Source organism: Oleisolibacter albus (assembly GCF_003336875.1).
GTDB lineage: Bacteria > Pseudomonadota > Alphaproteobacteria > Azospirillales > Azospirillaceae > Niveispirillum > Niveispirillum album.
In genome coordinates this window covers 57,672-173,014 of record NZ_QGNJ01000006.1, presented here as the reverse complement: position 1 = coordinate 173,014, position 115,343 = coordinate 57,672, and the positions used below count along the sequence as shown (strand labels likewise).

Sequence of the window (115,343 nt, the reverse complement as noted above, 5' to 3'; positions counted from 1 at the left end):
CTGCCGAAGCCCTATCAGGTCCAGGCTCTGGCCGCCGCCCTCGACAGCGAACTGCGCCGCAGCCGGGGGTGAGCCGCCAGGGCTGCCCCCCGCCGGCGATCAGTCCGCCCCGGCCGGGCGGCGCAGGAACTGCGGCAGCCATTCGCCGCTGCCGCTCTCGGCGGTACGGGCCGGGCGTCCACCGGCCTTGGCCACCGCTGTCTTGGCCACCGCTGTCTTGGCCGCCGTCGGTTGGCCTGCCATCGTTTTGCCCGCCATCGTCTTGCCCAGGGCCGCTTTGGCCCCGGGCTTGCCGCCGGCCGGGCGCGTGCCCGGACCGCTCGGCCGGGCCGCCGCCGGAGCGGCGGAAACGGATTTGGAAACGCCGCCGGAAACGGACGCCCCCTCCTGTCCGCCGCCGCGCCGCCGACGGCGGCGCTTGCGCTCCCCGGTCTCGCCGTCGCGGCCAAGGACCTCACGGCCCACGGAATCGCGGCCAGGTGCGTCGCGGCGCTGCTCATCGCCGGCCCGCTCGGCCGGCTTTCTCGGGGCGGCGGCTTTGCGGGCGGCGCCCGGCCTGGCGGCCGGCCGGGGTGCTGGCCGTTCCGCCGGGGCGCGGACCAGCACCGGGGCCACGGCGGCGACCGGCGCGCTGGCGCGCGGCACCGGCTGGCGGATCAGCTTCTCGATGGCGGTCAGCAGCGGCCGGTCGGCCGGACTGCACAGGGAAATGGCGATGCCGTCGCGTCCGGCGCGGCCGGTGCGACCGATGCGGTGGACATAGGCTTCCGGCACTTCCGGCAGGTCGAAGTTGAACACATGGGTCACCCCGTCGACATCGATGCCGCGGGCGGCGATGTCGGTGGCGACCAGGGCGCGGGTGGCGCCGGATTTGAAGCCGGCCAGCGCCCGTTCACGCGCGGGCTGGGATTTGTTGGCGTGATAGGGCGCGGCCTCGATGCCGCAGGCCAGCAGCTGTTCCGACAGCTTGTTGGCCCCGCGCTTGGTGCGGGTGAAGATGATGGCGCGCGCCACCTCGGCTGCCGACAGCAGGCCGACCAGCGTGCCCACCTTCTGCGCCGGTTCCACCAGCACCACCGACTGGCCGATGCGCTCCACCGTGGTGGCGGGGGCGGCGACCTCGACCCGCACATGGTCGTGCAGCAGCCCGGCGGCCAGCTTGGCCACGTCATTGGGCATGGTGGCGGAGAAGAACAGGGTCTGCCGTGGCTTGGGCAGCTGCGCCACAACTTTCCGCACGTCGGGCAGGAAGCCCATGTCCAGCATGCGGTCGGCCTCGTCCAGCACGAACAGCTCCACCGCCTTCAGGCTGCACACCTTCTGCTGCATCAGGTCCAGCAGGCGGCCGGGCGTGGCCACCAGGATATCGACACCGGCCTTCAGACTGCGGATCTGCGGATTCAGCGAGACGCCGCCATGCACCACGGCCACGGTCAGGGGCAGCTTGCTGCCCAGCGTGCCCAGCACCTCGGCCACCTGCAGCGCCAGCTCGCGCGTGGGCAGCACGATCAGGGCGCGGGGCAGGCCGGGCCGGGCCCGCTCCTCTCGGGCGGACAGCTGCTTCAGCACCGGCAGGGCGAAGGCCGCGGTCTTGCCGGTGCCGGTCTGGGCCAGCCCCAGCACGTCACGGCCATCCAGGGCGGCGGGCAGGGCCGCGGCCTGGATCGGCGTCGGACGGACATAGCCGGCGGCGTCCAGGCCGGCGGCCAGGGCGGCCGGAAGGCCGAGTTCGGAAAAGGACTGCATGGAAACCACTCTGGACCAGGCCGGGCCGTCCGTCCCGGCCACCCTGGGGCGGCGGGTCACGGACCGGTCAACCCGGCGGACATTCCCCGGCGCAGGATGCGGACCCGGGAGCGAAATGCGCCGGAACGTCGGCGGCCGCATACGGCGCAGGGTCCAGGTGCGACTTTCTGGCCTTTGATATGCCGTGTCCGCCGCCGGGGGACAAGCCCCGTCTCCCGGTCGCGCAGCAGCCATGCGGCGATGCCCACCGCGCGCACCGAAAGATCGGTCTGATCGGGGGGGGCGGCGCCCTCTCCAAAGAAGGGGCGCACCTCCCATCGGCGTTGACCCCCTGCCGGCAAAATCCGGTCACTATGGCGACTGCCGGGCCGGCCGGTCGCCGCGGGGAAACGGGCCGGACAGCCAGACCGGATAGGGGGGTGTTGAAGATGGATGCGGTCAAGGTCTTCCTGATTGATCCCAACAAGCTGTTTCGCGAGGGATTGAAGCGGCTGCTGGAAGAATCACCCTTTCTGGTGGTGGCCGAGCCCTCCGGGCTCAGGGACGCCATCACCCTGGTGCAGCAGGGGACCCAGCCCCAGATGGTGATCCTCGACCCGGCCGGCGGCGGTCCGGACGAGGCCGACAGCATGCGCCGGCTGCGGCAGTTGCTGGGTGGCGCCCCCATGGTGGTGCTGACCGGCGATCTCTGCCCCGAGCGTCTGTCCTTGGTGCTGGAGGCCGGGGCCGACGCCTATCTGGTCAAGGACCTGTCGTCCGATGCGCTGATCCAGTCGCTGCGGCTGGTCATGCTGGGGGAAAAGGTGTTCCCCAGCCATCTGGCGGCGCTTCTGATCAGCGGGCGGGCCGGCCGCAACGATAGCCCCGTGCCCTCGGGCGCCCGCAAGGGACTGTCCCAGCGCGAGGTGCAGATCCTGCGCCATCTTCTGTCCGGCGACAGCAACAAGATGATCGCCAACCAGCTGAACATCACCGAGGCCACGGTCAAGGTCCACCTGAAGAGCCTGCTGCGCAAGATCAACGCCTCCAACCGCACGCAGGCGGCCATCTGGGCGCTGAACAATGGCTTTGCCGGGGACCAGGGCGTGGCGGAACCCTCGACGGCGGTTCGCGCCGGCTGATCCGGACCCGCTGATCCGGGCGGGCTGATCCGGAGCGCCGTGGCCGGCCCTATTTCTCGGCCATGATGACCCGGTCGCCCAGCTCGCCGCGGTACAGCCGGTCCAGATGCAGGCGGGTCGGGCCGTCCTCCGGCCGGTCCTGGGCCAGCCGCTCGAACAGCGCCAGCGCCTGCGTCTCGCCGGCGGCCATGGCGTCATAGGCAAGGCGGTAGCGCTGGACGAAGCCGCTGTCCGCCTGCCCGGCGGTCAGCGGCTCATGCACGGGGATCGGCTCGGTCTTGCCTTTCAGCACGATCTGGCCGATGGGCCGGTGCGCCAGTTCCCCGGCCCGGGCCAGGGTGGCGCCGCTCAGGGCGATGCGCGTGCCGAAATACTTGTTCAGCCCTTCCAGCCGCGCCGCCGTGTTCACCGAATCGCCCAGGGCCGTGTACTCGAACCGGGCCTCGGCGCCGAAATTGCCGACACTGGCCGGCCCTGTATGCACGCCGATGCGGGTGATGCCGAAGGCGCGGCCGGCGGCCTGCTCGGCCTGCAGGAAGGATTGGGCGAAGGCATCCAGCTCCAGCGCGCACAGGGCGGCGCGCCGGGCATGGTCCTCCTGGTCGCGCGGAGCGTTGAACAGGGCGAAGACGGCGTCGCCGATGAACTTGTCCACCGTTCCGCCATGGCGGAAGACGATGGTCACCATGCCGTCGAGATAGCGGTTCATCACGTCGGCCAGGCTCAGCGCGTCCATGCTCTCGGAGATGGTGGTGAACCCGGCCACGTCGGTGAAGATGTAGCTCAGCTCGCGCCGCTTCGGGTCGAGTTGCAGCTTGCTCGGGTCCTTCAGGATGTCGTCCAGCAGCACCGGCGACAGATATTTGCTGAAGGCGGCCTGGATGAACTTCTTCTGCTCGCGCTCCTGCCGGCGGCTGTAGAGGTCGGCCATCCACGAGGCCATGGCCAGTGCCAGGGACGGGGCGATGACCGGCGCCATCACGTCCTGGTAACGGAACAGGGCGAAGGCGGCCACCCAGATGCCGGCGATGACGGTCAGGCCGATCAGCAGGCGCAGCCACACCCCCACCTCCAGCCGGCCCAGCAGCAGACCGGCCAGGGCGGCCAGCAGCGTCGCCGCCAGCAGCACGCCCGGCCCCTGCGCCGGCGGGTCCTGGCCGTCCAGCAGCTGGGCCAGGGCGTGGGCATGGACCAGGGCACCGGGAATGCTGCCCTCCAGCCCGGGGAAGGCGGCGCGGAAGGGGGTGGCGTGCCGGTCGGTGTCGGTCAGGTCGGCCCCGACGATGACGATCTTGTCCTTGAACCAGGCGGCCGGCAGCAGCGGCACGGCATGCGCCGGGAACTGGCGGAAGGGCGGGGTCCTGGCGTCGGGCTGGCCGCGCCAGGCGATGGGCAGGTCCTCGGGCGGGACGACGGGGCGGCCCAGCTTGGCCAGCAGCGCGGGGGCCACCGCCGGCAACAGGGTCCCGTCGGCCAGCCGCTTGGCCGGGAACAGCAGGCGCACCGTGCCGTCATAGGGATCCTTGTTGAGATTGGCCGCGGCCCGCAACGGCGCCGGCACATAATCCCGCAGAAAGGCGGCCTGCTTCGGGGTCAGCCCCTCGGCCTCGTCGCCATAGCTGACCACGGTCGGAACCGTCAGCCCGGCCAGCACCCGCTTCAGCGCCGCGTCCTTGTCCGGTTCGGTCGGGCTGTCCAGCAGTACGTCCAGGAACAGGGCGCGGATGTCCCGCTGTTCCAGCGTGCCGAGCAACCCGGCCAGGAAGGCCCGGTCCACCGGCGACCGGTAGGGAAAGCGGGCCAACGTCTCCTCGGTCAGGGCCACGAACACGATATCGGGGTGCTGCGGCGCGGGTGGCCGCAGCGTGGCGATGCGGTAATCGGCGACCCAGGTCTCGAAGGCGTTGAGGAACGGCAGGAACCGTCCCATGGCGATCGGCCCCAGGGTTGCCGCCAGGACCAGGGCCGCGCCGAGGACCCACGCTTTCAGTCTCACCGCACGCACGGTACTGCCCATCCCCCCTCGGTGGCGGCTCCGGCGGCCGGACCAGGGCCGGAGTCTCCCCGGTCCGGGCCGAAAGCGGGCGGACCTTAGCCCAGCTCGGCGCCACGGGATAAGCATGCCTATTCATTCGGCGGTCGAACTTCAACGCGGGTTGAATATTTCGGTCCGATGCCTTCTCCGCCTGGGAAGGGCTGTGTATATCGCACTTTATATTTAGTACGGGATATTGGGGGTCTTGGGTGTTTAAGGATAGGGCGGTTTGCTGCCGCTCCGGCGGTCTGCCCCGGATGTCTGCGCACCGCCGGCCGCTCATGCGGGTTTTGCTGGCCGGCAGCGCCATGGCTTTGCTGTCGCTGCCCGCAGTCGCACCGGCAGGCGCAGCGGCCCAATCCCTGCCGGCGCAGCCCGTGCCCGAGCGGTTGCCCGGTGCCGTGGAGCCGGGGCGGTCCACGCTGCCGGCACCCCTGCAGCAGACCCGCCCGCCCGAGGCCAAGCTGCAATTCTCCATCCCGACCCAGCGCAAGGCGCCCGGGCGCACGGGGCCGGAGCTGAAATTCACGCTGGCCCGCATCGTCGTCGACGGGGCCACCGTCGTCGGGCCGGACTTCTATGATCCGCTGATCCAGCCGCTGCTGGGCCGGCCCGTGACCCTGTCGGAGGTGACGGCCCTGGCCGACGCCATCCAGGCCCGCTATCTGGCCCTGGGCTATGTGCTCAGCCGGGCCTTCGTCCCGGCGCAGGAACTGGCCGACGGCACGCTGCGCATCCAGGTCATCGAGGGGTTCATCTCCCGCGTGGCCGTGGATGGTGTCTCTCCCGACATGCGCGGCCGTATCGAGGCGCGGCTGGCCCCGGCCTTGTCCGGCCGGCCGGCGCGGGTGGAGCCGGTGGAGCGCGGCCTGCTGCTGGCCGACGATCTGCCGGGCATCGCCCTGTCCGGCCTGTTGCGGCCGGGGGAGCAGTTCGGCGCGGCCGAGCTGCTGGTGGAGACGCGCCAGACCGATTTCGCCGGCGTGGCCGGCCTCGGCAACCGCAACAGCCGCTATGCCGGCCCCTGGACCGCCTATGTGGATCTGGCCGGCAACGATCTGGCCGGTCTGGGCGAACAGCTGGGCCTGACCCTGTCCGGCACCCCGACCAATGACGAGCAGCGGGCGCTGAATGCCCGCTACCTCCAGCCCTTGACGCCGGACGGCGATGCGCTGACCACCACGGCGTCCTATGCCAAGGGGGCGCCCGGCGCCTCGCTGAAGCCCTTCGCCGTCAGCACCCGCAGCAGCAGCGTCGGCCAGCGCTATGCCTATCCGCTGCTGCGCGCGCGCCAGCGCAACCTGTCGCTGGAGGCGGGCTGGTCCGTCAGCCGGGCCAAGGTCGATATCCTCAACAGCCCCTACACGCTGGACCGCTGGCGCAGCGTCGATGCCAGGCTGACCTACGCCGATGCCACGCTGCCCCTCGGCGGCGTCTACCTGTCGGCCGGCATCGTCCAGGGGCTGGACATCCTCGATGCCAGCGACGGCCGCATCCGCAAGGACCGGACGGCCGACCCGACCTCGCGCCCGGGCGCCGGGCCGGGCTTCACCAAGCTGACGGCGGAGATCGAACAGACGACGCGGCTGGCCGACGGTCTGCTGCTGGTGCTGGAGGCCGCCGGCCAGTACAGCCGCGACACGCTGGTGGCGGGGGAGGAATTCTCGGCCGGCGGCAGCCGTTTCGGCCGCGGCTACAATGCCGGCGATCTGGCCGGCCCCAAGGGGCTGGGCCTGTCGGCGGAGCTGCGCTACGCCCCGGTGATCGACTGGCCGGTGCTGCGCAGCACCACCGTTTACGCCTTCACCGACTGGGCGCGGGTCTGGGGCTCGGTGGCGCTGGATGCCAAGCTGGCCTCGGCCGGCGGCGGCGTGCGTCTGGGCCTGCCCGCCGGCATCAGCCTGACCGCCGAGGTGGCGGAACCGCTGGACAGCCTGCCGCTGCCCGGCCTGGCCGATCCCGGCACCCGCTATTTCCTCGAACTCTCCATCCAGTTCTGAACGGGGGCTGACGTGAGCGGTACTCGACGCCTGATCCAGACCGGTCCGCGGCCCGCCTCCGCCCGTGCGGCCCGGCGCCTGCTGGCCCTGCTGTCCGGCACCAGTCTGGTGGCCCTGGCCGGCCCCGCCCTGGCCCAGGGACCGACGGGCGAATCCGTCGCCTCGGGCACGGTCAGCGTCAGCCGTGATGCCACCCTGACCCGGATCGACCAGACCAGCCAGCGCGCCCTGGTGAACTGGACCTCCTTCGACACCGATGCCGCCCACACCGTGCAGGTCAGCCAGCCCAGCGCCGACGCGCTGCTGGTCAACCGTGTCCATGGCAGCGGGACCGCGACCACCTTCAACGGCACGCTGACGGCCAACGGCCAGGTGGTGCTGCTGAACGATGCCGGCGTGCTGATCGGCGCCGATGCCCGGATCAACACCGCCGGCTTCCTGGCCACGACCACCGATGTGGACATGTCCAGCTTCGCCAGCGGCCCGGTCTCCTTCAACACGCCCAGCACCGTTGTCGGGGCCGGCGTGGTCAATGCCGGCATCATCCGCGTGAACGATGGCGGCTTCGCCGCCCTGGCCGCCGCCACGGTGGAGAATTCCGGCCTGATCGAGGCGCAGCTGAGCGCCGTGACCCTGGCCGGCGGTCAGCACCTCTTCACCCTGGACGTCAATGGTGACGGTCTGCTGCGGTTCCAGGTCCAGGATGCGCAGCTGGCCGGCACGGTCCTGAACACGGGCACGCTGCGTGCCGATGGCGGCACCGTGTTGATGACGGCCCGCGGCGCCCGCGACGCCATGGCCGGCTCCATCAACACCTCCGGCATCATCGAGGCCAGATCCGCCAGCGACATCGGCGGCCGCATCATCATCGAGGGCGGGGACGAGGTCGACGTCCAGATCGCCAACAGCGTCAGCGCCGGTGCCGCCGGCAGCGCCAGCGGCGGCGTCTCGGTCAAGACCGGTGGCGCCGTCACCCTGGGCGGCACCATCGAGACCGCGTCCGGCGATATCCAGCTCGAAGCCGGCGGCACGATCAGCGCCGGCAGCGCCAGCCTGACCACCCAGGGCGGGGCCATCGTGCTGGCCAGCAATCAGGTGGCCAGCGGCGGCGGCATCCGGCTGACGGACTCTCAGCTCACCTCCAACGGGGGGGAGGTCATCCTGGCAGGCACCGTCTCCGCCGACAACCGGGATGATCTGCGCAGCAATGGCGCCGCCCGCGGGCGCTCCGCCGACACCCCGGACGACCGCGAAGCCGGGGCCGGGATCATCCTGTCCGGCACCACCATCTCCTCCGGTGCGGGCGCCATCACCCTGAACGGCGAGGGCGTGGAGACAAGCCCGGTCGCCGATGGCGGCCATGGCGTCTGGCTGCGCGGCGGCAGCCAGCTGGTGACCTCCAGCGGCAGCATCACGCTGACTGGCGCCGGTCTGAACGCCGACGGCATCAGCCACGGCATCTTGATCGAGGGCAGCGGCACCGCCGTTCAGACCACCAGCAGTGGCGGGATCACGCTGACGGGCCGCGGCAACGGCGATGGCACCGGTGTGGCGCTGAGCGATGGCGCCCAGCTCGGCATGACGGATGTCTATGCCAACATCACCATCACGGCATCGGACGTGGATTTCGCCGGTGGTCATATCCGCGGCATCGGCGGCCTGTTCCTGTCCGCCGAGGATCTCGACGCCGATATGGGCATCGGCGACGTGGCATTCGGCGATTTCCACCTGGGGCAATCCGATCTCGATGCGCTGGATGCCACCCTGGCCAGCGTGTGGATCGGCGCGGCCAATGGCAACAACAGGGTGCGGGTCGGCGATGCCGCCTTCACCGGCAACACCCAGATCGTCGTCAACGGCACATCCGGCCGGATCGAGGTGGACGGGGCGGTGACCTCCGCCGGTCTGGTGGAACTGGCGGCGGGCGCCACCGTGGTGCTGCGGACCGGCAGTTCCATCACCACCTCCGGCGGGTCCATCGACCTGTCGGCCAATACCGGCGGCGGTGCCGTGGGCGGCGAGCAGAATGGCGGCATCCGCCTCGATGGCACTGTCACCCTCGATGCCGGCGGCGGCGATATCCGTCTGACCGGTCGTGCCAGCGTCGGCAACGCCCTCGCGGGCGGCGAAAGCGGCATCTCCATGGGGGCCGGCAGCCGGCTGCTGACCAGCGGCTACGGCACTGTCACCCTCGATGGCACCGGCGGCGACATGGGCGGCAGCTCGGTCGCCGGTGTCCGCCTGAACGGTGCCGGGATCTCCACGGAGTTCGGCAGCATCAGCATCACCGGGAATGGCGGTGATTTCGGTTATGACGGCATCCGTCTGGCCGATGGGGCGACGGTGCAGTCGACCGGCGGCGGTGCCATCACCCTGACCGGCCGGGCAGGGCTGGCCGGGGGCAAGGGCATCGTCCTGACCGCCGACAGCGCCCTGGGGAGCGACGCCAGCGGCGACATCACCCTGCGGGCCGGCAGCATCGATCTCAGCGGCAACGGGAACATCGCCGGCCAAGGCAGCTTCCGCCTGCGTGCCATCGACGGCGAGACGCCGATCGGCATCGGGGATGATGCCGACGGTGTGCTGATCCTCACCCGCGCCGCCCAGGACACATTGAAGCAGGGTTTCGACCAGATCGTCATCGGCAGCACCGACGGGCCGGGACGCGTCACCATCACGGACGGCGCCTTCAAGGATGATCTGCGGGTGGAGGCGGGGGCCGGCATCGAGGTCACGGGCAGCCTCACTGGCGCCGGGGACGTGCATCTCAAGGCCGGCACCGACATCGCGGTCGATGGCGGGGTCATCACCAGCCAGGGCGGCGATATCACCCTGCAGGCCCGCGCCTTTGGTTCTGATGATCCGGATGATGGCACGTCCGGCGCCATCCTGGTGGCCAATGGCGCCTCGATCCTCAGCAACGGGGGCGACATCGCCCTTGTCGGCGGCAGCGGCGGGAGCGATTACGCCCGTGCCGGCGGCATGGGGCCGACCAACGGCCGCGGGGTGCTGGTTTCCGGTTCCACCCTGGACGCGGCCGGGGGGGACATCACCCTCCGTGGTCGCGGGGGTGTGCTCGGCAACACCAGCATCGGCGTGGAGCTGGCCGGCGCCACCCTGATGACCGGGGATGCGGGAGAGATCTCGGTGCGCGGCGTCGCCGGCTTCTCCGAAGGGACCACCATCTCCGGCCTGCATATCGCCGACGGGTCGCTGCTGCGCACGGCAGCCGGCCGTATCACGCTCGCCGGCTGGGCGGACAGCGGCGGTTTCGGCCAGACCGGCATCAGTTTCGGTCCCGACGGCGCCAGCCCCACCCGCATCTACAGCACCGGCGGCGGCCGCATCCTGCTGCGGGTGCCCAAACGCAATGGCCGCATCACCAACCTGACGGCGGCCGGGGGCGGCACACCGATCATCGGCGGCGATGGGGCTGTCACCTATGCCAGCCCCATTGAGATCGCGGCGGATCAGATGGTGCTGGGCAGCGGCTTCTCCGTCCGCAGCAGCGACAGCGTCACGGTCCGTCCCTACAGCGGCGGATACGACATCGATCTGGGGTCGGAGACTGACGATCAGGCGAATACGCTGGAACTGTCGGCGGATGAGCTGGCACTGCTCGGCCTCTCCACGCCGGTGCTGCGCATCGGCGCGCCGTCCGGCGATTCCCCCGACGGCACCGGGGCCGTCCTCATCAGCCGCTCGCTGGAGTTCCGTGACGGGCTGGACCTGGCGCTGGCCGGCGACAGCATCGAACAGGACGCCGGAACCGTTCTGTCCGTCGACCGGCTGTCCGTCGATGGCTGGGACCATATCAGCCTGACCGGTGCCAACCGCCTGTCGATCCTCGAGTCCATCCGCAGCCGGGGCGATATCGATCTGCGCTCCAGCGGCGGCGATCTCAGCGTCGCTGGCACCGTGGCCTCCGCCGACGGTGCGGTGACCCTGGCCGTCAGCGGCGGCGATCTGCGTCTGAGCGGTGATGCCGACATCATCAGCGGTGGCGGCGACGTCGTGCTTGCCACCGACCGTGCCTTCGTGGCCGACGCCAGCTCTGCCGTATCGGCCAGCGGCCGCACCATCCTCTATGCCGACTCCCGGCGGGGAACGACCCTTGGACCGGTATCGGGTCAGGTCATTCTGGGCCGCACCTTCGCCGGCAACCCGCCCGGCACGGTGACGGAAACCGGCAACCTGATCTTCTACGCCAACGGCGTGGTGCTGACCCTCACCGCCGATGATCTCATCCGGCTCTATGGCCAGAACAATCCGGCCTTCACCTACAGCATCAGCGGCTTCGTCGATGGTGACGATGTCGCCAATACCCTCAGCGGCACGCCGCTGTTCACCACGCTGGCCACAGCCGGGTCCGGCGTCGGCTCCTACGCCATCACGCTTGCCGCCGGCACGCTGGCCAACAGCAAGGGCTATATCTTCAATTTCCAGCCGGGCACGCTGACCATCGACCCGGCGGCGCTGACCATCCGCGCCAACGATGCGCGGCGCACCTACGGTGCCGCCAACCCGACCTTCACGGCCAGCTATGAGGGTCTGGTCAATGGCGACACCGCATCGGTGGTCAGCGGCCTGCAGCTGGGCAGCACGGCCACGGCCGGGTCCGGTGTCGGCCGCTATGTCATCAGTGCCGGTGGCGCCAGCGCCGCCAACTACGCCATCTCCTACGTCGACGGCGCCCTGACCATCGACCCGGCGGCGCTGACCATCCGTGCCAATGATGCGCGGCGCACCTACGGTGCCGCCAACCCGACCTTCACGGCCAGCTATGAGGGTCTGGTCAATGGCGACACCGCATCGGTGGTCAGCGGCCTGCAGCTGGGCAGCACGGCCACGGCCGGGTCCGGTGTCGGCCGCTATGTCATCAGTGCCGGTGGCGCCAGCGCCGCCAACTACGCCATCTCCTACGTCGACGGCGCCCTGACCATCGACCCGGCGGCGCTGACCATCCGTGCCAATGATGCGCGGCGCACCTACGGTGCCGCCAACCCGACCTTCACGGCCAGCTATGAGGGTCTGGTCAATGGCGACACCGCATCGGTGGTCAGCGGCCTGTCCTTCGCGACCGGGGCGACGACGCAGTCGCCGGCGGGCGCCTATGCCATCACCCCGTTCGGCGGCGTGGCGCAGAATTACACCATCACCTATGTGCCGGGCCTGCTGACGGTGGAGGCGAACGGGGCCGCCCTGCCCGGCGGGGTGGCGCCGGTGACCGTTCTGAACGCCGTCATCGCGCCGCCGCCGCCGATTCCCGGGACGCCGGGGTCCGCTCCGGGTCAGGCCACCCCTGATCCTGGGGCCACCCCACCTGCGGGCGTGACGCCCGCCGCCACGCCGGGAGGTACGGGCGACAGCGTCGTCGCCGCCCTGTCGAACACCGGAAGCCCGTCCGCGTCCGTCCCGGTCAGCGGTACGCTGGCGGCGGTGGAAAGCGCGCCGCGCGTCATCATCCCCGGCCTGCTGTTCCAGCAGCCGGTGGCGCCGCCCCCGGCCAGGGATGGCACCCCCGGCCTTGATGAGGGCTATCCCGGCCTGGGACGGGGATGGTGATGGGTGCCTGGATGCGACGTTCTCTGCCGGCCCTGGCCCTGCTGGCCGCTCTCGGTGCCTGTGCCGCCGACGGGACCCGCGTGCCGTCCAGCGCCCGGCCGGCCGGTCAGCCGGTGGAGATCGGCAGCGACGCCGCTGGGGAGCAGTGCCGCGCCGTGCCGGTGCCGGTCAAAGGCGATCTGACCCTGCACGACGTTTACTGCGGCGCGTCGGAAGAACCCAGCGGCCAGATCTGGTCGGTGCCGCTGGTGCAGCCGCTGCCGGCCGATGCCGCCGCGGCGCGGCCGCAGCTGCTTCAGGCGGCCCAGCGGACCGACTGGGCCAACCAGCTGGCGCGCAAGGCCGCCTGCCAGGACCCTGCCTGGGTCGGGGAGGGGCTGGTGCTGCTGGCATCGTGCCAGCTGCGCGAGGGGGCATGGCCGCATCTGGGTGTCAGCACGGTGCAGGCCGGCCGCCTCTACCAGGGCGACGGCGTGCCGGCCCTGGGCGACCTGTTCCCGCAGGCCATGGCCCGGCTGGCCGGTGTGGCCCCGCCACCGTCCGGCGAGGGTATCACCGCCGCCGTCGGCAAGCAGGCCGTCAGCTTCGGCCGCGGTGACGTCAAGCGCTACCAGTCGCTGACCGAGCAGGGCCGTCTGGGCAACAGCCTGGAGAACTTCGCCGCCGCCGAGACCGCCTACCGCCGCGCGCTTGAGGTGCAGAGCCGGGTGCTGGGGGCCGATTCCCCGGCCGTGGGCGACACGCTGATGAATCTGGCGCTGGAGGTCAGCAACCAGGGCCGCCTGGAAGAGGCGGACGGGCTGTTCCGCCGTGCCGACGCCCTGTTGCAGCGCAGCTTCGACCGGGCGCTGCGGGCCAGGCTGACCAGCTACCGTGCCTTCCATGCGCTCAATGCCGGCGATCTCAAGCGCGCCCTGGCCACGGCGCAGGAGGCCAGCGCCGTCCGCCGCGCCCTGATGCAGGAGTTGGAGGGCGACGACGGTCTCAACCGCATGGTGCTGGGCAATCTCACCGCGGCCCGTGCCGACCTCATCCACAGCATGATCCTGGAAGGCAGCATCGGCGTGAAGCTGCGGCAGGCCGATCTGGCCGAGGCCGCGGCGGCGGAGGCCCAGCGCCTGTTCGACCGCACGCCGGGCCTGCCGGCCTGGTGGCAGGGGCGTATCCTGGCCCTGCGCGGTCTGGCCCGTGCCACCCGGGGCGACACCGACGGCGCCGTGCGGCTGCTGACCGCCGCGGTGGAGGCCAACCGCCACCTGTTCGGCGGGGGCTGGCCCACCGCCTCGCTGCTGCTGGAGCGTGGCCGGGTCGAGGCCGAGGGCAACCGCCCCGTCGATGCCGTCGCCAGCTTCCGCCAGGCCTTCGCCATGCTGGGCGCGGCCGACCAGCCGCCGGCCCAGCTGCCGCTGGACCGCATCGCCCCCTTCCTGCGCGCCGGTCTGGCCGTGGCCGAGCGTATGCCGGACCAGGCCCCGGCCCTGTATGCCGATCTGTTCGCCGCCACCCAGTTCGTGCGCGAAGGCGCTGTGGGCCAGACCATTTCCCGCGCCTCGGCCCGGTTCGCCGCCGATGATCCGGCCGTGGCCGATCTGGTCCGCCGCCAGCAGGACGCCGTGCGCGCCCGCGACCGCGTGCGCCTGGATCTGGCGGTGGAAACGGCCAAGCCCGACGCCAGCCGCAATCCCGCCCGCGAACAGGAACTGCGTACCCGGCTGGAGGGGGCCAGCCGTCAGGCCGCCACGCTGGAGCGCGATCTGCAGGCGGCCTTTCCCGGCTATGCCCGGCTGACCCGCTTCACCGTGGCCGGGGCCGCCGACCTTCAGGCCGTGCTGGAGCCGGGGGAGGGGGTGCTGCTGTTCGCCCTGGCCGCCGACCAGTCCTATGGCTTCCTGGTCACGCGCGACCACATCCGGGCCTATGCCGTGCGCCTGGGCCGGGACGAGGCCGCCCGCCGGGTGCAGATGCTGCGCGCCGCCTTCATCCCCGTGGCCGGGCGCCTGCCGCCCTTCGACCTGGGGCAGGCGCACGATCTCTATACCCGGCTGGCCGGTCCGGTGGCCGACGATCTGCGCGGGCTGAAGCGGCTGGTCTTCATCCCCGGCGGCGCCCTGCTCAGCCTGCCCCCGGCGCTGCTGGTGACGGCCCCCGCCGCGGCCGGCGATTATGCCGGGGCGGCCTGGCTGGCCCGTGACCATGCCCTGGCCATGGCGCCGTCGGTGCCGGCCTTCCTGTCGATGCGCAGGCTGGCCGGGCGTGCGCCGGCCCCGCGCGCCTTCATCGGTTTCGCCGCGCCGCCGTTCCAGGGCAAGGCCGACGGCCTGTCGCTGCTGGGGCGGGAGTGCCGCACCGGCGCCCCGGTCGACCCGGCCATGCTGCGGGCGCTGGCCCCGCTGCCGGAGACAGCGGACGAGCTGCGCCAGGTCGGCCAGCAGTTCGGGGCCGGTCCCGACGCGCTGATCACCGGCGCCGCCGTGACCAAGGCCGCCGTGCGCGACCGGCCGCTGGCCGATTACCGTGTGCTCTACTTCGCCACCCATGGCCTGCTGCCCGGTGAGCTGCGCTGCCAGTCCGAACCCGGTCTGGCCCTGGCTCCGCCGGCCTCCATGCCGGCCAGCACCGCCGATGACGGGCTGCTGACGGCATCGGACGTGGCTCTGCTGCGCCTCAATGCCGATCTGGTGGTGCTGTCGGCCTGCAACACCGCGGGCGGCGACGGTCGTTTCGGTGGCGAATCCTTGTCGGGCCTGGCCGAATCCTTCTTCTTCGCCGGCGCCCGCAACCTTCTGGTCACCCATTGGCAGGTGCCGTCCCAGCCCACCGTGGCCCTGATGACGCGGCTGTTCGCCGGCAGCGGCGGCGGTGACGTGGCCGCTTCCCTTTCGGCCGCGCAGATGGTGCTGGCCGCGCGCCCGGCCACCGGCCATCCCTTCTATTGGGGTGCCTTCACCGTTGTCGGTGACGGTATCCTGTCCCGCGGTCAGTCCGCCGGCCCGGTGGCCGCTGCCGCGTCCCTGTCACAGGTGAGCCCATGACCCGGTCCCCTCTGCGTTCCCGTGTTCCCGCCGCCCTGCTGGGGGCGGTCCTGGCCCTGCCGGCGCTGCCGGCCCTGGCCGCCGACTATGTGGTGGTGGAGGCCGCCGGCATCGCGCTGGAACCCGGCGCCAGCCTGGATGGCGGGGCCAGCCTGACCCTGGCCGACGGGGCGCGGCTGGTGCTGGTGTCGGCCGAGGGCACGACCTTGACCCTGGTCGGCCCGTACCAGGGCAAGCCCGACCAGGGCGCCGCCGGCGGTGGCGCCAGCGTCACCCAGTCCTTCGCCAATCTGGTGGCCGCCCGCGGCGCCGATACCAGCGCGCTCGGTGCCGTGCGTGCCGCCGCGACGGCCAAGCCGCTGCCGCGGCCCTGGCTGGTCGATGCCGCCACGCCCGGCCATGCCTGTTTGCAGCCGGGCCAGCCGGCCGTGCTCTGGCGCGCCGATGCGGTGCCGGAGGTGACGCTGACCCTGGCCCCCGCCGACCATGCCTGGCAGGCCAGCACGCCCTGGCCGGCCGGTCAGCCGGAACTGGCGCTGCCGGCCGATATGCCGGTGGGCGACGGCCAGTCCATGCTGTTCGAGATCGGGGGGGAGGCCACGGCCGTCACCCTGCATCTGCTGCCGGCCAGCGTGACCGGCGCCAGGATGACCGCGGCCTGGATGGCGGCCAAGGGCTGCACCCGCCAGGCCGAGGCCCTGGCCAAGACGGTGAAATGAGCGGGCGCGACACCGCGCCCCTGCCGCCCGCGCCGCCCGGCCCGCCGCCGCTGCCGTCTGCCGGCTTCCACCGCACGGCGGACGGCATTCCCGCCGTGCCCGGGGCCTATGTGCTGCTGATCCGGATGGGGCAGCCGCTGTCCGTGGCGCTGCCCGGCCGGCCGCCGGTGACGCTGGCGGCCGGGCGCTATCTCTATTGCGGCAGCGCCCGCGGGCCGGGCGGGCTGCGGGCGCGGCTGGCACGGCATCTCAGCCCGGACAAGACCCTGCGCTGGCATGTGGACCGGCTGACCTGCGGCGGCAACGCCGTGGGCGCCTGGATCTTCCCCGCCGGTTCCGTCTCCGGCGGCCCGGACTGGACGGAATGTGCCCTGGCCGCGGCGCTGGAGGGGTTGCCGGTGCCGGCCCCCGGCTTCGGCAGCAGCGACTGCCCCACCTGCCGCAGCCATCTGCTGGCCTGGCCCGGCGGGGCAGGGCTGCCGTTCGTTCCGGTTCCGGACTGAGGCCCGTTTCCCGCGCTGATCAGCCCTCGCCGCAGGGGTTGGGCTGCGGCTTCATGCCGACATAGCCCTGCCTGGCGTCATAGAGATACTGGAACTGCCGCAGGAAGTGCCGCCCGGTGTTGAGGAAGGGCGGGTATTTGTCGGTCTGGTCGGGGATGATCTGGGCCGGCTGCACCGGGCTGCCGCCGCCCATGGTGAAGGCGGCTTCGGCGATGGGGTCGCCGCTGACGGGCAGGCGGATCGTCACCACCGTTCCCGGTGCCAGCACCGGCAGCTTGCGCTTGGGATCGCTCTTGTCCTGCTCTTCCACCGTGTCGAAGCGGATGCCGTCCGGCACCGTCATGTAGCTCTGGGGAATACCGGTATCGACCAGGATCGGGGTCGGGGTGCAGATCGGCCCCGCCGCCGCACGGTTCTGCTCTGGATTGAGGCTGTAACAGCCCTGCGGCATCATCCAGTCGCCGGGATAGGCGGCATAGGGGGTCAGCTTGGTGAAGCGGAAGCCCTGGCTGTTCTCCGCTGTCAGCCCGACCTGGATGCCCTGGCGCCCGATGATATAGCCGGGGTTCAGGCTGCCCGGGGCGATGGGCTTGCCGTTCAGGCTGGTCAGGTTCAGCAGCGCGTTCTTGTCCGGTGTGCCCTGGGGCTGGAAATCGGCCTCCTGGCCGAAGCCGACGCCCATATAGACCACATCCTTGGCCGGGCTCATGCCGTCGGTGCAGATCTGGCCGGTCTTCTGGAAGGCCGGGCAATAGCCGGTGCGCTCCACCCCCAGCACCGGCACCGCCGCCGTGGCCACGGCCTGCTTGTCCCGGTCATACAGGGTGACGGTGGCGGGGACCCAGGTGCCGACCCACAGGATCTTGCTGCTGGACAGGAACTGCGTGCCGGGGCTGCCCTTGGCCTTCAGCCCCTCGAAGCCGGGGATCAGCGGTGCGGCCAGGGCGATGCCCACCGATCCGGTGTCCATGGTCACGGTATGGATGGTGGTGCTGTCGCCGATGCTGAAATTCAGCTTCGGCGGGTCGGTGAAGGCCACGCTCTGCGGGTTGGCGAAGGGAATGCATTGGCTGGTGCTGGCCCCGCCATAATCCGGTGCCGAGTCCGGCGCCGCCGCCGCGGGCATGCCCCCCAGCGCCAGCAGCAGACCGGCGCCCAGGCGAAGGCCGGGACGATGCCGGGAAGGATGGCCGGGGCCGGCGTGGATGGGATGGCGGAAAAGACGCATGGCGATCCTCATCTCCCTTTTGGGTTGTAACGGCAAGCATGCCATCACACGGCGATGCGTATCAATGCGCGCATTTGTCCTGACTTTACTGGTATGAATACGGTCATGACGAATAGGCCTCCCCCATGGCTCCGGGCGGTGGCCGCAGCGGGGGATCAGCGTGGCTCCGGCATCTCCGCCGCGCGGACCAGGGCGGGGCGGGACGGCGGGGTGAAGGCCGGCATCGCGGCCAGACGCGCCGGCAACCCGGTCTCCCGCACGGCGCCGCTCCGCAGCTCCAGGATCATCAGCGTCCGGTCCCCCCGCATGCCGCGGCCCTGCATCAGGAAGGCGGCCACCGACCCGTCATCGGCCAGGCACAGATCGAGGACATGGCCGTGGAGATGGGCCAGCGCTTCCAGCCGCCGGCCCTGGTCCACGCGGACGATCCGGGACTTCGACCAGTCGGCGCGCCCGCGGCTGTTGTGGGTGAGGTCCGCCGCCACGCCGATCAGCATGTCGGCTCCGGCGGCCCCCGTCAGGCCCCGCACCGGATCATCGCCGGCCAGGGCTGCCCGCTGCGCCTCCAGCTCCGGGAAGGCGATGGCCGGCGCCTGCCCGGGGCGGAGACGGTAGCTGACAAGGTCTGTGCGCCCGGCGCAGGCCGGGTCCGGCGGCCCGCCGTCCTGACCCCCGCCGTCCTGCCCTCCATTGGCCTGCCCCCCGATGCCCTGGACATAGAGTGTGTCGCGGTCGGTGAAGAACGGTCTGAACAGAACACTGTAGCCCGCATCCGATCCGATCAGGACATCATCGGTCCCCGTCTGCACGTCGATGCGGCGAAGGCGATGCCCGCCATCATCCGCCGCGTCCACATACAGGATGTTTCCGGTTTCCGGCTGGACGACGGGGAAGAACCTGAGCGATCCGGCGTCCGGGGGGCGGGTGCCCACGGTTTCGATCGCCCGGGTGCGCAGATCGATGCTGACGATGGCCGATGTCCGTCTGACATCGTTGCTGCGGACGGCCACAAGGCGGGTGCCGTCCCGGGAAAAGGACGGGAAGGCCAGCCAGCCCTGCGGCGGATTGGGGATGCGGATCAGGTGCCCGCTCCGCAAGCGGTAAAGCCCGATGCCGCTGCGCCGCGCGTCGCCGCCATGGAACTGGAAGGCGAGCACCTGGCCATCCGGTGACAGGGCGGGGTGGCAGAGAACCGGGGCGACGGGTTTGCTCATCCCGGCTGGCCCCGGCCAACCCGCGGTGTGCCGCGGCCCGTCGCACGGGGCGCACTGCGGCGGCGTTGCCGCCCTGTGTCCGTCGGTGTCATTCCGGATATGCAACCTCCGCCGGGCGGGCCGCTCCCGGAAACCGGTTACAGCCTCCGGCCTTCCGCCAGAAACCGCAGAATCATATCAATCAAATCCGCACCAAACCAGCTTATAGGGCTGCATCATAAGTGAACTTCTGAGAAATAAAAGATATAGTAACAGACAAACTTCCTGCTGTCACGGGCCAATCCACCAGCATTTTACGCAAAAACTGTCTAAAAACAGTTTTGCGCTTTTGCTATTTTCTGCTGATCTGCTCAATCGAACTTTCTTTAGTAGCATTACGCCTTCGGAAATGGGCTTGTAGTTTTTTCCTTTAGTTAATAATATACTCGATAGGATTGACTTTCCATTTTGGCCCTCATATTTATATTGATAATTGTCATCATCAATATATTCTCGCATCATGCATTCATCTGCCAGTATTATATTTTCTGTCATTCTGTCGGGTATGCATACAGATATTATATTCGGATTCGCTCCTTTGCTGACAAGTGCATCTTTTATTTTTATTGACACTTCATTTGAAGTGCACCTCTGTCGTTCTTTGTCAACCCAAATAATGATCCTATCAGCATTGATATTTTTGACTGCAAATTTTGATGAAACCTGTTTACATAGCGCTTCAATTGTCCAGCTCTCTCCATTTAGTATTGGAATAACGTCTATATAGGGGAAATTATTATTTATAAATAACCTCTCCATGCTTCCTTCAACAAAAGCGATTATCTTACGGCAATGCATTGCTTGCATAGTAATAACCCAGTCCAAAGCCAGTATTGTTGATTTCTTGGCGCACTAAATCAGGATTATTTATTCTCCCGCACACTGTCCTCCCTTCTTCGAACTTGAAGATAATTAATTCTTCTGCTCGGCAATGATTCAGCAATGTTTCGCTGTGAGTGGAAATAATAAAATATTCTGTATTGTGCTCGGAATAAAATGACTCCCTGATCAAATCAATTAGGAATTGTTGCATTTTAGGATGTAGGAAATTTTCAGGCTCTTCAATTGAATATGCGTTTCCTTCGGTGGAAATAAGTGTGACTAAAGAGAGCCACTTTAACGTTCCATCGCTTGCAGACTGCAGGGGAATTCGCAGAGTCTGCATGCATCCCACGTGTAAATATCCTATATACTTTCCTGTATGTGGGTCTTGAGTGACGGATATATCCTGAAGATCCGGAAAAACAAGTTTTGTCCATTCTAAAATTGTAGACAGGAGTTCTGGACTTACTCTTCGGAGGCGATTTACTCTTTTGTAAGTTCTGTTGTTTTTTGCTCGTTGGAGGTGGTGGAGGGTCGCTGATAAACCAGCCCCATCTCGGGCAATAAGAGGGGGGCGAGTCAGATCATCAGGTTGCCTGGCTTTTTCTGGTACAATGTTGAATGATTTTCCGCGAGTTATTGCTTGTCGGACTGCATCGATTGCTGGAAAGCCGTGACGGCCAGAAAGTAAGCTTTCATCTGGATTTAGTAAGAAATAAGAGAATCGGCTCAAATAATCTTTTTTTTGATTTGGACTCATATACCTAGGTAAAATTCTAAATGGATTTCTTATATTTTGTGTTCGAAATCTGGGGCTGACCTGAATTCTTGGTTCAAGATCTTCTAAAGGTGACGCTCTGGAAACAGATATGGTTCCAACCGGGGACGAGGTCGGATTTTCTTCTCCCGCGGTCCTTAGCTTCCATAATTTTAAAGCTTCTTTAGCTATATATATAGAGGAATGGTTCTTACTAAATCGAATTTCAATTGAATAATCATAGTTAAATATAAATATTTTCTGTTGGTCGGCGTCGAAAATTTTGGCCAATCCACGAACTTGTGCATTTAAAGTTGGGCTACTGTTCTTGTAGATCTCCATACTAAATACGCGCGCTACGCCGCCTACCTTCGAGATGCCTGTAGCGGCGCCATTTGATATTGTTTCATCAAGAAAATCTAGAAAATCAATGAAATTAGTCTTTCCGGCGCCGTTCGGGCCAACAAGGACATTTATCCCTGGGGTGAGAGTTATTGAAAAAGATCTGAGTGATCGGAAGCCGTCTATTATGTATGTTGTGTCTGGGCTTGCGAGTTGTTCTTTATGCATATTTTTTCCTTAATCTATTCCTTGCCTTTACGATGGGGGTGGCTATATTTAAATTTATAGAGGAATTATATCACTGGTCAATCTTGAAATTCGCCTGGAAGAAGGCTTGAACTCTGCGGAGTTGTAGGCTGCCATAATATGCTGGAACCAGTTTCAGCCGTTTGAAATCCGTCTGCGCGCACCGCGGCAGGCCAACACACACAATGGACAAAAATCCTATTTTGTGCCACCGTTTTCCGGCAGCCCGCGTGGCGCCGGATCTTGGGCAGGGTGAAAACAGAAGCGGAAATAGGGAGATGCCGCGCTTAAGGTGACGGGCGCACCACCATCAACATCCTGTCGCCTTTGTCGCGTTAAGGAAAATAATCCCTTGTCTCTCAGGGGTTTGGCGGGTGACGGGCTGGGGGCGGATGTCGCCTTAACGTCACGTTTCGTCACCTTAACGTCGCCTTTGGTCGCCTTTGCGGTGCATGTGTGTCGCCTTTGTCCCCGGCCCGTTACCCCCTGGTTCGCCTCGGCCCGTGCCGGTCGGCTTGCTGGGGGGCGGCGGGGTCGGTTAGGGTCGGGCGGTCCGGTGCGGTCTGCCGGCGGCGGCTGCGGAGAGGTTGATGACGCCCGATCCTTCGATCCTGAAGTCCATGCGCATGTTTGCCCATCTGGAGGCCGACGCCCTGCGTCAGGTCATGGAGCGGGGACAGGCGCGGCGGGTGCCGAAGGGGACGGTGGTGTTCAAGCAGGGGGTGACGGCCACCACCTGCCATGCCCTGGTCGACGGGCGCATCAAGATCCTCCAGGTCGGTCCCGACGGGCAGCAGGTGGTGGTGCAGTTCGTCGGGCCGGGGGAGATGTATGGCACGCTGGCCATGTTCCTCAGCGGCTATCCCGGCGACGCCGTGGCCGTGACCGACAGCGTCGAGGTAGTGTGGAGCGTGGAGACCATGCGGGCGCTGATGCTGGCGCAGCCGCAGATCGCCATGAACACGCTGGCCATGCTGGGCAACCGGCTGGAGGATCTGCAGACCCGCATCCGCCAGCTCTCGACCCAGCGGGTGGAGCGGCGTGTGGCCTATGCCCTGCTGCGTCTGGCCGGGCAGGCCGGGCGGGAGGTGGCGGCGGGGGTGGAGATCGACTTTCCCCTGACCCGCCAGGATCTGGCCGAGATGACGGGCACCACCCTGCACACGGTCAGCCGCATCCTCAGCGGCTGGGAGGGGGAGGGCATCGTCGCCGGCGGCCGCCAGCACATCGTGGTGACACGGCCGGACGCGCTGGTGGCCCTGGCCGAGGATCTGCCCGTCCGCGCCTGAACGGACGGCGCAGATGGGAGGCGCAGGCGGGAGACCGAGGCGCAGGCCGGGGCGAACATTCCGGGCGGGGGCCTATTCCGTCGGGATGGCCAGTTCGCCCTCGACGCCGTCGATCAGCGGGTCGGGGCGGCAGAAGGCGGACAGGCGGGCCACATCCTCCAGGATGATGCGCGCGCCCTGGACCTGCAGCCCGTGGCCGCGCAGGGTGGAGAAGGCGCGCGACAGGTTCTCCGCCGTCATGCCCAGGCGCGAGGCCAGGATGCGCTTGTCGAAAGGCAGGGTGACGCTGCGCCTGTCAATGCCCCCGTCCGGCCCCCCCTCCGTGGGCAGGGCCAGCAGGAAGCAGCCCAGCCGCTGCGCCCCCGTGCGCAGCTTCAGGTCCTTGATCTGGCGGACCAGCCGGCGGAACTGCTGGGCCAGCTCGGCCATGACCGGCACCGACAGATCGGCATGGGCGGAGACGATGCGGCGGAAGGCCCCGGCCTCCAGCAGCAGGATGCGCGAGGGCTGCAGCGTGCGCGCCGACATCAGATAGGGCGTGTCGGTCAGGGCCGCGGCCAGGATGAAACTGTCCACCGGGAACAGGATCTGCACCACGGCCTCGTTGCCGTCCTGGTCGCGGGCGAACATCTCCACCGCCCCCTCCATCAGGATCATCAGGAAGTCGGCATGGGCGCCTTCCTGGAACAGCAGGGTGCCACGGGGGTAGCGCTGCAGATAGCCGCCGCGCACCAGCTCGTCCAGATGCTCCGGCTGTGCCCGGCGGAACATGGGCAGCGATTGCACCAGGGCGAGATCATCCGGCTTCATGGGCGCTATGTCTTATTGTGATCGGGTGGGCGGTTCAGGTGGAATGCGTCTTGATAAAGATCAAGAAATGAAATGGGGGAAGTTCAGTAATGGTCGTGCGTTCCCCGTCATTGTCCGCATCCCCCCTTCAATTGGATGATGAATAATCTGAACTGTTGGCGTCGATCAACATCAACATGTCTCCAGCGGGCGCGCCGGCCCCGCCCCGCTGTGGGGGGATGGACGGGGGGGAGGCCGGCGAACGGACCCGCAGTGCGGCGGTCAGCCGCCGCAGGCCCCGCCGCAGCAGGCCCCGTTGCGCGGGGCCGGCAGGTCGGCGAACTCCACCCGGGTCACGCCCTCGGCGGGGAACAGCCCGGTCAGCCGCTCCAGCAGCTTGGCCACGACCATGCGCTCCGGGCAGTTGTCGATGGCGCAGACCACCGTGCCGTCGGGCTGCGGTCCCGGCATCGATCCGGCGGCGGCCAGGCTGGGGGCGGCGCCCTGCTGGAACAGGATCAGTTCGGTGCGCAACGCTGGGGTTCCTTTCACGTGCAGGCCCAGGCCCGGTTCGGGGCCGCTGGGCGACAGGGCTGTTCGGGCGGCAGAAGGCCACAGACGTCCGCTCCGGTCTTTGTGCCGGCGCAAAGACCGATGGGTTGCCCGCCCGCATGGTTGGCTCCCCGCAAGGAGTTTGCCGCCATGAGCTTCGTTCCCGCACAGTCCCTGTCCGATCCGCCGGTCGCCGCCGGCCGCCGTTTCGCCCTGTTCGCCTACGGCTTCCGGCCCTTCTTCCTGCTCTGCGGCCTCTATGCCGTGCTGGCCCTGGCTGTCTGGCTGGCGGTGCTGACCGGCGTCTTGCCCTATGCCGGTCCCTGGGACCCGCTGCGCTGGCACATGCACGAGATGCTGTTCGGCTTCGCCGGTGCCGCCATCGGCGGCTTCATGCTGACGGCTGTGCCGAACTGGACGGGGGAACGCGGCTATTCCGGCCGGCCGCTGCTGCTGGTCTTCGCCGTGTTCCTGGCCGGGCGCCTGGCCCTGAACCCACTGGCGCCGCTGCCGCCGCTGGCCGCGGCCCTGGTCGATCTGGCCTTCGTCCCGGCGCTGATGCTGACGGTGCTGCCCTCGCTGCTGCGCTCCGGCAACCGCCGCAATTATCCGTTCCTGGCCATGCTGGGCCTGCTCTTCACCGGCAATCTGCTCTGCCATCTGGACGGGCTGTGGCCGGCGCTGGACAGCTGGCAGGCCGGCATCCGCCTGACCATCGACATCATCCTGATCATGGTGGTCATGGTCGGCGGCCGCATCGTTCCGTCCTTCACCTCCAGCAGCCTGCGCCGCCTGGGCCGCCCGGTGGAGATCGCACCCAGGCCCCGGCTGGAGCGGGCGGCCATGCTGGCGCTGGTGCTGATGCTGGCGGCGGACCAGGCCCTGCCCGACAGCCCCGTGGCCGGCGCTATGGCCGCCGTGGCCGCGGGTCTGACCCTGGCCCGCCTGGCCGGCTGGTACGGCTGGCGCACGCTGGGCCAGCCGATCCTGGCCATCCTGCATCTGGGCTATCTCTGGGTTCCCGTCGGGCTGGCGTTGAAGGCGCTGTCGCTGCTGGCGGCCGTCCCCTTGGCCGCGGCCTGGGTGCATGCGCTGACGCTGGGCGCCTTCGGCACCATGATCCTGGCGGTGATGTCGCGTGCCGCCCTCGGCCATACCGGGCGGGACATCGTCGCCGCCCCGGTCACGGTGCTGGCCTATGGGCTGGTGACGCTGGCCGCCCTGGCCCGTGTCTTCCTGACCGGCCTCGGCGACTGGGCCTACCAGCCGGCGCTGATGCTGGCGGGCTTCGGCTGGCTGGCGGCCTTCATCCTGTTCACCCTGGTCTATGCGCCCATCCTGGTCGGACCGCGGGCCGACGGCCGGCCCGGCTGACGGGGCCCGGGACGAGCGGGATCGGTGGTCAGGGGGGCATGACGGACGGGCCGTGGGGCACGTCGTCGGGGTCGGGCGCCCTCCGCCAGCGCCCGCCCATGGCGCGGTAGCCGGCATCGATCTCCTCGATGATGGCGCCACCCTTCTCCATCAGGAAGGTCTTCAGCTGCGCATGCACCGGCAGCAGCGGCATGGTCCGGCGATGGACGACGAACCAGGCCCGCATCAGCGGCAGGGACTGCACCGGCAGGATGCGCAGCAGCCCCAGCCCCAGCTCCAGCCCGATGGTGTGGCGCGAAATCAGGGCGATGCCGATCCCGGCCATGACGGCCTGCTTGATGGTTTCGTTGCTGCTGCTGGTCATGACCACGGTCGGCGTGAAGCCGTGATCCTGGAAGAAGCGCTCCATCAGGGCGCGCGTGCCCGACCCTTCCTCACGGGCGACGAAGGGCTGGCCGGCCAGGGCTGACAGCGGCATGGGCGCCGCCCCGGCCAGCGGATGGGCGGGTGCGCAGATGATGACCGAGGGGTGGGGGGCGAAGCTGCGGGCCTCCAGCTCCGCCTCCTGGGGCGGTCGGCCCATCACCGCCAGATCGATGTCGCCACGGATGATGGCGGCATTGACCTCCCGCCGGTTGCCGTCCTGCAGATGCACCTGCACGCCCGGCCGCTCGGCCTGGAACCGCGACAGGATATGCGGGACGAAGTATTTGGCCGTGCTGACCAGGCCGATGGTGACATGGCCGCCGGTCAGCCCCTTCAGCGCCTGCATGCGCTGATCGGCGGCCTCCAGGGCCTGCAGCACCAGGCTGGCATGCTCCAGCAGGCCGCTGCCCGCCTCCGTCAGCACCACATGACGGCCGACCCGTTCGAACAGGGCGAACCCGCACAGACCCTCGATCTGCTTGATCTGGAAAGAGATCGCCCCCGGCGTCAGCCGGAACTGCTCGGCCGTCCGGGCGAAGGACTGGCTGCGGGCCGCGGCCACGAAGATCTGCAACTGGCGGACCGTGGCGTGCCGGATGCTCATGCGGGCCATCCCCCTTCCGTCATCGGCGTCCACCGGAAAGATGGCCTGCCGCCGGCCGCGATTGTCGAGGAAATCCTCATCTGTACGGCCAGTGTATTTGAATTTTACTGACCATGTCAGCTTGCTAGCGTGGGTTAACCAAGCGGTCACGCACTCAATAAGCGGGGGAAACGTCATGGACGATCGGATCACCGCCGACATGCTGGACCTGAAGTCCCGCTACAAGCCCGGCGTCTTGAAATACCGGCAGATGGGCTATTGGCAGCCCGATTACACGCCCACCGATACCGATATCCTGGCGGTCTTCCGCATCACCCCGCAGGACGGCGTCGAGCCGGAGGAGGCGGCGGCGGCCGTGGCCGGGGAATCCTCCACCGCCACCTGGACCGTGGTGTGGACGGACCGCCTGACCGCCTGCGAGCATTACCGGGCCAAGGCCTATCAGGTGGACCCGGTCCCCGGAGCGCCGGGCCAGTACTTCGCCTACATCGCCTATGATCTGGACCTGTTCGAGGAAGGCTCGATCGCCAACCTGACGGCGTCCATCATCGGCAATGTCTTCGGCTTCAAGCCGCTGAAGGCATTGCGGCTGGAGGATATGCGTATCCCCGTCGCCTATCTGAAGACCTTCCAGGGGCCGGCCACCGGCATCGTCGTGGAGCGGGAGCGGCTGAACAATTATGGCCGCCCGCTGCTGGGGGCCACCATGAAGCCCAAGCTGGGCCTGTCGGGGCGCAATTACGGCCGTGTGGTCTATGAGGCGCTGAAAGGCGGGCTCGACTTCACCAAGGATGACGAGAACATCAATTCCCAGCCCTTCATGCATTGGCGCGACCGCTATCTCTACTGCATGGAGGGTGTGAACCGTGCCATGGCCGAGACGGGGGAGGTGAAGGGCACCTATCTCAACGTCACCGCCGGCACCATGGAGGAGATGTACGAGCGCGCCGAATTCGCCAAATCGCTGGGCAGCGTCATCATCATGATCGACCTGGTGATCGGCTACACCGCCATCCAGTCCATGGCCAGATGGGCGCGGCGCAACGACATGATCCTGCACCTGCACCGGGCCGGCCATTCCACCTATACGCGGCAGAAAAGCCACGGCGTGTCCTTCCGCGTCATCGCCAAATGGATGCGCATGGCGGGGGTCGACCATATCCATGCCGGCACCGTGGTCGGCAAGCTGGAAGGCGATCCCAACGTGATCGCCGGCATCTACGACACCTGCCGGGAAAGCCATGTGCCGAAGAACCTGGAGCACGGCCTGTTCTTCGACCAGCCCTGGGCCGGATTGAAGAAGATGATGCCTGTGGCCTCCGGCGGTATCCACGCCGGACAGATGCACCAGCTGCTCTGCTATCTCGGTGAGGATGTGGTGCTGCAGTTCGGCGGCGGCACCATTGGTCATCCCATGGGCATCCAGGCGGGGGCCACGGCCAACCGTGTGGCGCTGGAGGTGATGGTCAAGGCCCGCAACGAGGGGCGCGACATCTGGAACGAGGGGCCGGAGATCCTGGCCGATGCCGCCCGCTGGTGCGCGCCGCTGAAGGCGGCGTTGGAGACCTGGAAGGACGTGACCTTCAACTACGCCTCGACCGACAGCGTCGATTATGTGCCGACACCCGCCGTGGCGATGTGACCCCCATCCGGCAAGAGGAGGCGACGATGCGCCTGACCCAAGGACAATTCTCGTTTCTGCCCGACCTGACGGATGCGGAGATCCGGGCCCAGGTCCAGTACGCCCTGGACCAGGGCTGGGCCGTGGCGGTGGAGTTCACCGATGATCCGCATCCCCGCAATGCCTATTGGGAGATGTGGGGCACGCCCCTGTTCGATCTGCGGGACGCTGTGGGCGTGATGCAGGAGGTCACCGCCTGCCGCCAGGTTCATGCCGGCCGCTATGTCAAGGTCCTGGCCTTCGACTCCACCCGGGGGTTCGAGACCGTGCGCATGTCCTTCCTGGTCGGCCGGCCGGCGGAGGAACCGGGCTTCGAGCTGGTGCGCAGCCAGGGACCCGGTCAGCAGATCCAGTACACCCTGCGCAGCTATGCCACCGGCAGCCCGGCCGGCGTGCGCTATGCCGCGCCACCACCCCCGGCCGGAGGTGCGACATGACCGGCTTGCGTATCGCGCCCAGCATCCTGTCAGCCGATTTCGCCCGCCTGGGGGAAGAGGTGGAGGCGGTGGTCGCCGCCGGCGCCGACCTGATCCACTTCGACGTCATGGACAACCATTACGTTCCCAACCTCACCATCGGGCCGGCGGTCTGTGCCGCCATCCGGCCGCGCACCCGCGCACGGATCGATGTGCATCTGATGGTCAAGCCGGTGGATGCGCTGGTGCCCCTGTTCGCCAAGGCGGGTGCGGATATCATCAGCTTTCATCCCGAAGCCTCGGAGCATGTGGACCGTACCCTGACCCTGATCCGCGAGAATGGCTGCAGGGCGGGACTGGTGTTGAATCCGGCGACGCCGCTGCACTGCCTCGACCATGTGATGGGTCGTCTGGACCTGATCCTGGTGATGTCGGTCAATCCCGGTTTCGGCGGTCAGGCCTTCATCCCGGAGGCACTCGATAAGATCGCCGCCATCCGCCAGCGCATTGACCGGCACACGGCCCGCCATGGCGGCGAGATCTGGCTGGAGGTGGATGGCGGCATCAAGACGGGCAACATCCGTGCCGTGGCCGAGGCCGGAGCCGACACCTTCGTTGCCGGCTCCGCGATCTTCGGGGCGCCGGACCGGGACGGCGGCTACCGCGGCGTCATCGCGGACATGCGTGACCAGCTGCAACGGGCGCTGCCCGTGGGGCGGCCGGCATGAGTCTGGTTCTGTCGGACCCGTCCGCCCCCGTCCCTGCAACCGATGCCCCCCCGACCGCTGTCGATCTGGAGGCCCTGCACCGGGATTCCGGCATCGACGGGCTGCTGGACGATATGGATCGCGACCTGATCGGCCTGGTCCCGGTCAAGACCCGCATCCGCGAGATCGCGGCCCTGCTGCTGGTGGAACGCGCCCGCCGCATGCTGGGGCTGCAGGCCGAGCCGCCGGCCCTGCATATGTGCTTCACCGGAAATCCCGGCACCGGCAAGACCACGGTTGCCCGGCGGATGACCGGCATCCTGCACGCGCTGGGCTATGTGCGCCGGGGGCATGTGGTCAGCGTCACCCGTGACGATCTGGTCGGCCAGTATATCGGCCACACCGCCCCCAAGACCAAGGAGGTGCTGAAGCGCGCCATGGGCGGAGTGCTGTTCATCGACGAGGCCTATTACCTCTTCCGGCCCGAGAATGAACGCGATTACGGCCAGGAGGCCATCGAGATCCTGCTCCAGGTGATGGAGGACAGCCGCGACGATCTGGTGGTGATCCTGGCCGGCTACAAGGACCGGATGGACACCTTCTTCCAGAGCAATCCGGGCATGGCCTCGCGCGTGGCCCATCATATCGATTTCCCGGACTATGGCCCGGACGAGCTGCTGCGGATCGCGCAGGTGATGATGCGCGACATGCAGTACCGCTTCAGCCCCGACGGGACGGCGGCCATGGCCGATTACATCGGCCGGCGCATGCGCCAGCCCCGTTTCGCCAATGCCCGTTCCATCCGGAACGCCCTGGACCGGGCGCGTCTGCGCCAGGCCGGGCGGCTGTTCGCCACGCGGGATCGGCTGCTGGATGCCGACGACCTGCAACTGATCACCGCAGAGGATCTGAGGAAAAGCAGGGTCTTCGCGGAATAGGCCCGGCAATCCGGGCCGCAGGCAGCCAAGAACCATAAACGGGGGGAAAACGCATGCCGGACCGTCGCACGACCTTCAGCCGCTTCATCATCGAGGATCAGCGCCGCCGCGGCGGCCCGGATACCGAACTGACGGCCCTGTTGAACGACATCCAGACCGCCTGCAAGCACATCGCCTGTGCCGTGGCCCGTGGGGGGCTGAATGCTCCGCTGGCCCAGGCGGGGATCAATGTGCATGGGGAGGAGCAGAAGCCGCTGGATCTGCTGGCCAACGACATCGTCCTGCGCGCCTGTGAATGGGGCGGGCAGCTCTGCGGCATGGCCTCGGAGGAGATGGAGCAGCCCTACACCATTCCGGACCACTATCCCCGGGGGCGTTATCTGCTGGTCTTCGATCCGTTGGACGGGTCGTCCAATCTGGACGTCAATGTCACGGTCGGCACCATCTTCTCCGTGCTGCGGGCGCCGGACGGCGTGACGGAGCCGACGGAGGCGGATTTCCTGCAGCCAGGCACGCAGCAGGTGGCGGCCGGCTTCGCCCTCTACGGCCCCACCTCCATGATCATCGCCAGCCTGGGCAACGGGACCCATGGCTTCACCCTGGACCCGGAGATCGGGGCCTATACCCTGACCCACCCGGACATGCGCATCCCCGAGCGGACCTGCGAGTTCGCCATCAACGCGTCCAACGAGCGCTTCTGGGAACCGCCGGTGCGCCGCTATGTCATGGAATGCGTGCAGGGCAAGGCCGGCCCCCGCGGCAGCGACTTCAATATGCGCTGGATCGCGTCGCTGGTGGCTGAGGTCTATCGCATCCTGATCCGTGGTGGCCTGTTCATGTACCCCCGCGATACGCGGGAAAGCTGCAAGCCCGGCCGGCTGCGCCTGCTCTACGAGGCCAATCCCATCGCCATGCTGGTGGAGCAGGCCGGCGGCGCGGCCAGCACCGGACGGGCCCGCATCCTGGAGGTGGAGCCGGCATCCCTGCACCAGCGGGCGCCGCTGATCCTGGGGTCGGCCCAGGAGGTCGAGCGGCTGGTGCGCTATCACGCCGAGCATGACCGGGGTGAGGATGAGGTGTTCGAGGCGCCGCTCTTCGGCATCCGGTCGCTGTTCCGGGCGCCCAGCCTGAGCCTGGAGGCCTGAGCCATGTCGAGCAAGCAGCCGATCATCGTCGTCACCGGCTCGTCCGGTGCCGGTACCACCACCGTCACCCAGACCTTCCAGCAGATCTTCCGGCGCGAGGGGCTGACAGCCGCCCTGGTCGAGGGCGACAGCTTCCACCGCTACGACCGGCTGGAGATGCGGGCCAAGCAGCAGGAGGCGGCGGCCCGGCAGGCCACCAGCTTCAGCCATTTCGGCCCGGACGCCAATCTGTTCGAGGAGTTGGAGGAGCTGTTCCGCAGCTATGGCGAAACCGGGACGGGGCGCGTGCGCAAATATCTGCACGACGACAAGGAGGCCGCGCCCTACGGCCAGCCGCCGGGCACCTTCACGCCCTGGGAGGATGTGCCGGCAGGCACCGACCTGTTGTTCTATGAAGGGCTGCACGGCTGCGTGCGCACCGAGACGGTGGATGTGGCCCGCCATGCCGATCTGAAGATCGGCGTCGTTCCCATCGTCAATCTGGAGTGGATACAGAAGATCCACCGCGACAAGACCATCCGTGGCTATTCGCCAGAAGCCATCATCGACACCATCCTGCGGCGGATGCCGGACTATGTGACCTATATCTGTCCGCAATTCTCCCTGACCGATGTCAATTTCCAGCGGGTGCCCACCGTCGATACATCCAACCCCTTCATCGCCCGCGACATTCCCACGGCTGACGAGAGCATGCTGGTGATCCGCTTCGCCCGGCCGAAGGGCATCGACTTCCCCTATCTGCTGTCGATGCTGAAGGACAGCTTCATGACCCGCCCCAACACCATCGTCTGCCCGGGCGGGAAGATGGCCCTGGCCATGCAGCTGATCTTCACGCCGATGATCTGGCAGTTGATGGACCGCAAGAAGAAGGCGTTCTGAACCGGTCTATCCGACCGGTCATAGCAACGTCACTCGGAGGAACAGTCCCATGAGCATGACCCTGACGCGCCCGGTCGCCGACCGGGCTGACGCCCCCCTCTTGCCCGATCGTCGGCGCCTGGCCAATGCCCTGCGAGTTCTGGCCATCGATGCGGTGGAGCAGGCCCGCTCCGGTCATCCCGGTGCGCCGCTGGGGCTGGCCGACGTGGCCGAAGTGCTGTGGAACGACTTCCTCCGCCACAATCCCGCCGATCCCGGCTGGCCGAACCGCGACCGCTTCGTGCTGTCCAACGGCCATGCCTCCATGCTGCTGTACGGGCTGCTGCATCTCAGCGGCTACGACCTGTCCCTGACGGATCTGAAGTCCTTCCGCCAGTTGCATTCCCGCACCCCCGGCCACCCCGAGGCGGGTCTGACGCCGGGGGTGGAGACCACCACCGGGCCGCTGGGGCAGGGGCTGGCCAATGCCGTCGGCATGGCGTTGGCGGAGCGGCTTCTGGCCGCGGAGTTCAACCGGCCGGACCATGCCGTGGTCGACCATCGCACCTGGGTCGTCGCCGGTGACGGCTGCCTGATGGAGGGTGTCAGCCACGAGGCCTGTTCCCTGGCCGGGACGCTGGGGCTGTCGAAGCTCACCGTCCTTTATGACGATAACGGCATCTCCATCGACGGGAATGTGGCGGGATGGTTCGCCGACGACACGCCGGCGCGCTTCGCGGCCTATGGCTGGACGGTGATCCGGGATGTGGACGGCCATGATCCCCAGGCCGTCGGCGAGGCGATCGCGCAGGCGCTGGCGTCCAGCAAACCGACGCTGATCTGCTGCCGCACCGTCATCGGCTGGGGCGCCCTGGACAAGGCCGGCAGCCATGAGGTCCATGGTGCGCCGCTCGGCCCAGAAGCGGCCGCGGCCACCCGCGCGGCCCTGGGCTGGGACTCCCCGCCCTTCACCGTTCCCGAGGATGTGCGTACCGGCTGGGACGCCCGTACCCGCGGGGCTGCCCGTCAGCGCGACTGGCAGACCCGTTTCGACGCCTATGCCCGGGCCCATCCGGATCTGGCGGTGGAGCTGGTCCGGCGCCTTGCCGGGGAATTGCCGACGGAGTTCCCGGGCAAGGCCGATGCCTGGATCATGGCCACTGCCGCGCGTACCGATGCCGTGGCCACGCGCAAGGCCTCGCAGCAGGCCATCACGGCCCTGGCCCCGCATCTGCCCGAATTGCTGGGCGGGTCCGCCGACCTGACCGGATCGAACCTGACGGACTGGCCCGGCTGCCGCCCGGTCACGGCGAACGGGGCAGGGAACTACATCCATTACGGCGTGCGGGAATTCGGCATGGCCGCCATCATGAACGGCCTAGCGCTGCATGGCGGGTTCATCCCGTTCGGCGGCACCTTCCTGGTCTTTTCCGACTATGCCCGCAACGGGATCCGGATGGCGGCGCTGATGGGGGTGCGCAGCATCTTCGTGCTGACCCATGACAGCATCGGCCTGGGCGAGGACGGCCCCACCCACCAGCCGGTGGAGCATGCGGCGTCCCTGCGCCTGATTCCCAACCTGGATGTCTGGCGTCCCTGCGACGCGCTGGAAACCTCTGTGGCCTGGCGCGCTGCCGTGGAACGGTCGTCCGGTCCCACCTGTCTGCTGCTGTCACGCCAGGGCCTTCCAGCGCAGGCCGGTCCGGCCCGGGCCGACGGGGCGGCCCGCGGCGGTTATGTGCTGGCGGATACGGACGGGGTGCCGGACGTGGTCATCGTCGCCACCGGGTCGGAGGTGGCGCTGGCCATGGCGGCGCGGGACCTGCTGGCCCGGCAGCTGGTGGCAGCCCGCATCGTCTCCATGCCCTGCACCAGCCGCTTCGACCGCCAGTCGCAGGAGTACCGCCGGGCCGTGCTGCCCCGCGGCGTGCCCTGTCTGGCCGTGGAGGCCGGCAGCCCGGACATCTGGCGCAAATATGTGGGGCTGGACGGTGGCGTCGTCGGCATCGACCGCTTCGGTGAATCCGCGCCGGCGGCGGACCTGTTCCCGCGTTACGGCCTGACGCCGGAGCGTGTGGTCTCCGCCGCCGTGGCGCTGCTCTGACCCTGGACGCATTCGAGGGATGGCGCCGCGCGCCGTCGAAGGAGGAATCCCATGGCCCTGATTTCCCTGCGCCAGCTTCTGGACCACGCGGCCGAGCACGGCTATGCCGTGCCGGCGTTCAACATCAACAACATGGAACAGATCCTGGCCATCATGCAGGCAGCCGACGCCTGCGCCAGCCCTGTCATTCTCCAGGCGTCGGCCGGGGCGCGGAAATATGCCGGTGAAGCCTTTCTCCGCCACATGGTGGCCGCCGCAGTGGAGAGCTGGCCGCACATTCCCCTTTGCCTGCACCAGGACCATGGCGCCAGCCCCGCCGTCTGCCAGCGTTCGATCCGCTCCGGCTTTACCAGCGTCATGATGGACGGATCGCTGCTGGAGGATATGAAGACCCCGGCCAGTTACGACTACAATGTGCGGGTGACGGCCCAGGTGGTGGACATGGCCCACGCCGTGGGCGTCTCGGTCGAGGGCGAATTGGGCTGCCTGGGCTCCCTGGAAACCGGGCAGGCGGGGGAGGAGGACGGCTCCGGTGCCGAGGGGACCCTGTCCCACGCGCAACTGCTGACTGATCCGGATCAGGCCGCGGATTTCGTGGCGCGCACCGGCGTCGATGCGCTGGCCATCGCCATCGGCACCAGCCATGGCGCCTATAAGTTCACCCGGCGACCGCAGGGGGATATTCTGGCCATCGGGCGGGTGCGGGAGATCCATGCCCGCATTCCCTCCACCCATCTGGTCATGCACGGGTCGTCTTCCGTGCCCCAGGAATGGCTGGAGGTGATCCGCGCCCATGGCGGCAGCATCAAGGAAACCTATGGCGTTCCCGTGGAGGAAATCCGCGAGGGCATCCGCCACGGGGTGCGCAAGGTCAATATCGACACCGACATCCGGCTGGTGATGAGCGGCGCCGTGCGACGCCTGCTGATGCGCAAGCCGGAGGAATTCGATCCCCGCAAGTTTCTGGCCGAGGCGACAAAGGCGGCGCGCGACCTCTGCCGTGACCGTTTCGAGGCCTTCGGCTGCGCCGGCTTCGCTCCCACCATCCGGCCCCTGCCGCTGGACGACATGGCCGAGCGCTATGCCGCCCAGGTTCGCCCGCAGGATGAGGTGCGGGCGGCGTGATGGCACGGGTCAATGCGCGGCGCTGGTGTCCACCGGCCCTTTCGGCCGGGGCGCCAACCAGATCACCATGGCTGCCGCGACGAAGACGACGGCTGCCACCATGAAGATGTGGTTGGTGGAAAGCGAGATGCTCTGCAATTCCACCAGCCGCTCGATCTGGCCGCGGGCCTGCTCCGCCGTGAAGCCCTGCTGCTGCAGGGTCTGCATGACCTGGTCGGGCTGGTTCAGCAGACCCACCAGTTCGGAGCGGTCCACACGGGCATAATCATCCCAGGCCGTGGTGGCGATGGAGGTGCCGATGGCACCGGACATGGTGCGCATGAAGTTCATCAGCCCGGCGGCGGACGCCGTCTCCTCCGGGCGCACGGCGCCAAGGGCTAGGGTGGTCAACGGGACAAAGAAGAACGGCATGCCGAATCCCTGGGCCAATTGTGGCAGGGCCAGGGTCCAGAAGTCCGCACCGGTGTTCCACTGGGTGCGCAACAACGAGGTCACCCCCAGCCACAGGATGCCGAAGCACACCAGGCCGCGCGGATCGACCTTGGTCGACAGCCGCGCCACGATGGGCGACATGATGACGGCGAAGACACCGGTGAAGGCCGTCACATGACCGGCTTCCGTGGCGGTATAGCCCAGCGAGCTTTGCAGCCATTGCGGAATGATGACGACACTGGCGAAGAAGGCGGCGAAGGCGAAGGAAAGCGCACTGACCGCCACGGCGAAGCCGCGATGCCGCATGACCCGCAGATCGACCACCGGGTGGTCCTCCGTCAGCTCCCACGCCAGGAAGACGGCGAAGGAAATGGCGGCGACGATGGCCAGCCCGACCACGAGGCCGGACGAGAACCAATCGTGCTCGCGGCCGATATCGAGCATGATCTGCAGGGCGCCGACCGACAGGATCAGCAGCAGCAGACCGATGACGTCGATGCTGCGCTTCACCGTGGGTGTTTCCACCCGCGCCAGCAACCGCACGACGCCGAAGACGCAGACTGCCGCGATCGGCAGGTTGATGAAGAAGATCCAGGGCCAGGACCAGTTGTCGCTGATATAGCCGCCCAGGATGGGGCCGGCGATTGGGGCCACAACGGTGGTCATGGCCCACATACCCATGGCCGCCGCGTGCTTTTCCTTGGGGAAGATCTGCAGCAGCAGGGTCTGCGACAGCGGCATCAGCGGGCCGCCGCACAGCCCCTGGCCGATGCGGAACAACACCAGCGTGGCCAGGCTGCCGGACAGGCCGCAGAGCATGGAGAAGAGGGCAAAGCCTGCCATGGCCACGGCAAAGGTGCGCACGGTGCCGAACCGCTGGGCCAGCCAGCCGGTCAGCGGCACCGTGATCGCCTCCGCCACCGCATAGGAGGTGATGACCCAGGTGCCCTGGGTCGAGGAGATGCCCAACCCGCCGGCGATATGCGGCACCGACACGTTGGCGATGGTGGTGTCGAGCACCACCATGAAATTGCTCACGCCCAGGACCAGACCAGCCAGGAACAGCTGGAACCCGGCCAGGGTCGTGCGGTTGGCTGCCATGGTCGGCCTCACTTGCCCGCCCGGACGTCGATGTCGGCTTCCATCGACAGGCCGACGCGCAGCGGATGGGCTTTCAGCTCCTGCGGGTCGAGGGCGATGCGCACCGGCAGGCGCTGCACCACCTTGATCCAGTTGCCGGTGGCGTTCTGGGCCGGGATCAGGGCGAAGGCTGCCCCGGTGCCGCCGGCCAGCCCGACCACCTTGCCGTGGAAGACCACGTCGCCGCCATAGAGGTCGGACACCAGTTCGACCGGCTGCCCGATCTTCACCTCGGTCAGCTGGCCTTCCTTGTAGTTGGCATCCACATAGAGCTGGTCCACGGGCACCACGGTCATGACCGGTGTTCCGGCCGCCACGCGCTGGCCGACCTGGACCCGCCGGCTGGTGACGATGCCGTCGATGGGAGCACGGATGCGGGTCCGCTCCAGGTCGAGCCGGGCCTGGTCCAGACGGGCCTGGGCCGCGGCGACGGCGGGATCGGTCTCGATGGTCGAGCCGTGGATCAGCGCCGCGTTGGCGGCCAGTTCGCCCCTGGCCGCATCCAGGGCAGCGTCGGCCTGGGTGACGCCGGCGCGGGCCAGGGCCAGATTGGCCTGGGCGGCGGCGAAGGCATTGGTGGCTGTGGTCAGTTCGTCACCGGACACGGCCCCCCCCTTGGCCAGGGCCTGCCGACGTTCCAGATCGATCCGGGCCTTGTCGAAATTGGACTGGGCCACGGCAAGCTGGGCCTTGGCGCGATCCACATCGGCCGCGCGGGCAGCCATCTGACCGGACAGGGCGGTGTTGGTGGCCGTCGTCTGTTCGAAGCGGCGGCGGGCCTGATCCAGGTCGGCTTCGGCCTGGGCCAGAGTGATGCGGGCATCGGCATCATCCAGTTCGACCAGGATATCGCCCCGCGTGACCGCCTGTGTATCGGAGACGTTGACCGCCTTGACCGGGCCGCCGACCAGCGGCGTCACCTGGGCGGAGTCGGCACCGACATAGGCATTGTCAGTGGTCACATGGGCGGAACCAATCACGGCGTACCAGGCGCCGTAGCCGGCGGCGGCCAGCAGCACGGCACCGGCGATGCCGGCCATCAGGCGGGCGCGCAGGCTGCGCTTGTCGGATTCGGCGGAGCGGGTGGTCACGACGGGCGCCCCGTTGGTGTCTGCGGTGGTGGTCATGTCGGATATCCTTGCGGGGACGCGTGTCAGCTTTGGGTAAAGCCGCCGCCGAGGGCGCGGACCAGATCCACGTCCAGGATGAAGGCGCGGGCTTCCAGATCGGCGACGGTCCGCCGCTGGGCCAGCAGCCCCTCTTCGGTGGAAAGGACGGTCAGATAGGTGGACAGGCCGCCCTCGTACCGCTGCTTGGCGATGGCGTAGGCCTGTTCGGAGTCCGCCAGGGCCGTCTTGGCCTCGGTCAGCCGGGTGGAGAGCGCCCGCTGGCTGGCCACCACGTCGGCTACGTCGTGCAGGGCCTCGGTCAGGGTGCGGTCATAGCTGGCCACGGCCTCGTCATAGGTGGCCCGGGCCTGCCGGTAGCGGCCGCTGCGCTGGCCGCCATCGAAGATCGGCAGATTCACGGCTGGGGCGACCGTGCCATAGCTGGACCCGCTGTCGGTCAGCTTCGACAGGCCCAGGGACTGCAAGCCGATGACGGCGGACAGGTTGATGTTCGGATAGAAGTCGGCCCTGGCCGCCTTGATCCGATCGGCTTCCGCCTCGGCCCGCAGGCGGGCGGCGATGATGTCGGGGCGGCGACCGATGAGGTCGAGGCCGAGATTGGCCGGCACCCCCACGGCATGCAGCCGGCCCACCGCCGGGCGCTGGATGGTCAGGCCACGGTCCGGTCCCGTACCGATCAGGGCGGCGATGCGGTTGCGGGTCAGGGCGATGGATTCGTCGATGGCGGCCAGTTCGGCCCGGGCGGCAGGCACGGCGGCGGCTGCCTGCTTGGCCGAGGCCAGCGTCTCCAGCCCGTTCTTCAGCCGCCGCTCGACCAACTGCAGACTGTCGCCGCGAATGCGCACGGCCGACTCCGCCACGTCCCGGTCGGCATAGAGCTGGGCCAGGGTGGCATAGGCGGCCGCCACGTTGGTTGCGAGCGTCAGACGCGCGGCTTCCGCCTCAACCCGCGCCGCCTCGGCTTCCGAGGTGGCGGCTGCCAGAGTGGCGCGATTGCGGCCCCAGAGGTCGAGATCGAACCCGACCGTCAGCGCTGTCCGCCCCGTATCGTTCCAGCCATGGGGCACGAAGGCCGGCGGCACGCCGTTGTTGTAGCTCTGCTTGGCATAGCCGGCGGTGCCGTCCACCGCGGCCGAGGGCAGGCGGCTGGCGCCGGCCTGCTCCGCCAGCGCTTCGGCCATGCGCAGGCGCGCCGTTGCTGCTGCCAGATCGGGGGAGCCGGCCACGGCTTCGTCGATCAGCGTGACCAACTGCGGGTCGCCATAGTGCGACCACCAGGCCTTGTCCGGCCAGTCGGTCGGGGGGGCGGTCAGGCTGCGGGCGCTGTCCAGACTGCTGGCCGTGCGGGGGGCTGGGGCTTCCCCCAGGTCCGGTGGAATCACCGCACAGCCGCTGAGGAGAACGGACGTGAGGGCCAGGACCCGCAGGGACCCGGCAATCGATACATTGTGTTGCATGGGGAACCGTACCGTGTAGTACGGTGTGACATCTGCGCTTCCGTCTCCCTCTTGTCAATCGAAAAATGTACTGTATAGTACGGTTATGTCAGTCAGCCGTCGCGAAACCCGCCGTCAGATTCGCCGAGAGGCGATCATCAATGTCGCCCGCATATCGTTCTTTGAGAATGGCTATGCTGGCACCAGCATGTCCTCCATCGCCGCCAGTGTCGGTGGATCGAAAACCACGCTGTGGAGCTACTTTCCGTCGAAGGAAGAGCTGTTCGCTGCCGTGCTGGAGGAGGAAACCCGGCTGTTCCGGGAAGAAATGCTGTCGCTGCTGACTCCGGATGGCCGGCTTGAGGACACGTTGCGCAGCTTCTGCCGCGCCTTCCTGCGCAAGGTGTTGTCAGACAAGGCCATGAACCTGAATCATCTGGTCATTGCCGAGGCCCGCCGTTTCCCTGAACTGGGGGCCATCTTTTATGAACGGGCTCCGAAACAGTCCTGGCTGAAAATTGCGGAATACATGGCCCAGGCCATGGACCGCGGCCAATTGCGCCGGGCGGACCCGATGGTGGTCGCCCGCCATCTCCTGGCATTGTGCCAGTCTCAGACGCAGCTGCTGCGGCTGTGGAACGTCCTGCCGTTACCAACTCCGGAACAGATGGACGCCGACGTGGAACTGGCACTCGATGCCTTCTTCCGCGCCTACGGTATGCCGGCGAAGCAGGACAGGCCCGAGCTTTGCGTCGGGGCGGAGTGACGCCAGCCTGCCCTGTTCGACATGAGCCCGCCAAATTCCTTCAGGAATCGGTCGGGTCTGCCATCACGGGGAGGCCGACCGATTGGACCCGGCTGGGTGGCCGAGAAGATCCCCATCACCTCGCCCCGGTGTTGCTGTCGACAGCCCAGAACCTTGCGCGACCGTCAACGATGGCGGCGGTTGGACCTGGTCCAGCCGTTCCGCTCCTCAGACGGCGGCTGTCAGCGGTCCTTGACGTAGGGCGTGCCGACGGCCTTGGGCGGGACGGCGCGACCGACGAAGCCGGCCAGCAGCAGCACCGTCAGCACATAGGGCAGGGCCTCGATCAGTTGCACCGGCACTTCGCCGATGCCGGGCACGGCCACACCCTGCAGCCGCGTCTGCAAGGCGTCGGCAAAGGCGAACAGCAGGCAGGCCGCCAGGGTCGGCAACGGCCGCCACTTGCCCAGGATCAGGGCGGCCAGGGCCAGATAGCCCTTGCCGGCGGTCATGTTCTGCTGGAAGCCGGCGCCCTGCGCCGTCGACAGATAGGCACCGGCGATGCCGCAGAGAAAGCCGCTGATCAGCACAGCCTGATAGCGCAGGGCCGGCACGGAAATGCCGGCCGTGTCCACCGCCGCCGGATTCTCGCCCACGGCCCGCAGGCGCAGGCCGAAGCGGCTGCGATAGGCGATCCAGGCGCTCAGCGGCGCCAGAACGGCGGCGATATAGACCAGGATGTTGTGGCCGCTGATGACTTCGGCATAGAGCGGCCCCAGCAGCGGCAGCGGCCGCAGTGTCTCGGCCAGGGGCAGGGTGATCTCGCCGAAGCGGGCGCCGGCCTCCAGATTGGGTGTGCGCCCGCCCAGCCCGAACCAGGCATTGGCCAGCACGGCCGTCAGCCCCAGGGCGATGGTGTTGATGGCCACGGCCGACACCACCTGGTCGCCGCGGTGGGTGATACTGGCGAAACCGTGCAGCAGCGACATGGCCATGGCGGCGATGACGGCAGCCCCCAGGCCTAGCCAGGCCGACCCGGTGACGGCGGCCGTGGCCGCCGCGGCGAAGGCGCCAGCCAGCATCTTGCCTTCCAGGTCCAGGGCGATGACACCGGCCCGCTCCGAATAAAAGCCGGCCAGGGCGGCCAGGAACAGCGGCGCCGCCAGACGCACCATGCTGTCCAGCAGGGACAGGATCCAGATCAGGCCATCCATGGTCAGGCTCCCACCGGCTTGGCGCTGCGGGTGAACAGGCGGGCCAGCGCCGGGCGGAACATATGCTCCAGCGCGCCGGCGAACAGGATGACCACACCCTGGATTACCACCACCAGCTCCGGGCTGATGCTCTGATAGTCGAAAGCCAGTTCGGCCCCGCCTTGCAGCAGCCCGCCGAACAGGATGGCGGCGGGGATGATGCCGGCCGGATGCGCCCGGCCCATCAGCGCCACGGCGATGCCGGTGAAGCCCAGTCCGGCCGGGAAGTTCAGCAGCAGCCGGTGCTGCACGCCCTGCAACTCGTTGATGGCCATCAACCCCGCCAGGGCGCCGGACAGGGCCATGGCCACCACGGTGATGCGGCGGGCATTCATGCCGGCATAGCGGGCGGCGTGCTCGTTGGCGCCCACGGTGCGCAGGGCGAAGCCCCAGCGCGTGTGCCAGATGAACAGCCAGACCAGGGCACAGGCGGCCAGCGCCAGCGGCAGCGACAGGTTCAGCGGCGCATTGGCCGTCTCGATGCCGATGGCTCCCAGCATGTCGTGGATCATCGGCAGGGTGACACTGTCGTCGAAGCCGCGGCTTTCCGGCGACATCTGCCCCGGCGCCTTCAGGACATTGACCATGAGATAGGCCATCAGCGCCGCGGCGATGAAATTGAACATGATGGTGGTGATGACGATGTGGCTGCCGCGATAGGCCTGGAGATAGCCGGGGACGGCGGCCCAGGCGGCGCCGAAGGCACCACCGGCCAGAATGGTCAGCGGCAGGACCAGCCACCAGGGCCAGCCGCCCAGCGCCAGACAGACCAGACCGACACCCAGGCCACCCACATAGGCCTGTCCCTCGCTGCCGATGTTGAACAGGCCGGCATGATAGGCCACGGCCACCGACAGGCCGGTGAAGATCAGGCTGGTGGCGTAATAGAGTGTGTAGCCCAGCCCGGTGCCGCTACCGAAGGCGCCGGCCAGCATGCTGGTCAGGGCGCCCACCGGATCCTCGCCGATGGCCAGGATCACCAGGGCTGAAATCAGCAGCGCCAGCGCGATGTTGAACACCGGCAGCACCAGGGCCGTCGCCCACCAGGGCAGGCCGTCCGTCCGTGTCGCCGTGCTCATGCGTCCGCTCCCGCCGGGGCCTGGGCTGCGCCGTCGCCGCTGATGCCGGCCATCATGCGACCGATGCGGCCTTCCGTGGCCTCTGCGGCCAACAACTCGCCGACGATGCGGCCGCCGCACATGACCAGGATGCGATCGCTCAAGGCCAGGATCTCTTCCAGTTCGGCGCTGACCAGCAGGATGGCCTTGCCGCGGTCGCGCAGGGCGACCAGTTCACGATGGATGAAGGCGATGGCACCGATGTCCACGCCGCGGGTCGGCTGGCCCACCAGCAGCAGGTCGGGCTCGCGCTCGATCTCACGCGCCATCACCAGCTTCTGCTGGTTGCCGCCGGAGAACAGTGAGGATTTCAGCAGCGGGTTGCGCGGGCGCACATCGAAGCGCTCCATCAGCGCCGCCGTCCGCGCCACCACCCGTTTCCAGTCCAGCCGCCAGCCCGGGGAAAAGGCGCGGTCGTCCTGATAGCCCAGAATGGCGCTCTGATAGGCCGGGAAGGCCTTGACCACGGCCAGCTTCAGCCGGTCTTCCGGCACATGGGCCACGCCGCGGCGGCGGGCCCCGGCGGCGTCATAGCCATCGCCGGGGCCGATGGGCTGGTCCTTCAGCGTCAGGGTGCCGTGGCTGAAGGGTAGCATACCGGCCAGCACCTCCAGCAATTCCGACTGGCCGTTGCCGGCCACGCCGGCGATGCCGACGATCTCGCCCGCCCGCACCTGGAACCGCGCGTCCTGCAGCCGGTCGATCCCCTGGGCGTCGGTGACGGTGACGCCGTCCACGGTCAGTACTGCAGCACCCGGACGGGCCGGGGCCTTGTCCAGGGTCAGTACGGCCTTGCGCCCGACCATGGCGTCGGCCAGTTCCTGCTCGTTGGTGTCGGCCGTGGCGAATCCGGCCACCACCTGACCCTGGCGCAGCACCGACACATGGTCGGTGATGGCCATGATCTCCTTCAGCTTGTGCGTGATCAGCAGCACGGTCCGGCCCTGGCTCCGCAGGCGGTCCAGGATTCGGAACAGCTGCTGTGCCTCCGGTGGCGACAGCACGGCCGTCGGCTCGTCCAGGATCAGCACCTCGGCGCCGCGATAGAGGGCCTTCAGGATCTCGACCCGCTGCTGCACACCCACCGGCAGGTCGGCGACCACGGCATCCAGTGGCACTTCCAGGCCGAAGTCGCGCTCCAGCTCCTCCACATTGCGGCGGGCGCGGGCCCGGGCCGGTCCCAGGACAGCCCCCCCCTCATGCCCCAGCAGCAGGTTTTCCAGAACGGTGAAGGTCTCCACCAGCATGAAATGCTGGTGGACCATACCGATGCCCAGCGCGATGGCGTCCTGCGGTCCCTTGATGCGCACCGGCTCCCCCCGCACGCGGATCTCGCCCGCGTCGGCCTGATAAAAGCCGTAGAGGATGCTCATCAGCGTGGACTTGCCGGCCCCGTTCTCCCCCACCAGCCCGTGGATGGAGCCGGCGGCGATCTGAAGATGCACATCCCTGTTGGCGTGCACGGGGCCGAAACGCTTGTCGATGCCGACCAGTTCCACCGCCCAGGGCTGGGCGGTGGCTGCGGCAGGAGGAACCGGTGTCACGGGGCGGACGTCCTCGGGATCAGTATTTGCAGGCGCCGGAATCGTCGAGGTTGGCCACCTTGCGGGTGCCGGCCTTGATCTCTGCTGCGGCAGCCTCGACCTTGGCGCGCATCTCCGGCGTGATCAGGCTCTTGTTGTACGAGTCATCGGCCCAGGCGACGCCGTCGTCCTTCAGGCCCAGGCGCTGCACGCCGCCCTTCCATGTCCCGTCCTTGGCAGTGCGGAAGGCCTCGTAGGCGGCCACGTCCACGCGCTTGACCATGCTGGTCAGCATGGTCCCGGGGAACAGATGGTTCTGGTTGCTGTCCACGCCGATGGCCAGCTTCTTGGCGTCGGCGGCGGCCTGCAGGGCGCCCATGCCGGTCTGGCCGGCGGCGGCGAAGATGACGTCGGCCCCGCGGTCGAACTGGCTCTTGGCCAGCTCGCTGCCGCGGGTCGGGTCGGCCCAGGCGGTGGGGGTGTTGCCGGCCATGTTGACCAGGATCTGGGCATCGGCCTTGATGGCCTTGATGCCCTGCTCATAGCCGCACTCGAAACGGCGGATCAGCGGGATGTCCATGCCGCCGATGAATCCGACAGTGCCCGACTTGCTGGCCATGGCCGCCAGCATGCCGACGAGATAGCTGCCCTCCTGCTCGGAGAACACCACCGACTGCACGTTGGGCAGGTCGACGACATTGTCGATCAGAGTGAAGCGGACCTTGGGGAATTCTTTGGCCACCTTCTCCACCGACGGGGCCATGGAGAAGCCGACGGCGACGATGACATCGGTGCCGCGCTGGGCCAGACGGCGCAGGAACTGCTCGCGCTGGGCCTCGTTGGTCACCTCGAACCATTTGAAGTCGGTGCCCGTGTCCTTCTTGAATTTCTCGGCGCCCATGTTGGCGCCCTCGTTGAAGGACTTGTCAAAGCGTCCGCCCATATCGAAGACGATGGCGGGTTCGAAGGCGGCGGCGGGACCGGCAGCGGCGGCGAACAAAGCAAAAGCGGCGGCGGCCGTGCGCAGGAACGATTTCATTGTCGTCGGGTCCAGAAGGCTCGGGTCCAAGGCATAACATCGGGTTCATGGGACCGGACGAGCACGGACCCGGAGCCTGAACCTAATCAGTTCGGACTATCCCGGCAAGCGCGGGAATGCAGTGATCTCGTGGTGGTGGTGTCCGCGTCACAGGGGCGGCAGCAGGGCAGGCCGGCCTCGCCCGGCCTGATTGATCCGGCGAACTGTAACGAAACTGTCGTTTTCCCGCGCTATAACCAGGCGAAACCTGCTGCGAAGGCTGTGGCGGGATCAACATTGTTCGGCCGCGGCCCAGTGCCGCGGTCTCTGCTGGCGGAGTCCTGTCGATGACCAAGTCCCTGTCCTATGATGAATTCCACGATCTCCAGGACCAGGCGGTCAGCCCGGACGCGGCTCCCACCTTCGGCGAGGTGCTGCAGCGCCGCCACGGCCGCCGCGACATCCTGCGGGGGGTGCTGACCGGCACCGCCCTGGCGGCGCTGATGCCGGCCCTGCCGGAGCTGCTGCCGGCGGAAGCCCAGGCCGCATCCGCTGGCGCCGCCGGGGCCGGCAAGGACGGCTTCAGCTTCGCCTTCCCGGAGCTGGAGCGTGGCGTGGACGCCACGCACCATGTGGCCAAGGGTTATGACGCCAAGGTCCTGATCCGCTGGGGCGACCCGCTGTTCAAGGACAGCCCGGCCTTCGACCCCTACAAGCAGACGGCCGAGTCGCAGAAGGCGCAGTTCGGCTACAACAACGATTTCCTGGGTTTCCTGCCCCTGCCGCAGGGCGCCACCACGGCCGACCATGGCCTGCTCTGGGCCAACCACGAATACACCAACACCGAGGTGATGTTTCCCGGTCTGGTCGATCCGGCCAGCGACCGCATCGACCCCGCCCGCATCACCAAGGAGATCGTGGCGGTGGAGATGGCCGCCCATGGCGGCAGCGTGGTGGAGATCCGCCGCGGCAAGGACGGCGCCTGGACCTATGTCAAGGACAGCCCCTACAACCGCCGCATCACGGCGCTGGAGACGGCCTTCACCATCGCCGGCCCGGCTGCCGGCCATCGCCGCATGAAGACCAAGGCCGATCCCGACGGCCGCACCGTCATCGGCATGATCAATAATTGCGCCGGCGGCGTGACGCCCTGGGGCACCATCCTCACCTGTGAGGAGAATATCGACGGCTATTTCATGGGGGCCGTCGACCAGTCCCACCCGGAGCAGCGCAATTACGACCGCATGACCGTGCCCAGCAACAGCTACCAGTGGGGCCGGTTCGACGAGCGCTTCAATGTCAACAAGGAGCCGTTCGAGGCCAACCGCTTCGGCTGGCTGATCGAGATCGACCCCTATGATCCCAAGTCCACGCCGCGCAAGCATACGGCCCTGGGCCGCTTCAAGCATGAGGGCGCCGGAGTCGGCATCGGCAAGGATGGCCGCGTCGCCGTCTATATGGGTGACGATCAGCGCTTCGAGCACATCTACCGCTTCGTCTCCAAGGGCAAGTTCAACCCCAAGGACCGCGCCGCCAATATGAAGCTGCTGGAAGAGGGCACGCTGTCCGTGGCGCGCTTCGACGCCGATGGCGGCCTGACCTGGCTGCCGCTGGTGCATGGGCAGGGGCCGCTGACCAAGGAGAACGGCTTCAATGACCAGGGTGACGTGGTCATCATGGCCCGCATCGCCGCCACGCTGGTGGGCGCCACCCGCATGGACCGGCCGGAGGATATCGAGGTCAACCAGAAGACCAACGCCGTCTATGCCATGCTGACCAACAACGAGGACCGCAAGGCCGCGGACTATCCCTCGCCGGTCAACCATGCCAAGGCCGATGCCGCCAATCCGCGCGGCGCCAACATCTGGGGTCACATCGTCGAGATGATGCCGCCCGATGGCGACCATACCGCCGACCGCTTCACCTGGAACATCCTGGTCAAGGCCGGCAACCCGGCCGATCCCAAGACCGGCGCCAGCTTCAACGAGGCCACCACGGCCAATGGCTGGTTCAGCTGCCCGGACAACTGCGCCGTCGATCACCAGGGCCGTCTGTGGATCGCCACCGACCAGGGCAATGACTGGAAGCGCGCCAGCGGGTCCGCCGATGGCATCTGGGCGCTGGAGACGCAGGGACCGATGCGTGGCACCGGCCGCCTGTTCTTCCGCGTGCCGGTGGGCGCGGAGATGTGCGGGCCGATCTTCACGCCCGACGATGGCACCCTGTTCGTGGCGGTGCAGCACCCCGGCGTGGACGGCGTGCAGGACTTCACCAAGTCCGGCGGGCGCGCCAAGTTCGAGGATCCGGGCACCCGCTGGCCCGACTTCGACGAGCGCATCCCGCCGCGCCCCTCGGTGGTGGCCATCACCAAGCAGGGCGGCGGCGCCGTGGGCGTCTGACCGCAGTAGGCCCGGCACCGATAGTCCAGCGCGGGCCGTCCGTCCGCGCTGGCGGCGCCCGGTCGCTTGACCGGGCGCTTCGCTTTTCAGCGATCGGCGCATTTACCGGTCGGTGATTGATCCAGATCAGAGATTGTTAACTGGCCGAATCATATCGTGACCCTCACCTGACGGGAGAGGAACCACGCCATGCAGACCATCGCTGTTGCCGAGCGCCACGAACTGACCGGCTTCGCGCTGATGGCGCATGTCATGGGCATGGCCGCCCATGCCCGCGGGGAAACCGCCCTGGACAACCCCTTCACCGAGGAACCGGACTGCTCCGCCGCCTGGCTGGACGGCTGGATGAAGGCGGGTGCCAGCGGACGGCGGCTGCACGCCTGATCGATCGCCGATCAAGAACCATCTGGTTTGGCTTCGCCATGAAGCCAAAGCGGATGGCGCGCTGACCCATTGTCTGGTGCCACTGAACTGGCGCCCGCTGCTGTGCCGGTGGGCCGTGCGGGATGGTCAGGTGCCGACGGGCATCAGTTCGGCGGTCGGGTCCAGGCCGGGCTGATCGCAGGCCTGCATCACCATCTCGTCCACCTCGGGGTCATCGGCGGTGGCGACGGTGCGCAGAAGTTCGTCTAGCACGGTGGCCTGATAGGCCTCGCGGCTGCACGACCCGGTCAGCAGTCCGGTTTCCAGCGCCACCTTCTGCGCCGTCCGGAAGGCCCGCCCCAGGCGGGCGGGAATACCGGCGGCATCCAGCAGGCAACGCAGCCCCAGCACCCCGTCATCCCAGGCCAGGATCCGGGCGCTGTCCATGGTGATGTCGGCCTTGGCGGCCATGCCGGCCACGAACAGGTCCAGATCGCCGCCGCACAACGCACGGAACAACATATGGGATGTCAGCCGCCCCTGCCGGTGCAGATGGCGGGCCATCATCTCGGCGTCGTTCGGCCGGATCAGCAGGGGCTGGAGCAGGCGCATGGTGGCCGCTTCGCGCCCACGCTCGGCCAGCCGCCGGGCCAGTCCGGCCTCCAGCCCGTGACGCGCCACCAGCCGTTGCCGCACCTCTTCCGAGACGAAGGCGATCAGCTTCTCCACCACCGCCAGTGTGATCTCTGGCCGGGCGGCGGCGGCATCGGCCACGGCGGGGACTTGGCCGAAGCGGTCGGCGGCCCGGGCCAGGGTCTTCTCCGTCACCCGGGCGCCGCGGTTGCGCAGCAGATGCACCACGGTGATGACGTTGCCGTTCTCGACCAGGGCGGCGGACACCGCTTCCGACACGCTGCGGCGACTGGCGATGGCCAGCTGCTTCTGCGGATCGCGTTCGGCCACGATTTCCAGCAGCAGCGAGTCCGGCAGCCGGTCGGCATGGCGCAGGATCGGCACGGCGACGCGGGCCACGTCGCGCACCAGCTGTTCGGCCAAGTCGGCGGTCATGGCCGGGCTGTTGTGGATCTGCCAGGCCACGGCGGCCCGCACCTCGGTTTCGGCGTCGGCGGCGAAGGTGCGGAGCACATCCAGGGCAAGCCTGCGCTCATCCTCCGTCAGCGCGTCCTGATCCAATTCCCCGACCAGATTGACGATGGTCTCGATCCGGCTCGACGCGCCGGGCCGGGTCAGCAGCCGATCCACGTCGGCGCTGGTCAGGCGGGGTTTCGTCGGCCGGGAAGCGCTGGTCCCCATGGCGGCGGCTTAGTCCCGACCGCGCCCGTCATAGCGGATGATGTCGCCCCACAGACGCTCCAGCCGGCGCAGGGTGCGGAACGTGGTCTCGAGATCGCGGGCATCCTCCGGTTCGCGACAGAGGGAGCCGGCCTGCCGCTCCTCCAGCTTGGTGATCTCGGCGCAGAGCCACTGGCCCTTCTCCGAAAGCTTCAGCCGCGCGGCGCGGCGGTCGCGCTGGCTGGCGGCGCGGTCGACATAGCCGCGCTCCACCAGATGCTTCAGATTGTAGCTGGCATTGGAGCCGAGATAATAGCCCCGCTCCATCAGGTCGCGGACCGACAGCTCGTCGCCGTCGATGTTCAGCAACATCAGCACCTGCATCGGGCTGATGTCGTCCACACCGATACGGCCCAATTCCACCCGCACCACATCATGCAGTCGGCGCTGCATATGGTCGATGACACGGGCGACGTCATGATAGACGGCTACGGTGCTGACCGGCGTATCGCTCTGGGCTTCCGCCGTCGCTCGTGCCTCACCCGGTCGTGTCAGTCGGATCATCATCCCGGCCTTTCTCCGTACTGCCCCGCTCAGTTCGCTTCTTGGCCGGTCGAGGCGGTGGTCTCGCCATAACCGGTCGGATTCCTGGCCCGCCATGCCCAGGCCGTCGCAATGATGGTCTCCAGGTCCTGGAACCGCGGACGCCACCCCAACTCCGTCTCGATCCGGGCGCTGGAGGCAACCAGAACGGCAGGATCACCCCCCCGGCGCGCTCCCATCCGCACCGGGACGGTGCGGCCGGTAACACGTTCGGCAGCGGCGATCACCTCCCGCACGCTGTACCCCTTGCCCGTACCAAGATTGTACCGGACGGAGCGCGTGTCCAGCACATCCAGCACGCGGATGTGCGCGTCGGCCAGATCTGTGACATGCACATAATCGCGGATGCATGTCCCATCCGGCGTCGGATAGTCGGCGCCGAAAATCTCGATATGGCTGCGGCGGCCGGCCGCGGCATCCAGCACCAGCGGGATCAGATGGGTTTCCGGATCATGGTCCTCGCCCAGATGACCGTCCACATGGGCGCCGGCGGCGTTGAAATAGCGCAGACAGGCGGAACGCAGGCCATGGCAGCGCTCGGCCCAAACCAGCATGCGCTCCATGATGTATTTGCTCTCCCCATAGGGACTGCCCGGATCAATCGGCGTCTCCTCGTCGATGGGCGTACGGTCCGGCGTTCCGAACAGGTTGGCGGTGGAGGACGCCACCAGCTTGCGCACGCCGGCGGCCACGGTGGCGTTGATCAGCGTGCGGGCGGCCTCCACATTTTCGCCCAGGTACAGATCCGGTTGACGCATGGACTCGCCGACCAGCGACCGGGCGGCGAAATGCATCACGGCGTCGACTCGATGGCGGGCGAAGATGCTGTCCAGGGCCGCACGGTCGCGCAGGTCGGCCACCACCAGTTCCACCTCGGCCGGTACGGCGGCCCGATGCCCCTGGGACAGGTTGTCGATCACCACCACGTCGTGGCCCCTGGAGCGCAGTTCGGCAACAGCGTGGCTGCCGACATAGCCGGCTCCGCCGGTCACGAGGATGGTCTTGCGTTCGCTCATTGCAGATCCTTCGGTCAGAACGTCGCCCGGGACACCGGCTGCGCCGGTGATGATTACAACACGACGCAGCTATGTCGCAAACTGCCACATTCTATGCTGAAAAGACCCGCCCCGACCGAGTGCTGTGAAAGTAATTTGAATGAAACCAAATATTTGTTTTGATATATCTTATGGATATCCGGAATGCGGGGTTGGGTGCGTCTGAATGGTCCCGTGTTGAGTTCTCCATAGCTTTTGTCCCTTCGGGGTAATGCGCGTTGTCGGTCGTGGCGGGTTGACCCCTTTCTGTGTGTCCGGGTGGCAGCGGGCATGTCCGGTCCGAAGCGACGCGCAGTGGGGACGCTTTTCGACCTGTCGCTTCGCTTTCCTCCGATCTTGCGGCAGAAGGTGCCGGCCTGTTCCCCAGTCCGGACGCCGGGTGCGGTGCGGAACAAGGCGGCCCGTCCCGTTGGGGGCGTGGCTGCCTTTCCGTTTCTGCAGAGACGATCAGCCAGCGACGGTGTGCCGCGCCCTGAAACCCGCGTGCTTGCGGTAGTCTCCCGCTCCGCTGCCGGTGCGGGCCTATCATAGCGGTATAGCTTGGCCTTGTTGCGCCTGCGTTCAGGATGGTTGATCCGCATCAACGGGATGCTACAGTGCGCGCCGCGAGGGGGGCCTTCCCCGGCGTGCGGACGCGGAGCGGCGGTTGTGATCGCAGGATCATGGCGCGAGCCGCGGCCGGACCGTCTCCCATCCAGAGCTAGACGGCGGACCAATGAATATCCATGAGTACCAGGCCAAGGGCCTGCTGAAGAAATACGGTGTCGCGGTTCCCCGCGGCGGCGTTGCCTACACGCCCGACGAGGCCCGCAAGGTCGCTGACGAGCTGGGCGGCCCGGTCTGGGTGGTGAAGTCGCAGATCCATGCGGGTGGCCGCGGCGCCGGCCGCTTCAAGGACGACCCCAACGGCAAGGGCGGCGTCCGCGTCGTCAAGTCCGTGGATGATGTGGTCGCCAATGCCGGCGCCATGCTGGGCAAGGTCCTGGTGACCAAGCAGACGGGTCCCGAGGGCAAGGAAGTCAAGCGCATCTATGTGGAAGAGGGCGCGGACATCCGCCGTGAACTCTACCTGTCCATGCTGCTGGACCGCGCCTCCTCCCGCGTCACCATCGTCGCCTCCACCGAGGGCGGCATGGAGATCGAAGAGGTTGCCCACAACAGCCCGGAAAAGATCGTCAAGGTCGCCATCGACCCGGTCGAGGGCTTGCAGGGCTATCACGCCCGCAAGGTCGCCTTCGCTCTGGGCCTGGAGGGCAAGCAGGTCGGCGCCGCCACCAAGTTCCTGACGGCCATGTACAAGGCCTTCGTGGAGCTGGACGCCAGCCTGGTGGAGATCAACCCGCTGGTCGTGACCGGCACGGGTGAGGTCATCGCCCTCGACGCCAAGATGAACTTCGACGACAACGCCCTCTACCGCCATGCGGATATCGAGGAGTTGCGCGACGAGTCCGAAGAGGAGGCGTCGGAGACCGAGGCGACCAAGCACGGCCTCAACTACGTCAAGCTCGATGGCAATATCGGCTGCATGGTCAATGGCGCCGGCCTGGCCATGGCGACCATGGACATCATCAAGCTGTATGGCGGCGAGCCGGCCAACTTCCTCGATGTGGGCGGCGGCGCCACGAAGGAGCGTGTGACCACGGCCTTCAAGCTGATCCTGTCCGACCCCAACGTGGAAGGCATCCTGGTCAACATCTTCGGCGGCATCATGCGCTGCGACGTGATCGCGGAAGGCGTGGTGGCGGCGGCCCGCGAGGTCAGCCTGCATGTCCCGCTGGTGGTGCGCCTGGAAGGCACCAACGTCGACCTGGGCAAGAAGATCCTGGCCGAATCCGGCCTGCCGATCCTGTCGGCCGACAATCTGGCCGACGCTGCCGAGAAGATCGTGAAGGCCGTGAAGGAGGCCGCGTAACATGGCCGTTCTCGTCAACAAGAACACCAAGGTCATCTGCCAGGGCTTCACCGGCGCCCAGGGCACCTTCCACTCCGAACAGGCCATTGCCTACGGCACCAAGATGGTCGGTGGCGTGACGCCCGGTAAGGGCGGCAGCACGCATCTGGACCTGCCGGTGTTCGACACCGTGGCCGATGCCGTCGCCAGGACCGGCGCCAACGCCTCCGTGATCTATGTCCCGCCGCCCTTCGCGGCCGATGCCATCCTGGAAGCCATCGATGCCGAGATCCCGCTGGTGGTCTGCATCACCGAGGGTATTCCGGTGCTGGACATGGTGAAGGTGAAGCGGGCCCTGCAGGGCAGCGCCACCCGTCTGGTCGGTCCGAACTGCCCGGGTGTCATCACCCCGGACGAGTGCAAGATCGGCATCATGCCGGGCCACATCCACAAGCGTGGCAAGATCGGCATCGTGTCGCGCTCCGGCACCCTGACCTATGAGGCGGTGGCGCAGACCACGGCCGCCGGTCTGGGCCAGACCACCTGCATCGGTATCGGCGGTGACCCGGTCAACGGCACCAACTTCGTCGATGCCCTGCAGATGTTCGCCGAGGATCCGGAGACCGAAGGCATCATCATGATCGGTGAGATCGGTGGTGATGCCGAGGTCAAGGGTGCGGAGTTCATCAAGGCGTCCGGTCTGAAGAAGCCCGTCGTCGGCTTCATCGCCGGCCGCACCGCCCCGCCGGGCCGCCGCATGGGCCATGCCGGTGCCGTGATCTCCGGTGGCAACGATACCGCCGAGTTCAAGGTGGAGGCCATGCGCGCCGCCGGCATCCATGTCTCGGAAAGCCCGGCCAGCCTGGGCTCGACCATGGTCAAGGCGCTGGGCTGATCCGCCCGGTTCTTGCCGGCACGGTTTTGCTGGAATGTGAAGGGCCGCCCGCTCCGCCGGGCGGCCTTTTTCATGCCTGTGTTCAACGTGGCTGTGAGGAGCGCCGTTCAAGTCGCTGTGTGTAAACTGCGCATGGATTTCTCACCGTTGTCGAGCGTGCCGGGAAGCCGCTACTGTCGCCCCCTGCCAGGCGGCGGTGGAGGAGTTTTCATGGACAAGGCGGAACGCGCCCGGATCAGCAAGCGCGAGCGGCAGCGGCGTTGGCGCCAGCGCAATCTGCAGGATCGCGGCGGGCGTATCGGCACCGCTGTGGTGGTCCATCTCAATGATATCGAGATCGCGGTGCTGGATGCGCTGGCCATCGACGATTACCGCCGCCGCCCCTGCGGTCGCAGCGAACCGGCCGATCTGACGCCCCCGTCCCGCTCCCGCGCCGTGCGCCTGCTGATCCGGCGCATGCTGGAATTCGGTATTGTCAAACCGGAGGATCTGGGACCGCTGATCCCGTTGAAGGAAGAGATGGGTCGCTTCTGGTCGCTGGAAACGGCGTGGCGCCGGGCCAGCCGTGACCGCCGCTCCGGCTATGACGAGAAGGCCGACCATTGGCTGGAGCAGCCGGAGCCGCCCTGGCGTGCCGGGACGCCCCGACCGGCCGCCATGCAAACGCCGGATCCGGGTGAGGCCGCCGATGATCCAGGCGATGAGCCCCTGGGGGAGGAGTGAGGTTGGGGAACGCTGACCGTACTTCCCTGTTGGCCAGACAGTCTGCACCATCACGCAGGGAGCGCATTCATGAACGGGGAAACACCGGACGATACGGCGCGGGCCACGGAGACCGGGGCTGATCGGGGCGGCGGGAAGACCGCGGCCGGAACGCCATCCGGGCGGGCATCCAGTGCCCGGGACAAGGTCGAAGCGGCCCTGTCCCAGGACCGGCGCGGATCACCGGACGTTACCAACAGCAGCGGGGCGGTGACCCAGGGTGGAAGCAGCGATCAGGACATGGCTCCCGACGGGAAACCGGATCGCCCGATCACACCATCGCAATCAGACAAACGGTGAAGAACAGGGCGACCGCCGGGGTGCCGACCGTGTCGAACATGCCGGTGCCGTTGAACAGGGCGTGGGTAAAGCGGTCACGCAGCGGTTGGGTACGGGGCAGCGGCAGCGTGTGAGATGATTCACGCACATGGGGCAGCATGATTTCCTCCAATCCGGGCCGATGGTCTCGGCCACTGAAGCGGTCTCTGCTCCCGGAGCTTTGTGCTGAGGGACGGGCCGTTCCTGTCTATACATATGGGCTGTTTCCGCCCGCGCGTCTGTAGGGAAGGAAGGGGCAGATTGACGCAGAAGCCCACACCGCTCCCTCCTCTTCGCGGCGGATGCAAGCGCCGCGGGAATGAGCTTAATCTCTTGCAAATACAGGATATCCGGCCTTGTCTACGTCAGTATCCGGCGGGAGCGGCGGGCCAGCCGACCCGCGTCACCGCCGCAGGGGGCGCGACATTGCTGACCTTGACTTGTGTCCTTCGCGGTTGCAGCATCAGCCTTGTCCTCATGGACAGACGCCTTCGGGCGTTTCCTCCCTAGACTCCAAAGGCCGCCTCGTGCGGCCTTTTTTGTTTCCATATGGCGGACACAGGCTTTCCTTTCGTTTCCATCTTGGGGGCGGGATAAGGGCAGCGGCGCTGCGGGCGGTTTGCTCTGCCTATCGTGCCAAGGTCGTAGCCCCTACCTCAAATGAGGATCACCGCCAGACGTAGAAACCACGTCACCTTGGGTTGCCGGTCGTTATGGCGCCGGTGCCAGATTGCGAGGTGAGGCGGATGGGGCCGGATGGTGCGGCAGCAGTCGAAATCGGAGCGGGACCGGCCGCCGGCAGCAGGGGGATGCTGTTACGGCTGCGCCGCCGTGCCGGCGCCCATCTCCGCCGGGCCGTCCGGGAGCCGGGTTGGATTCCCCTGTTCCTGGTCGGGCGGCTGGTCGCTGTCCGGCATCTGCATCGCCGCTGGCTGGGACTGGCCCGACCGTTGCGGCCCACCGCCGGCCGGGGGCCGGCCAGAACGGCCTTTCCCGCGCTCGTGCCCGGCGAAGCCGCGGCGACTCTGGTCCGGGATGGGATCATCACCGGCCTGCGGCTGCCGGAGGACAGGGTCGCCGCGATCCGGACCTTTGCGCTCCAGACCCCCTGTTTCGGCGATGGCAAGCCGGACCAGCCGATCCACGACGTGACCGCGCCGGAGTTCTGCCGACCGGCTCAACCCTATGTCATCGGGGACTATCTGCATCAGGTCGGGTCTTCCCCGGAAATCCGCAGCCTCGCTGCCGATCCGGCGTTGCGGAACCTGGCCGCGTCCTACCTGTCGGTCAACACGCCGAATCTGCGGCGGGTCAGGCTGTGGTGGAGCTTTGTCAGCACCCACCAGCCGGAAATCCGTCGCAACGGCTTCGCCCAGATGTTCCATTTCGATCTCGACGACTGGCGGGCGCTGAAAGTGTTCTTTTATATCAACGAGACCGGCCTGGGGGCCGGCCCGCATCAGTTCATCCGCGGCAGCCATCGCAATCGCCCGCTGCGCTGGCAGGTTTCCCTGTTCAAGGGGCAGGCGGAGGCTGCGGTTCATGCCGCCTATTCCCCCGCCGACATTCTGACCCTCACGGGACCCGCCGGCTTCGGCTTTGCCGAGGACCCGTTCGGACTGCACCGCGGCACCCTTGTGACCACCCAGCCCCGGTTGATGCTTGAGATCGAATATGGTGTCACCCGGCCACGGCACAGCCCCTACGGCGCTCCCGATGTGGGCGTGCGCTGATGCACGCCCGTCTCCGGGCGGCGTGCCCCACCGCCGGGATCTGCAACCATGACCGGCCCCAATGACCGCCGACAGGCCGCTTCGGATCAGGCGGCCAGCCGCTGCTTCTCCAGCAGGGCCAGGATTTCGGCCGCTGCCTTGGGGATGTTGGTGCCCGGACCGTAGATCGCCGAGGCCCCGGCCTTCAGCAGGAAGTCGTAATCCTGGGGCGGGATGACGCCGCCGCAGACCACCAGGATATCGCCGGCGCCCTGCTCGCGCAGGGCCTGGACCAGTTGCGGCACCAGGGTCTTGTGGCCGGCGGCCAGACTGGAGACGCCGATGACATGCACGTCGTTTTCAATGGCCTGTCGCGCCGCCTCATCCGGGGTCTGGAACAGGGCGCCGACATCCACGTCGAAGCCGATATCGGCGAAGGCGGTGGCGATGACCTTGGCGCCGCGGTCATGGCCGTCCTGGCCCATCTTCACCACCAGCATGCGGGGGCGGCGGCCTTCGGTCTCGGCAAAGGCGGCCACGTCCTTCTGGATCTGCTGGAAGCCGGCATCGCCCTCATAGGCCGCGCCATAGACGCCGGAGACGGAGCGGATGACGGCGCGGTGACGGGTGAAAACCTCTTCCATGGCGTCGGAAATCTCCCCCACGGTGGCGCGGGCGCGGGCGGCGTCCACGGCCAGGGCCAGCAGGTTGCCGGATTTGTCGGCGGCGGCCTGGGTCAGGGCTGCCAGGGTTTCGCGGACCTTGGCCTCGTCGCGGGTGGCGCGGATGCGGTGCAGCAGGGCGACCTGGGCTTCGCGCACGGCGGTGTTGTCGATGTCCAGCACATCGACCTTTTCCGGGTTCTGCGGGCGGTACTTATTGACGCCGACAATGACTTCCTCGCCCCGGTCGATGCGGGCCTGACGGCGGGCGGCGGCTTCCTCGATCATCAGCTTGGGCAGGCCGCTTTCCACGGCCTTGGTCATGCCGCCCATTTCCTCCACTTGGGTAATCAGCTTTTCTGCCGCTTCGGCCAGCGACGCCGTCAGATGCTCGACATAGTAGGAGCCACCCAGCGGGTCCACCACATGGGGGATGCGGGTTTCTTCCGCGATGATCAACTGGGTGTTGCGGGCGATGCGGGCGGAAAACGGCGTAGGCAGGCCCAAAGCCTCGTCAAAGCTGTTGGTGTGCAGGGACTGGGTGCCGCCCATGATGGCGGCCATCGCCTCGATCGTCGTGCGGATGACGTTGTTGTAGGGGTCTTGCTCGGTGAGCGACACGCCCGAGGTCTGGCAATGGGTGCGCAGCGCCAGCGAGCGGGCGTCCTTGGGCTGGAAATGCTTGTCCATCAGCTTGGCCCAGAGCAGGCGGGCCGCACGCAGCTTCGCCACCTCCATGAAGAAATCCATGCCGATGGCGAAGAAGAAGGACAGGCGCGGGGCGAACTTGTCCACGTTCAGGCCCTTGGCCAGGGCGGCGCGGACATATTCCAGCCCATCGGCCAGGGTGAAGGCCAGTTCCTGCACCGCCGTGGCCCCGGCTTCCTGCATGTGATAGCCGGAAATGGAGATGGAGTTGAACTTGGGCATGTGGTTCGCCGTGTATTCGATAATATCGGCGATGATCCGCATACTGGGTTCGGGCGGATAGATATAGGTGTTGCGGACCATGAACTCCTTCAGAATGTCATTCTGAATGGTGCCGGAGAGCTTTTCCGTCGGCACACCCTGTTCCTCACCGGCCACGATATACATGGCCAGGATGGGCAGCACGGCCCCGTTCATGGTCATGGAGACGGACATCTTATCCAGCGGGATGCCGTCGAACAGGATTTTCATATCCTCCACCGAGTCAATCGCCACGCCGGCCTTGCCGACATCGCCCACCACGCGGGGATGGTCGCTGTCATAGCCGCGATGGGTGGCCAGATCGAAGGCCACCGACAGGCCCATCTGGCCGGCGGCGAGGTTGGCGCGATAGAAGCGGTTGCTCTCCTCCGCCGTGGAGAAACCGGCATACTGGCGGATGGTCCAGGGCTTCACCGCGTACATGGTAGCGCGGGGGCCACGGGTGAAGGGTGCAAAACCCGGCAGGGTGCCGGTGGTTTCCAGGCCTTCCAGGTCTTCGGCGGTGTAGAGCGGCTTGACCGACAGGCCTTCCGCCGTGGTGCGGGTCAGATCCTCCAGCCGGGCGTCGGCGCCGACATCCTTGCGGGCGAGCGCTTCCCAGTCGGCCAGCGTCTTCTTGGCAAAGTCGGTCATGGTTCGGCGTCCGTCTTGAAGCTGCGGGCGGGGACAACGCCGGCGTTGCTCCCCGTGGACATCAACAGGAAAGCCCGGGCCTGGGCCAAGGACAGCAGGGCATCATCATCCAGCCTGCGGCGTCCGTCCACCAGCCAGACACCGTCGCGGACCGCGGTCACGCTGTAGTCGCGCCGCATCAGGAAGGCGCGGGCCTCGGTAGCGGTCAGGGGCAAGCTGTTGGCCCAGACCAGATCGGGCGTGCCGGGATTGCGCCGCACCAGCCCTTCGCCCAGCCGGATGCCAAAGCGCCAGGCCAGACTCTTGACGCTGTGCCGCGTGCGGCCCAGCCGCAGCCCAACGGCTTCCCACGAGCCGGCGTCGCGGCACAGGCTGGCCAGCAGGCGCACTTCCGCCGGCGTCCAGCCCTGGCGTCGCCGGCTGCGCGGGAGCGACGTCGCCTCTTTCCGCCGCGTGCCGGTGGACAGGCCCAGCATGCCCAGACGGGTACGCACGGCATCGGCACTGCGGTGGGGCAGGGCGGCGCGCGCCGCCTCGAACCCGCCCTCGGCTGCGGCGTCGCGCAGCAGCCGGTCCTCCTCCGGCTGCCAGCGTCCCTGGATGGACGCTGGACGGGCCGGGCGGAACTGGCCGGCCTGCACCGCCAGCCGGCGCAGCCGGATATCCACGGCGGCGCGGGTGCGGCCCAGACGGTCGGCGATCTCGGCCTGGGACAGGCCGGCCCGGACCAGATCCAGCAGCCGCCGGCAATCCTCTTCGCTCCAGACCGGACTCTTGATGCGCAGATTGACTTCGGGCAGGCGGCCGGCCTCGGCCAGGCCGCGGCGCACGGCATAGACGAAGCCCAGCGAAACGCCGGCGCGGGCCGCGGCCGTGGCGGCACTGTCCCCGGCCAGCAGGCAGTCGGCCACCACCTCCCGCGCCGTGCCGCGCAGGGGGCGGCGGGGGGGCCGGACCTCGGTACCCTGATGATCGAGCGTCCCCAGCATCAGGCGAACTCGATGATGATCTGATCGACGGCCAGCGAGGCGCCCTTCTCGGCCCGCACGGCCTTGACGGTGCCGCCGGAATCGGCGCGCAGGATGTTCTCCATCTTCATCGCCTCCACCACGGCCAGTTCCTGGCCCGCCTCCACCGTGTCGCCGGGGGCGACCGACACCGACACCAGCAGGCCCGGCATCGGGCTCAGCAGGAATTTTGACAGATCGGGCGGCTGTTTCACCGGCATCAGGTCGGCCAGTTCCGCCGCCCGCGGCGTCAGCACCTGCACGACCAGGGTTGCACCGGCATGGATCAGCACCCAGCCGGTGCCGCGCCGTTCGATCTGCACCGCCAGCGGCACGCCGCCGACGCTGCCCGTCCACAGTGTCCGGCCCAATTCCCAGTCACTGCGCACATCCAGATGCCGGCCGTCCAGTTCAACGGCCCAGCCGTTGCCGTCCCAATGGACCACTGCCGGGTGGTTGACCCGGTCAAGCCGCGCCACCAGGGCCTCGCTGGAGGGCTGGCGGAAGGCCATCTGGCCGGACACCATGCCGTCGCGCTCCGCCGCGCGCCGCTGCGCCACCAGCGCCACGGCCAGCAGCCGCTGGCGCACGGATTCCGTCGGTGTCAGTCCGTGGAAGCCGTCGGGGAATTCCTCGGCGATGAAATTGGTGGTCAGCCGGCCGTCGCGGAAACGCTCCTTCTCCATCAGCGCCGCCAGGAAGGCGATGTTGTGGCCGACGCCGCGGATCTCGAAGGCATCGAGGGCGGCACCCATGGCACGGGTGGCGCTGGCGCGCTCAGGGCCCCAGGTGATCAGCTTGGCGATCATGGGGTCGTAGAACATGCTGATCTCGCCGCCCTCGACCACGCCGGTATCGACGCGGACGATGGTGCCGTCCGGACGGCGGCCCTCGGCCGGCGGGCGGTAGCGGGTCACACGACCAATGCTGGGCAGGAAGCCGCGGGTCGGCTCTTCGGCATAGATGCGGGCTTCCAGCGCCCAGCCGTTCAGCTTCACATCAGCCTGACGGATCGGCAGCGCCTCGCCGGCGGCCCCCCGGATCATCAGTTCCACCAGATCCAGTCCGGTGATCATTTCCGTCACCGGATGTTCCACCTGCAGACGGGTGTTCATCTCCAGGAAGTAGAAGTTCCGATCCTTGTCGACGATGAATTCCACCGTGCCGGCGCTGCGGTACTGCACCGCCTTGGCCAGGGCCACGGCCTGTTCGCCCATGGCGCGGCGGGTGTGTTCGTCGAGGAAGGGGCTGGGCGCCTCCTCAATGACCTTCTGGTGTCGGCGCTGGATCGAGCATTCACGCTCGCCCAGATACAGGGCATTGCCGTGGCCGTCGGCCAGAACCTGGATCTCGATATGCCGCGGCTCGGTGATGTACTTCTCGATGAACACGCGGTCGTCGGCGAAGCTGGAGCGCGCCTCGTTGCTGGCGCTGCGGAAGCCATCGCGCACCTGGGCATCGTCCCAGGCCACGCGCATGCCCTTGCCGCCGCCGCCGGCCGAAGCCTTGATCATCACGGGATAGCCGATGTCGCGGGCGATGCGTACCGCCTCCTCATCATCCCGGATGACGCCGAGATAGCCCGGAACTGTGGACACGCCGGCCGCCTTGGCCAGCTTCTTCGACTCGATCTTGTCGCCCATGGCGCCGATGGCGTGGACGTCGGGGCCGATGAAGCTGATGCCCGCTGCCTTCAACTTCTCGCAGAAGGACGCCTTCTCCGACAGGAAGCCGTAGCCGGGATGCACCGCCTGGGCGCCGGTCTTCAGGCAGGCTTCGATGATGCGGTCGGCTTGCAGATAGCTCTGGGCGCTAGGGGCCGGGCCGATGCAGACGGCCTCGTCCGCCATCTCCACATGCAGCGCCCCGGCATCCGCCTCGGAATAGACCGCCACCGTGCGGATGCCCAGGCGCCGGGCGGTCTTGATCACCCGGCACGCGATCTCGCCACGGTTCGCAATCAGGATCTTGGAAAACATCGACTTGGGTCCTCTCATCCCGGTGCCGCGGTCCGGCGGCCTTCTTCTTCTTCAGGCGGAACAGATGGCCGCAAAGGCCGGCGCGCCCGCCGGTCAGAGCGGAAGATTGTCGTGCTTCTTCCAGGGGTTCTCGAGCGACTTGGTCTTCAGCATGGCCAGCGCCCGGCACAGCCTGCGGCGCGTGCCGTGGGGCATGATGACATCGTCGATGAAGCCGCGATGGGCCGCGATGAAAGGATTGGCGAACTTCTGCCGGTATTCCTCGGTACGGGCGTCGATCTTGGCCGGGTCGCCCAGATCCTGGCGGAAGATGATCTCCACCGCGCCCTTTGGCCCCATGACGGCGATCTCCGCCGAGGGCCAGGCATAGTTGAGGTCGCCGCGCAGATGCTTCGACGCCATGACGTCATAGGCACCGCCATAGGCCTTGCGGGTGATGACGGTGACCTTGGGCACCGTGGCCTCGGCATAGGCGAACAGCAGCTTGGCCCCGTGCTTGATGATGCCGCCATATTCCTGTGCCGTGCCCGGCAGGAAGCCCGGCACGTCGACGAAGGTGACGATGGGGATGTTGAAGGCGTCGCAGAAGCGCACGAAGCGCGCCGCCTTGATCGCGCTCTGGATGTCCAGGCAGCCCGCCAGCACCATGGGCTGGTTGGCGACGAAGCCCACGGTGGAGCCCTGCATGCGGCCGAAGCCGGTGATAATGTTCTTGGCGTAGTCCGGCTGCAGCTCGAAGAACTCGCCCTCGTCCACGACCTTCAGGATCAGTTCCTTCATGTCGTAGGGCTTGTTGGGATTGGCCGGTACCAGCGTGTCCAGGCTGAAATCCTGGCGGTCGGCCGGGTCGGGGGAGGGGCGGACCGGCGGCGACTGCCGGTTGGACAGCGGCAGATAGTCGAAGAATTGCCGCGTGCGCAGCAGAGCCTCGATATCGTTCTCCAGCGCCAGATCGGCCACGCCCGACTTGTGGGTGTGGGTCACGGCGCCGCCCAGTTCCTCCGCCGTCACCACCTCATGCGTCACCGTCTTCACCACGTCGGGGCCGGTGACGAACATGTAGGAGCTGTCCTTCACCATGAAGATGAAGTCGGTCATGGCCGGGCTGTAGACCGCGCCGCCGGCGCAGGGACCCATGATCAGGCTGATCTGCGGCACCACGCCCGAAGCCAGCACATTGCGCTGGAACACCTCAGCATAGCCGCCCAGGCTGGCCACGCCCTCCTGGATGCGGGCGCCGCCGCTGTCGTTCAGCCCGATGACCGGCGCCCCGACCTTCATGGCCTGATCCATGATCTTGCAGATCTTCTCGGCATGGGCCTCGGACAGGGACCCGCCGAACACCGTGAAGTCCTGGCTGAAGACGAAGACCAGCCGGCCGTTGATGGTACCGTGCCCGGTGACGACACCGTCACCGGGCACGGTCTGTTCGCCCATGCCGAAGTCCGCGCAGCGGTGCTCCACGAACATGTCCCATTCCTCGAACGAGCCGTCGTCCAGCAGGACCTCGATGCGTTCGCGCGCCGTCAGCTTGCCCTTGCCGTGCTGCGCCGCGATCCGCTTGTCTCCTCCACCCAGGCGGGCAGCGGCGCGCATCTGCTCCAGTTTGGCGATCACGGCAGCGGTCACGGGCGTTCCTCCACTCAAGCTTGTTTTCCGGTCCGTGGGAAACGATGGCGTCTGCACATCGTTGGCCGGTCTGCAATGTTTGCAAATAGCCGCTTCTCCTGGCAACCTCTAAGCATGTGAAGGCTTGCAACACTTCGCCTGCAAATCGGCGAATTTTGCAAATTGTGCTATGATGACAAAGCACCGTCTGCTGACGCGGAGCGGCACCGATGAGCGGAAAGATCTATGCCGGGGAACGGGTTCGCCGTCTGCGCGAAGCCCAGGGGTTGAGTCAGGCGGCGCTGGCCCAGGCCATCGCCCTGTCATCCAGCTATCTCAATCAGATTGAGAACAACCAGCGCCCGTTGAGCGCCGCTGCCGTCATCCGTCTATCGAGCTATTTCGGTGTTGAGCCAACCCATTTCGCCGATGAGCAGGATCTGCGTCTGGCCACCGAGCTGCGCGAGGTGCTGGGCGATCCGCTGTTCGCCGAAGCCGGAACATCCGCCGCCGCCATCCGCGACATGGTGCGGGCCTCGCCCATGATGGCCAGTCATTTCATGGCTCTGTACCGTGCTTATCAGGCGCTGGATGAAGAGTATCGTGGCCTGCGCGAGGCGGTGGGCGATCTGGGCACGGGGCCTGGAACCGGGGAGGCGGCCCAGTTTCCCTATGATGAGGTGCGGGATTTCTTTCAAGATAGAAGAAACCACTTCGAACAGCTTGATATTGCAGCAGAAATGCTGTTCACGCGTGAGCGTTTCTCACCGGCCGGCATGCTGGAGGATCTCACGCGCTATCTTCAGGCCCGCCATGGCGTCACGGTGGAGACGGAAGGGACCCTGGCCCAGCAGGGCGTGCTGTGGCGCTTCGATGCGGCCATGGGCATGCTCTCTGTGGCCGACACGGCCCCACGGGAAAGCCGGGCCTTCTATCTGGCCCATCAGATCGCCCTGCTCGACCAGGGTGAGGCCATTGCCCGCGAGGTGGAGCGGTCGGGACTTGGCAGCGCCGAGGCGCGGGCCCTGCTGCGGCGGGGGCTGGCCAATTACTTCGCCGGCGCCCTGATCCTGCCCTATCGCCTGTTCCTGGCCGAGGCCAAGCGCCTGCGTTACGACATCGAACAACTGCAATCGCAGTTCCACACCAGTTTCGAGCAGGTCTGCCACCGGCTCAGTACCATGCAACGGCCGGGCCTGCCGGGTGTGCCCTTCTATTTCGTCAAGGTCGACATGGCCGGGAACATGTCGAAGCGCAGCAGTGCCACCCGTTTCCAGTTCGCCCGTTTCGGCGGAGCCTGCCCGTTGTGGAACGTGCATCAGGCCTTCGCTCAGCCGGGACGCATCCTGGTGCAGCTGGCCCAGACGCCGGACGGTGTCACCTATCTCTGCATCGCCCGCACAATCACCGCCAGCGGGGGAGGGTACCTGTCCCGCCCGCGGGAGGCCGCCGTCGGGCTGGGCTGTGAGATCAGCTATGCCGACCAGCTGGTCTATGCCGCCGGCCTCGACCTCAAGGACATGAACACAGCAGTGCCCATCGGCTCCAGCTGCCGTATCTGCGACCGTGAAGATTGTCGCCACCGCGCCTTCCCGCCGGTGGGGCGGCGGTTGATGGTGGATGGTCGTGAACGGCGGCAGGTTCCCTACAGCGTGGTCCGCCGTTAAGAATACTCCTTGATGCTGGAGGCTTTGTGGATTCAGGGTGGGTGTCAGGGATTTCATTGATCGGAAAAAGCGACATCATCGCCTACGCGTAGGCGATGATGTCTGTTCTCTGTCCACAGCGACTAACCAACCCCGACACCTCGAAACCGACACTGGTCAAGAACCCCAGCCTCCGGCCCTGCCGGGGGTACCCTGATCCCGCTATACCGTCCCCTGTCGCGCCCGTCACCCCGACTGTTCGGGGGATGGTGGCCGCCCGAACCGGCCCAAGCTCCCTGTCGGAACCGCATGGAACAGCAGGATCGGTGGAGATGGCGCGCGAGTGGCCTGAGCGGCATCAACCGGACGGGCAGCAGACCCCGGCCCCCCCGGCTCCGGACTACCGGTCCCCGGACCGGCGGACCGACAGACGGCAGCGTGGGGAAGGACGCCGGGCGGTGGTGGTCGGGGCCGGACCCGGCGGGCTGGCCGCAGCCATGCTGCTGGCCCGTAGCGGCGCCGACGTGACGCTGCTGGAACGCCGCGACCGGATCGGGGGGCGGACCGGCCGGATCGAGCAGCAGGGTTTCCGCTTCGACCTCGGCCCTACCTTCTTCCTCTATCCCCGCATCATCGAAGAGATTTTCCAGGCCTGCGGCAGCGACCTGCACCGCCATGTCACCCTCACGCGCCTCGACCCGCTGTACCGTCTGGTCTTCGAAGATGATCAGGATCTGCGGGTCTGGGCCGATCCGCAGCGGCTGGCGGCGGAAATCGCCCGGCTGGCGCCGGCGGATGCCGGCAATCTCCCCCAGTACCTGGCCGACAACCGGGGCAAGCTGGCCAGCTTCCGCCCGGTGCTGGAACGCCCCTTCAACGGCCTGCGCGACCTGCTGTCGCCGCCGGTGTTGCGGGCGCTGGCGCAGCTGCGGCCCTGGGCCAGTGTCGACCGCGATCTGGCCCGGCATTTCCAGGACCCGCGCATCCGCCTGGCCTTCAGCTTCCAGAGCAAATATCTGGGCATGTCGCCCTTCCGCTGTCCCAGCCTGTTCACCATCCTGTCTTTCCTGGAGCATGAGCATGGTGTCTGGCACCCCGGCGGCGGCTGCTCCGCCGTGCTCGACGCCATGGCCCGGGTGGCGCGGGACCTGGGGGTGCGCATCCGACTGAACGAGCCGGTGGAAGAGGTGCTGTTCACCGGCCGCCGAGCCACGGCCGTGCGCACAGCCGCCGGGCACTATGCTGCCGATGCCGTAATCATCAATGCCGATTTCGCCCAGTCCATGCGCCGGCTGGTGCCGAACCATCTGCGCCGCCGCTGGCGGGATGAGCGCATCGACGGCAAATCCTTCTCCTGCTCCACCTTCATGCTCTATCTCGGCATCGAGGGGCGGGTGGACCTGGACCACCACACCATCCTGCTGGCCCGCGACTATGCCCGCAATCTGGACGAGATCGAGCAGGGCCGGGCGCCGCCGTCGGCGCCGTCGCTCTATGTGCAGAATGCCGGCATCACCGATCCCACCCTGGCCCCGCCGGGCCACAGCACGCTCTATGTGCTGCTGCCCGTGGGCAATCTGGCCGGCGGCATCGACTGGCCGCGGGAGACGGCGCGCTTCCGCGCCCTGGCGCTGGACCGGCTGCGGCTGCTGGGCCTTGGCGACCTGGAGCGCCGCATCCGCTTCGAGCAGATCATGACTCCTCGGGGCTGGGCCGACGACCTCGCCGTCTTCCGCGGTGCCACCTTCAACCTGGCGCACGGGCTGGACCAGATGCTGCACCGGCGGCCGCACAACAGGTTCGAGGATGTGGACGGCGTCTATCTGGTGGGGGGCGGCACCCATCCCGGCAGCGGCCTGCCGGTGATCTTCGAGGGTGCCCGCATCACCGCCCGGCTGGCGGCGGATGATCTCGGCCTGCGCTTCCCCGCCTTGGCCGAACCCCGCTTCGGCGCCGAGGTCGAGGCGGAGCAACAGGCGGCGGAATAGGCAACAGCCGAACGGCCGCCGCCGCTGTTGATGCGGCAGGCGGCACATGGCGCAGGGCAGGAGGCATCCGATCGTGGCAGGCAATTCCCCTTCCGGTGCGGACGACCGCATCGGCATCATCGGCGGTGGTCTGGGCGGGCTGGCCGCCGCCTGCACCCTGGCGGCCCGCGGCCACCGGGTGGTGCTGTTCGAGGCCAATGGCTGGGTCGGCGGCAAGGCGGCCCTGCTGGAGGAGGCCGGATACCGTTTCGACATGGGGCCGACCATCCTGACGGTGCCGCGGGTGCTGCGGCGCATCTTCGCCGAAGCGGGACGCGACCTGGATGCGGCCCTGGATCTGGTCCGGCTGGATCCGCAATGGCGCTGCTTCTTCGATGACGGCAGCGTGCTGGACCTGCAGGAGAACCCGCAGGCCATGGCCGCCACACTCGACCGCTTCGCCCCCGGAAGCGGGGATGGCTATGCCCGCTTCCTGGCCCTGTCGGAGCGGCTGCACAGCATCTCCGACCGCTTCTTCTTCTGGAAATCGGTGGAGGATCTTGGCGACACGCTGAATCTGCGCCAGAGCCTGGACCTGAAGACGCTGTCGGATGTCATGGCCCTGCGCATGGGCCACACCGTGGCCGGCACCGTGCGCACCCATGTGCCGGAAAAGCGGGTGGCGCAGATGCTGGACCATTTCGTGCAGTATGTGGGCTCCAGCCCGTTCAGCGCCCCGGCCGTGCTCTGCGCCATCGCCCATATGCAGACGCAGGACGGCGTCTGGTATCCCAGGGGCGGCACCCGCGCCGTGCCGGCGGCGCTGGACCATCTGGCCCGCGATCTGGGCGTGGAGATCCGCACCGGCTGCGGCATCCGCCGCATCGTCGAGCGCAACGGCCATGTGGTCGGCGTGGAAACCGAGCGGGGGGAGGCCATCGCCCTGTCGGCCGTGGTCTCCAACATGGACAGCGTCCGCACCTACCGCGACCTGCTGGGCGGCGCCCATGCGGATGCCGTGGGCGGCAGGCGGGCGGTGGAGCCGGCCTGCTCCGGCGTGGTCTTCTATCTCGGCCTCGACCGGGCCTATGACCATCTGGCCCACCATGATTTCGTCTTCTCCCGCGATGCCGAGGAGGAGTTCGACTGGATCTATCACAAGGGCGAACCGGCCCCGGACCCCAGCTGCTATCTGGCGGCCCCGGCCCGCACGGAACCGGGCGTGGCCCCGCCGGGCGGCGAGGCGCTGTATGTGCTGGTGCATACGCCCTGGCTGCGCCCGCACCATGACTGGGCGGCCATGCTGCCGGCCTATCGCCGGGTGGTGTTCGACAAGCTGAAGCGCACGGCCGGGCTGACCGATCTGGAGGACCGCATCCGCGTCGAACGCGTGCTGACGCCCCAGGACATCCATGACCGCTACCGCGTCCTGAACGGGGCCATCTACGGGCTGGCCAGTCATGGCCGCTTCCTCGGCGCCTTCAAGCCCGGCAACCGCCGGCGCGATGTGGGCGGGCTGTATCTGGCCGGCGGCAGCGCCCATCCCGGTCCCGGCATGCCCATGGCGCTGATGTCGGGCTGGATCGCCGCCGACAGCCTGGACCAGGACCGCGGCGGCCAGCGCCGGGCGGGAGTGGCCTGAGATGGAGGGGCTGCCCGACCCGCAGCGCCTGCATTCGCCCGCCCTGGTGCGGTTCTTTGGCCGCGTCATGGCCCGGCAGATGGCCGCCCGCTTCCATGCCGTGCGCGTGGCCCGCCCGGGCCTGCCCGAGCTGCCGGCCGGGGTGCCGGTGCTGGTCTATTGCAACCATCCGTCCTGGTGGGACGCGGCCCTGCTGATCCTGCTGGCCACGCGGTTCTATCCGGGCCGCCGCAGCTTCGGCCCCATGGATGCGGAGGCGCTGCGCCAATACGGCTTCATGCGCCGCATCGGCCTGTTCCCGGTGGCGCCGGGCACCGCGGCGGGAGCCGTGGCCTTCCTGAAAGTCGGGCAGCAACTGCTGGAACGGCCGGACACCATGCTGTGGGTGACGGGGGAGGGCGCCTTCACCGATCCGCGGCGGCGGCCGCTGTGCCTGCGACCGGGCATCGCCCATCTGCTGGTGCGGCTGCCGCGTGTCATCGCCCTGCCGCTGGCCATCGAATACCCGTTCTGGAGCGAGAAGACCCCGGAGGCGCTCTGCCGCTTCGGTGCCCCCATCGATACGGCCCTGATGGACGGGACCAGTCCGGCAGCGCTGCACCGGCTGCTGGAACAACGGCTGGAGACCACCCTGGACGCGCTGGCCCTGGCGGCCCAGGCCCGTGATCCCGGCGCCTTCATCCGGCTGCTGCGGGGGCGGGCCGGGGTCGGCGGTGTCTATGATGTCTGGCGGCGCCTGCGGGCCTGGAGACGGGGCGAGCCGTTCGCGGCCGAACACGGCGCCATGGCGGGCGAGGGGCGGCGGTGACCGTCCTGGGCTGGATCTGTCTGGGCTTGGCGCTGCTGCCGCTGCTGCTCGGCCTGTGGAATCTCTGCCTGTTCCGCACACCCCGGGACCTGTCGCCGGCGGACACGGCCCTGTCCATCCTGATCCCGGCCCGCAACGAGGAATCCAGCATCGGCGACGCCGTGCGCGCCGCCCTGGCCAGCCGCGGCCTCCGCATCGAGGTGCTGGTGCTAGACGACCAGTCCAGTGACCGCACCGCCGCCATTGTCGAGGAACTGGCGGCTTTCGACCCGCGTGTTCGTCTGCTGGCGGCGCCGCCGCTGCCCGAGGGCTGGTCCGGGAAGCAGCATGCCTGCGCCGTGCTGGCCGCCCAGGCCCGCTTTCCGCTGCTGCTGTTCCAGGACGCCGATGTACGGCTGGAAGCGGACGGGGCCGCCCGGGCCGCCGTGTTTCTGCTGCGCCGGCCGGGGATGGCCCTGGCCAGCGGCTTTCCCCGCCAGATCACCGGCACCCTGGCCGAACAGCTGCTGATCCCGCAGATGCATGTTCTGCTGCTGGGCTATCTGCCCATGGCCTGCATGCGGCTGTTCCGGGCACCGGCCTTCGCCGCCGGCTGCGGCCAGCTGATGCTGGTCCGGGCCGACGCCTACCGGCAGGCGGGCGGGCATGGTGCCATCCGCACCTCGCTGCATGACGGGGTGATGCTGCCGCGGGCATTCCGCCGCGCCGGCCTGCGTACCGACCTGTTCGACGCCACCGCACTGGCCCGCTGCCGCATGTATCGTGGCTGGGGGGAGGTGAGGGCGGGCTTGACCAAGAACGCCACCGAGGGCATGGCCACCCCCTGGGGGCTTCCGCTCTGGACCCTGCTGCTGGGGGGCGGGCATGTGCTGCCCTGGCTGCTGCTGCCGGCCGCCACCCTGGCCGGTGCCGACGCGGCCCTGGAGCTTGCCGCGCTGGCGGCGGGGGCCTCGCTGCTGTTCCGCCTGCTGCTGACGCTCCGCTTCCGTCAGCGCTGGCCGGGGAGCCTGCTGCACCCGGCGGGCGTGGCCTTGATGCTGTGGCTGCAATTTCAGGCCTTGCGGGACCATCGCCGTGGCCAACCCGCCCGCTGGCGCGGACGCAGCTATCCCCAGGCCGGCTGACCGCGGCGGGGGCTGGGGATCCACAATCTCCATATAATGGATTTTCAATGTCTTATTGTTCTTCTTCAATCTATTTTCTTAGATAATAAGTCGGTGCTCTGCCGGCCCGAAAGCCCCCCTCATGTCACCGAAACCCCGTGCCACAGCTTCGGATGCAGACAAAAATCCCAGACTTCCAGCGCCCCCTCGCCACCACCCTGCATTATCGCAGCGCAAACACCCGCCCTGCGAACTCGCAGCTTATGGGCGGCCACCGCAATCCGGGGCAAATGCTCCTGCGCTTGGCCTTATTCGGCCGCCTGGTCGGGGGCGGCGAACAGGGGCGGGAACCGGGGCAGGCGGAAGCTCTGCGTCTCCTCGGCCAACCGGACGGTCCGGACATCCAGGGTGAAGCGCAGCCGCAGGGCGTCCAGCACCTCCTGCACCAGCAACTCCGGGGCCGACGCGCCGGCCGTCAGTCCCAGGCTGGCGATCGTCTCCAGCCGGTCCCAGGGCAGGTCGTGTGCCCGCTCGATCAGGCGGGCATCGCCGGCCCCGGTTGTCCGCGCCACCTCCACCAGCCGGTTGCTGTTGGAGCTGTTGGGCGCCCCGACGACCAGCAGCAGATCCACCCGCGGCGCGATGGCCTTGACCGCGGCCTGCCGGTTGCTGGTGGCGTAGCAGATATCGTCGCGGGCCGGGCCGGTCAGCAGCGGAAAGCGCTGCTGCAACCGTGTCACCACGGCCGCCGTCTCTTCCACCGCCAGCGTGGTCTGGGTGGCATAGGCGATGGTCCGGTCGGCCGGCAGCGTCAGCCGGTCCACATCCGCCGGGGATTCCACCAGATGCACGGCGCCGGGCGGGGCCTGCCCCAGCGTGCCCACCACCTCGGCATGGCCGTCATGGCCGATCAGCACCACCGGCCGGCCGGCGCGCACATGGCGGTCCACGGCGCGGTGGACCTTGGCCACCAGCGGGCAGGTGGCATCGACCACAGGCAAACGCCGCCGCCCCGCCTCCTGCCGCACCGTCTCTGCCACGCCGTGGGCGGAGAACACCACCGGACGACCGTCCGGCACCGCATCCAGCTCGTCGACGAAGACAGCACCCTGCCGCTTCAGCCTGTCGACCACGTAGCGGTTATGCACAATCTCATGCCGGACATAGACCGGCGGCCCGTACCGCCGCAGCGCCTCCTCGACAATGGCGATGGCGCGCTCGACCCCGGCACAACTGCCTCGGGGAGCGGCCAACAGGACGGTCAGGGGGCGGCGGGGCGCGGACGGGATATTCATGCCCAGTGACCATGGGGCGCCCTTTCCCGCCCGCAAGGAGGCACGGCAATCCGCTAACCGATTGCGCCGCGGCGCCCCCTTCTGCGCGGATCATTCCCGCACGGATGCGCCCGGGTCCGCGATGAATTCTCCGCGGCCGGCCTGCCCGCCCGTGCTGCTGGCGCGTTTACAACCCACTGTGGGACGGAGGAGAGATCATGCGGGATCAGGTGGCGATGGGTCAGGGCAAGCCGATGGCGGCCGGCATTCGCCGATCGCGGATCGAGGAGGGGCTGCCATTTCCCCTGGGGGCGACCTGGGACGGCCTGGGCGTGAACTTCGCGCTGTTTTCGGCCCATGCCACACGGGTGGAGCTGTGCCTATTCGATCAGGAAGGGAAGAGAGAGCTAGAACGTATTGATCTTCCTGAATATACCGATGAAGTCTGGCATGGATACCTGCCCGACGCCCGGCCGGGCACCGTCTATGGCTACCGGGTCCACGGCCCGTTCGAGCCGCAGGCCGGCCACCGTTTCAACCCGCACAAGCTGCTGCTGGACCCCTATGCCAAGGCCCTGGTCGGCCCGCTGAAATGGTCCGATGCCCTGTTCGGCTACCGGGTGGGTTCGCCTCGTGCCGATCTGACGCTGGATCGCCGTGACAGCGCCCCGGCCATGCCGAAATGCCGGGTGGTGGACCCAGCCTTCACCTGGGGCCGCGACCGTCCGCCCGCCATTCCCTGGGACCGCACCATCGTCTATGAGACCCATGTGCGCGGCTACACCATGCGCCATCCGGCGGTACCGCCGCATCTGCGCGGCACCTTCGCCGGCATGATGCAGAAGGAGATCGTGGACTATATCCGCTCACTGGGCATCACAGCGGTGGAACTGCTCCCGATCCACGCCTTTGTCGATGATCGGTATCTGGTTGAAAAAGGCCTGCGAAACTATTGGGGTTACAACTCGATCGGCTTTTTTGCCCCCGATCCACGCTATGTGGCTGGCCCGGTCATCACCGAGTTCAAGGAGATGATCGCCCATTTCCACGAGGCCGGGATCGAGGTGATCCTGGATGTGGTCTACAACCACACGGCCGAAGGCAACGAGATGGGGCCGACGCTGTCCTTCAAGGGCATCGACAATGCCAGCTACTACCGGCTGCTGCCGGACCAGCCCCGCTACTATATCAATGACACTGGCACCGGGAACACCCTGAACCTCAGCCATCCCCGCGTGTTGCAGATGGTGATGGACAGTCTGCGCTACTGGGTGACGGAAATGCATGTGGATGGGTTCCGCTTCGACCTGGCCACCATTCTGGGGCGCGAGCCCCATGGCTTCGACCAGGGCGGCGGCTTCCTCGACAGTTGCCGCCAGGACCCCGTGCTGTCCCGGGTCAAGCTCATCGCCGAGCCGTGGGACATCGGCCCCGGCGGCTATCAGGTCGGTGGCTTCCCGCCGGGCTGGGCCGAATGGAACGACCGCTACCGTGACACGGTGCGCAGCTTCTGGAAGGGCGACGAGGGCAAACTGCCGGATCTGGCCGACCGGCTGACGGCCTCAGGCAGCGTCTTCAACCAGCGCGGCCGCAAGCCGTGGGCCAGCGTGAACTTCGTCACCGCCCACGACGGCTTCACCCTGCACGACCTTGTTTCCTATAATGACAAGCACAACGAGGCCAATGGCGAGGACAACCGCGACGGCCACTCGCATAACCTGTCCTGGAACCATGGCGTCGAGGGTCCCACGGACGATGCCGAGATCAAGGAACTGCGCGAACGGCAGAAGCGCAACCTGCTGGCCACGCTGTTGCTGTCCCAGGGCACACCGATGATCCTGGCCGGCGACGAGTTCGGCCGCAGCCAGAACGGCAACAACAACGCCTATTGCCAGGATAATGAGATCGGCTGGATCGACTGGGACAGCATCACCGCCGAGGGCGAAGCGCTGACGACCTTCGTCCGTCGGGTCATCGGCCTGCGTCAGACCTATCCGACCCTGCGCCGCCGCCGCTTCCTGACCGGCTATACCGATACCGGCCTGGACAGCAAGGATGTCACCTGGATCACGCCGGCGGGCGTGGAGAAGGCACCGGAACAGTGGCAGGACCCCAATGCCCGCTGCCTCGGCATGCTGATGGACGGGCGGGTGCAGTCCACAGGCCTGCGCAAGCCGGCGGGCTATACCACGCTGCTGCTGATCGTGAACTCCTACCATGATGTGGTGCCCTTCACCCTGCCCGAGGTCAATGGCGGCACGGGCTGGCACCGTCTGCTGGATACCAGCGCCCCCGACCTGGAAGAGCAAGCGGAGACGGCCATCGGCGGCGTGCTGGAGATCCCCGGCCGCTCCCTGCATCTGCTGGAATTGCAGCCAGACCATCGTACCGGCCGGCACCGGCGGCCGGACGACTGATGGATGCGGACGAGCACGGAACGGGGAGAAAGAGGTAAGACCACCGCGCCGAAGCGGAACCGGCGTTTGTTCAGGACCCGTTAAGCATGCAGGTGCTTACTGCCGGCAGGGCGGCCCTGGTCGCCCCCTTGTTGCATCAGAAGGAAGTGCCCGCCATGCGCCGTCTCCCGCCGAGCCTTCTGGAGGCCGCCTTCGTCCAGGCCCGTCTGCTGGATCAGTTCATCGCCGTGGCACGGGAGGCCCAGGACCGGGAAAGCGGCTTTACCCGCGAAAGCCTCAACGATCTGATCGACACTCTGCGCGACGAACGGCGCAGCATCGGCACCATGGCCCGACCGCGTCTGGTATCGGTCAAGCCGGCGCCATGATCCGCCCGGGCAGCTAACTTTTTATCTTGGAAGAATACTATAACTTGCTGATTTTTCTGAAAAAATGGCGATCATCGCGCCTGGATGCTGATGGTGACGATGTCTTCGTAATCGCCGGCCGTCGCTTCGGGATTGGCCGGAACCGACACGGCAAGGGTTGAGCGGCGGACATCGCCGGTGGCCGTCCGTTCCGCCGACAGGCTGCCGTTCTGGCCGACACTGGCATCGCCGTAGCGCAGGCTGTAGCCCACGCCACCGCCATCGGCCCGCAGCAACTGGCCGCCATTCTTCGAGGTCACACTGACCACATAGCCGCCGGCAGCGTTGCACTGTTCCTCAACCGTGGCCACCCCGACCTGGGACTGGCCGCGGATCAGATCGACACTGGCATTGCTGGCACTGACGCTGACGGTGCAGACGGGCGGCACCACGCCGCGCAGGGTGATGGAACTGCGGTCGGAACCGGCATCGGCCGCCAGCACCAGACCGAGGGAGGCACAGGCAGCCAGCCCGGCACAGACGACGAACCGCACAAGACGCATCATGCCCCCTTCCGCCCGTTTTGGGCTGCCTCATTCCCCGTCCGCGACCCCGCTTTGCGGACGCCAGCGGCGACGGGAACCATATGGCATCAGCGGGCGGTGACCGTAAGGATCAGATTGTCGCGGTAGGTCCCAGCCAGGGCCCGCTCCACCCCACCAGCCGACACCAGCACCTGATGCCGCTGGAGGCCGAGCCCATCAAGCCGCAGAACCGCCTTGCTGCCCGGATTGACCATGTACCCGTCCACCGTCAGCTGGTACGGGATTCCTGTGGCCACACCGGGGGCGATCAACTGGCCCCTGTTTTCGGACTCCAGGGCCAGATCATACGCCCCATTGCCGAGAACCTCCAGATCGAACTGGCCGCTGCCGCGTTGGGTCAGGTCGCCCAGATCCAGCGTGCCGGCCATGCCGCGCAGGTCGCGCTTCACCCCGTCCAGGACCACCGAGGCCTGGACCACCGGCTTGACCCGGGTCCGCACGCTGACCGGGAGGACGGCGATAGGCCCGAGCAGAATGCCGAGAAAGGACTGGTAGACACTGATGCGGACCTGGTCGGTGTAGGTCCCCTGTCCGGCCATCTGTCCGGGCGTGACCCGGCTGAAGAACTGGAATTCGGCCGTATCCTCGCGGGCGTCGAGCACCGTCGCGAACAGTCCGTTCTCCGATCCGAACAGGTCGGTAACCGGCTGGGTCAGGGCGGCATCCTTGTAGAGCTGGTACTCCAGCCGGTCCCGGCCCTGGACCATGACGCGGTCACCGTTGCGCCCCTGGTCGATGCCGACGACGATGCGGCAAGGCAGGCCACCAAGGAAGCGGACGCTGAACCGGTGATATTCCGGCAGCGCGTCCCCGAACGGATCATAGGTGCGGGCCGGTTCGATGCGGGTGATGTCCCCCACCTGGACACGGCAGGTGGTCGCCTGGGCTGATCCGCCCGGAGAAAGCAGAAGCAGCAGCAATGCGATCAGGAGGGAAAGGCGGACGGTGTGGTGCATGGGCCTAGCATAATCCCATCCGGGGCGGAAAAAAGCCCTGGTCATGCAGGCCAGGGCCGGAAGTCTCACAGAAAGGGTATTCCCTTCCACCGTAGACCGCCGCTGGCGGGCGACGGTCCATCGGGATAAGAGAACCGGTCTTTCCTCCCGGCCCCGTCAGGCCGGGGTGGCCGCGTCCCGGACAACCCGCAACCGCAATGGAGCCCCCATGACCGACCAGACCCACGTGGAAGCAGCCCTGGACCGGATCGCCCGCCTGAACCCGCTGCTCCATGCGTTCCGCCTGCCGACACCGGAGTTGGCACGGCAGGCTGCCTGGGCGCAGGAGCGGACCCCCAGTCCGGGACCGCTGGCTGGCCGTCTGCTGGCCATCAAGGATCTGTTCGACCTGCGTGGCACCCCCACCGGTGGCGGTGCCCGCACCCCGGTGATCGAGGAGGCGGCGCGCACGGCGCCCGCGGTCGACGCCTTGCTGGATGCCGGCCTGATCCCGGTGGGCAAGGCGGAAACGGTGGAACTGGCGCTGGGCAGCTGGGGGATCAACCGCGCCACCCGGACACCGCGCAATCCCTGGGATGCGGCGGCGGTGCGGGTGCCCGGCGGGTCCAGCGCCGGCACAGCCGTGGCCGTGGCCGCCGGTCTGGCCGATCTGGGGCTGGGCAGCGACAGCGGCGGCTCCATCCGCATCCCCTCCGCCCTCAACGGCCTGACCGGTCTGAAGCCGACCTGGGGCCGGGTCGCGCTGGCCGGCTGCCTGCCCCTGAGTCCCAGCCTGGATACCGCCGGTCCCCTGGCCTGGAGCGTGGCCGACGCGGCCCACATGCTGGCCTGTCTGTCCCGGACGGGGGACCTGCCGCCCTTCGACGCCGCGGCGAGCCTGCGGGCGGCAGCGGGAATCGCCGGCAAGAGGCTGGCCGTGCTGGCCGATTCTGCCCTGTCGGCGGTCAGCGATCCGGTGGGCGAAGCCTATCTGCAGACGGTGTCCCGGCTGGAGCGGCTGGGAGCGCGGCTGGTGGAGGTGCGTCCGCCCCTGGACCCGGCGGCCCTGGTGGAGCCGACCGGCGCCCTGCTGGCGGCGGAGGGCTGGCGCTGCTGGCAGAGGCGGGTCGAGCAGCGGGGCGGAGAGATGGACCCTGGCGTGCTGTCCCGGCTTCAGGCCGGCGCCGTCATCGACGATCAGGCCCTGTCCCGCCTGCATGCGGCCCGCGCCGGCGACCAGGGCCGGTTCCATGCCTGGCTGCAGGAGGTGGAGGCGCTGCTGACCCCGACCGTCCCGGTCCCGGCGCCCACGCTGGCGGAGGCCGACGAATCGGCGCTGCCGTTCAGCCGCTTCACCCGCATGGCCAATTGGCTGAACCTGCCGGCCCTGGCCCTTCCCATGGGCTTCACACCCGCCGGCCTGCCCCTGTCGCTGCAGATCGTGGCCCTGCCGGGGCACGAGAATCGCGTCCTGGGCGTGGGACAGGCCTATCAGCAGACCACCGACTGGCACCGCCGCCGGCCCGATCTCGACGCGCTGGCCACCGCGGCCGTCACGGCGCCGCCAGGGGCAGCGTCCCCAGGGCAATGACACCCTCGGCCTCGGGTGGAACCGTAACCGGCAGGGGGCGGGCCTCGACCCCGGTCAGCACCAGTTCCCAGCGACCGGGCCGCACACCATCAACGCGGAACCGCCCCTTGCGGTTGGTGAAGAAGGGGATCTGCTTGGTATCCGGCCGGTCCAGCGGCCGCAGCTGGCCGGAATACAGGGCGGCGGCGGCGCCATCGGGCAGCAGCAGCATGCCGTCCACTGACGCCGTTGCATCGGTGCCGATGGGGACCAGCGTGCCGGTGCGGTAGCCCGGCTGCACCGCCGGCCGGTCATCGCCCAGATCATAGCTGGCCGGGGCATCCGGCACATCCAGCAGCAGCGGCCGGACCAGATAGGGGGCGATGTTCGGCACGATGGGCGGCCCCAGCGCATCGCTTTCGGCCAGATACAGGTCATTGACCGGATCGACGCCGACCACGCGATCGCGCAGGCGCGCGTGCGGAACCACGATGGCGAAGCTGTTGCTGATGGGCCGGGTGATACCGCCATGACCGTCGGCGAAAGCCAGCGCGGAGGCCAGATTGACCTGGGTGCGGTTCTCCGTGCCGCTGCCCGGCCCCAGGGCACGGGACACCACATCGTGCCGCACGCTGGCTTCGAACCGCTGGTGGGTGTAGCTGGCCAGCCCCTGCACGCTGTCACCACTGCCGGCCTGTTGGGTGGCGTCCACGCCCAGGGTCCAGGCATCCACCGGCTCCAGGGACTGGTAGCGCCAGTCCAGTTCGCGTTGACGGGCCGCGGTATCCAGGGTGGCACCGACGGTATGGCGCCCCTCATCGAAGGTGAAGCGCAGCGACAGGTACAGGCCGCTGTCGCGTCGCCCATCCTCCTCCCGCTGCCGGGACAGGGTCAGGTCCAGGCTGCCGGTTGTGCCCAGGCGCTGGCGCAGCGTGAGATCGGTGGAATAAGCGTCCGCCCCGCCGCCGCGGAAACGGCGCCAGCGCCCGCCCAGCGCCACGGTCAGATCCTCGCTCAGAGGCTGGCTGATGCGGGCGGCGGCGTCCCACCGCGTCGGGTCGGCAGTGTCCGGGCTGCCGAAACTGCGATAGTCGGCATTCTGCCAGGACAGCTGGAGCGAGACCGTGCGGTTCTCCCACAGATCCTCGCCGGTGCGGTAGTCGCGGAAGCGCAGGGTGGCGGCGCGGCCATGGCCGTCGCTGCCGGCCGGCTCCAGGGCAAAGGTGCCGAACGACGTGGCCAGCATGGCCTCCCCCGACAGCAGATGCTGCCGCCGGTCTGCCTGCACGCCCAGGCCGACAGTCAGCCGATCGCTCAGTCCCAGGCGATGATAGCCGGAAAAAGCGGGCTGCTGGCGTTCGTAATGGTAGACATCATCGCTGACCTGCGACGGGACGCCGGCGGTATAGGCGAATTCATGCACGCCGTCGGCCAGCAGCTGGCTGTCGAAGAAGAACGGGAACTCGATGGTCTGCTCACGGCCGAAACTGTCGGTGATGCGGATGCGGACGTCGTTGGTGCCGAACACGCCGGGGAAGTTGCTGAGATTGTAAGGACCCGGTTCCAGGCGGAAGGTCCGGGTCGGGCGGCCGTTGACCAGCACCTCCACCACCGAGGACTGATCCAGGATGAAATCGCGCTGGCCCGCCGGCTGCACCACCCGATAGGGCTGCAGGCTGAAGTTGCGGGCGATGGAGAGGCCGCCCAGCGACTGCCCGACCTGCGGTCCTACCACCGGCGTCACCACATCGCCGGCCTGAACGCGCACGCTGCTGTCGGGGAAATCGCGGACCAGGCGCGTGGCCCCGCGCGACCAGCGCCGGGCTCCGTCCTCGCGGTAAAAGATCTCACTCTCCGCCACCACACCGTTCCAGGCCAGGGCCGGCTCGAACACGGAGGACAGATCACCGGTCTCGCCCTGCCTGCCGCCCCCTTCGACCCGGTCCAGCGACGCCCGCATGTTCATATAGGCCGACAGCGCCGCCGGCGGCAGCACCTGATAGCCGTGGGCGGCACCAGCCCAGTCGGCCACGCGCAGCGTCTGACGCTGATGCAGGGCCGGGGGGATCGTCACCACCACCACCAGCTCGCCAGGGTCCACACGCACGGCAATGCCGCCCGGCGGCGCCGCATGCAGGCTGCCATAGCCATCCGCGCCGGCAACGCCACGCAACGGGGCCAACCCGTCGGGCTGCGCCAGCGGTTCGAGGAGGCGCACCAGGGCGGCCACATCGACCAGGGTTTCGCTGCCGGCGATACGGGCCGGCACCAGCCCGATCTCCCGTCCATCCACCTGGACCGGCAGATCGAGCTGGCGGGCCTTTTGCGCCGACGGGCGGCCGAACACTTTATTGAACAGGTCCGGCCTGGCAGGCGTGTCCGGCTGCGCCGTCCCGTCCGCGGCGGCCGGCATGGCCGCCAGCACCACCGGAATGACCAGCAGCAGCAGAAAGGTCAGCCACAGCCCGAAACGCCGCCGCCGTTCCGGGCCGTCTGACGCGGTCCTGCTCACGGCAGGCGAAGGTCTGCCGTCACGGGGCCGACCGCCAGACCGGCGGGCCAGGGCAGCAGGAAGCGCCGCGTGGTCCCGGCCAGGATGTTCTCTCCGGCCAGCCCCTCCAGCTGAGGGCCGGTCAGGGTCAGGCTGCGTCCACCCGCCGTCAGCGCCAGGGTCGGGTTCAGCAGCATCTGGCGGGCACTGCCCGCATTCTGAACCACCAGCTCCAGCTGCTGTTTGCCCTGCGGCCCTGCTACGTGCTGGGCGCCCGTCACCGTCAGGGCCGGGGATACGCCGGCCGGGCGCACATAGAGCGACGCCACATAGCGGACCAGCAGCCGCACCTGGCCACCGGACGTGGGGGCCTGGCCCAACTCGACCGGCAGTTGCTCGGCGATCAGCCGATACGCCTGCTCACGCGGCGGATTGCCGTTGCCGATCCACTGCACCCGCACGGACTGGGTCTGCCCGGGCTCCAGGATGATCTGCTCGGGAAAGACCACCCAATCATCGTCCGCCGGCGTCAGCACATCCTCGCCCTCCCGGTCCTGGGCACGGGCCAGGATGCGGATCTCGACGGCGGCCGGCTCCTTGTTCTCGTTTTCCAGGCGGAAGATCTGGGTGGCGCCACGCCCGGCCGGATCGAACTCCATCTCGATGGGGGCCAGCCGGAACGCCTGGGCGGCCGGCGCGAACAGCAGACAGAAAGCCAGGGCCGCCAGGGACCGGAACAGGCGGAAACGCAGAACCATGGACGGAATGCCTCAGCGGGGACAGGACGGTGCGGCGGGGGACCGCGGTCCGATCCCGAACCCACCCCCTCCGTTTGCGCCGACCTTAGCGCGACAGGGCGCGGAAATCACCCGCGAACCCCACCCGAACGGATAATCCTGCGCCCTGACCGGCGACCCGCGCCAGCATGGACAGAAAATCCCGTGCGACCGTTTTGGTCCGCTGCGGGTATGACTTGCGTCGGATAAGTATCCTTGCCAATAGTCATAAGTGTCGGGCTTTGCACAGGTCCCGCATGGCGCACCGTCGTTTGGCGGCGTGTCAGCGAGGACAGGGGGACATGGGCATGGAGGCGGGCCATGCGACGTGACGCGGCGTCACAGGGGCGGGGGGTCAGCACCGGGCTGCGCGCCCGGCTGCTGTCGCTGTTGAGCATCGCCGTCCTGCCACTGACGCTGGTCATCATCGGTTTGAATCTGATGGAGGCCCGGCAGGAGTTGGAGCATCACCGCGACGATGCCCGTACCTTTGCCGATCTGCTGGTGGCGGAACAGACCCGGTCTCTGGCGTCGGTCTTCCGCCTTCTGGAAGCCGTCGCGTCCGGACCGCAGGCCGGCACGGATGCCCAATGCCTGCCGACTCTGGAGCGCATCCAGGCGATCCTGCCGGAGATCATCGATGCCGGCATTGCCACAGCCGATGGACGGGTCATCTGTGCGTCGATGGACCAGCCACCGCCGCTGGCGCCGGACTCATCCATGACCCTTGCCATGCGGGAGGCGCTGGCGGAACGCCATCCCACCGTCGGCACGGTAACACCGGGCGGGGAACGGCATCAGATCCCGGTTTATCTGCCGCTGCCCGCTGGCCCTGGGGAAATCCGGGTGCTGTACGGCACCCTGGATCTCGACTGGGTCGACCGCTCGGCATCGACTCTCGCCAGCCGGATCGATGCCGCCGTCCTGGTGCTGGACCGGGCCGGCAATCTGGTCACCGGCTACCCCGACCGGCTGCTGCCGGAAGCGGGAGGGCCGCAGCTCACCCTGAACAGCTCCCGACCGAATGATCACGAAGGCAGCCTCACGGCCCAACTGGCCGATGGCCGTACCTATCTGCTGTCCTTTGCCGATGTGGATGATGTCGGCCTCAGCGTTGCCGTGGGATTCCGCAAGGACGAGGTGCTGGAAGGCGTCTATGACAGCGTGCTCGGGTCCAGCCTGATCATTCTTCTGTCGCTGCTGCTGGCCGGCGGCATGGGCCTGGCCTATGCCCGTAGCGCCGTGCTGCAGCCGGTGACGGCGTTGACCCAGACCGCCCGGCGGCTGATGGCCGGCGACCTCGGGGCCCGCGTGTCCGGCCCCCGTGCCGGGTGGGAAATCGCGGAACTGGCCGACAGCTTCAACGCCATGGCCGAGCAGTTGCAGACACGGGAGCAGCAGCTGCGCAGCAGCTATGCCGATGCGTTCGCCCGCGAGCGAATCCTGGCCGTTTCCTTCGACACCTCGCCCGATCCGGTGCTGGTCATTGCGGTGGAGGGGCACACCCCCACCATGGTGGAACTGGCCAACCGGGCCGCGGAGGATCTTCTGGGCTGGCCACCCGGCACCGCCACGGGCCGGCCCGTTGCGGCAATGTTCGGCAAGGCGGCCTTTGCTCCAAGCCCGGACATCCTCGCCGCCTGCCTGGACCAGGACGCCCCCCTGACCTTTGAATGCAGCAGCGGCAGCGGTGCCAGTGCCCGTATCTGGAGCAGCCGGCTGTTCCCCTTGCGCGACGAGACCGGCGCGCCGGTCCGGCTGTTCATCACGGCCAACGAGGTCACCACGGACCGCCAGCGCGAGATGATCCTGCAGGAGGCCAAGCTGGCGGCAGAGGAGGCGGCCCAGATCAAGGACCGCTTCCTGGCCATCATGAGCCATGAGATCCGCACGCCGATGACGGCCGTGATCGGGCTGGCCGACCTGTTGGCCGAAACCCGGCTGGACCCGGAGCAGGGGGCCTTCGTCCGCACGCTGCGCTCCTCGGCGCGCGCCTTGCTGTCGCTGCTGGACGATCTGCTGAACTTCTCGAAGATCCAGGCCGGCAAGCTGGAGCTGGAGGTGGTCGACACCGATCTGGCGCTGCTGGCGGAGGATGTGCGCAGCCTGTTCGCGCCCAAGGCCTCGGAAAAGGGTCTGGTGCTGGAGGTGTCGCTGACGCCGGGTTCCCCCCGCTATGTCCGCCTGGACCCGACCCGGCTGCGGCAGGTGCTGTTCAATCTGCTGAGCAATGCGATCAAGTTCACCGAGGCAGGGCGTGTCGATCTGGTCCTGTCCGGCCAGCCGGTGACCGATGGGCGCGTGCAGCTCGACATTCAGGTGACGGATACCGGCATCGGCATGTCGCAGGAGCAGCAGAAACAGCTGTTCGCCCCCTTCCTGCAGGGCGACATCTCCACCACCCGCCGCTTCGGCGGCACCGGACTGGGTCTGTCGATCTCCCAGAGTCTGGTCCAGGCCATGGGCGGCTGCATCACCGTCACCTCGGAACCGGATCAGGGCGCCTGTTTCCGCTTCTCCATCACCATCGCCGCCGGGCAGCCGCCGGCCGCCACGCCCTTGCTGCGGCCGGCGGCATTGCGGGCCAAGCCCAGCCGCATCCTGCTGGCCGAGGACAACGAGGCCAATCTGGCCCTGATCGCGGCCATGCTGCGCCGGCAGGGCCATACGGTCATCACCGTGACGGACGGAGAACAGGCTCTGGCCAGGATGCGGGAACAACCGGTCGATCTGGTGCTGATGGACATGCAGATGCCGGTGATGGACGGCATCACCGCCAGCCGGGCCATCCGGGCGCTGCCGGAACCGGCTGGCCGGGTGCCGATCGTGGCGCTGACCGCCGATGCCCTGCCGGAATCGCGGGAACGCTACCTGCGTGAATCCATGAATGGCTATGTCACCAAGCCGGTGGACTGGGGCTATCTGCATCAGGTCATCGCCGGCTTCGTCGGAACGGTAGAGCCAGCCGGGGACGAGAGCGTGGCTGTGCCGGAAACCACAGCCCTGGAGTCGCTGGAGACGGCATTGGGCACCACGGCGCTGGACGGGCTGCTCGATCAACTGGCAACCCAGATCGACCGGCAACTGCCCCGGCTGGTCGGCTGCTGGAAGGCCCAGGATACCGAGGAATTCTGCCGGCTTCTGCATGAGGTTACCGGTGCCGTCGCCAATTTCGGACTGGGGGATCTGGCGGCCGTGCTGGAGCGCATGCATGCGGCTGCCCGCACCGGCGGGGTCCGGCGCGTTCCGGCCGCCGATCTGGATACCATGCTGCGCCTGGGCACCCAGGCCCAGGATCTGATCCGGCACTGGCGGCGCACGCATCCGGCGCCCGTGCCGACCGCCTGAACACAGCAGTGGTCAGATCGGTTGCGATGGCATGGAATAGAGGAGGGGACAGCTGCGTAGATAGGACAGTCTGCTGGATGCGACATGGATGGTTCCACCATGGCCATGAAGATGTCCCACGGGATTGCCGCCCTTCCCGAACCGTTCCGCGAAGCGGCCATCGCCTGCCGCGCCGTGGAGCGTGAGCGTGCCGCCCGGCTGCGGCAGGCCCGGTTGCTGAGCATGGAGGAGGTGGAGGAGGTGCTGTCGGTCGAGGCCATGCATCGGCTGGATGCTGCGGCGCCGGGCTCCCCCGAACAGGCCGCTGCCTTCGCGCGGTTGCGGCTGTTGGCCGACCGCCGGGCCGAGCGCGAACTGGCCAGCCACGGCCCTGACATGTTCTGACCGGCGCCGTCCATCCCCCATCGCCGGCCCGGCCTGCCGATCAGGATTGCGATCCGCCATTGCCGCCGGCCGCGCCGCGGGCTATGCCGGACGCAGGCCGCAGTGTGGCGGCGATGAGGACTTGAGCGATGGCAACCATTTTCGTCGCGCGCAGCGCAACCCTGTCCGACTGGGGCGCCGATGTCGGTCTGGGAAAGTTCCTGTTCAAGGTCGGGATCACGGAATCCGATCCGGCCGATCTGGCCGCCGCCGGCTTCGCCGGGCTGACGGACTGGACCATCCTCAAAAGCCAGGATGCCGGCGACGCGACTGAAGCCGAGGTGCTGGAGCGGCTGGGCAAGCGGGAAAAGACCGTGGATCCCACCTACTATCCCCGCATCAAGGGCGAGGCGGGTCTGTTCAAGCTCACCGAACAGGCGGTGCAGCGGCATATGCTGCTGGCCCGTGCCCTGGCGGGCGAGGACGAGCGCAAGGTCGGCAAGCCGAAGCCAGCCGATTTCGCCGCCTACCTGATCACCAACGCCCTGCGCTGACGGCCGGGGTCGGCCTCGTCAACCGGGCTCCAGGCTCCGCAGCAGACGTTCGGCCTCGCAGTCGAGACGGCAGAGCAGGCCGGGGCGGCTGTCGGGATCGGCTTCCCCAAGGGCACGCAGCGCCGTGGCGAAACGCAGCGCACCGAGATTGGCGGCGGCGCCGCGCAGGGAATGCAGGGCGGGCGGGTGCCGCTCGGCCACGGCCTGGCGGATGAATGGCAGTTCGCGCCGGATCATACCCGCCAACAGGCCCATCAGCGTCGTCAGCTGATCCGGCCCCAGCGCCTCCCGCAGCGCGGCCACGGCGTCCGCGTCCAGACACGCCGCGTCCCGGTCCAGGGCCAGAGCGACCTGGGCGGCCACATCCTCTGCCGAGACAGGCTTGACCAGGAAGGCATCCATGCCGTCCCTGCACCAGCCCCCGTCCGGGCCGGGATAGCCGTCGGCACTGACCCCGACGATGCGCAGGGCGCCGCCACCCGGGCGCTGACGGATCTGCCGCGACGCCTCGAGCCCGTCCATGCCCGGCATGCGCAGATCCATGAAGACGATGTCGAAACCGGTGGCGGCGGTGGCGGCGAGGGCCGCCTCGCCGCTGTCCGCCGTCTCCACCGTGTGACCGGCCTTCTGCAGCCGGGTGGCCAGCAGCAGCCGGTTGACCGGATTGTCATCGACCACCAGCACCCGTACCTGCCGGTGCCGGACCGGCGGTGCGGCAAGTCGAGCCGCCGCAGCATCGGCCACGGCGGATGACCCGGATGGAGGATCGGCGGGACTGAGGCGCAGGACGATGCGGTCGGGCAGGACCTCGACCGTGGCCCCGGCCGCGGCCTGCAATGCCTCCAGCTCGCGCGGCAGGGGCGGTGGCCGCCCCGGAATGGTCAGCCGCAACCCGTCTTCATACTCCAGGCGCAGGGCGGCACCACGTCCCCCCTGGCGCAGCAGGGCGGACAGCAGCACCAGCAGCAGATGCCGCAGCGGGCCGGCCTTGACCGCAAGCCGGTGCGGCACACCGCTGCCCACCTCCAGCACCAGACGGCCCCCCTGGCGCCGGGCGGCCGGGGCCAGCAGCCGCACCAGATCGGCCACCAGATCGCGCACCGGCTGATCCTCGGCCCCGTCCGCGCCGCGCTTCATGGCCGCAGTGTCGTCACCATCCAGCAGATGCAGCAGGGTGCGCAGCGGGCCGGCCAGATCGGCGGGGGCGAACGGGGCCGGGGGAGCAGCGGATGGCGTCTGCAGCGGATCAGGCCCGGTAGCCAGATCGGCCAGCCCGGACAGGGCCAGAGCAATCGCCTGAGCCACGGCGGTCATGGGCGGGGGGGCGTCGGCAGGCCCCCGCGCCTTGGACGTCCCGGCCGGATCCGGAGCAGCGGCACACGCGGGAACGACATCGACCGCTCGGGCCGCCTCGTGCGCACCGGGCGCGGGCGGGTCCGGTAGGTTACCAGCCGGCAGCAGATCATGCAGCAAAGCCCGCCGCCCGTCCGGCAGCGCCTGCAGGCGCGACCGCACCCGCAGACGGCGGAGTCCGGTGGCACCGGCCACGGTCCAGGTCTCCACCAGTTCGTCATCCGGGCCGGCAAGCTGGTGCAGGCGCATCTGCACGCTGTCGGCCAGATCCCGACGCGCCGGCAGCGCCGCCGGGCTGGACACGCCCCACAGCCGCAACGCGGCGGAATTGGCCCAGAGCATGCGGCGGGCTTCAGGGTCGTAGAGCCAGGCCGCCGGTCCGTCTGAAGCCAGCGGCGGTACAAGGGAGGAATAATGGTCCATGGCCCGGCTCAGCACGGCCGGACGGCGCTGGCCGGACGGCGGCAGCGGTCGGCGGAACGGGATCGGACCGGCGTCAAGACGGGGCGGACCATGGGAGACCTCGCTGCACTCCGGCCCGACACACGACGAAAGTCGGGGGGAGCGATGCGCAGTGTCCCCCAGCCTCCAGCACTTGACCATCTAGACCGAGGGATAGGATGGGCGCGTCCATGCTTGGTCCGGGCAGGTTCGGTTCCGATGAGACCAGATATTCCCCGGCTTACCGGAATCTGACGGCAACCATTTGGAATCGGCAAGGCGGCGGTCACCGATTATTTCTCATAATTATGCTTATCGCATAAAACTGAATAAAGAGGGTGGATTCAAACTTGAAGTGCGACTTTCATTTCTTTTCAATGGGTTGAGCGATGGAGGTATGCATGGGAACCCACTACTCCCACATCACCTTGTGCGAGCGGCGCCGGATTGGGGAGATGCTGGAGGCCAAGATGCCGGTCCCGCTGATCGCGCGGGCGCTCGGCCGGCACCGGTCCACGGCACACCGGGAAATCAGCCGCAACTTCTACCACACCAGCTTCCGTGACCGCTGGGGCAAGGCCTACCGGGGCTACTATGGCCTGACGGCGCACCAGACGCCCCCTCCCTTGCGCCGCGGGCGGCCGCCCCCTACAGCATCGATAAATTAGGATGGGCTATGGCCTGATCGCTTTCTCGATCCAGACGTCCAACTCGTGGGCCGCGCAAACGATGTGATAAAGGCTGGTTGCCGGCGCCGCCTCAGCCACGAAGCTGTTATCGGGATTCAGCCGATCCCACCAGATCCCCGGCACCGCATTGCTGAAATATTTCATCAAACCACGGGCGCCCGCCGACGCCATCCGCCAATAATCGGCGTTGCCGGTCAGGCTTGCAGCCAGTACGCCGGCTTTGATCCGCTCGGTCTGTGGCCAGAGACGAGCCTGGAAATCATGGACGGTGAAATCGTCGAACAGGCTATTGAAGGCCACCCCACGAACCGGGTCGATACCATGGGTCTCCCCAATGGCGATCAGCCGGAAAGCCGCATCCATCGCATCCTGCCGGCCTTTGGCCTGCCCCCAGCGCAGCAAGAGCCAAGCCCATTCGAACTGGTGTCCCGGTTCGAACAGGCGGCCTTCGTCACCGGGAATGGGCTTCCAGTCAGCATCGAAATATTCCCGCAGGACACCGGTTCTTGGATCGATGAAGCGGGTCAGTGCCAATTCGGCGATCTCATCCGCCATGGTCTGCCAGTGTCCATCCCCCCCGGCCTCCACCCAGGCCAAACTGGCTTCGAACAGATGCATGTGCGGATTCGACTTGAGCGGCAGAGTGGGAGGTGCTGTCTCCTCAAAGCCGGCGCGGGGATGCGCCCGACTGCTCCGCAGCCAGTCGCGCAGTTCCACGGCTCGTGCCTCCAAGCCCGCCTCCCGGCCCAGGACACGGTGGGCCGAAGCCAGGGCGAACAGGATGAAGGCCTGATCATACAAGGAAATGAAATCATCCGCAGGCGCTCCTCCCGGTGCCACAAGGGTCCGGTAACCGCCCGCGGGCAGCGGATAATAGGTCAGGAGGAAGTCCAGTCCATGCCGAACCGCCTGCAGCGCCGGCCCGGTCCACCCCATTTCCTTGGCAATGGCGAAAGAATAGATCTGCCGCGGCTGCACCCGTCCACGGCGCAGCAGGTTCACGGCCTGTCCGCTCTGGTCGATCTTCTCATGGAACCCCCCCAGCGCATGGTCGGCCCCCTGCTCCCACCAGATGGGAAAGGCTTTATCCAGCAGCCAGCTCTTCAGTTCATCACGAACCTCGGCAGCTTCTTGAAATTTTTTCAAATTAAGCATCAGCATTTCCTCCATTCCGCACCACAAAACGCCAGATAAAACCCGCTAGAAATGCAAAAAATCAGGCATTGACATTTAATGCTTGAAAAGCAAATTTTACCCCCTTTGAAAATATAAAGATTTCAAAATATTAGCAAAAATTACCTTGAAAATTTCCCTGATTTTAGAATCTACAAGCATGACCAGCGTAGAATTCACCAGAAAAACGCCAAAACACCCAACGAACAAACCGAATAAATCACCCGCCTCATTATGAAATATTCTCCATGAAATTCCTACAAATATGGAAACCAGCAGATACTTCCATATAAGGCGATATGGATTTATCGTCCACCCGGCAGATATTTTCAATTGATATATATAAAGAACCGGAAAAAATACACCAATAATGATTGACGACACACCCGCCCCCAGAACCCCAAGAAACTTGAGAGCGATAACAGAAATGACCCACTCCGAGATAAGAAAGATAACAGAAATTTTAACCGCAACCCTAGCCGACATTACGGAAACCAATGCTTGGTACAGGGGCAAGGATATGGCAACATTTATAAGATCTGAACAAAACATAATGATCAGATACTCTGCGGGAAGCCACTTTGGCCCAAAAAAAATTGAAATTATTTCTTGACTATATGCCAATATTATTGAAACGACGGAAAAGAATATCATAGATGAAAATAGAATATACTGAGACAGCATTTGCGATGGTGTCCAAACTTCCAATTTTTCTCCTTGATCGCGCATAGACGAGCCATTTTGAAGCCTGGACATTGTTGGAACTATTATTCTTCCAACCTGATAGCCTATGCTGACAATTTGCTGTATGAGCTTCTTTGCCCAGTCGACATACCCAAGCGCCTCCGCACCTAGTATTCCCCCAATAACAATAGGGCGCCAGAGCTCTTTGGAAAGATTAAGCAACATCTGCAACTGGAATGCCCCGCCAAGCTTAAGAAAGGCCTTGTGCTCAGCGATGTTCAAAGAAAAAGAAATTTTAGACGGCCTAAATAAAGACAATATTAAGGCGCACGCAACGAACCCGGACAGCTGACCGATAACAATACTCAAATGCTTTGCCCCAAAGTAGGCTGCCAGACAAGAAATAACGCCCGCAACAATCGCCTGCGAACTCTCCGCAAAAGAAACTCGTCCATATTTAAGGTCTCTCTCAAGAAGAGCGATCCAAATTCCTCTAAATGGAAGAATGAGCAATACAAAAGTGGCAAGATTTATTGATTCAATTACCGCATTATCAGCGTCAAACGAAAAAACAAATATAAACATCCAATAGAGAGAAAACAGGCCATAACAAACAATCATCTGAAGAGTGAGGGCTAGAGGGGCAAGATCATCGATCTTTTCCCTAGACCGGACAATGCCAATGTTAAGACCAAGATCACCAAATGTCGAAAAATAAGTCATCGCTGTAATAGCAATAGATGAAACACCGAAATCTCTGGGAGATAGGAATTTTGACAGAACCAAAAGAGATAAGACCTGAACAACACCCGTTATAACGACGCGAGCCCCCATCGCACCCGCAGCCACGACAGATTTTTTCTGAAGCTTTTCATCCATTATTCTTAACTCGCCCATTCTTTTGATTTTGTTTTATATGAGAAATGATCTGGCCTGCAACATTCTGGTAATGCGCAGGAACGTCAAGGTTTCTCGAGGCTTCCCACACCTTGAGTTCACGAACTAAATAATAGACGGCCGTGATTGCGTGAACACAAAATCCATACATTCCCTCTCTATAAGCCTGATTCCGGATATACTCTTTTGTAAAAATGTACAAAACATAGAATAGCACTGTAAGTGGATTTTTCGGCTTTGCGCCGGTAGATTCCACTTCTGTGTATCTGTTCATTTTCTCGATGTACTGGAACAGATTAACTTGGTTGAAGTGATGAATGCGACCAATGTCGTCTTTCTTTTGTTTGTATATTTTTCCCGATTCAATAACGGGGTTAGTATGAATTACGGGCAAAAATTTGACCTTACCTCGCCTGAAGAGGCGGAGAACATTATCCGGCCAGTATCTGGTATAGGGAGACCATTTACCGAAAATATAATTTTTCCGGAGCAAAGCGGCCCCATCATATTTATCCTCAAGGATGAATTGTTTAATCCAAAGTATCATATCTGCATCGACGATTTCATCGGCATCAAGTGTGATGACCCAGTCCCCTGTCGTCTGCTCATAGGCGAATTCTCGCGTCAGCTCAACAATAGGAGCAAACGGTCGCACGAAAACTTTTTCTGTATACTGGCGAGCTATTTCAGCAGACCCGTCTGTACTAGAGACGTCAACGACAACGATTTCATCGCACCAGGACAAAGATTGAAGGCAATTGCCAATGTAATCTTCAACATTATAACTAATAACAAAAGCGCTGACTGTTGTCATTGCCGTCTCTCCAATATTCACGAGTTATGGCGCTTGAAAAGCATCACAGTTCCTTCGCAGCTACCCAGGTCGACATCGAACCCGGCTGCGATAACATAGGATATCAACTTCGTAACAGAACCGGATCCAATCTGATCTGGATGCAACTCAATGCAAACCAAACGTATAGTATCAAGCGGAATCAAAGGGAGGAGCTGAGCTTCTCCGCCTTCGATGTCCATGATCAGGACAGTAGGAGAGATATCCTGCACGAAATTCCGCGCATCAATCATATCAACCAGTATAGATTCTGTGTGATACGGCGCCTTAACGAGGGATGCATCCCAAAAATCTCTGCCTATGTAGAAGTCAACCTTCCGTTCCGAATCACCAAGAACGGCATTGACTACATCAACTTCTACATTGTTTGCTCTCAGATTTTTTTGAATAACTGGGATGAGCTTTGGATTCGCCTCAATAATCTTATGCATTTTCGGCTTTGCATTACGCGCAATAGCGCATGCCAAATATCCAATACCGGCACCGATTTCAAGGACTCGATCGTCTGTTCTTATCAGTGGCACAACACTATTTCTCTCCGTACTTTCGTAGGAACCAAAATAGATAGAGTCAATGATAGCTGGGGAAATAACAGACCTATCAATTAAAATATCAACTCCATCTAGATTTATTTTCGACACCCCAGTAATTTTATTAAAAATACCCCGAATTTTGTTCGATGCCCTTTGATAGACAGACCTAGACATGTCACCCCTCCAACTGCTCACGAATGGCTTTGGTTTTTATTGCGTTTTTCTTTCAAGAAAAGCGCGAATTTCCATCTCGGTTCCAGGCACCTTGATTTGAGACAAATTCGCCAACTTCGACAATGAGAGCTCGAACCGCACTTTAGATGCCCCCTCACGCCATGGAGAGGATGACCCAATCAGGGCATGCACGTCTCCCAGACGCACGGTTCCCGATGCACCCATATTGATAACTTCTCGGGAGATACCGGACTGGACGATGGACCAGCCGATCTCGGCTGCCGTATCGGTTCCGATGAACTGAAGTTCGGAATCGGGATGCAGCCATACCGGTGCGCCCGTCAGCATGTCGAAAATGGCGTTCTTCCGCAGGCCCGGACCGACGAAGCCACCCATGCGGAAGATCACCCAGTCCGGATGCTCCGCCTGCACCAGCATTTCCGCCAGACGCTTGTGCCGACCATAGCGGCTGGACGCAGCCAGATCGATCTCCTGATCCTCGCCGGTGACATTGGGCCTGTCCTGCCGGGGATAGACATCGCCGGATGAAAGGAACACATAACGCCGGGCCCTGATCCCATGCAGGGAGTCAGCCACACTGCGGACCGATTGGTCGAAATCGGTCATCGGCTCCCGGTCGGACAGGAACTTCTTTGAGTTGCCGTTGGCATTGACCAGGATGTCGCAGGTTGTCCCGCGGAACGTGTCGAAATTCTCCCGGGTCAGCACCCGGAATTCCAGCCCCAGGCGCTCGAACAGCCGGGCCCATCCACTGCCGACGAAGCCATTACCGCCAATCAGATAGATCATAGGCGCAATCCATCTCCGGCAGTGGCGTAATGAGCGTTGAACCACTGGATGGTCGAGCGCAGTCCATCCTCCAGGGACGTAGCGCAGGACAGACCCAACCCATGCAGCTTATCGGCTGAAAAAAGCTTGACCAGCTGGCCTTCCGGTTTCGTTGCATCCCAGCGGATCTCTCCCTGGAAGCCGACCAGCTTGGCGATGGTTTCCGCCAGTTCGCGAATGGAGGTGCTGGTTCCGCTGGAAACGTTCACCGGGCCGCTCTCGTCGAAACTGTCGATAAAGAAAGGCAGGGTGCGGGCCACATCACCAGCATAGACGAAATCGCGCAGCGCCTTGCCGGTCCCCCACATCTCCACAAACGGCTTGTTCTCCAGCATGGCCTCGTAATAGCGCCGCACCATGGCCGGAACCACATGGCTCTCTTCCTTGCGGAAATTATCATGCTCGCCATACATGTTCCCGGGGATGATCGTCGTCGCGTTCAGCCCGTACTGGGTCCGATAGGACCGGGCCGCCACCAACCCCATCATCTTTGCTGTGGAATAGCCGGCGCTGTCCGGCTGCGGATATCCACGCCACAACTGCCCTTCATCAATCGGGCTGGTGGCATCCGCCGGGTAGGAGCAACCCCCGAACGGATACAGCAGCTTGCGCACGCCGAGATGGGCGGCCGCTTCGAACACATGGGCGGTCAGGATGGTGTTGATGTAGTAGAAATCGGCCGGCTTGGCCCGGTTGATGCCGATTCCACCTGAATAGGCGGCCAGATGCACGACCACTTCCGGCTTATGATCGTCGAACATCGCTTGAACCTGGCTGCGTTCAAGCAGATTATAGTCCTTCGACGATACACCGACCACGGCATCCGGCCCATAGGCAGCGCGCAAGATCGGCACCGCATGGCGCCCCAGGAAACCGGTGGCTCCAGTTACAAGCACTTTGGTCGTCATGGTGTGTCCAATCCTGCAGATCTTCAACGGCGATGCAGGCCGTTGGGTTCATACATCACAATGGTGCTGCCGGTGCGATCGATGCCGAGATCGACCTCGATCAGAGAGGAGAGGCGCTTGCGCACCGACTGGCGTTTCTCCGGCGGAACATAGAACAGGATGAAACCGCCGCCGCCAGCGCCCAGCAATTTGCCACCAATGGCGCCGGCCCCCAGGGCGGCATCATAGATCTCGTCGATGCTCCCCGTGCTGACCCCGTCAGCCAGCGACCGCTTGCGCATCCAGCCCTCATGCAACAGCCCTCCCAACTCGTCCAGACTACGGTCCGGCTGGCATAGGATGGTCTCGGCCTCGTCCACCAATCCCCTGATCTCGTGCAGCTGTTTTTCCTTCTGCTCCAAATTCTCCATCTTCTTGTGCTCGATCTGAGCCGCAAACCGGGAGAAGCCGGTGAAAAACAGCATAAGCGAGCCGAGCAGAGCGTCCATGCGTTGCGAGGGCATGACGACCGGCCGAACATCAAAGGAGCCGTCCGCCTGGAAGTCGATCCGATTGAAGCCTCCATAGGCGGCCCAGATCTGGTCCTGCGATCCGACGGCCTCGCCGATCACGTCCTGCTCGATGCGGATCGCTTCGAGGGCCAGCTGCTGCTTGGACATGCGAACACCACGCTGGGCCGCCAGGACGTTCAGCAGACCGACGGTGAAGGCCGAACTGGACCCGAGTCCCGAGCGCGCCGGAAGATCAGCGTCATTATGAATCTCAAGCCCCTCGCTGACCCCCACCTCATCAAACACGGCCCGAACGGCCGGATGCTCGATTTCGGAATTTTCGCGCACCTGCTCGATGCGGGAATAGACGATCCGGTGCTTGTGTTCGAAAAAGGGAGGCAGCCGCCGGAGGGTCAGGTAGGTATATTTGTTGATCGCCATGCCGAGAACCGCACCACCATGCCGGCGGTACCAAAGCGGAAGATCTGTGCCACCACCAAAAAGAGAGACGCGAAATGGGGTTCGGCTAATGATCACAATGTCGCCTCATCTATAGTCGGCCCGTCACCCAGCCGCCGCGGGCCACAGCATCGCCCCAACAGCAGGCTATTTGATTTAACGGAGTGGGATCTTATGCTCCCAAAAGAGAAATATCCAACAATTTAGATTTCTCTTGCGGAATTCCAGTTCATTCAATTGCGCATGACCCCCTCAATATCGCACGCAACAAGCGGGGAGGCGTCGCCAGGGAAGTTGTCCCCCTGCCCGAAGCATCCATATCATTAACCCGGAAGGTACCCGTCGGGGACGACGATTTCTTATCGCAAGCGCCCCTGCCATGGTCAAGCCCACACCTCTCCTGAGTGACAAAATCGCGCCGCGTTTCGTCTGCGACCTACTTGGCGGCAATCCGCGCAAGCAAGACAAATTTGGCCATCCCTGTTTGTTTCAACAAATCTTCACAAATTTGTTGACGACAACAGCTCACTGAAGTCGCCCCCACATAAAGAAGCAGCCGTTCTGTTCATCGCCGCAGACCGGGCTGCAAGCCCCCGCAGGACGGGAATTTCGATTGCGGACTTGACGGATGAACGTTAGAACCCACGACAATTGGCTACAATGGCGCAGGTGGTCGGTACGGAGGTGGGGCTACGGTGGACGATTCCTGCCCGGCACGGACCGGAGCGCGCCCAGGCAATGTTGATCGGCGCCAGTTCCGCGATATTGCCTCTGGGGCTGCCTTCGTGGTTTACGGCATCTGTCGGCGTATCGGACAATAGCGAACTGCAGAAGCCTTAGGGCGGGGACAGGTTATGGTCGTCAATTTTGTTGTGATGGATCAGTCTCTTAGAGGAATGTCCGGTCACTATTACGAGTATGATCTTTCCGTGATCGAAGCCGTCCACGCACGTGCCGCGTCGATCACCGTCTTCTCCAACAAGGACTGCGATTCCGCAACGGTCTCGTTCCCCGGAGCACACCTCTATCCCTGGTTCTCTATGGCCTGGGACCAGACCAACCCGACCAAACGATGGGTCCGGGATCTTCTTGGCCATCTTCCGGCAACGCTTCAAGTGCCCCTGGCTCAGGCGCTGCGCAGGGTATATCGCCTGGTCAAGGGAGTGGCGCCGACCCGGCGGTCCGACCAGATGGCCGTCTTTCAGCAAGAATTTGAGTCGGCCCTGGACCGCGTCGGCATCGGCCCGGAGACTCACGTCTTCATTCCGACGATCCGCCTGTGCGAATTGCATATCGTTTGGTCGGCGGTCGCCTCAAATCCGGCCTATCAGGCCGGACAGTTCCATATTGTGCTCCGGCGAGACGCGGCGGAAATGGAACAGCCGGATCTCGGCTATCCCGGCATATCCGCCTTGTTCCGCCGGATGGCAGCCGATCCCGCGACCCTCAGGGCTTTCCGCTTCTACTGCGACACGGAAGAACTGTGCGACGACTATCGTCTTTCGGCAGCCGGGGCCGTGGATTTCCACCTTCTTCCCATTCCCTATCCGCAACCACAGCCGGATTTGGACAGTTTACAGAAATGGCGCGCCGAACCGGGCCTTAAGCTGGTCTATCTCGGGAATCCGCGGGCAGAAAAAGGATTCGATCTCCTGCCGTCGGCCGTACAAGCGCTGGAAGATGCCGGCATTCCCCATTGCGCCCTTTTCCAGTCCGTAGCCCCGAAAGGCTATGAGGAACCGGAAGTGACGGCCGCCCGGATGCGCTTGGCCGGATTTCCGAGCGTAAAACTGTTGGACCAGCCTCTGACCTCGCCGGAGTTTCAGAGTCTGTTGCTGGCCGCCGACATCGTGCTTCTGCCTTATCGCCCGGAGGCATATAGGGCGCGGAGTTCCGGCGTCTTGGTGCAAGCCATCGCTGCCGCCAAGCCGATCGTCGTCCCGACCCATTGCTGGCTTGGCAGCCAAGCCAGCAATGCGGGCGCCGTGCTGTTCGATGGGGAAAAGTCCTTTGGGGCAGCCGTGATCGACGCGGTTCGGCGACTGCCAGAACTTGAGGCGCAGGCGCAGGCACGGGCGCCTGCCTATGCCTCATTTCATCGGGCAGAAACACTCGTCGATATTCTGCTCGGCAAGGGCGGAGCATGCGGCAATGGGAATTCGTAGCCCGGTTGTCTGGCTTATGCTAGGTTTTCGGACAATCCGGTCGTACAAAATATGCCTTCGCCATAGCAGAGCCTGAAGCTAAGCAGGATATTCTGACGGGAGAAAATAAATTGACGCTACACGATAGCCGTTATCACGATGGATCGGTTGATAGCCAAGGGGATCTTCTGGACCAGATGACCCGTATTATCCGTCGGCGTTGGAAGGTTCTGCTTATTTCCATGGCAAGCGCACTGCTCCTGTCTCTTATTCAGCTTTCTTTGTCGGCGCCAAAGTATCGGATCACAGCCCTGATGGTGGAAAATTCGGACCCGGTTAGCGCTATCCGCTCCAATCAGGCGACTTCGTCTTTTTCCCTCCTTCGCGGGCCGACCACCTCCACCGAGGTTGACCAGTTCAAGTCGCTGATGACCTCCCCAGCATTCGCCCTTCGGCTGGAAAGCAAGCACAACTTTTTAAGGAAAATCTTCGCCAAAAGGTGGGATGAACAGAACCAGCGATGGATACCCCGACATGGCGTCGGGGAAGCCGTTAAAAGCACCCTTGCTGCCGTGCTGAACATTCCTAGAAGCGAGACTGTTAATTATTATGACCTCTCTAATTTCATTGATGGCAGCATTACACTGGTGAGACAGTCAGAATCTTCTGTTTTCCAGCTGAGCATGCGTTCGAGCGATCCACAGTTTGCGGAAGAGTTTCTCCGGATTATGGTGATTGAACTGTCGGAAGTGGTGCGGAATCGTATAATTTCCGAGAAAGAACAGTATATCCGCTTCCTTGAACAGGAAATTTCGCGCGTCGATATCACATCCAGCCGGTCCGCCATCATCTCCACCCTGGCTGACCAGTATAGGGCGGTGAGCATCGCCCGCAGCGCAACGACTTTTCCGCTTCAGTTCATCCAGGAGCCGATGCGGGAAGCGAAGTTAGTGAATAAATCGCTCCCACTTTCTGTACTTATTGGCATCTTGGCCGGATTTTTTCTGGGCGTTATTTTCATCCTTCTGACCCCGCATAAGAACCGATAGAGCGAAACGACCAGGACAGCCTGCCCACGTCGGATATGCACAACGGGATACGCACAAAAGGAAATAAAAATGTGGATAGGAAAATCAGCAAAAGATGGAGAAAGACACTCCACGAGCCAGGCCTATCTATTTGCAAGAAATTTTGTAATTTTATTTTTGAATAGCCTTGTTGCCAGTATCCCGTTTCACGTTGTTCGCCTTTTTTTTTACCGGCTCTTTATCAAGGTTGGACCCGGCTCATCTATCCTCATGAGGACACGCCTGCGCGGCTTTCGCATCCAGATCGGCAGTAGGTCGGTGATCAATGCGGGCGTGGTGCTCGACGGCAGGGGCGCCCGGCTCACGATCGGCGATTATGTGGACATCGCACCGGAAGTCCGGATATGGACCTTGGAACATGATCCGGACTCTCCGCACCATGCCGACCGGGCAGCGCCGGTCAGCATCGGTGATTATGCCTGGATCTGTAGCGGCGCCACCATATTGCCGGGGGTCACTCTTGGCGAAGGATGCGTCGTTGCCGCGGGCGCCGTTGTCACCAGGGATGTGGACGCTTGGACAGTCGTTGGTGGAGTTCCCGCCCGGACGATTAAGACCCGCAACCGGAATGTGATGCCGCGACAAATCTACCGTCCCTGGTTCGAGTGAAACCCGCGCATCCGTAAGGCTCCGGGCCAATGGCTGCAAAGGCGTTGACCTCGGTGCGGCGGCGGGCAATGCCCGGCTGCCGCCGACACGTGCGGATTGTCCAACCCGCGGCAGCCTCGGATGCACGCCCCGAACGGATCGGCACGCGGAGCCAAACGCCTCCACGGTGAGCGCCTGTCGAGCAGCGCTCCAGAATGAAACGGTCGTCCTCCGCCCGCTTACGGCAACCTGGACCGTATCCGCGCCAGATCCTCCGGCGACAGATCCTCGGCGGCGGCGAAAGCGGCGGCGGTGGGTTCGTCGCCCAGCAGGAAATCCAGGACCCCGCCCAGGAAGGCCGGATCGGACAGGCCGGCGCGCAGCTGGTCCGGGCCGCAGCCGGTCAGGGTGACGAAGCGGGCCAGCAGTTCCTCGTCCCCCGCCAGGAAGGCCACAGCGCGCAGGGCCACGCCCTCCGCATCACGGGCGGGTCTGGCAGCAGGGGATTTCTTCGGGATCAGCATGGCACTCGACTCACGGACTTCGGGGCATGGGCGCCGGCTCACCACCGTCGGCGCGCCGGTCCCGGGCCGGTCCATGCTGGCAGCAGCGCCGCCCCGCCGCAACCCCATACCCCTCCCTTCAGTCCCCCAGCCCCGGCGCCAGCCGGTCGAGCAGGCGCAACGGCAGCAGGCTGACCAGGAAGATGCCGGCCGGGACCAGGGCGAAGAGCACGGGGATCCAGGCCACCACGCCGGGCGCCTGTCCCTGACCCCCTTCCACATAGCCGGCCAGCCCCAGCAACAGCCCGGCCAGGGCCCCGCCCAGGGCCAGTCCCAGCTTCTCCCCCGCCACCCAGACCCCGGCGAACAGGCCGCCATGGCGCAGCGGATCGGCATGGGGACCGCCGCTCCGCTCCGTCACCGCCGGCAGCAGGGCGAAAGGCAGCAGCTGCTGCCCGGCCTGCCCGACCCCGGCCAGGAACGCCGCCAGGCAGGCCAGCGGCAGGCTGGCCAGCACCACATCGTACAGCGCCACAGACCCGGCCACGCACAGCAGCGTCGCCGCCCCATAGGCGGGCAGCGTTCCCATCCGCCGCCGCGCCCAGGTCCACAGCGGCATGGTGAAGATGCTGCCCAGGGTCATGGCCACGAACAGCAGCGCCGCGTGATCGGCCGGGGCGCCCATGACATGGGTCACGGCATAGGGCAGCATGGCCGCGGTCACGGCGATGGCCACCATCTGCAGCAGATAGGCCCCCCACAGCCAGCGATAGGCGCGGTTGGCCAGCAGCAGCGCCAGGGCACGGTCACCGGGCGCACCGCTGCCGTCCCCACTGCCGCCCCCACTGCCGCCATGGACCGGTGCCTGGCGGGGAAAGCCGCGGGCAGCCATTGCCGCCAGCAGCATGGTCAGGGTGCAGACCACGCTCAGCACCCCCGCCATATGGGCGAAACCGGCCCGGCCGCCACCGCCCTGCTCCACCAGCACCGGGGCCAACCCGCCGGCCATCAGCACGCCGACGCCGACGAAGGCCATGCGCCAGGCCACCACCCGCGTGCGCACCGCCGGATCGCGCGACACCTCCCCCGGCAAGGCGACGAAGGGGATGGCGAAAATGGAATAGGCGCTGGTGGCCAGCAGGAAGGCGCCGGTGACCCAGCCCAGGGTCCAGCGCCAGTCCGCGAACACCGGCGGCCCGAACAGGGCCATGAAGGCGCCGGGAAACAGCACGGCGCCGGCCAGCAGCCAGGGCCAGCGCACGCCATGGCGGGCACGGGCACGGTCGGACAGCCAGCCGACGGCAGGATCGAACAGGAATTCCCAGGCCTTGGGCACCAGCACGGCCAGCCCGGCCCAGGCCGCCGGCACCGACAGCGTCTCGGTCAGAAAGAACAGCAGCCAGAGCTGCGGCGTGACATTGAAGGTCGCCGCCGCCACCGAACCGGTGCCGAAGGCCAGCGCCCGCAGATGCCCCACCGGGGCGTCCGGCCCGGCCGCACCTTGCGCGACACCGGGGGGACTGAGAGGAACGGAACCGGTCATGGGCATCAGCCCCCCAACAGAAGGCGCAGCAGGCGCCGGTGCAGGCCGTTCAGCGGCGGGCGGATCAGCCGGTCGGTGCGGGGCCGGCCCCGCTGGAACACCGCCTTCAGATGGCTGAAGCTGTCGAACCCGTCGCGGCCGTGATAGCGGCCGATGCCGCTTGGACCTATGCCGCCGAAGGGCAGATCCTCCACCGCCACATGGATCAGCGTGTCGTTGACCGACACGCCGCCGGCCGCCGTGGTGCGCAGCACCCGGTCGATGGCGGTCCGGTCGCGGCCGAACAGGTACAGCGCCAGGGGGCGGTCTCCGGCGCGGATACGCGCCAGCGCCTCATCCGGCCCGTCATAGGTCAGCACCGGCAGCAGCGGCGCGAAGATCTCCTCCCGCAGCAGCCCGCAGCCCGCCGGCGGATCGACGATGGCCGCCGGGGCCAGCGCCTGCCCCGGCGGCGGCGGGGCCAGCATCTCCACCCGCGCCCCCGCCTGCGTCGCATCCCGCAACAGCGCCGCCGCCCGCTCCCGCGCCCTGTCGCCGAACAGCACGGTCATGGCGGAAGCACCGTCGCTGACCGGGAAGTGGGTCGCCACTGCCGTCCGCAGCGCCGCCAGGAACGGTTCCAGCGCCGGCCGCGGCAGCAGCACATAGTCCGGCGCCACACAGGTCTGGCCGGCATTGGTGAATTTGCCATAGGCGATGTCGGCCGCCGCCGCCGCCACATCGGCATCGGGCAGCAGCAGGGCCGGCGACTTGCCGCCCAGCTCCAGCGTCACCGGGGTCAGGTTGGCCGCCGCCGCCTGCATGACCATGCGGCCGACGCGGGTGGAGCCGGTGAACAGCAGATGATCGAACGGCAGGGCGGCGAAACGGGCGCCCAGTTCCGGCCCGCCCGACACCACCGCCGCCACATCCGCCGGCAGGGAAGCCGCCAGGATCTCCGCCACCAGCGCCGTGGTCCGCGGCGTCAGCTCCGACGGTTTCAGCAGCACCCGGTTGCCGGCTGCCAGGATGCCCGCCAACGGGCACAGGGCCAGCTGCAACGGATAGTTCCAGGGGGCGATGACGCCGACCACGCCCAGCGGCTGCGGCTCGACCCAGGCCCGGCCCGGCTGCAGCGTCAGCGGCACCGGCCGCCGCCTGCGCTTCATCCAGCGTCCCAGATGCCGGCGGGCATGGCGCAGCGCCGCCACCGTGACATACAGCTCGGCGAACAGCGTCTCGTGGGCCAGCCGGCCACCGAAATCGGCGTCGATAGCGGCCACGATCTCGGCCTGCCGCCGCACCAGCTGCCGATCCAGCGCGGCCAGCCAGCCGCGCCGCCGCCCGGCATCGGGATCGGGATCGGCGGCAGCCGCCGCCTTCAGCCGGGCGAAGGCGAAGTCCAGCGCCGTCTCCGGCGGCGGGTCCAGGGATTCGGGCATCCTCGTCATCTCCCCGTCAGAACTGCCAGCGCACATAGCCGCTCAGCCGGCACGGCCGGCCGGGCACCACCGCATCCAGCCCGAAGCTCTCCAGCGGGTTGATGTCGACCACGTAATCCTTGTCGAACAGGTTGTTGACCATCAGCCCGGCCCCAAGGCTGCCATCACTGGAACTCCAGCCCAGCGTCAGGTCGGCCAGCCACAGGCTGCCCTGGCTCAGCCGATCGACATTGTTGCTGTCGAAATAGACCTTGGAGCGGTAGGAGACATTGGCGGCCAGCTCCACCGCGCCGAACCCGTCGATGGGGTAGCTGTAGCGGGCGCTGCCGGTCAGCGACCAGCGCGGCGACGACGGCAGCCGGTTGCCCTCCAGATCCTGCCCCTGCGACCGGTAATCGCGGTAGGTGGCGTCCAGATACTCGCCGCTCAGCCCCAGCTCCAGACCGCTCAGCGGCACCGTCATCAGCTCGAAGTCCAGGCCCTTGATGCGGGCGCTGGCGGCATTGTCGAAGGTCTGCACCGGCAGGCCGGCCCGTTCCACCAGCTGGAATACCTGCAGGTCCTGGTAATCGTAATAGAAGCCCGACAGGTTCAGCCGCAGCCGGCCGTCCAGCCATTCCGTCTTGGTGCCGATCTCATAGGCATCGACCACCTCGTCCTCGTAGGGGGCGAGGTCGGCCGGGTCACGGGTATAGCCGCCGAAGAAGCCGCCGCTCTTGTAGCCGCGATTATAGCTGGCATAGGCCATGGCCGTGTCGGTCAGCGCGACCTGCGCCCCCAGACGGCCGGACAGGCTGCCGAAGGGTTTGTCGTCCTCCAGCGCGAACAGCTCGATCTCCCGCTCCAGCGTGCTGCGGTAGCGGAAATCCTTCTTGTCGTGGGAATAGCGCAGGCCGGCGGTCAGCGTCAGCCGGTCGGTGGCCTGCCAGTCCGCCTGTCCGAAGGCGGCATAGCTGTCGGTGGTCTGACGGTAGGGATAGCCGACCAGGGCGACATTGTTCTCGATCGATAGGCCGGTCGGATTGTCCGGCGTGATGAACAGCGGCCGCAGATCGCGCAGCACGTCGAAGCCGCTGTCGGTGTCGAGGTAATCGTGCAGGTAATAGACACCGGCCACGGCCTTGACCGCACCGAACTCCGCCTCGCCACGGAACTCCTGGGAGAAATCGCGCTGGGTCGCCTCGTACCAGGTGTGCAGCAGGCTATTGGGGCTGGCGTCGGTATCCTCCTCGTCGTCGCGCTTGGCGTAGTCGAAGGCGGTGATGGAATAAAGCGTCAGTGCATCGCCGGACCAGCGCAGGTTCAGCGTCGCCCCGGCCAGATCGATCTTGTCCTTGCCCTCGAGATTGTAATCACCAGCATAGGGATCGCCGTCGGTATCGGCATAGCCCAGCGCATCGGTGCACAGGCCGGACGCCGTCAGCTCCGGCCGGCACAGCCCGTCCGGTCCCGCCGCCTCGGGGACGGCCGGCTGCAGGGCCCGCGCCTGGGTGTGGATGGCATCGCCGGTGCTGCGTCCGCCGCGCAGCTGCAGCAGCACCTCCACCGTCTCACCAGGTGTAAACAGGGCGCTGCCACGCAGGGCCCAGCGGTCAGTGGCGTTGACATGGTCGCCGCTGACCCGGTTCAGCGTCGGCCCGTCGTCACGCTGGAACGTGCCTGCCAGACGCAGCGCCAATCGGTCCTCCACCACGCCGCCGCCCACGGCGGCATCCAGGGTCAGGGCGTCATAGCGCCCATATTCCGCCCGCCCCTCGATCGACGGCGTGAAGTCGGGCCGGCGCGTGGTGATGTTGATGGCGCCGCCTGTGGTGTTGCGGCCATAGAGGGTGCCCTGCGGCCCGCGCAGCACCTCCACCTGGGCCACGTCGAAGAACTGTCCCATCTGCGCCAGCGGCGACGCCACATAGGCCCCGTCCACATAGATACCGACGGCGCCGGAGGCATTGGCGTTGAAATCGCTGAGGCCGACGCCGCGGATGAAGATCTTGGGATTGGCAGCGGCGTCGGTGGCGGTGATCTGCAGGCCGGGCGCCAGCTTGCCCAGATCCATGACGTCCTGGACCCCGGCGTTCAGCAACGTCTCGCCCGACAGGGCGGTGACGCTGACCGGCACCTCCTGCAGGTTCTGCGCCCGTTTCTGGGCGGTGACGATGATCTCCTCCAGGGCCTCCTGCGCACCGGCCGGCACGGCCGCCAGCATGACCCCGCACATCAGCACAGACTTCAAGCCATAGGCACCCACGGTCCTCTTCGTCATTGCCATACCCCCTGTTCAGCCCGGACCCGCTTGGCGGGCCGGCAGGGCTTTGCGCCCTGTTCTTGTTGTGCGCCGTCCCGCCGGCGCCCGTTCAGGCGGAGGACGGGAATACCGGCCAACGCCCACTGATCGCCCGGCCGTCGAACACGGCCAGGGAACCGAACTGCAAAAAAAGCGCCTCGCTCTGCCGCGGGCGCAGGAAGATCCAGTCGTCGGGCCGCACGGCCCGCTCCCCGCGGCGCGGCCGCGGCCCGGCCCAGCGCTCCTGGTTGCTGGAGCGGCCATAGAGGCGGCTTGGCCGCAGCGCCGGCGGCGACACCGGATCGGCCAGCCAGTTGCCGCCATGGATGAAGCAGGCCCGCGCCGTGGACGGACGCAGCCGCGCCAGCAGCGGCGCCAGCCCGGGCAGACCCGGCAGCCCGGCCGGGTCCTGAACCTTCAGAACCGGCGTGGCGATGAAACAGGCGGGCCGGTGGCGGACCAGCGTATCGAGATCGAAATCGGCGGGCTTCACGAAGGCCGAGCCGATGGCCACCTCGTTGGCCACGGCCCGGGTACTCAGTCCGCCGCCCCCGCAGGGCGCATGCAGGGCATAGGTCGGGCTGCCCGCCGTGTTCAGGGTCAGGGCGGCAAAGCGCTCCGGCGGCAGCCGTGCCTTCAGCACCGAGGCCAGGACGGCATAGCGCGCCCGGCTGTCGGCCAGGGCGCGGCGGCGCAGCCCCAGCGCTTCCGGCAGCTTGGCCAGATGCGGGTCGTACCCCATCAGTCCGGTAACCGTGATCTCTGGCGGCAGCCGGTCCAGCATGGCGGCCAAGACAGCGGGATCGCCGACACCGCCGCGCCCCAGCCCCACATCGATCTCGATAGACACCCGCAGCCGCAGCCCGCAGGTGCGGGCCAGCACGGCGTATTGGTCCAGGCGCTCCGGCGTATCCACCAGCCAGTGCGGCGACGGCGCCTCCGCCCCGACGGCATCGTAATAGGCCGCCGCCGCCGCCACGGGCAACGGCTTGCCCAGCAGCAGGTCGGCTCCGGCATCCACCGCCGCCATGTCCAGCAGCATGGCCCGGCTGAACACCATGTAGCGGCGTGTGTCCAGCCGCTGCGCCAGTCGTTGCAGCAACGGGGCGCAGGGCAGCGACTTCACCACCAGCCGCACGGCCGGCCCGCCGGCCAGAATGCCGGCCACCGCATCGGCATTGGCATCCAGGCGCGGCAGGTCCAGTACCAGCACCGGCTCCGCCAGCCCGGCCCGGTCCAGCGCCGCCGCCAGGGTGGTAAAATAGGCGTCATGGACCGGCCGATCCTCAGCCATGGGCGAAGATCCCGCGCAGATAGTCGTTCAGCAGCCGGCCCTCGGGATCCAGCGACCGGCGCAGGGCGCTGGCCTCGGCAAAGCGGGGGTAAAGAGCGGCGAAATCGGCTGTGCCTAGGCTGTTCAGCTTGCCCCAGTGCGGCCGGCCGCCATGTCGGCGCAGGATCGGTTCCACCAGCGCCGCCAGGAAGGCGTAATTGTCCTTGTAATAGGCATGGACGGCGATGGATCCGGTCATGCGTCCCTGGAACGGCGACAGCCAGGCTTCATCGGGCGCGATGACGCGCGCCTCGATGGGGAAGAACACGTCGGGACGGTTGGTCTCGATGACGGCCACCACCTCGCGCAGGGCCTGGGGCTGTGCCTCCAGCGGCAGATGGTATTCCATCTCGTTGAAGCGCACCGGGCGCTCGTTGGACAGCAGTTGCCAGCTCTCCCCCACCACCTTCTCCGGTTCCAGGCCCGACAGGGCCAGCTTGGCCATGCGGCGGCGCAGGGCAGGCGACCAGCCCAGCCAGTCGCGCAGCCGCTTCAGATCCAGCAGCGCCTCGTTGTCCTGGGCCGGCGGGCGTGGCGTGGCCGGGGCATCGGTCTCGTCATGGGTGATGACGGCCGTCATGTCGGTGAAGGGCAGATAATAGAATTCCACATTGCGGTGGGCCGCCCGCAAGGCCGGCCATTCGGCGAGGGTCTGCTCCAGCGGCTGCAGCCAGACATTGCGCTCCACCCGCCGCAGCGGTCCGTTGCGCAGCGTGGCCTGGGTGACGATGCCGAACACCCCCAGCCCCACCTTGGCCGCGGCGAACAATTCGGGATTGCGGCTGGCATCGCAATCCAGCACCTCGCCGGCGGCGGTCACCAGACGCAGGGCGGTGACATTGCCGTGCAGGGCCGGCAGGGCGGCGCCGGTGCCATGGGTGGCGGTGGCCAGGGCCCCGCCCAGGGACTGCTTGTTGATGTCGGGCAGGTTGGCCATCTCCTGCCCGATGCCGGCCAGGGCCGTGCCCAGCTCCACCAGCCGCGTACCGGCGCGGACGGTGGCGGTGCCGGTGGCCGGATCATGCCCGGCCAGACCGCTCATGCGGTCCAGGGTCACCAGCGTTCCCGGCGTCGGCACCAGCGGCATGAAGGAATGGCCGGAGCCCACGGCCCGCACCGGCCCCTCGGCCCGGCGCAGGATGTCGGCCAGTTCGCCCTCATCCGCCGGGGCGGCACGGGTGGCGGGATAGGCAGTCTGGAGGCCCGACCAGTTGCGCCAGAGCAGGCGCCCCTGCCTATCCTGGCCCGGCGGCAGCGGCGGCTCCGGCTGCTCGCCCACGCGGGACGCGCCGTAACCGGCGCCGGCCAGGGCCGCCGCACCACCCATCAGCAGGAACAGGGAACGCCGGGACAGCATGACGGTCGTGGTCTCCTTGGGACGCGGGGCGGGAAACGGGGCGGGAAACAGGCGCGTTGGGCCGCTTTACGGCGAGGCGGACGGGGGACTGCTCATGAAGCGGATCAGGGCCTCATAGTCGGCCGGGGTGCAGGCGAAGCACTGGCCGCCGGCCGGCATGCCGTTCAACCCCTGCACCACATTGGTCAGGACCGCCGGCATGCCCTTGGCCAGACGGTCGCGCCACTGGGCCGGCACAGCGGTCAGGGGGGCGCCGCTGTCCGGCGTGGTGTGGCAGGCATGACAGGCGGTGGCGTAGATCTCCGCCAGCCGGGCGTCGGCCGGACGCACCGCGGCGATGACCTCCGGGGTCGGCCTGGGGGCCTCGGCCGGACCGCAGGCACAAAGGGCGAGACAGGCGAGAACGGGCAGGGCCAACGGGCGCAGCCATGCACCCGACAGCCGTGGCAACAGCGGCATCGGCAGGCAACCCAAGTGGAAACGATGAGTGGAAATAGAGGTGCGTTAGCGATAACTAACATCGCAGTTAGTGATAACTAAGCACCAGACGCCGCGCAAGACCCTTTCGATCATGCACCCACTGAATCGTTATGCGTTTGCATCGAGGCTCCGGCCGGCGCGGGCCGGTCACGGATGGGAACGCACTCCCTGCAACAGGCCGCCGGACCAGATGTCGGTCAGGCTGCGGCACAGGGCCGGCGCATCATGACCCGGGTCCTCCAGTGCCATTTCGATGACGCTGTAGCCGGCCTCGACGGCGATGCGGGCGCGCAGGCGCAGTTCGGCGGGATCAGCCTCCGGCAGCAGCCGGCGCATCACGGCGGTGATGCGCCCGGTGCCCTCCTCGTGGGAGGCCAGCCGCACGACCGCCAGGGCCGGCACGGCCCGCAGGGCCCGCATGATCCAGACGGCGTTGGACATGGCCGCCGTCACCTCGATGGAGGCCAGCAGGAAGCGGTAATGACCCGCCATCAACGCTTCGAAGCTCTCGGCGCCCTCCAGCCAGTCATGCAGGATGAGATTCTGCCGTTCCATCAGCGCCTCGCCCAGCGCGGCCAGCAGATCGTACTTGTGCTTGAAGTGCCTGTAGAAGATGGGCGGCGACACGCCGGCCCGCGCCGCCACCATGTTGGTGGAGATGCGCTCCACGCCCACCTCGCCCAACAGCTCCGCCCCTGCCTGCATCAGCCGCTGGCGCATGGCGGCGGCCCGCGGCGTGGCAGCCTCGGCCGGGCGGGCAGGATCATCGATGGAGACGGACGGCGGCATCGGCGGAATGATCGGGATCGACGGGCAGGGACAACCGGGCGGCATCGGCGACGGGCAGTTTGGTCCGTCCACCGACGACCCTGCCCGACATGGCCCCGCCGGCACCGGATTGCAAGCGGCCATTCGCCGGATCGGGCGTTCGTAGCGCCACACCGGATGAGACTGCCCCACAGGTCCGGCAGCGTTTACGAAGGCACCGGAATGTTAACCTGTTTATTCTGCGCACCACCACAGGGCGAAGCTTCGATGAAAACCAATACAACCGAATACAAACGCATCCCTTTGACAGCATGAAGCCTATGCAGAATTAAATGAGTTTTAATCCATTAAGCCCTCTATCTTTCAAGGTAAGTTGATCTCGGTCAGGACAGATGAGATGTGGAGCATGTGCGCCGGATGCCGGATCCGCGCCGCCCATGGTGCCCGGTTGCATGCGACCGGGCACCGCCGGGCGGCCCATGTCCCCGCTTGTCTGTCCTCGGGAACTGGTCCGGTCCCCGGCCGGGTTTCAGCGCACCGCGCCGTGCGGATCGCAGCCGCCACCGAAGGCGCAGCGCAGCACCGCTTCCGCCGGCTTGCCCTGCACGGTGAAATCCGTGTCCGCGGCGCCGCCCAGGGCCGGATCGCTGAACCAGCGCCAGACCAGCACATCGCCGAACCCCCGCTGGCCCAGGGCGGCCAGCCATGCCGCCAGCACCGCCGCCTGCCCGGTCGGATCGGGGGCAGCCTCGCGTTCCTCCGCACTTTCCCAGGGTCGGACCTGGGCACCCAGGGCCGAGCGCAGCCCGAGTTCACCCACCCACAGCGGCCTGCCCACGGCCCGGCGCCAGTCCACCAGCCGGTCGGCCCAACGGCCGACCGCGACGGGCAGTTCGTCCGCCGTCTGCCCCAAGGGCGGATAAAGGCTGACCGCCGCCACATCCAGCAGCGGCCAGAACGGCACGCGCTCGACCTCGCCGTCCCAATGGGCGACATAGGTCAGCGTCCCGGAGAAACGGGCGCGGACGCGGCGGATCAGGTCCGTCCATTCGGGCCGTGCGCTGGTGCCGCGCAGTTCCGTCCCCAGGGCGAAGGCCTCGGCGCCCTCCCCTGCGGCCAGGGCAGCCAGAATCTCCAGCCCGGCGCCATAGCCGGCGAACCAGGACTGCCAATCGGCCTCCCGCGTCGGGGCGATGGCGCCGGCCCAGGTGCCCGGCACCCAGACATGGGGCTTCAGCAGCACCCGGAAGCCCAGAGCCCGGGCCTGACGGATGCCGGCCCGCAATTCCTCCAGCGTATAGTCACTGCCCAGACCGACGGCGGCGCTGTCCGGCCGCTCCTGCCAGAAGAAATAGACCAGCGCCAGGCTATCCGCCCCCAGCGCCTTCAGCCGGGCCAGCGAGCGGCCGCAGGCCTCACCGCCCAGCGGCGCCTGCGGTGTGCGGACCAGGTTGACCCCGCGCCAGCCGGACCGGACCGCCGGGACGGGGCCGCCGGGTCCGGACGCCTCCTGCCCTGCCGCCGCCGGACGGACCAGCGCTGGCCACAGGCCCAGCGGCAGGCCCAGCACCACCCGGCGTCCGATGCTCCGGCATCCGATTCCCCTCATCACCACTCCCCGTCGCTCTCCTGCCATCCCCGCCAGCGTCTGCCCGCTTATACGCCGTCGCTCCGCCAAACAGGACTCCGTTGATGAAGACCCTGCTCCAGGCCGCCCTGCTGGCCGCCGCCCTCCCGGCCGCTCTGCCTGCCGCTGCCGGGCCTGCCGCTGCCGCCCAACCGGCCCCGCCGGCGGCCACGGCAGTGGCAGCCGCGACACCGCATCTGGTCGATCGTCAGGTCACCCTGGCGGAGATCGGCTTTCCCGACGGTCTCAGCTTCACCGGCTTTTCCGGCCGGCGCGACATCTATTTCCCCCTCCCGGCCGGTGTCGGCATCCGCCGCTTCCGGCTGGAGGGGGGACTGGAGACGCAGATTCCGGCGCCCATCCGTGCCGCGGCCCGCATCGGCATCGATGACGTCCCGCGCTGGAGCGGTGTGCTCGGGGCCGGGGCGGTCCCGCTGGCCTTCGACCTGACCCGGCGGAGCGATGGCGGCGACTTCATCAAGCTCAGCCTGGATTATGGCGCCGCCTGGACCGACGACCGCTGCGCCGACCAGCGCCTGCCCGGCGGCTTCGTCACCCTGCGTCCGGACACGCAGCTGCGCTACAGCTACGATCCCGCCGACGTCAGCAGCCTGCGGACGGCCATGGCCGTGCTGCCGCGGCGGGTGCGCATCGGCCTTGCGACCACGCCGCTGAACCGGGCCCAGTATGAGGCCGCCCTGGCCCTGGCCGCCGGACTGACCCGGCAGGGGCACCAGGTGGCCTTCACCCGCCTCGCCGACCTTACGCCCGGCATGGCGGCGGCACCGGCCGAGATCGTCGTGGCGCCCGCATCCGCCCTGGCCACCTTCGCCGTGGCGGAGGCGAGCGGCAGCGCCCGGCTGCTGCGCATCGGCACGGATCCGGTCGTCGCCCTGACCGACTCCGCCGACATCATGACCGCCCGTTATCTCACCGGCCCCTGGTCGCCGCTGGCCGGTGGTCCGACGGCGACGGCGCGGGCCAGTCTGCCCCCCGGCCCCGCCACCCCCGACGAGATCCCTTTCTCCCGCCTGGGGCTGGGCACCGGTGTGCAGGAGGTGGTCGACCGCGGCGAGTGGGCGCTGCGCTTCGACTATGCCCAGCTGCCGCGGGGCAAGCGTCCCACCGCCCTGCGGCTGGATCTGGCACCGGGCGCCGCCCTGACCGATCAGCCGCAGCTGGCCCATGTCTTCGTCAACGACCTGCTGCTGCGCAGTGTCACGCTGGACAGCAGTGCGGCACGGCAGCTGACGGTGCCGCTGCCCGACGGGCTGCTGGGCCGCAGCAACTCCATCCGGGTGGTGCTGCAACGCCAGCCGACGGCGGGCAATTGCAAGGACGCGCCCCTGGCCTCCCCGGCACAGCTGCTGCCCGGCAGCAGCGTGGTCCTGGCCGATGACGGGGCGGCCCCGGCCGATTTCTTCGCCCTGGGGTCCGCCTTCGCCGACGGGGTGACGGTGGTGGTGCCGCCGGCGGCGCTGGCCGACCCGGTCGCCTCGCTGACCCTGGCCCAGCGCATCCTGCCCGGACTGGTGGCCGATGGCGACCGGCTGCGGGTGGCGGTGGATGAGGGCAAGGTGCCCGACGGTCCCTTCCTGCTGCTGCCCGGCGCCCGGCTCCCGGCCGGCCTGACGCTGCCGGTGGCGCTGGACGCCGGTGCCGTCAAAGTGGTGGACCGCCAGGGCCGCCTGCTGCTGGACGTGTCCGGTACGCCCGGCCTGCTGGTGGCACAGCTGGCCCAGGCCGGCGGCCATGCCGGCCTGGTGCTGCAGACGGCCGGCGGTCAATCCGCCCCGGTGCTGCCATCGAAGCCGCTGGCGCTGGACCGCGGCACCGTGGCCTTCGCCGATGCCGGCGGTCTGCTGATGGCCGTGGACACCGCGCGCGAACGTGCCGTGCGGGTGGAGGTGGGCGACAACAGCCCATGGGCCGACTGGCTGGACCGCTTCCGTGTCCTGGTCATTGCCGTGGTCTGGCTGGCGCTGACGGCACTGGCGGCCGGGGCCTTGGCCCGCTGGTACCGCGCCCGCGGCAAGTCCTGATCCGGCGCGCGCCATGACCGACATGTCCCTGGTTCCCGCCCCGCCTGCACCGCCAGCCCCGGCATTGGCACCCGCATTGGGGGACAGCCAACCTGCCGCCGGCCTGTCCGGCGGCACCCGGGCCGGCGAGGATCTGCCCATCGGCGAACTGCCCATCGGCGAACTGCCCATCGGCGAACTGCTGGTAGCCCGCGGCCTGCTGCGTCCGGACCAGTTGGACAAGGCCCTGGCATTGCAGCGCAAATGGCAGGTGCGCTTCGGTGACATCGTGCTGTCCCAGGGCATGGTGCGGCCGTTCGACTTCTATCGCACCCTGGCCGGCCGCTTCGGTCTGGATTTCGTCGATCTGATGCGGGACCGGCCCGACCCCACCCTGGCCCGGGTGGAACATCGGGAGGAGTATGCCCGCCTGCTGCTGCTGCCCTGGCGGCGGCAGGATGGGCGCATCGTCGTCGCCACCGCCGACCCCGGCCCGGCAGCCCTGGCCTTCGCGGAGACCGCCTATGGTCCCGACGCACAGCTGGTTGTCACCTCGAAGTTCGACATCCTCTGGAGCCTCCAGCGCACCTTCGAGAAGGAGTACAGCCACGAGGCCGTCTACGGCTTGGCCGAGATGGACCCCGAGAATTCGGCCCGTCAGGTGGTGACGCCGCAGCAGGGCCTGTTCCTCTATTGCTGTCTGTCGCTGCTGCTGGGCGGCCTGGCCTTCGCGCCCATCGGTACGCTGGTCACGCTGAACGTGGTCATGGCGGTGTTCTATCTCGGCAATTTTCTGCTGAAGACGGTGCTGGTCTGGTTTGGCGCCAATGCCCGGCTGGTGGACCGCAAGGTCACGGACGCCGAGGTCAAGGCCCTGCGCGACGAGGATCTGCCAGTCTTCACCGTGCTGGTGCCCATGTACAAGGAACCGGAGGTGCTGCCGATCCTGGCGGCGGCGCTGCGCCGGCTCGACTATCCCATGGCCAAGCTGGATATCAAGCTGGTGCTGGAGGCCGGCGACCGCGAGACCATCGACGCCGCCAAGTCCCTGGGCCTGGAGGGCACGTTCGAGATCATCCGCGTGCCGGCGTCAAAACCGCAGACCAAGCCCAAGGCCTGCAACTACGCCCTGAACTTTGCCCGCGGCGATTATCTCGTCATCTTCGATGCCGAGGATCAGCCCGAGCCGGATCAGTTGAAAAAGGTGGTTATCGCCTTCGAGAAGGCCGGAGACCAGGTCGCCTGCGTGCAGTGCCGGCTGAACTACTTCAATGCCAATGAGAATTGGCTGACGCGGATGTTCACCCTCGATTACTCTCTCTGGTTCGATTACATGCTGCCAGGGCTGGAGCAGCTGCGTATTCCCATTCCGCTGGGCGGCACCTCGAACCATTTCCGCATGGATGTGCTGAAGAAGCTGCGGTCCTGGGATCCGTTCAACGTGACGGAGGATGCCGATCTCGGCGTGCGCATGACCCAGAAGGGCTACCGGGTCGCCGTCTGCAACTCGACCACATTCGAGGAGGCCAATGTCTCCATCCCCAACTGGGTCCGCCAGCGCTCGCGCTGGATCAAGGGCTATATGCAGACCTATCTCGTGCATATGCGCCACCCGCTGAACCTGTACCGCTCGGTCGGTCCCGGCGGCTTCTGGGGGTTTCAGTTCTTTGTCGGCGGCACCATGCTGTCGGGCGTGTTGAACCCGATCTTCTGGTCCTTCTATGCCTTCTGGCTGCTGGTGGGCGGGACCTTCCTCGATCCGCTGTTCCCCACGGCCCTGCTTTATCTGTCGCTGTTCAACCTGCTGGCCGGCAACGGGCTGTTCACCTACCTCTCCATCATCGCGCCGGTGAAGCGCGGCTGGATGAGCCTGGCCCCCTGGGGCCTGACCGTGGCGGGCTACTGGGCCCTGATGTCGGTGGCCGCCTACAAGGCCCTGTGGCAGCTGGTCCGCAATCCCTTCTACTGGGAAAAGACCCAGCACGGCCTCTCCGCCGTCACCAAGCAGGAGGTGGCCAAGGCGATGGCCAGCATGAACCAATGACGGCGCTGGATCTCGCCGGCCGCCCGTCGTCGGTCCCTCCCGCTGCCCCCGCCACGACCGGCCGTCATCGCCGCGACCTGCTGCCGCTGGGCTGGCTCTGGTTCGCCCTGGGACTGCTGCTCTGTGCCGGACAGGTGCAATGGGTGCTGCAGGCCGGCTATGTCACCGACACCGCCGCCGACCGGTGGCGCACGGCATTGCTGGCCGCCTCCGACGCCAGTGCTTTCCGCGACCTGTTCGCCATCACCTTCCCGCCGCTGCCGCTGATGGCCGATCTGCTGCTGGGCCTGCTGCCTGGGACCGGCGGCGTGCCGCTGCCGGTCCTGGTCAATGTACTGGCCGGGGCCGGGCTGGCCGCGGCCTGGGCCGGCCAGATCGCCAGTGGCGGCTATGGCCGCGCCGTCTCCGGCCTGGCCGCCCTGCTGCTGCTGGCCCACCCCGCCCTGCAGCAGGCGATTGCCGCCGGCGACGGCACCCCGCTGGCGCTGCTGGCACTGACCCTGATGATCCCGGCTTTGATCCGGGTGCGGCGGGCAGGCGACGTCAACGCCATGGCCCTGGTCGGGTCCGCCCTGGCGCTGATGCTGTTCAGCGCCCCGTCCGGGGCCTATCTGGTGCTGGCGCTGCTGCCCGCCCTGGTGGCCCTGGCGCCGCCGTCGCTGATGGTGCGCTCGGTGCTGGGCGTGCTGCTGGTGCTGCTGTTCCCGGTCTTGTTCACGCTGGGCGGCTATCTCTACACCAACTGGATCTTCGGCGGCTCGGCCCTGGCCTTCGCCGCCAGCGTCGATGCCGCCATCCGCGGAGCCGCGGCCGATCTGGGCCGCTACCCCTGGTTGATGCTATGGAGCCATGACCGGCCGGCGGGTCTGGCCGCGGTGGGGCTGATGCTGCTGGGCAGCGTCCCGCTGCTGCCGGTGGCCGTTGCCCGCATCCATGACCGCCATGCCCGCTGGACCGTGCTGCTGTTGGCCGCCTCGGTGCTGGCCGCCATCCTTATCGCCAGCGTCAGCCGCTATCTCGACCATCCCGGCCAGATGCTGCCCTATCTGCTGCCGGTGCTGGCCATGGGCGCCGCCGCGGCACGGCCGGCCCGCCTCCCGGCCTCGGTGCTGCTGCTGCTGCTGACCCTGGGACTGCGCGGCGGCTGGACGGCGCAGGACTATGCCGCCGCCCCGGCCGGTGCTGCCTGGCAGGCGGCCATGCGCGGGTCGGTGGTGGCCGAGAGCGCCGCCGCCCAGGACAACGCCTTCGGCAAGCTGCTGCGCGGCTACCAGGATGTCGCCATCGACGCCACCGTGTCCGGACTGGTCGTGCCGGCCCGCGGCACGGCCGAGGGGTTGCTGCTGACCAGCACCGACCGGCTGAAGGCCGACCTGCTGGCCGGCGCCCTGTCCAGCCGCTATGTCGCGGTCCAGGACCCCGACACGCCCCGTGGCCTGCGCGACCGCATCGGACGCGCCCTGGCCGGCGTCTG

87 protein-coding genes and 1 pseudogene (2 of these 88 cut by a window edge) are annotated in these 115,343 nt (G+C 67.0%); 42 read left to right on the top strand and 46 right to left on the bottom strand.

Annotation, left to right across the window (positions count from 1 at the left end):
• A protein-coding gene (locus tag DK368_RS10440) for a PAS domain-containing protein (RefSeq protein WP_155524544.1) crosses the window boundary here: on the top strand, positions 1-72 show its final stretch. The gene continues 2,094 nt to the left of window position 1, outside the view; only the last 72 of its 2,166 coding nucleotides appear in the window; its start codon lies beyond the left edge, outside the window; the stop codon is at positions 70-72.
• Positions 73-99: 27 nt separating this feature from the next.
• Here the strand turns inward: DK368_RS10440 and DK368_RS10435 are convergent, their stop codons facing one another.
• Complete coding sequence (locus DK368_RS10435; protein ID WP_114393886.1) at positions 100-1,746, bottom strand: DEAD/DEAH box helicase; 1,647 nt, start codon at positions 1,744-1,746, stop codon at positions 100-102.
• Positions 1,747-2,174: 428 nt separating this feature from the next.
• Here DK368_RS10435 and DK368_RS10430 point away from each other — a divergent pair, with 428 nt between their 5' ends.
• Entirely contained in the window at positions 2,175-2,867 is a 693-nt protein-coding gene (locus DK368_RS10430) for a LuxR C-terminal-related transcriptional regulator (protein ID WP_114393990.1), read from the top strand.
• Positions 2,868-2,916: 49 nt separating this feature from the next.
• On the opposite strand, the gene DK368_RS10425 is transcribed toward DK368_RS10430, so the two are convergent.
• The gene (locus DK368_RS10425) at positions 2,917-4,872 is read right to left on the bottom strand and encodes an adenylate/guanylate cyclase domain-containing protein (RefSeq protein ID WP_162305973.1); all 1,956 of its coding nucleotides are present in this window, start codon (positions 4,870-4,872) and stop codon (positions 2,917-2,919) included.
• 311 nt (positions 4,873-5,183) lie between these two features.
• On the opposite strand from DK368_RS10425, the gene DK368_RS10420 reads away from it, so the two are divergent.
• From DK368_RS10420 to DK368_RS10400, 5 genes are read left to right on the top strand one after another with little or no spacing between them, the layout of a single operon-like run.
• Entirely contained in the window at positions 5,184-6,902 is a 1,719-nt protein-coding gene (locus tag DK368_RS10420; RefSeq protein ID WP_162305972.1) for a ShlB/FhaC/HecB family hemolysin secretion/activation protein, read from the top strand.
• A gap of 12 nt (positions 6,903-6,914) precedes the next feature.
• Positions 6,915-12,467: an MBG domain-containing protein gene (locus DK368_RS10415; RefSeq protein ID WP_114393883.1), complete on the top strand. Its 5,553-nt coding sequence runs from the start codon at positions 6,915-6,917 to the stop codon at positions 12,465-12,467.
• A gap of 11 nt (positions 12,468-12,478) precedes the next feature.
• Complete coding sequence (locus tag DK368_RS22280; protein WP_155524543.1) at positions 12,479-15,499, top strand: CHAT domain-containing tetratricopeptide repeat protein; 3,021 nt, start codon at positions 12,479-12,481, stop codon at positions 15,497-15,499.
• Positions 15,496-16,218 (top strand): hypothetical protein, encoded by a 723-nt coding sequence (locus DK368_RS10405; RefSeq protein ID WP_114393881.1) that lies wholly within the window; start codon positions 15,496-15,498, stop codon positions 16,216-16,218. The genes DK368_RS22280 and DK368_RS10405 overlap by 4 nt, the downstream gene beginning before the upstream one ends.
• A complete protein-coding gene (locus tag DK368_RS10400) occupies positions 16,215-16,721 on the top strand; it encodes a GIY-YIG nuclease family protein (RefSeq protein WP_114393880.1) in 507 nt (168 codons plus the stop codon). The genes DK368_RS10405 and DK368_RS10400 overlap by 4 nt, the downstream gene beginning before the upstream one ends.
• A gap of 19 nt (positions 16,722-16,740) precedes the next feature.
• Here DK368_RS10400 and DK368_RS10395 read toward each other — a convergent pair whose 3' ends face one another.
• The 4 genes from DK368_RS10395 to DK368_RS10385 form a co-directional block, all read right to left on the bottom strand.
• Complete coding sequence (locus DK368_RS10395) at positions 16,741-17,949, bottom strand: hypothetical protein (RefSeq protein WP_114393879.1); 1,209 nt, start codon at positions 17,947-17,949, stop codon at positions 16,741-16,743.
• 155 nt (positions 17,950-18,104) lie between these two features.
• A complete protein-coding gene (locus tag DK368_RS10390) occupies positions 18,105-19,163 on the bottom strand; it encodes a TolB family protein (protein WP_155524542.1) in 1,059 nt (352 codons plus the stop codon).
• Positions 19,164-19,433: 270 nt separating this feature from the next.
• Positions 19,434-20,009: a hypothetical protein gene (locus tag DK368_RS21365; protein ID WP_155524541.1), complete on the bottom strand. Its 576-nt coding sequence runs from the start codon at positions 20,007-20,009 to the stop codon at positions 19,434-19,436.
• The gene (locus DK368_RS10385; RefSeq protein WP_114393989.1) at positions 19,987-21,351 is read right to left on the bottom strand and encodes an AAA family ATPase; all 1,365 of its coding nucleotides are present in this window, start codon (positions 21,349-21,351) and stop codon (positions 19,987-19,989) included. Before DK368_RS10385 ends, DK368_RS21365 begins: the two co-directional genes overlap by 23 nt.
• A gap of 608 nt (positions 21,352-21,959) precedes the next feature.
• On the opposite strand from DK368_RS10385, the gene DK368_RS10380 reads away from it, so the two are divergent.
• Entirely contained in the window at positions 21,960-22,658 is a 699-nt protein-coding gene (locus DK368_RS10380; protein WP_114393877.1) for a Crp/Fnr family transcriptional regulator, read from the top strand.
• Positions 22,659-22,730: 72 nt separating this feature from the next.
• Here DK368_RS10380 and DK368_RS10375 read toward each other — a convergent pair whose 3' ends face one another.
• Together DK368_RS10375 and DK368_RS10370 are read right to left on the bottom strand one after the other, a co-directional pair.
• The gene (locus DK368_RS10375; protein WP_114393876.1) at positions 22,731-23,468 is read right to left on the bottom strand and encodes a cyclic nucleotide-binding domain-containing protein; all 738 of its coding nucleotides are present in this window, start codon (positions 23,466-23,468) and stop codon (positions 22,731-22,733) included.
• Positions 23,469-23,729: 261 nt separating this feature from the next.
• Positions 23,730-23,981, bottom strand: coding sequence for a hypothetical protein (locus DK368_RS10370; protein WP_114393875.1), 252 nt, complete (start codon positions 23,979-23,981; stop codon positions 23,730-23,732).
• 168 nt (positions 23,982-24,149) lie between these two features.
• On the opposite strand from DK368_RS10370, the gene DK368_RS10365 reads away from it, so the two are divergent.
• The gene (locus DK368_RS10365) at positions 24,150-25,373 is read left to right on the top strand and encodes an NnrS family protein (protein ID WP_114393874.1); all 1,224 of its coding nucleotides are present in this window, start codon (positions 24,150-24,152) and stop codon (positions 25,371-25,373) included.
• A 28-nt stretch (positions 25,374-25,401) separates the two neighbouring features.
• Here the strand turns inward: DK368_RS10365 and DK368_RS10360 are convergent, their stop codons facing one another.
• Positions 25,402-26,403, bottom strand: a complete 1,002-nt coding sequence (locus DK368_RS10360) for a LysR family transcriptional regulator (protein WP_240002433.1) — start codon at positions 26,401-26,403, stop codon at positions 25,402-25,404.
• Between the two features lie 175 nt (positions 26,404-26,578).
• Here DK368_RS10360 and DK368_RS10355 point away from each other — a divergent pair, with 175 nt between their 5' ends.
• Genes DK368_RS10355 through fba form a run of 8 tightly spaced genes read left to right on the top strand, consistent with a single transcriptional unit; the run spans position 26,579 to position 35,377 of the window.
• A complete protein-coding gene (locus DK368_RS10355; protein ID WP_162305971.1) occupies positions 26,579-28,045 on the top strand; it encodes a form I ribulose bisphosphate carboxylase large subunit in 1,467 nt (488 codons plus the stop codon).
• Positions 28,046-28,071: 26 nt separating this feature from the next.
• Positions 28,072-28,521: a ribulose bisphosphate carboxylase small subunit gene (locus DK368_RS10350; RefSeq protein WP_114393872.1), complete on the top strand. Its 450-nt coding sequence runs from the start codon at positions 28,072-28,074 to the stop codon at positions 28,519-28,521.
• Entirely contained in the window at positions 28,518-29,228 is a 711-nt protein-coding gene (gene rpe / locus DK368_RS10345; RefSeq protein WP_114393871.1) for a ribulose-phosphate 3-epimerase, read from the top strand. Before DK368_RS10350 ends, rpe begins: the two co-directional genes overlap by 4 nt.
• Positions 29,225-30,145 (top strand): CbbX protein, encoded by a 921-nt coding sequence (gene cbbX, locus DK368_RS10340; RefSeq protein WP_114393870.1) that lies wholly within the window; start codon positions 29,225-29,227, stop codon positions 30,143-30,145. Before rpe ends, cbbX begins: the two co-directional genes overlap by 4 nt.
• 53 nt (positions 30,146-30,198) lie before the next feature.
• The gene (locus DK368_RS10335) at positions 30,199-31,290 is read left to right on the top strand and encodes a class 1 fructose-bisphosphatase (RefSeq protein ID WP_114393869.1); all 1,092 of its coding nucleotides are present in this window, start codon (positions 30,199-30,201) and stop codon (positions 31,288-31,290) included.
• A 3-nt stretch (positions 31,291-31,293) separates the two neighbouring features.
• Complete coding sequence (locus DK368_RS10330; protein WP_114393868.1) at positions 31,294-32,169, top strand: phosphoribulokinase; 876 nt, start codon at positions 31,294-31,296, stop codon at positions 32,167-32,169.
• A 49-nt stretch (positions 32,170-32,218) separates the two neighbouring features.
• On the top strand, positions 32,219-34,252 hold the full coding sequence (gene tkt / locus DK368_RS10325; RefSeq protein WP_205028137.1) for a transketolase: 2,034 nt from the start codon (positions 32,219-32,221) through the stop codon (positions 34,250-34,252).
• Between the two features lie 51 nt (positions 34,253-34,303).
• A complete protein-coding gene (gene fba / locus DK368_RS10320) occupies positions 34,304-35,377 on the top strand; it encodes a class II fructose-bisphosphate aldolase (RefSeq protein ID WP_114393867.1) in 1,074 nt (357 codons plus the stop codon).
• A gap of 9 nt (positions 35,378-35,386) precedes the next feature.
• On the opposite strand, the gene DK368_RS10315 is transcribed toward fba, so the two are convergent.
• From DK368_RS10315 to DK368_RS10305, 3 genes are read right to left on the bottom strand one after another with little or no spacing between them, the layout of a single operon-like run.
• Positions 35,387-36,910, bottom strand: a complete 1,524-nt coding sequence (locus DK368_RS10315) for a DHA2 family efflux MFS transporter permease subunit (RefSeq protein ID WP_114393866.1) — start codon at positions 36,908-36,910, stop codon at positions 35,387-35,389.
• Positions 36,911-36,918: 8 nt separating this feature from the next.
• Positions 36,919-38,076: an HlyD family secretion protein gene (locus DK368_RS10310; RefSeq protein WP_114393865.1), complete on the bottom strand. Its 1,158-nt coding sequence runs from the start codon at positions 38,074-38,076 to the stop codon at positions 36,919-36,921.
• A gap of 26 nt (positions 38,077-38,102) precedes the next feature.
• The gene (locus DK368_RS10305) at positions 38,103-39,536 is read right to left on the bottom strand and encodes an efflux transporter outer membrane subunit (RefSeq protein WP_114393864.1); all 1,434 of its coding nucleotides are present in this window, start codon (positions 39,534-39,536) and stop codon (positions 38,103-38,105) included.
• An 85-nt stretch (positions 39,537-39,621) separates the two neighbouring features.
• Here DK368_RS10305 and DK368_RS10300 point away from each other — a divergent pair, with 85 nt between their 5' ends.
• Positions 39,622-40,281 carry a TetR/AcrR family transcriptional regulator gene (locus DK368_RS10300; protein WP_193552279.1) on the top strand — a complete coding sequence of 220 codons (660 nt, stop codon included), beginning with the start codon at positions 39,622-39,624 and terminating at the stop codon, positions 40,279-40,281.
• Between the two features lie 221 nt (positions 40,282-40,502).
• Here the strand turns inward: DK368_RS10300 and DK368_RS10295 are convergent, their stop codons facing one another.
• Genes DK368_RS10295 through DK368_RS10280 form a run of 4 tightly spaced genes read right to left on the bottom strand, consistent with a single transcriptional unit; the run spans position 40,503 to position 45,193 of the window.
• Positions 40,503-41,474, bottom strand: a complete 972-nt coding sequence (locus tag DK368_RS10295) for an ABC transporter permease (protein ID WP_114393863.1) — start codon at positions 41,472-41,474, stop codon at positions 40,503-40,505.
• Between the two features lie 2 nt (positions 41,475-41,476).
• The gene (locus DK368_RS10290; protein WP_114393862.1) at positions 41,477-42,592 is read right to left on the bottom strand and encodes an ABC transporter permease; all 1,116 of its coding nucleotides are present in this window, start codon (positions 42,590-42,592) and stop codon (positions 41,477-41,479) included.
• Entirely contained in the window at positions 42,589-44,175 is a 1,587-nt protein-coding gene (locus DK368_RS10285) for an ABC transporter ATP-binding protein (RefSeq protein ID WP_114393861.1), read from the bottom strand. Before DK368_RS10285 ends, DK368_RS10290 begins: the two co-directional genes overlap by 4 nt.
• A 19-nt stretch (positions 44,176-44,194) precedes the next feature.
• Positions 44,195-45,193 (bottom strand): BMP family lipoprotein, encoded by a 999-nt coding sequence (locus tag DK368_RS10280; protein ID WP_114393860.1) that lies wholly within the window; start codon positions 45,191-45,193, stop codon positions 44,195-44,197.
• Between the two features lie 326 nt (positions 45,194-45,519).
• On the opposite strand from DK368_RS10280, the gene DK368_RS10275 reads away from it, so the two are divergent.
• Together DK368_RS10275 and DK368_RS10270 are read left to right on the top strand one after the other, a co-directional pair.
• The gene (locus DK368_RS10275) at positions 45,520-47,571 is read left to right on the top strand and encodes a PhoX family protein (RefSeq protein ID WP_114393859.1); all 2,052 of its coding nucleotides are present in this window, start codon (positions 45,520-45,522) and stop codon (positions 47,569-47,571) included.
• 189 nt (positions 47,572-47,760) lie between these two features.
• Entirely contained in the window at positions 47,761-47,955 is a 195-nt protein-coding gene (locus DK368_RS10270; protein ID WP_114393858.1) for a hypothetical protein, read from the top strand.
• Between the two features lie 126 nt (positions 47,956-48,081).
• On the opposite strand, the gene DK368_RS10265 is transcribed toward DK368_RS10270, so the two are convergent.
• From DK368_RS10265 to galE, 3 genes are read right to left on the bottom strand one after another with little or no spacing between them, the layout of a single operon-like run.
• Positions 48,082-49,248, bottom strand: coding sequence for a DUF2336 domain-containing protein (locus tag DK368_RS10265; RefSeq protein ID WP_240002431.1), 1,167 nt, complete (start codon positions 49,246-49,248; stop codon positions 48,082-48,084).
• Between the two features lie 9 nt (positions 49,249-49,257).
• The gene (locus tag DK368_RS10260; protein WP_240002430.1) at positions 49,258-49,794 is read right to left on the bottom strand and encodes a MarR family winged helix-turn-helix transcriptional regulator; all 537 of its coding nucleotides are present in this window, start codon (positions 49,792-49,794) and stop codon (positions 49,258-49,260) included.
• 26 nt (positions 49,795-49,820) lie between these two features.
• Positions 49,821-50,846 carry a UDP-glucose 4-epimerase GalE gene (gene galE / locus DK368_RS10255; protein WP_114393857.1) on the bottom strand — a complete coding sequence of 342 codons (1,026 nt, stop codon included), beginning with the start codon at positions 50,844-50,846 and terminating at the stop codon, positions 49,821-49,823.
• Between the two features lie 754 nt (positions 50,847-51,600).
• Between galE and sucC the strand changes: the two genes are divergently transcribed.
• From sucC to DK368_RS10240, 3 genes are all read left to right on the top strand, one after another.
• Positions 51,601-52,797 carry an ADP-forming succinate--CoA ligase subunit beta gene (gene sucC / locus DK368_RS10250; RefSeq protein WP_114393856.1) on the top strand — a complete coding sequence of 399 codons (1,197 nt, stop codon included), beginning with the start codon at positions 51,601-51,603 and terminating at the stop codon, positions 52,795-52,797.
• A 1-nt stretch (position 52,798) separates the two neighbouring features.
• Complete coding sequence (gene sucD / locus DK368_RS10245; RefSeq protein ID WP_114393855.1) at positions 52,799-53,671, top strand: succinate--CoA ligase subunit alpha; 873 nt, start codon at positions 52,799-52,801, stop codon at positions 53,669-53,671.
• A gap of 210 nt (positions 53,672-53,881) precedes the next feature.
• Positions 53,882-54,394 (top strand): hypothetical protein, encoded by a 513-nt coding sequence (locus DK368_RS10240; RefSeq protein ID WP_114393854.1) that lies wholly within the window; start codon positions 53,882-53,884, stop codon positions 54,392-54,394.
• A gap of 310 nt (positions 54,395-54,704) precedes the next feature.
• Here DK368_RS10240 and DK368_RS21360 read toward each other — a convergent pair whose 3' ends face one another.
• Positions 54,705-54,872 carry a hypothetical protein gene (locus DK368_RS21360; RefSeq protein ID WP_155524540.1) on the bottom strand — a complete coding sequence of 56 codons (168 nt, stop codon included), beginning with the start codon at positions 54,870-54,872 and terminating at the stop codon, positions 54,705-54,707.
• A gap of 688 nt (positions 54,873-55,560) precedes the next feature.
• Here DK368_RS21360 and DK368_RS10235 point away from each other — a divergent pair.
• Positions 55,561-56,484, top strand: a complete 924-nt coding sequence (locus tag DK368_RS10235) for a phytanoyl-CoA dioxygenase family protein (protein WP_114393853.1) — start codon at positions 55,561-55,563, stop codon at positions 56,482-56,484.
• An 86-nt stretch (positions 56,485-56,570) separates the two neighbouring features.
• Here DK368_RS10235 and scpA read toward each other — a convergent pair whose 3' ends face one another.
• From scpA to DK368_RS10215, 4 genes are all read right to left on the bottom strand, one after another.
• On the bottom strand, positions 56,571-58,727 hold the full coding sequence (scpA, locus tag DK368_RS10230) for a methylmalonyl-CoA mutase (protein ID WP_114393852.1): 2,157 nt from the start codon (positions 58,725-58,727) through the stop codon (positions 56,571-56,573).
• Complete coding sequence (locus DK368_RS10225; RefSeq protein WP_114393851.1) at positions 58,724-59,716, bottom strand: hypothetical protein; 993 nt, start codon at positions 59,714-59,716, stop codon at positions 58,724-58,726. Before DK368_RS10225 ends, scpA begins: the two co-directional genes overlap by 4 nt.
• Positions 59,716-61,713, bottom strand: coding sequence for an acetyl-CoA carboxylase biotin carboxylase subunit (locus DK368_RS10220; RefSeq protein ID WP_114393850.1), 1,998 nt, complete (start codon positions 61,711-61,713; stop codon positions 59,716-59,718). Before DK368_RS10220 ends, DK368_RS10225 begins: the two co-directional genes overlap by 1 nt.
• 93 nt (positions 61,714-61,806) lie before the next feature.
• Entirely contained in the window at positions 61,807-63,309 is a 1,503-nt protein-coding gene (locus DK368_RS10215; protein WP_114393983.1) for an acyl-CoA carboxylase subunit beta, read from the bottom strand.
• A gap of 242 nt (positions 63,310-63,551) precedes the next feature.
• Here DK368_RS10215 and DK368_RS10210 point away from each other — a divergent pair, with 242 nt between their 5' ends.
• From DK368_RS10210 to DK368_RS10190, 5 genes are all read left to right on the top strand, one after another.
• Complete coding sequence (locus DK368_RS10210) at positions 63,552-64,988, top strand: helix-turn-helix domain-containing protein (protein ID WP_114393849.1); 1,437 nt, start codon at positions 63,552-63,554, stop codon at positions 64,986-64,988.
• Positions 64,989-65,299: 311 nt separating this feature from the next.
• Complete coding sequence (gene crtI / locus DK368_RS10205; RefSeq protein ID WP_114393848.1) at positions 65,300-66,955, top strand: phytoene desaturase family protein; 1,656 nt, start codon at positions 65,300-65,302, stop codon at positions 66,953-66,955.
• Positions 66,956-67,028: 73 nt separating this feature from the next.
• Complete coding sequence (locus DK368_RS10200) at positions 67,029-68,576, top strand: phytoene desaturase family protein (RefSeq protein ID WP_240002429.1); 1,548 nt, start codon at positions 67,029-67,031, stop codon at positions 68,574-68,576.
• Position 68,577: 1 nt separating this feature from the next.
• Positions 68,578-69,384 carry a lysophospholipid acyltransferase family protein gene (locus tag DK368_RS10195; protein WP_114393846.1) on the top strand — a complete coding sequence of 269 codons (807 nt, stop codon included), beginning with the start codon at positions 68,578-68,580 and terminating at the stop codon, positions 69,382-69,384.
• Complete coding sequence (locus DK368_RS10190) at positions 69,381-70,508, top strand: glycosyltransferase family 2 protein (protein ID WP_114393845.1); 1,128 nt, start codon at positions 69,381-69,383, stop codon at positions 70,506-70,508. Before DK368_RS10195 ends, DK368_RS10190 begins: the two co-directional genes overlap by 4 nt.
• A 287-nt stretch (positions 70,509-70,795) precedes the next feature.
• Here DK368_RS10190 and ispH read toward each other — a convergent pair whose 3' ends face one another.
• Positions 70,796-71,782, bottom strand: a complete 987-nt coding sequence (gene ispH, locus DK368_RS10185; protein WP_114393844.1) for a 4-hydroxy-3-methylbut-2-enyl diphosphate reductase — start codon at positions 71,780-71,782, stop codon at positions 70,796-70,798.
• A 197-nt stretch (positions 71,783-71,979) separates the two neighbouring features.
• Between ispH and glgX the strand changes: the two genes are divergently transcribed.
• Positions 71,980-74,178: a glycogen debranching protein GlgX gene (gene glgX, locus DK368_RS10180; protein ID WP_420818897.1), complete on the top strand. Its 2,199-nt coding sequence runs from the start codon at positions 71,980-71,982 to the stop codon at positions 74,176-74,178.
• Between the two features lie 86 nt (positions 74,179-74,264).
• The gene (locus DK368_RS10175) at positions 74,265-74,546 is read left to right on the top strand and encodes a hypothetical protein (protein ID WP_114393843.1); all 282 of its coding nucleotides are present in this window, start codon (positions 74,265-74,267) and stop codon (positions 74,544-74,546) included.
• Positions 74,547-74,617: 71 nt separating this feature from the next.
• Here DK368_RS10175 and DK368_RS10170 read toward each other — a convergent pair whose 3' ends face one another.
• Positions 74,618-75,091 (bottom strand): Csu type fimbrial protein, encoded by a 474-nt coding sequence (locus DK368_RS10170; RefSeq protein WP_114393842.1) that lies wholly within the window; start codon positions 75,089-75,091, stop codon positions 74,618-74,620.
• Between the two features lie 86 nt (positions 75,092-75,177).
• Entirely contained in the window at positions 75,178-76,086 is a 909-nt protein-coding gene (locus DK368_RS10165; protein ID WP_162305970.1) for a spore coat protein U domain-containing protein, read from the bottom strand.
• 208 nt (positions 76,087-76,294) lie between these two features.
• On the opposite strand from DK368_RS10165, the gene DK368_RS10160 reads away from it, so the two are divergent.
• Positions 76,295-77,656 (top strand): amidase, encoded by a 1,362-nt coding sequence (locus DK368_RS10160; RefSeq protein WP_162305969.1) that lies wholly within the window; start codon positions 76,295-76,297, stop codon positions 77,654-77,656.
• On the opposite strand, the gene DK368_RS10155 is transcribed toward DK368_RS10160, so the two are convergent.
• Both DK368_RS10155 and DK368_RS10150 read right to left on the bottom strand, forming a co-directional pair.
• Positions 77,619-80,147 (bottom strand): fimbria/pilus outer membrane usher protein, encoded by a 2,529-nt coding sequence (locus DK368_RS10155; protein ID WP_240002428.1) that lies wholly within the window; start codon positions 80,145-80,147, stop codon positions 77,619-77,621. The two genes, DK368_RS10160 and DK368_RS10155, sit on opposite strands and share 38 nt — an antisense overlap.
• Positions 80,144-80,884 carry a fimbrial biogenesis chaperone gene (locus DK368_RS10150; RefSeq protein WP_114393839.1) on the bottom strand — a complete coding sequence of 247 codons (741 nt, stop codon included), beginning with the start codon at positions 80,882-80,884 and terminating at the stop codon, positions 80,144-80,146. Before DK368_RS10150 ends, DK368_RS10155 begins: the two co-directional genes overlap by 4 nt.
• 339 nt (positions 80,885-81,223) lie before the next feature.
• Here DK368_RS10150 and DK368_RS10145 point away from each other — a divergent pair, with 339 nt between their 5' ends.
• The 3 genes from DK368_RS10145 (at position 81,224) to DK368_RS10135 (ending at position 85,167) form a co-directional block, all read left to right on the top strand.
• Positions 81,224-84,250, top strand: coding sequence for an ATP-binding protein (locus tag DK368_RS10145; protein ID WP_114393838.1), 3,027 nt, complete (start codon positions 81,224-81,226; stop codon positions 84,248-84,250).
• Between the two features lie 84 nt (positions 84,251-84,334).
• Positions 84,335-84,634 carry a hypothetical protein gene (locus DK368_RS10140; RefSeq protein ID WP_114393837.1) on the top strand — a complete coding sequence of 100 codons (300 nt, stop codon included), beginning with the start codon at positions 84,335-84,337 and terminating at the stop codon, positions 84,632-84,634.
• A 128-nt stretch (positions 84,635-84,762) separates the two neighbouring features.
• On the top strand, positions 84,763-85,167 hold the full coding sequence (locus DK368_RS10135) for a hypothetical protein (RefSeq protein WP_114393836.1): 405 nt from the start codon (positions 84,763-84,765) through the stop codon (positions 85,165-85,167).
• An 18-nt stretch (positions 85,168-85,185) separates the two neighbouring features.
• Here DK368_RS10135 and DK368_RS10130 read toward each other — a convergent pair whose 3' ends face one another.
• On the bottom strand, positions 85,186-86,943 hold the full coding sequence (locus DK368_RS10130; protein WP_155524539.1) for a response regulator: 1,758 nt from the start codon (positions 86,941-86,943) through the stop codon (positions 85,186-85,188).
• Between the two features lie 419 nt (positions 86,944-87,362).
• Between DK368_RS10130 and DK368_RS10125 the strand changes: the two are divergent.
• A pseudogene (locus tag DK368_RS10125) lies at positions 87,363-87,575 on the top strand (helix-turn-helix domain-containing protein); the annotation flags it as partial.
• 60 nt (positions 87,576-87,635) lie between these two features.
• Here the strand turns inward: DK368_RS10125 and DK368_RS10120 are convergent.
• The 7 genes from DK368_RS10120 to DK368_RS10090 all read right to left on the bottom strand — a co-directional run bounded on the left by DK368_RS10120 (position 87,636) and on the right by DK368_RS10090 (position 94,653).
• Positions 87,636-88,811, bottom strand: a complete 1,176-nt coding sequence (locus DK368_RS10120) for an AGE family epimerase/isomerase (RefSeq protein ID WP_205028136.1) — start codon at positions 88,809-88,811, stop codon at positions 87,636-87,638.
• A gap of 90 nt (positions 88,812-88,901) precedes the next feature.
• Complete coding sequence (locus DK368_RS10115; protein WP_162305967.1) at positions 88,902-90,386, bottom strand: oligosaccharide flippase family protein; 1,485 nt, start codon at positions 90,384-90,386, stop codon at positions 88,902-88,904.
• Positions 90,379-91,218 carry a glycosyltransferase family 2 protein gene (locus DK368_RS10110; RefSeq protein ID WP_114393832.1) on the bottom strand — a complete coding sequence of 280 codons (840 nt, stop codon included), beginning with the start codon at positions 91,216-91,218 and terminating at the stop codon, positions 90,379-90,381. The genes DK368_RS10115 and DK368_RS10110 overlap by 8 nt, the downstream gene beginning before the upstream one ends.
• A 17-nt stretch (positions 91,219-91,235) precedes the next feature.
• Positions 91,236-91,964 (bottom strand): FkbM family methyltransferase, encoded by a 729-nt coding sequence (locus DK368_RS10105; protein WP_114393831.1) that lies wholly within the window; start codon positions 91,962-91,964, stop codon positions 91,236-91,238.
• A 36-nt stretch (positions 91,965-92,000) separates the two neighbouring features.
• On the bottom strand, positions 92,001-92,774 hold the full coding sequence (locus DK368_RS10100; protein WP_114393830.1) for an NAD-dependent epimerase/dehydratase family protein: 774 nt from the start codon (positions 92,772-92,774) through the stop codon (positions 92,001-92,003).
• A complete protein-coding gene (locus DK368_RS10095) occupies positions 92,771-93,721 on the bottom strand; it encodes a GDP-L-fucose synthase family protein (RefSeq protein ID WP_114393829.1) in 951 nt (316 codons plus the stop codon). Before DK368_RS10095 ends, DK368_RS10100 begins: the two co-directional genes overlap by 4 nt.
• 23 nt (positions 93,722-93,744) lie before the next feature.
• Positions 93,745-94,653: a GHMP family kinase ATP-binding protein gene (locus DK368_RS10090; protein ID WP_240002427.1), complete on the bottom strand. Its 909-nt coding sequence runs from the start codon at positions 94,651-94,653 to the stop codon at positions 93,745-93,747.
• 872 nt (positions 94,654-95,525) lie between these two features.
• Here DK368_RS10090 and DK368_RS10085 point away from each other — a divergent pair.
• The 3 genes from DK368_RS10085 (at position 95,526) to DK368_RS10075 (ending at position 98,512) form a co-directional block, all read left to right on the top strand.
• Positions 95,526-96,836, top strand: a complete 1,311-nt coding sequence (locus DK368_RS10085) for a glycosyltransferase family protein (RefSeq protein WP_114393827.1) — start codon at positions 95,526-95,528, stop codon at positions 96,834-96,836.
• Between the two features lie 176 nt (positions 96,837-97,012).
• The gene (locus DK368_RS10080; protein ID WP_114393826.1) at positions 97,013-97,864 is read left to right on the top strand and encodes a GumC domain-containing protein; all 852 of its coding nucleotides are present in this window, start codon (positions 97,013-97,015) and stop codon (positions 97,862-97,864) included.
• A gap of 69 nt (positions 97,865-97,933) precedes the next feature.
• On the top strand, positions 97,934-98,512 hold the full coding sequence (locus DK368_RS10075) for an acyltransferase (protein WP_205028135.1): 579 nt from the start codon (positions 97,934-97,936) through the stop codon (positions 98,510-98,512).
• Positions 98,513-98,730: 218 nt separating this feature from the next.
• Here the strand turns inward: DK368_RS10075 and DK368_RS10070 are convergent, their stop codons facing one another.
• The 9 genes from DK368_RS10070 to DK368_RS10030 all read right to left on the bottom strand — a co-directional run bounded on the left by DK368_RS10070 (position 98,731) and on the right by DK368_RS10030 (position 109,786).
• Positions 98,731-99,015 (bottom strand): DUF3572 domain-containing protein, encoded by a 285-nt coding sequence (locus DK368_RS10070; RefSeq protein ID WP_114393824.1) that lies wholly within the window; start codon positions 99,013-99,015, stop codon positions 98,731-98,733.
• Positions 99,016-99,133: 118 nt separating this feature from the next.
• Entirely contained in the window at positions 99,134-100,537 is a 1,404-nt protein-coding gene (locus tag DK368_RS10065; protein ID WP_162305966.1) for an MFS transporter, read from the bottom strand.
• 5 nt (positions 100,538-100,542) lie between these two features.
• Positions 100,543-101,958 carry an aldehyde dehydrogenase family protein gene (locus DK368_RS10060; protein ID WP_114393822.1) on the bottom strand — a complete coding sequence of 472 codons (1,416 nt, stop codon included), beginning with the start codon at positions 101,956-101,958 and terminating at the stop codon, positions 100,543-100,545.
• 16 nt (positions 101,959-101,974) lie between these two features.
• Positions 101,975-104,218 (bottom strand): TonB-dependent receptor, encoded by a 2,244-nt coding sequence (locus DK368_RS10055; protein ID WP_205028134.1) that lies wholly within the window; start codon positions 104,216-104,218, stop codon positions 101,975-101,977.
• Between the two features lie 91 nt (positions 104,219-104,309).
• Positions 104,310-105,533 carry an alanine racemase gene (locus DK368_RS10050; RefSeq protein WP_114393820.1) on the bottom strand — a complete coding sequence of 408 codons (1,224 nt, stop codon included), beginning with the start codon at positions 105,531-105,533 and terminating at the stop codon, positions 104,310-104,312.
• Positions 105,526-106,929: a D-arabinono-1,4-lactone oxidase gene (locus DK368_RS10045; protein ID WP_114393819.1), complete on the bottom strand. Its 1,404-nt coding sequence runs from the start codon at positions 106,927-106,929 to the stop codon at positions 105,526-105,528. Before DK368_RS10045 ends, DK368_RS10050 begins: the two co-directional genes overlap by 8 nt.
• Positions 106,930-106,995: 66 nt before the next feature.
• The gene (locus DK368_RS10040; protein WP_114393818.1) at positions 106,996-107,388 is read right to left on the bottom strand and encodes a c-type cytochrome; all 393 of its coding nucleotides are present in this window, start codon (positions 107,386-107,388) and stop codon (positions 106,996-106,998) included.
• Between the two features lie 168 nt (positions 107,389-107,556).
• On the bottom strand, positions 107,557-108,198 hold the full coding sequence (locus DK368_RS10035) for a TetR/AcrR family transcriptional regulator (RefSeq protein ID WP_162305965.1): 642 nt from the start codon (positions 108,196-108,198) through the stop codon (positions 107,557-107,559).
• A 508-nt stretch (positions 108,199-108,706) separates the two neighbouring features.
• Positions 108,707-109,786, bottom strand: coding sequence for a glycoside hydrolase family 113 (locus tag DK368_RS10030; protein ID WP_155524538.1), 1,080 nt, complete (start codon positions 109,784-109,786; stop codon positions 108,707-108,709).
• Positions 109,787-109,869: 83 nt separating this feature from the next.
• Here DK368_RS10030 and DK368_RS10025 point away from each other — a divergent pair, with 83 nt between their 5' ends.
• The 3 genes in view from DK368_RS10025 to DK368_RS10015 are tightly spaced (at most 13 nt apart) and all read left to right on the top strand, a layout consistent with a single transcriptional unit that may run on beyond the window.
• Positions 109,870-111,846: a cellulose biosynthesis cyclic di-GMP-binding regulatory protein BcsB gene (locus DK368_RS10025; RefSeq protein ID WP_114393815.1), complete on the top strand. Its 1,977-nt coding sequence runs from the start codon at positions 109,870-109,872 to the stop codon at positions 111,844-111,846.
• 13 nt (positions 111,847-111,859) lie between these two features.
• Entirely contained in the window at positions 111,860-113,869 is a 2,010-nt protein-coding gene (locus DK368_RS10020) for a glycosyltransferase (RefSeq protein WP_240002426.1), read from the top strand.
• Positions 113,866-115,343: the 5' portion of a hypothetical protein gene (locus DK368_RS10015; RefSeq protein WP_114393814.1), read on the top strand. It continues 88 nt past the right edge of the window; the window shows 1,478 of its 1,566 coding nt (coding positions 1-1,478); the start codon lies at positions 113,866-113,868; its stop codon lies beyond the right edge, outside the window. The genes DK368_RS10020 and DK368_RS10015 overlap by 4 nt, the downstream gene beginning before the upstream one ends.

What these genes read in the sequence shown, in the direction of transcription:
- DK368_RS10435 (WP_114393886.1), bottom strand. Translation starts at nt 1,746, where the DNA reads ATGCAGTCCTTTTCCGAACTCGGCCTTCCGGCCGCCCTGGCCGCCGGC.
- DK368_RS10430 (WP_114393990.1), top strand. Translation starts at nt 2,175, where the DNA reads ATGGATGCGGTCAAGGTCTTCCTGATTGATCCCAACAAGCTGTTTCGC.
- DK368_RS10420 (WP_162305972.1), top strand. Translation starts at nt 5,184, where the DNA reads ATGCGGGTTTTGCTGGCCGGCAGCGCCATGGCTTTGCTGTCGCTGCCC.
- DK368_RS22280 (WP_155524543.1), top strand. Translation starts at nt 12,479, where the DNA reads ATGCGACGTTCTCTGCCGGCCCTGGCCCTGCTGGCCGCTCTCGGTGCC.
- DK368_RS10405 (WP_114393881.1), top strand. Translation starts at nt 15,496, where the DNA reads ATGACCCGGTCCCCTCTGCGTTCCCGTGTTCCCGCCGCCCTGCTGGGG.
- DK368_RS10400 (WP_114393880.1), top strand. Translation starts at nt 16,215, where the DNA reads ATGAGCGGGCGCGACACCGCGCCCCTGCCGCCCGCGCCGCCCGGCCCG.
- DK368_RS10395 (WP_114393879.1), bottom strand. Translation starts at nt 17,949, where the DNA reads ATGCGTCTTTTCCGCCATCCCATCCACGCCGGCCCCGGCCATCCTTCC.
- DK368_RS10390 (WP_155524542.1), bottom strand. Translation starts at nt 19,163, where the DNA reads ATGAGCAAACCCGTCGCCCCGGTTCTCTGCCACCCCGCCCTGTCACCG.
- DK368_RS21365 (WP_155524541.1), bottom strand. Translation starts at nt 20,009, where the DNA reads ATGCAAGCAATGCATTGCCGTAAGATAATCGCTTTTGTTGAAGGAAGC.
- DK368_RS10385 (WP_114393989.1), bottom strand. Translation starts at nt 21,351, where the DNA reads ATGCATAAAGAACAACTCGCAAGCCCAGACACAACATACATAATAGAC.
- DK368_RS10380 (WP_114393877.1), top strand. Translation starts at nt 21,960, where the DNA reads ATGACGCCCGATCCTTCGATCCTGAAGTCCATGCGCATGTTTGCCCAT.
- DK368_RS10375 (WP_114393876.1), bottom strand. Translation starts at nt 23,468, where the DNA reads ATGAAGCCGGATGATCTCGCCCTGGTGCAATCGCTGCCCATGTTCCGC.
- DK368_RS10365 (WP_114393874.1), top strand. Translation starts at nt 24,150, where the DNA reads ATGAGCTTCGTTCCCGCACAGTCCCTGTCCGATCCGCCGGTCGCCGCC.
- DK368_RS10360 (WP_240002433.1), bottom strand. Translation starts at nt 26,403, where the DNA reads ATGAGCATCCGGCACGCCACGGTCCGCCAGTTGCAGATCTTCGTGGCC.
- DK368_RS10355 (WP_162305971.1), top strand. Translation starts at nt 26,579, where the DNA reads ATGGACGATCGGATCACCGCCGACATGCTGGACCTGAAGTCCCGCTAC.
- DK368_RS10350 (WP_114393872.1), top strand. Translation starts at nt 28,072, where the DNA reads ATGCGCCTGACCCAAGGACAATTCTCGTTTCTGCCCGACCTGACGGAT.
- rpe (WP_114393871.1), top strand. Translation starts at nt 28,518, where the DNA reads ATGACCGGCTTGCGTATCGCGCCCAGCATCCTGTCAGCCGATTTCGCC.
- cbbX (WP_114393870.1), top strand. Translation starts at nt 29,225, where the DNA reads ATGAGTCTGGTTCTGTCGGACCCGTCCGCCCCCGTCCCTGCAACCGAT.
- DK368_RS10335 (WP_114393869.1), top strand. Translation starts at nt 30,199, where the DNA reads ATGCCGGACCGTCGCACGACCTTCAGCCGCTTCATCATCGAGGATCAG.
- DK368_RS10330 (WP_114393868.1), top strand. Translation starts at nt 31,294, where the DNA reads ATGTCGAGCAAGCAGCCGATCATCGTCGTCACCGGCTCGTCCGGTGCC.
- tkt (WP_205028137.1), top strand. Translation starts at nt 32,219, where the DNA reads ATGAGCATGACCCTGACGCGCCCGGTCGCCGACCGGGCTGACGCCCCC.
- fba (WP_114393867.1), top strand. Translation starts at nt 34,304, where the DNA reads ATGGCCCTGATTTCCCTGCGCCAGCTTCTGGACCACGCGGCCGAGCAC.
- DK368_RS10315 (WP_114393866.1), bottom strand. Translation starts at nt 36,910, where the DNA reads ATGGCAGCCAACCGCACGACCCTGGCCGGGTTCCAGCTGTTCCTGGCT.
- DK368_RS10310 (WP_114393865.1), bottom strand. Translation starts at nt 38,076, where the DNA reads ATGACCACCACCGCAGACACCAACGGGGCGCCCGTCGTGACCACCCGC.
- DK368_RS10305 (WP_114393864.1), bottom strand. Translation starts at nt 39,536, where the DNA reads ATGCAACACAATGTATCGATTGCCGGGTCCCTGCGGGTCCTGGCCCTC.
- DK368_RS10300 (WP_193552279.1), top strand. Translation starts at nt 39,622, where the DNA reads ATGTCAGTCAGCCGTCGCGAAACCCGCCGTCAGATTCGCCGAGAGGCG.
- DK368_RS10295 (WP_114393863.1), bottom strand. Translation starts at nt 41,474, where the DNA reads ATGGATGGCCTGATCTGGATCCTGTCCCTGCTGGACAGCATGGTGCGT.
- DK368_RS10290 (WP_114393862.1), bottom strand. Translation starts at nt 42,592, where the DNA reads ATGAGCACGGCGACACGGACGGACGGCCTGCCCTGGTGGGCGACGGCC.
- DK368_RS10280 (WP_114393860.1), bottom strand. Translation starts at nt 45,193, where the DNA reads ATGAAATCGTTCCTGCGCACGGCCGCCGCCGCTTTTGCTTTGTTCGCC.
- DK368_RS10275 (WP_114393859.1), top strand. Translation starts at nt 45,520, where the DNA reads ATGACCAAGTCCCTGTCCTATGATGAATTCCACGATCTCCAGGACCAG.
- DK368_RS10270 (WP_114393858.1), top strand. Translation starts at nt 47,761, where the DNA reads ATGCAGACCATCGCTGTTGCCGAGCGCCACGAACTGACCGGCTTCGCG.
- DK368_RS10265 (WP_240002431.1), bottom strand. Translation starts at nt 49,248, where the DNA reads ATGGGGACCAGCGCTTCCCGGCCGACGAAACCCCGCCTGACCAGCGCC.
- DK368_RS10260 (WP_240002430.1), bottom strand. Translation starts at nt 49,794, where the DNA reads ATGATGATCCGACTGACACGACCGGGTGAGGCACGAGCGACGGCGGAA.
- galE (WP_114393857.1), bottom strand. Translation starts at nt 50,846, where the DNA reads ATGAGCGAACGCAAGACCATCCTCGTGACCGGCGGAGCCGGCTATGTC.
- sucC (WP_114393856.1), top strand. Translation starts at nt 51,601, where the DNA reads ATGAATATCCATGAGTACCAGGCCAAGGGCCTGCTGAAGAAATACGGT.
- sucD (WP_114393855.1), top strand. Translation starts at nt 52,799, where the DNA reads ATGGCCGTTCTCGTCAACAAGAACACCAAGGTCATCTGCCAGGGCTTC.
- DK368_RS10240 (WP_114393854.1), top strand. Translation starts at nt 53,882, where the DNA reads ATGGACAAGGCGGAACGCGCCCGGATCAGCAAGCGCGAGCGGCAGCGG.
- DK368_RS21360 (WP_155524540.1), bottom strand. Translation starts at nt 54,872, where the DNA reads ATGCTGCCCCATGTGCGTGAATCATCTCACACGCTGCCGCTGCCCCGT.
- DK368_RS10235 (WP_114393853.1), top strand. Translation starts at nt 55,561, where the DNA reads ATGCTGTTACGGCTGCGCCGCCGTGCCGGCGCCCATCTCCGCCGGGCC.
- scpA (WP_114393852.1), bottom strand. Translation starts at nt 58,727, where the DNA reads ATGACCGACTTTGCCAAGAAGACGCTGGCCGACTGGGAAGCGCTCGCC.
- DK368_RS10225 (WP_114393851.1), bottom strand. Translation starts at nt 59,716, where the DNA reads ATGCTGGGGACGCTCGATCATCAGGGTACCGAGGTCCGGCCCCCCCGC.
- DK368_RS10220 (WP_114393850.1), bottom strand. Translation starts at nt 61,713, where the DNA reads ATGTTTTCCAAGATCCTGATTGCGAACCGTGGCGAGATCGCGTGCCGG.
- DK368_RS10215 (WP_114393983.1), bottom strand. Translation starts at nt 63,309, where the DNA reads ATGCGCGCCGCTGCCCGCCTGGGTGGAGGAGACAAGCGGATCGCGGCG.
- DK368_RS10210 (WP_114393849.1), top strand. Translation starts at nt 63,552, where the DNA reads ATGAGCGGAAAGATCTATGCCGGGGAACGGGTTCGCCGTCTGCGCGAA.
- crtI (WP_114393848.1), top strand. Translation starts at nt 65,300, where the DNA reads ATGGCGCGCGAGTGGCCTGAGCGGCATCAACCGGACGGGCAGCAGACC.
- DK368_RS10195 (WP_114393846.1), top strand. Translation starts at nt 68,578, where the DNA reads ATGGAGGGGCTGCCCGACCCGCAGCGCCTGCATTCGCCCGCCCTGGTG.
- ispH (WP_114393844.1), bottom strand. Translation starts at nt 71,782, where the DNA reads ATGAATATCCCGTCCGCGCCCCGCCGCCCCCTGACCGTCCTGTTGGCC.
- glgX (WP_420818897.1), top strand. Translation starts at nt 71,980, where the DNA reads ATGCGGGATCAGGTGGCGATGGGTCAGGGCAAGCCGATGGCGGCCGGC.
- DK368_RS10175 (WP_114393843.1), top strand. Translation starts at nt 74,265, where the DNA reads ATGCAGGTGCTTACTGCCGGCAGGGCGGCCCTGGTCGCCCCCTTGTTG.
- DK368_RS10170 (WP_114393842.1), bottom strand. Translation starts at nt 75,091, where the DNA reads ATGATGCGTCTTGTGCGGTTCGTCGTCTGTGCCGGGCTGGCTGCCTGT.
- DK368_RS10165 (WP_162305970.1), bottom strand. Translation starts at nt 76,086, where the DNA reads ATGCACCACACCGTCCGCCTTTCCCTCCTGATCGCATTGCTGCTGCTT.
- DK368_RS10160 (WP_162305969.1), top strand. Translation starts at nt 76,295, where the DNA reads ATGACCGACCAGACCCACGTGGAAGCAGCCCTGGACCGGATCGCCCGC.
- DK368_RS10150 (WP_114393839.1), bottom strand. Translation starts at nt 80,884, where the DNA reads ATGGTTCTGCGTTTCCGCCTGTTCCGGTCCCTGGCGGCCCTGGCTTTC.
- DK368_RS10145 (WP_114393838.1), top strand. Translation starts at nt 81,224, where the DNA reads ATGCGACGTGACGCGGCGTCACAGGGGCGGGGGGTCAGCACCGGGCTG.
- DK368_RS10140 (WP_114393837.1), top strand. Translation starts at nt 84,335, where the DNA reads ATGGATGGTTCCACCATGGCCATGAAGATGTCCCACGGGATTGCCGCC.
- DK368_RS10135 (WP_114393836.1), top strand. Translation starts at nt 84,763, where the DNA reads ATGGCAACCATTTTCGTCGCGCGCAGCGCAACCCTGTCCGACTGGGGC.
- DK368_RS10130 (WP_155524539.1), bottom strand. Translation starts at nt 86,943, where the DNA reads ATGGACCATTATTCCTCCCTTGTACCGCCGCTGGCTTCAGACGGACCG.
- DK368_RS10120 (WP_205028136.1), bottom strand. Translation starts at nt 88,811, where the DNA reads ATGCTGATGCTTAATTTGAAAAAATTTCAAGAAGCTGCCGAGGTTCGT.
- DK368_RS10115 (WP_162305967.1), bottom strand. Translation starts at nt 90,386, where the DNA reads ATGGATGAAAAGCTTCAGAAAAAATCTGTCGTGGCTGCGGGTGCGATG.
- DK368_RS10110 (WP_114393832.1), bottom strand. Translation starts at nt 91,218, where the DNA reads ATGACAACAGTCAGCGCTTTTGTTATTAGTTATAATGTTGAAGATTAC.
- DK368_RS10105 (WP_114393831.1), bottom strand. Translation starts at nt 91,964, where the DNA reads ATGTCTAGGTCTGTCTATCAAAGGGCATCGAACAAAATTCGGGGTATT.
- DK368_RS10100 (WP_114393830.1), bottom strand. Translation starts at nt 92,774, where the DNA reads ATGATCTATCTGATTGGCGGTAATGGCTTCGTCGGCAGTGGATGGGCC.
- DK368_RS10095 (WP_114393829.1), bottom strand. Translation starts at nt 93,721, where the DNA reads ATGACGACCAAAGTGCTTGTAACTGGAGCCACCGGTTTCCTGGGGCGC.
- DK368_RS10090 (WP_240002427.1), bottom strand. Translation starts at nt 94,653, where the DNA reads ATGGCGATCAACAAATATACCTACCTGACCCTCCGGCGGCTGCCTCCC.
- DK368_RS10085 (WP_114393827.1), top strand. Translation starts at nt 95,526, where the DNA reads ATGGTCGTCAATTTTGTTGTGATGGATCAGTCTCTTAGAGGAATGTCC.
- DK368_RS10080 (WP_114393826.1), top strand. Translation starts at nt 97,013, where the DNA reads ATGACCCGTATTATCCGTCGGCGTTGGAAGGTTCTGCTTATTTCCATG.
- DK368_RS10075 (WP_205028135.1), top strand. Translation starts at nt 97,934, where the DNA reads ATGTGGATAGGAAAATCAGCAAAAGATGGAGAAAGACACTCCACGAGC.
- DK368_RS10070 (WP_114393824.1), bottom strand. Translation starts at nt 99,015, where the DNA reads ATGCTGATCCCGAAGAAATCCCCTGCTGCCAGACCCGCCCGTGATGCG.
- DK368_RS10065 (WP_162305966.1), bottom strand. Translation starts at nt 100,537, where the DNA reads ATGACCGGTTCCGTTCCTCTCAGTCCCCCCGGTGTCGCGCAAGGTGCG.
- DK368_RS10060 (WP_114393822.1), bottom strand. Translation starts at nt 101,958, where the DNA reads ATGCCCGAATCCCTGGACCCGCCGCCGGAGACGGCGCTGGACTTCGCC.
- DK368_RS10055 (WP_205028134.1), bottom strand. Translation starts at nt 104,218, where the DNA reads ATGACGAAGAGGACCGTGGGTGCCTATGGCTTGAAGTCTGTGCTGATG.
- DK368_RS10050 (WP_114393820.1), bottom strand. Translation starts at nt 105,533, where the DNA reads ATGGCTGAGGATCGGCCGGTCCATGACGCCTATTTTACCACCCTGGCG.
- DK368_RS10045 (WP_114393819.1), bottom strand. Translation starts at nt 106,929, where the DNA reads ATGCTGTCCCGGCGTTCCCTGTTCCTGCTGATGGGTGGTGCGGCGGCC.
- DK368_RS10040 (WP_114393818.1), bottom strand. Translation starts at nt 107,388, where the DNA reads ATGCCGCTGTTGCCACGGCTGTCGGGTGCATGGCTGCGCCCGTTGGCC.
- DK368_RS10035 (WP_162305965.1), bottom strand. Translation starts at nt 108,198, where the DNA reads ATGCCGCCGTCCGTCTCCATCGATGATCCTGCCCGCCCGGCCGAGGCT.
- DK368_RS10030 (WP_155524538.1), bottom strand. Translation starts at nt 109,786, where the DNA reads ATGAGGGGAATCGGATGCCGGAGCATCGGACGCCGGGTGGTGCTGGGC.
- DK368_RS10025 (WP_114393815.1), top strand. Translation starts at nt 109,870, where the DNA reads ATGAAGACCCTGCTCCAGGCCGCCCTGCTGGCCGCCGCCCTCCCGGCC.
- DK368_RS10020 (WP_240002426.1), top strand. Translation starts at nt 111,860, where the DNA reads ATGACCGACATGTCCCTGGTTCCCGCCCCGCCTGCACCGCCAGCCCCG.